Origin of the sequence: Leifsonia sp. NPDC102414 (genome assembly GCF_044765685.1) — a bacterium.
Taxonomy (GTDB): Bacteria; Actinomycetota; Actinomycetes; order Actinomycetales; family Microbacteriaceae; genus Leifsonia.
The window spans coordinates 1562293-1672416 of record NZ_JBIWKN010000001.1; the positions used below are offsets into that span (position 1 = coordinate 1562293).

A 110124-nucleotide genomic window follows, 5' to 3' on the forward strand; every position below is an offset into this window, starting at 1 on the left:
AGGAGCCGCCGATGCCGCGCATCCACGTGCCCGTCGGCGTCTCGATCCAGTACGGCGAACGCGGGTTCCCGCGCAGCTACGCCGAGCGCACGTACACCGACATCCGGTTCTGGAACGACCTGCCGACGGGCGGCCACTTCACCGCCAAGCAGACCCCTGACCTCGTCGCCTCGGACATGCGCGCGTTCTTCGAGATCGTGCGCGCCACCGCCTGAGCGGGCCGGCCTGCTGCCTGCTGCCGGCTGCCAGCTGCCGGCTGTGTCTGGTCCCGTCCCGCCTACCGTAGAGCGCGAGCAGCGGCGGCGGCCAGGGTGGATGCGACGGCGGCGAGGGTCGATGACTGCAGCGACCACTGGTGCCAGAACAACGGCACGTCGACAGGATCGGCGTCGTCGAGCACCACGAGGTCGCCTGCGGCGAGCTGCGCGACGGTCTGCAGGTCGGGCAGCATCCCCCAGCCGAGGCCGAGCTCCGCCGCCCGCACGAACTCGCTCGATGCCGGCACGTAGTGACGCGGTGGATGCGCACCAGGCGCGTGCGCGGCGAGGTAGCGGTCCTGCAGGGCGTCCTTCCTGTCGAACACCAGCATCGGCGCCTCGGCCATCGCCTCCGGCGTCCAGCCGTCCGGCAGCCGGCGGGCCACGAACGCCGGACTCGCGGCCGCACGGTACCGCATCGCGCCCAGCCGGGTGACGGTGCAGCCCTGCACCGGCTCACGGTCGGAGCTGATCGCCGCCATCGCCGTGCCGTCCCGCAGCCGGTCGAGGGTGTGCTCCTGGTCGTCGAGCACGATGTCGAACGCGATGTCGCCGAGTTCGGCGATGGCGGGCAGCACCCAGGTCGCCAGCGAGTCGGCGTTGACCACCAGCGGGATGCGCGGCACAGGCCCCGTCTCGTCGCCTCCGAGCGCATCCACCGCTTCGCTCTCCAGCAGCGCGACCTGTCTGGCGAGCGTGAGCAGGACGCGGCCGGCCTCGGTCGGCTCGATCGGCTTGCTGCGGCGGACGAGGACACGCCCGACCTGCGATTCGAGGGAACGCATCCGCTGGCTGACCGCGGACGGCGTGATGTGCAGCGCGGACGCGGCGCGGTCGAACGTGCCGTGGTCGACGACCGCGGCCAGCGTGCGAAGCTGATCGGTGCTGGCATCCATCAACAGCAATGCTAATGGAACATAAGAATCATGAGCTTCCCTACACACGCGCCGATGCCTAGTCTCGAACTGTGACCCCCGCCTCCGCCTTCGCCGTCTACCTGACCGGCCTCGGCGCCGGAGCCTCCCTGATCATCGCAATCGGCGCGCAGAATGCCTACGTGCTGCGGCAGGGGCTGCGGCGCGAGCACGTCCTCCCGATCGTGCTGATCTGCGTGGCGAGCGACGCGGTCCTGATCGCGGCGGGGGTCGCGGGAATCGGCGCGATCATTCGCTCAGCGCCCGTCGCCCTGGAGATCATCCGCTGGGCAGGCTTCGCATTCCTGCTGCTCTACGCGCTGTTCGCCGCCCGCCGCGCCCTCCGGCCGGAACGCCTCGACGCCGGCACCGGAGCCGCTGCGACCTCGCTGCTGACCGCGGTCGGCACCTGCCTCGCCCTCACCTGGCTCAACCCGCACGTCTACCTGGACACCGTGCTGCTGCTCGGCTCGCTCAGCGCCTCCCACGGCGACCCCGGCCGCTGGGTGTTCGGCGCCGGCGCGGTGACCGCCAGCATCCTCTGGTTCGGGATGCTCGGCTTCGGCGCCCGCTACCTCGCCCCGGTCTTCGCGCGGCCGGTGGCGTGGCGCATCCTGGACGGCTGCATCGCTGTGCTGATGCTGGTGCTTGCGGTGCTGCTGGTCGTGTGAGCGCCGAGGCAACACGGCACGGCACGAACGAAACGGGCCGCACTTCCTAGGAAGTGCGGCCCGTGGTTGTGGAGCTAAGGAGATTCGAACTCCTGACCTCTTCGATGCGAACGAAGCGCGCTACCAACTGCGCCATAGCCCCGTGAACTGCTCCAAAACCATATCACCCCTGCGGGGTCGAAATCGAATCGGGGCTAGCTTGCGGCGCGTCGCCTGCGAAGAACGGCGTCGAGGTCGATCGCGTTGCTGTCGAGGTCGCCGACGAGGCCCATCGCCGCGTACCGGCTGGGCTCCTGCGCCGGCGCAACGGCGACGGGCGCCGACGGCGCGGGAGCGGTGTGCACCGCCGCGGCAGCTGGCACAGCCGGCGCTGTCGCGACCGGCCGCAGCGGCATCGGAGCCGGGATGCGCTCCGCCGCCTTACGCTCAACCTCGGCCAGGGCGGCCGAGCGGCGCAGCGCGGTGGCCGCATCCATCGACGCCATCGCCGTCGCAGCGATGGTGCCGCGGGACAGGTGCAGCGGCTTGGGCAGCGGACGCGGAGTCCAGCTCTCCTGACGGGGGCGGCTGACCTGCTGGACGTCGTGCTGCGCGTCGTCGTAGAGCGCGGGCGCGATGGGCGCGGCGAGCGGCACGACGGTCGACACGGCGGCCGTGCGCTCCGCGCCGGCAAGGCGGACGAGCATCCCGATGGCCAGCACTCCGACGACGGAGGAGACGGCGAGCGTGAGCCACGCCCCAGTGGCGACCAGGGAGACCGTGCCGATCACTCCCCCGACCACCGCGGCGACGAGGACGAGTGTGCTCAGCCCCCGCGAGCGGCGCAACCGGCGGCGGCGCTGGGGCGAGAGCTTCGGGATCGCGGTCGCTGCCGCGAGGACACGGGCGCGCTGGGCGGCTGCTGCGCGAGCGGCGCGTTCGAGCGCGATGGCGTCTGCGGCGGCGGCCTCCGCCTCCTCTGCGACGCGGCGCTCCTCTTCCGCGATTGCCTGCTCGCGGCGAGCGTGCGCCGCGGCGGCAGCGCGAGCCTCCGCCAGCTTCTTCTGCTCCGCACGCTTCAGGATGCGCTGCTGCTCGGCCACGGTGCGGGCCGTCGCCTCCATGCGCACCTGCTCCGGCACCTCGCTCGTCTCGGCCAGGATGCGCAGCGTCTGCTGCAGCCTCACCGCGTTGCGTTCGGTCGCCAGATACTCGCGCCTGCGCAGCCACACCGGGATGAGATAGGCCAGCCACAGCGCAGCGGCGATGGCAACGACCACCCCACCGCCCATCACGTCCCCTGTCATGCCTCTACGGTAGGGGGCGGCGTGTCCCGTGGCCCGGCAGCGCGCCGGGTGTGTTCGCGATGGAGAGTTCTCTCAGCCCGGATGCAGCCGCGGCTCAGCGGGTCGGCGTCCCGCCGCTCGCCGCTCGCGGCTTGCGGCGGGCCGTCAGCGCTGTCGTGCGATCGGGATGGGGATCGCCGCAGCCGCCCTGTCCTCGGCGGGGATGGTCGCCGCATCCCCTGGAGCGTTGCCGTCGAGCCACCGGCGGAGGACGCCCTGGGTCAGCTCCTCTGTCACCAGCCCGAAGCAGAAGTGGTCGCGCCAGTCGCCGTTGATGTGGATGTACCTGCGACGCAGCCCCTCGTAGCGGAAGCCGAGCTTCTCGACCACGCGCAGGCTCGGGCCGTTCTCCGGCCGGATGCAGATCTCCATCCTGTGCAGCCCGAGCTGGTAGAAGCAGTAGTCCGTGGCGAGGGCGACGGCTGTCGGCGTGATGTTGCGCCCGGCGAACTCCTCGGACACCCAGTAGCCGATGGTCGCACTCGACAGCGAGCCGTAGGTGATCGACGACACGTTGAGCTGCCCGGCGAGCTGCCCGTCGTACTCGACGACGAACGGCAGGCCGTGCCCCGCCCGCGCATTCGCCAGCAGCGAGCGGATGCTCGACCGGGTGTCGAACGATGTCGGGGCATACGGGCTGGTCGCCTCCCACTGGCGCAGCCAGCTGCGGTTTTCGAGCAGGGAACGCTCCAGACCGCGGGCGTCGCGGAGGCGAATGGGCCTGAGCCCCACCTTGCCCTCGCTGAGTGACGGTACGACGATCGCCACGGACCTCTCCTTCGTGGTGCGGCTAGTTGGCCGGGTCGGCGACGGTTTCGACGGGTTCGGCCGGCTCGGCCGGCATCTCCGGCAGCACCTCGTCCGGCTCGTCCTCGAGCCCGGCGGCGAACTCGCGGAGCCAGGGGCGCAGGTCGGGGCCGAGGTCCTCGCGGTCGGACGCGAGCTGCACGATCGCCTTGATGTAGTCGAGACGGTCACCGGTGTCGTAGCGGCGGCCGCGGAAGACGACGCCGTACACGCCGCCCGTCCAGTCCGGAGCCTGCGCCATCGACTGCAGCGCATCCGTGAGCTGGATCTCGCCGCCCTTGCCAGGCTCGGTCTTCTCCAGCACGTCGAAGACCTCCGGACGCAGCACGTAGCGGCCGATGATCGCGTAGTTCGACGGCGCGTGCTCGCGGTCGGGCTTCTCGACGAGTCCGGTGATGCGGACGACGTCGTCGTCCTCCGTCTCCTCGACGGCTGCTGCGCCGTAGAGGTGGATCTGGCTGGGGTCGACCTCGAGAAGGGCGACGACAGTGGTGTTCCGCTCCTGCTGCACCTCGAGCATCCTGGACAGCAGCTCGTCGCGCGAGTCGATGATGTCGTCGCCGAGGAGCACGGCGAACGGTTCGCGGCCGACGTGCATCTTCGCCCGCAGCACGGCGTGGCCGAGACCCTTGGGGTCACCCTGGCGCACGTAGTGCATGTCCGCGAGAGCGGTGGAGTAGTTGACCTTCTCGAGCCGGTCGGTGTCGCCCTTCCTGGTGAGCGTCTCCTCCAATTCGGCGTTGCGGTCGAAGTGGTTCTCCAGCGCGTTCTTGTTGCGGCCGGTGATCATGAGGACATCGTGGAGTCCGGCGTCCACGGCCTCTTCCACCACGTATTGGATGGCCGGCTTGTCGACGACGGGGAGCATCTCCTTCGGCATGGCCTTGGTGGCGGGAAGGAAGCGGGTGCCGAGGCCCGCAGCTGGGATGACTGCTTTAGTGACGTGCGTTGCCATCTGCTCAGGGTATCGGCAATTCCGGACACCCCCGGATGCAATCTCCTAGGATTGGCTTATGGATTCGGATACTGCCGCCCATCGCAAGCGCGCTCTGCGCGCCGAACTCCGCGAACGACGACAGAACCTCACCAGCACCGAGCGTGCTGCGGCGACGGCGGGCATCACCCGCAACCTCATCGACCTCGCCACCGATCTGTCCGCGCGCTCCGTCGCCTGCTACCTGTCCACGCCGATCGAGCCGGACACGCGACCGTTCCTCAACTGGATGCACGCCCAGGGCATCCGCGTGCTCCTCCCGATCTCCCGCGAGGACGGCCTGCTCGACTGGACGACCGGCGACGGCGAGACGGAGACCGAGGGCCTGTTCGGCATGCCGGAGGCGGTCGGCGAGCTGCTCGGCCCCATCGCGATCAACGATGTCGACCTCATCGTCATCCCCGCCGCCGCCGTCGACGCCTCCGGGATGCGGATGGGCTGGGGCAGAGGCTATTTCGACAAGACCCTCGGCAGCATGGAAAAATGTCCCCCGGTGTACGCTGTGCTGTTCGATGCCGAACTCGTCGACGACGTCCCGCGCGAACGACACGATCAACCGGTCGACGGTGCGGTCACCCCGACCAGGATCGTGCAATTCTCATGACGGCTGCACCGGGCGAACCCGCCCGACACCCCGACCTTTCCGGAGCCTGACACAATGCCCACCTATTCGTACTCGTGCCGCGACTGCGGGACCGCCTTCGACATCCAGCAGGCGTTCACCGACGACGCGCTCACCGTCTGCCCCACCTGCGGCGGCAGCCTGCGCAAGGTGTTCGGCACGGTCGGCGTGACGTTCAACGGGTCCGGCTTCTACCGCACGGACTCGCGCGGGACGAAGTCGTCCAGCACGGGATCAGGCTCGTCGTCGGGCTCCGGGTCCTCCGGTTCCGGTTCCTCGTCGTCCGGCTCCTCGTCGTCCGGTTCCTCGTCGTCCGGCTCCTCATCGTCCGGCTCCTCATCGTCCGGCTCAGGATCGTCCAGCGCGCCCGCCGCATCCACGTCGTCGTCCAGCTAGTTCCACCGAACCCTGCCCAACAGACCGAAAGGACCGGCCATGCTCAAAGGATTCAAGGAGTTCATCCTCCGCGGGAACGTGATCGATCTGGCCGTGGCCGTCGTCATCGGCGCTGCGTTCACCGCTGTGGTGAACTCGATCGTCAACAACGTGTTCAACCCGCTCATCGGCGCGATCTTCAGCGCCGACAGCCTGGAGAACTCCATGACGCTGGTGATCGGCGACGCCCACATCAAGTTCGGCGCTGTCGTCGGGGCGATCATCCAGTTCCTGATCGTGGCGGTCGTCGTCTACTTCGTCTTCGTCTACCCGATCAACCTCGCGAAGAACCGCGCGCAGAAGCTCCGCAACCAGGGCGTCGTGGAGCCGGATGCGCCGATCACCGAGCTCGATCTGCTCACCGAGATCCGCGACCTGCTGCAGACGCAGGCCGCTCCGCCGTCAGCGGCCGGCAAGCACGCGGAGTAGCGCTCACTCCGTCTCCGCCGGCGCTCACCAGTGCGGCGGGACGTCCTGCCGCAGCCGTTCGTCGTTGCTGTCCGACCCGCCGTTCCAGGCCCGGTCGGTGTCCTCGGCGGCTCGCTGCGGCGCCGGCGCGCCCTGACCGCTCTGCGGTGCGGGGTCGGTCCCCGGCGCCGCGCCCACCTGCACGCGCCGATGCTTCCGCCTGCTCGTCTCGCTCACCCTTCCAGGGTACCGTCGCGGTCAGAGCGACAGGTGAAACCGGATGGCGTCGTCGAGCTGGTGGCCGACCCACGCGGGAGCCCTGCCGATGATGCGCTGGATGCGCTCCGCTGAGATGGCCGTGATCTGGTCCGCCTGCGCCTTCGACGGCACGGCGAGGCCCATGTCCGCGAGCGCATCCTGGTCGTCGATCAGCACCTGCGAATCGGGATGCACGTAGCCGACGCTCGCTGTGACGGGCACGACCACGATCGCACCCTTGTGCGCCCGCGTCACCGCGGCATTCACGCCTGCGTTGCTCACCACGATGCACGGCCGGGTCTTCGCGGCCTCCCCCGCGCGCGCAGGATCGAGCTCGACGAGGAGCACGTCTCCTCGACGCATCAGCGCAGGCCGTCTGGTGTCGTCGCGTCCCAGAGCTTCTTATCGTCCGAGCCGTCCCACTCGTCGAACATGCGCAGATACTCGTCCTCCGCCTGGAGCTCACGGAAGACGCGCACCATGTCGTGGATCACCGCGGAGCGGTTGCCGCCCCTGTCGTGCGCGACCGCGTCGATGATGGCGAGGTCGGCGTCAGAGACACTGATGCTGAGCTTGGCGGTCATACCGTGATGCTACCCCGGTGCGACTGCCCTACCCTTGCTGCACCGGCAGCGCGATCGGCGCCGTCTGCGTGTCCGGCTCGTGGATGCCGATGAGGCGGGCGATGCGGCCGGCGACCGCGTCGGGGTCGGCGAACAGCTCGAAGCTGTGCACGCGGAGATAGTGCCAGCCGAGGCGTCGGAGGACGTCGGGACGCAGGCGCAGCGACTCGCGGAGGCTGCCCTTGTTGACGTCGTCGTCCGTCTCGACGGCGACCGCACGTCCAGCGTGGGAGGCGACAAGGGCGAGCTTGCCCCGGTAGCCGAGCTGCACATCCAGACCGCGCCTGGTGAGGCGCTTGGCGAGGTCGAGGACCATCGGGTCGGCGTCGTGGCTGAGGTACTGGGCCGTGGCCGCCTGGATCTGGTCGGCCTCACCGAGGACCTGGGCGAGCGCGGCCATGCCGTGACGCATCCTGGTGTCGTCGATGTCCTCCGGCTTGAAGCAGGAGACGATGTCCATGCCGCGGCGGGCGCGGGTCATGCCGACGGCGAGCAGGCGCTCCCCTCCCGGCTCGGCGAGCGCTCCGAAGTTGGAGAGCAGACGGCCGTGCGGGGTGCGGCCGTAGCCGATCGAGAAGATGACGCGGTCGCGGCTCTGCGCCACCGACTGCTCCAGCGTGACGACCGTGAACGGCTCGGCGTTGTCCTTCAGGATGAAGTCGGCCAGCTCCGTGCGCTTGGCGAAGGCGGCGAGCACGGCCTGGTTCACCCGCACCGCGTGCCGCTCGCTGGCCGTGATGACCATGAGGGATTCGCGGGGACGCTCCGTCGCGTGCTCGAGCACCAGCTCGACCACCTTCGACACCTCGGCGTCCGTGCTCTCCACCGCTCCGGTGTCGCTGTCCGGCATCCCCTGGCCGCCGGTGACATAGTTGAGCGTGAGGCTGCCGTGACCGAGGTACGTTCCCGCCCAGGGCAGCGAGTCGATCATCCCGCCGTAGAAGCGGCGGTTGACCAGGTCGGCGAGGTCTTCTCCACCGGCGCGGTAGCTGCGGGTGAGCGTGTAGACCGGAAGCAGCTCGGAGAGCTCGGCCAGGGCGGAGCCCGCGTGGGCGGCATCCACATCCACCTGATCGACGGTCGTGCCGTACTCGTGCGCTCCGATGTCGAACGGCGACGGAGTCTGCGTGACGGGATCGCCGAACGCCACGATCTGGCGGGCACGACGGATGACCGGGACGTTCTCCGACAGCATGGATGCTCCGGCGTCCACCAGCAGCACGGCGTCGAACGCCACGTCCTGGCTGATCGACGTCACCTCGTACGGCGACACCAGCCACACCGGAGCCAGCGGGCGCGCCAGGTGCGGCGCGACCTCGTTGAGGGTCGCCGCCGTGGTCCTGTCGCTCTTCAGCAGCTTCTTGAGGGCCGCAGCCTCGTCCGGCCAGTCGACGATGCCGATCTTCCAGGTCTCGGCGAGCATCCAGGCGAGCTGCTGGCCGGTGGCGGAGGCGTGCGCCTCGTCCACGAGCCGGAAGTCGGCTTCCAGCCGGTCGAGCACGCCGGTGTTGCCGTTGAGCAGGGCGCGGTCGGAGGCGAGCAGCGACTCCAGTACGGACTGCCACCAGGCGAGCTCCAGCTCGGCGGAGACCTGCGTCTCCGGCACGTGCCGCTGGGACAGGTCGGAGAGCAGCGGGTCCAGCTTGCGCTCGCGCAGCTCGGTGAGCAGCGCCGTGCGCTCCTGCAGGTTGGCCAGCACCTCCGACTCGGCGGCGAGGCCGGCGATCTGCCGGGTGAGCTCGTCGATCGGCAGCACGGACAGCGAGAACGGCGTCCCGGTGCGGCGCAGCGGGATGTCGAGGCGTGCCAGGTCTTCCGCGACGCGCTGGTACGCGACCTGCACGTCCGCGATGCCGACGGGCACCTCCGGCACCACCCCTGCCGCGGCGAACCGCTGCCACAGGATGCGCTGCTGCTGGATGCGCCGCAGGCTCTCGTTGAGATCGGTCACGTGCACCCCTGGGCGCACGTACTCCAGCGCCAGCTTGCGCAGGCGGCGGCGGTTCGCGCCGGACATCGACGGGGATTCGCGTCGCGTCGCCGTCGCGGCGATGAGCTCGGCGATCGACCGGTCGTAGACGGCCGGCTGGAACTTGTCGAGCGTCTCGCGCACGTCGAGCAGGAGGCGCAGGTAGACGCCGAGCTCCGCGATGGACTCGAACGGCCGCATCCTGGTCTGGCCGATCAGGCTTTTCGCCCGCTCGATGAGCCGCGGCAGTTCGGATCGGTTGAGCTTCTTCGCCAGCTCGTGCGCGGCGTTGCCCTCCGCAGTGGTGCCGAACGATGCGCCGTACCAGGGCGAGTCGTTCGGGCCGTAGCGGAATTCGCCGAGCCTGGCCGCGCGGATGAGCGCGTCGGCGGCGGACGGCCTGTCGTTCGCCAGCAGCTCGATGGATGCGCGGTCCAGCCTGGCGGTCGTCGACGGAGGGGTGGGCAGCAGCGACAGGCGGGACAGCTCGCCGAGCGCATCCAGCACGGAGACCTTGAGCACAGGGTCGCGGCGGGTGAGCGCCGCGCGGTAGTCGAGCAGCACCTTGCGCAGGCGCACCAGCGCCTCGTCGACGTCGGTGACCTTCGGCTGGGTGGCCTTCTCGTTGCGGCCGATCGACTGGATCACGTCGCGGCGCAGCGAACGCGGCGTCACGGCGAGGCCGGGCAGGCCGACCTGGGTGAGCCGGTGGGTGATGTCCTCGATGCTCGACCGGCGCGGGGTCACGACCAGCACGCGCTTGTGCTGGGCGACAAGTGCGCCGATGGCGTTGACGATGGTCTGCGTGCCACCGGTGCCCGGCAGCGTCTTGACGACGATGGAGTTGCCTGCCGCGATCTGGGCGACGACGTTCTCCTGCTCCTCGTCCGCATCCAGCAGTAGGGTGTCGGTGGCGGGCGGGCGCTCGTCCTGGCGGACGGGCTGCACGGGGTTGAAGGCGCTCTCCACGGTGCGGCGCGCCGTCGGGTTGCCTGCCAGGGCATCCAGCACGACCGTGTCGAGATCCTCCGCCTCTGCGCGCATCGCGGTGGCGACGTCGGCGAACGACGAGACGACGAGCCGCGGCTGCACGTTGAACCAGGGCAGGTGCGAGGTGAGGCCGCGCAGCCGGTCGATCACCGGCTGCGGCTTGAACACGCCGTTGGTGAGGGCGAGCGCGACGAACGCGTCGGCGTCGAGCGTGATCTGGAACTGCTCGGCGAGTGCGCGGGCCAGCTCAGGGTTCAGGTACGGCTGGCCTTTGAGCTTCAGCTCGAAGTCGCGGCCGTAGCGGCGGATCGCGAGCGGGCGGAGCAGGATCGGCGCCGTGTACTCCTCGCCGCCGTGCCGCCACTGGGCGAGCCCGATCGCCAGGTGCACGGACTCGATGCCGCGCACAGAGCGCAGCTCGATGCCCTTCGCGGTGATCGCGTTTGCCGCGGCGCGCGCCGTGCGCAGGGCGAGCTCGTCGCGGATCAGGCTCGACAGCAGCGTCGACTGGCCCGTGATGAACTGCGGGAGCCCTCCCGGATGCGTCGAGCTCAGCTCGATACGGGTCCGCGGGCTGTCCTCGAAGTGCAGCAGAGGGGATGCACCGCCGAGAGCTGCGATCTCCTCCCGCCACCTGTGCCACACGGGCTCGGCGATGTTGCCGGCCACGAGCGCAGGGTCACCGAGGCTGATCGCGTGCGGTGACGTGGTGTTCTGCGGGTTGAGGGCGTCATCGTCCGGAATGTCCGACATCATGTCGTCATCCTCGTTCTTCCTGTCCAGTCGCCACACACGGCCACCCTACGGGCTGAATCCAGTATTCCCCTTGCAATACGGGCGAGTTTCGCGCTAAAGGGCACTGTCCAGGCTACCCCGCGCTGCGACGGCCCCTCTCCCCGAGCAACAGGAGGCCGAGCATCCCGCAGGCGACGTAGACGAGCGCCTGCCCGTTGAGGATGGCGACGACGTCGAACCGTTCCGCGAGGAAACCGGCCACGAGCAGCCCCGCACCCTGTGCGGCACCGCCGAACGTGGTGACGGACGCGAAGACGCGGCCGAGCGCATCCGGCGGGGTGACGCGCTGCACGATCGTGATCATGCCGGTGGTGGTCGCCACCGCTGGGATGCCGACCGCGATGAACAGCCCGACGTACACGCCGACCGCCGTCGTCACCGGATACAGGTTCCAGGTGACGAGCGAGATCGCGCCGAACACGAGATAGCCGACGCCGACGAGCGTGCGCGGTGCGAACCGGCGCAGCAGCACGCCGCTGAGGAGGCCGCCGAGCACTCCGCCGATCGCCTGTACCCCGCGCAGCAGCCCGACCTCCGTGCCGTTCGCGCCGAGCTGGTCGGACACATAGACGATGAAGAGGACGAGGAAGATGCCCTGCGCGAACTGGCCGAGCGTGGTGATCGCGGTCACGGCGCCGAGGGGGCGCACTCTGCGGATGGTGCTGAGCCCGTCGAGCCACTGCCGGAGGAAGTGCACCCGAGGGAGCGGCGCGTCGCGTTCCTCTTCCTGCTCCGTCCGCCCGGCCCGCCCCGCGGATGCGCGGGGGCGGCTGAGCGCCACGAGCCCGGCGCTCACCAGGTAGCTCACCGCATCCACCACCACGACGCCAGGCAGCCCGACCAGCACGAACGCGAGCCCGCCGAGCGGCGAGCCGATGAGGCGCGCGAGATTGTCGCTGACCGCCATCAGCGCGTTGCCCTGGCCGAGCTGGTCCTCGTCGACCAGGCGGGGCACGAGCGCCTGCTTGGCCGGGTTGACGATCGCGCCGAGGCAGGCTTCGAGCGCTGCGACGACGTAGACGATCCACATCCGGTCGGCCGACGCCGCCAGCAGAGGCAGCAGCAGCGCACCCTGCAGCAGGTTCGCGACGATCATCGTCCTGCGGTGGTCCCAGCGGTCGACCAGGACGCCGAGGAAGCTGCCGAGAACGAGCATGGGCACCAGCTCGGCGAGGAAGACCGTGGATGCGCCGAGGGCGCTGCCCGTGACGGCGAACGCGAACAGCGGAAGCGCGATCATCAGCAGCCAGTCGCCGGTGTCGGAGATGAAGCTGCTCGCCCAGACCAGGGCGAAGTCGCGGCGGAACAGCGGCGAGCGCTTCCGCTCCCCCGCGGGGGCGGGGGTCGGCCTGGTGTCTGTCACGATGTCCTCGCATCCGGGTGGCGGTAGGCGTTGAGGTGCAGCGCGACGACCTCACTGCCCTCCGGGGCGTCCTTGCGGGTGAGGCCGATGTACGGGCGGATGAGTGCATCCAGTCGGTCGCCGAGGTCGCGGAGCTCGTCCGGCGTCATGCGCAGGGCGTAGCCGGAGAGCCGCATGGCGTCTTTCCAGTCGGCGGGGAGCGCGTCGCGGCCGGCGACCGCCCGGTGGGTGAGGGCGGCCTCGTCGTCGATCTGCTTCTCGACCAGCACGCGCTCGACGGTGTCCGCGCCGAGCGCGACGGCGGGGTCGTCCGTGCCGCCGAACTGCAGGCCGGTCGCGGTGGAGCGCCACGGCCGCTCGCGCCCGTCCTCCGGGTCGACGGACTCGACCAGTCCGTAGCGCGCGAGCGAGCGCAGGTGGTAGCTGCAGTTGGAGGCGGTGGAACCGACGACCTCCGCGCACTGGCTGGCGGTCTGAGTGCCGAAGGCCATGAGGTGGTTGAGCAGGGCGAGCCGCAGGGGATGTGCGAGGGCGCGGAGTGCGCGGGCGTCGGTGACCTGCCGCCTGTTCTCGGGTCTGCTCGATGTGAAAGACATGTTTCACATTGTCGGCGCACTCGTCTTTCACGTCAAGGTGCACCTCACGTTGCTCGTCGGACTGGGAATGGTTGACCGGGCGACGTGTTGTTGTAGAGGGTTAACTAGACGCACAGAGCTGGAGAACGATGTCGAGCACCACCACCGCCAGTATCGGATTCCGATCAGAGCGCGGTCCCATCCTGATCGCCTTGATGCTGACCACCGGTCTGGTCGCCATCGACTCGACCATCCTGGCCACCGCCGTCCCGTCGATCGTGGCCGACCTCGGCGGCTTCGCGCAGTTCCCCTGGCTGTTCTCCGTCTACCTGCTGGCGCAAGCGGTGTCCGTACCGCTCTACGCCAAGCTGTCCGACACCATCGGACGCAAGCCGATCGTCCTGATCGGCATCGCGCTGTTCCTGGTCGGCTCCGTGCTCTGCGGGTTCGCCTGGAGCATGCCGGCCCTCATCGCCTTCCGCGCCGTGCAGGGCCTCGGCGCCGGCGCCATCCAGCCGATGGCCGTCACCATCGCCGGTGACATCTACACGGTCGCCGAGCGCGCCAAGGCGCAGGGCTACCTGGCGAGCGTGTGGGCGATCTCCTCCGTCGTCGGTCCGACCCTCGGCGGCCTGTTCTCCGAGTTCACCTCGTGGAGGTGGATCTTCTTCGTCAACGTGCCCCTGTGCATCCTGGCCGGGTGGATGCTGATGCGCACCTTCCACGAGAAGATCGAGCGCCGCAAGCACCGCATCGACTACGCCGGCTCGATCCTGCTCACCTCCGGCATGACGCTGCTCATTCTCGCCGTGCTCGAGGGTGGGACGGGCTGGGCGTGGAACTCGGTGTGGAGCATCGGCTCGTTCGTGCTCGGCGGCCTCATCCTGGTGGCGTTCGTGCTGGTGGAGCGCCGCGCTTCGGAGCCGGTGCTGCCGCTCTGGGTGTTCTCTCGTCGCCTGCTCGTGACGACCACGCTCGTCTCTCTGGGCGTCGGCGCGATCCTGATCGGCCTCACCTCGTACGTGCCGACCTATCTCGAAGGGACCGTGCACGTCACGCCGCTGATCTCCGGGCTCGCGGTGGCGGCGCTCACCATCGGCTGGCCGATCGCGGCCTCCCAGTCCGGCCGGTTCTACCTGCGCATCGGCTTCCGCAACACCGCGCTGCTCGGCTCAGGCATCGCGCTCGTCGGGGCGATCACGCTGGCGGCGACCTCCGTGCATCCGAGTGTCGCGTTCGTCGCGATCAGCTGCTTCATCGTCGGCCTCGGGATGGGACTGATCGCCACGCCGACGCTGATCGCCGCCCAGTCCAGCGTCGACTGGAACGAGCGAGGCGTCGTGACGGGCACCAACATGTTCGCGCGCTCGATCGGCAGCGCTGTCGGCGTCGCCGTGTTCGGGGCCATCGCCAACTCGATCATCAGCGGGTCCAGCGGTGGCGAGCACGACCCCGGCACGGTGCAGGCAGCAGCGACGGCCGTGTTCGTCTCGGTGGCAGTGGTGTCGGCGCTCACCATCGCGGCGGGTGCGTCGATGCCGCGCTCGCGCGTGGAGGACGTGGCGTTCACGCCGGCGACGTGACGATGGTGGTGTGAGGGCGGCGGCCTGAGAGGACCGTCAGAGATAAGGCTCGCAAACCGCCCGCATCCACCGGTGGCGCTCAGGATTCGCTTCCTAGGGTGGAACGCGGGGGCATGAGCACGCACCGATCGCGTGCACACACCGACCGTGCACGGGGGCGCGTCACGACCCGAGGAGCGTATGCCCACCGCAACCCAGCCAGGCAGGGGTGAGCGCGGCCGTCACCGCGCGGAAGCCACCCGGACGGATGCGCCTCCCCGCCCCGCGGTGCGCCACCGTCACGCCGCGTCGCCGTCCAGGACCAGCGCGCTGGCGGCGTCCGCCGCATCCATCGCCCTCGTCGGCACGGCTCTCATCGCCATGCCGACGAACTCCGCGATCGCGGCCGAGGCGGCGCCCGTGGTGCTGGTCGCCGCCGCGGAGCAGCACCTGCAGTCGCTGACGGTCGGCGCGACGTCGGCATCCTCCTCGGACAGCCGCCGCGACAGGGACGACCCCGTCGCCGGAGCCATCGCAGGCGTCATCAGCGCGCAAGGAGGCGCGGCGGGCCAGCAGGCGGCGACCGCGATCACCGCAGCACTCTCGGCCTCCGGTCCCCGGCAGCAGATCGTGGCGACCGCTCTCACCTACCTCGGCGACCCGTACGTGCTCGACGGAACCAGTCACGACGGCATCGACTGCTCCGGCCTGGTCCTCGAGGCATATGCGTCAGCCGGCATCCAGCTCGGGCACCTCGTGCACCTCCAGGACGACGCGGGCACGCGCATCAGCGAGGCCGACGCGCAGCCGGGCGACCTGGTCGTCTTCGACGACGAGGAGCACATCGGCCTCTACCTGGGCGGAGGCGTCCTCATCCAGGCGCCGGACGTCGGGCGGCCCGTGGAGATCACCACCGTGTGGCAGGGCGTGCCGCACCACTTCACGCGGCTGCTGCCGTAGCTGTTTCCTGCCGCGGCGGCCCGCGACGTGCGCAGTAGGCGGCCAGGCGTCGTCGAGCGCCGACCATTGCCGTCGAGTCCGCTTACCTACTCGCAGCCGACCCCGTTACCGTCGCGGTCGAGGTCGTAGATGTCGGAACCGACCACTTGCACAGGACCCTGAACATACGCGGGGCCATTGCCGCTCCCGCCCGCGCAGTCGACATCGCTCGCGATCGGAACGCACGCGCCCGTGTAGTTCGGGTCGCATCCACCCGCCGCGGGAGGGGCAGCAGGAGGTGCAGCCGGAGCCGGAGGCGCCGGGGGTGCAGGCTGGCGACTCCCCACGCTCGTCACCTGGTCCACCGGCGCTGTCGCCACCCTCTCAGAGACCAGCGTTCGCTCGGTCTCGACACCGTCGCGCAGGGTGACCCGGAACGTGCTCGTCTTCACTCCGTTCTGCCCGGTGACGGTTACTGCGGTGGTTCCAACATCGCTGTTCGGATCGTCGACCGTCGACACCTGGAAGGGGATCGGCTCGTCGACCGTGACGGTCTTCGTCTCGATCAGCACGGTCGGAGTCGGCGTCGACGATGTCGGAGCGGCACTCGCCTCCGCTGCAGACGTCACCGGCGCGGCTTGCGGCGCGTGCGGCGCAGCCGCGTTCGCGATCGCGGTCGTCCCCACCACCAGGACGAATGCCGAACCTGCGACGATCCACGTCGTCCTCGCGCGCATCCAGGCAGGCTTTTGAGTCTTTGTCATCTTTGCTCCCTCGCAGTGAGTATGAGGGAGCGCGCCCGAGCGGGCAACAGCCCAGAACAGGGCGCAAACGCTACGGCTTGCGCGCCAGCATCACGAACTCGTTGTACGGGAACGCCTTGCCCGCCGCGCGCGGGAACGGGAACGAGTACTGACGGATCGGGGTCAGCCCGAGCTTCACGCTCAGGGCGCGCAAACCGTCGAAGTCGACGAACGTGACGTGCGTCGAGTCGCTGGCGTATCCGCGCTCCTGGGGCGTGATGAACGCCACCTGGCCGCCGGAACGGATGTACGGCAGATAGCTCTGGATGAGCTCGACGGCGAAATCGGGGTCGAGGTGCTCGACCACGTGGGCGACGAGGGCGGCGTCGAACGCGCCGGGCACCGCGTACTCGGTGTGCGGGAACTCCTCGCTCGTGAACGCCGTGAGGCCTCGGGCGCGGGCGGTGGCGATCGACTCCGGGTTGTGGTCGACGCCGACCCCGTTGTTACCGAGGTGCGCGAGGTTGCGGCCCAGACCGCATCCGATGTCCAGCACCCTGCCGAGGTGCATGTGCCGGATGTTGTACCGGTACGGCGCCTGGACGTTGAGCGTCCTCCTCCACCAGGAGTTGTCGAGCCTGCGCAGGCGCTCGGCGTATTCGAGGCCGGCCGTTCCGCTGCCGGAGCCTCCCGGCTCTTCAGCTTTCGCAGCCGTCACAGTCGCTCACCTTCGTCTCGCACCCCTGCAACGGTACGGCACCGGTACAGCCCCTTCAAAGCATTCAGCCAATAACATCGTCAAGGAACTGTTCACCGTTGATGGGATTGAGCCGAATGGCAACAGGCAGGGGCGCTTCGGGGCCGAATAAACGCGACCGCCGGGAAGAGGCGAGGGAACACGCTCGCCTCATGCGCGAGGAAGCCGCCAAGAAGGCCAAGCGTCGCAAGATCATCGTGCAGGGTTCCGTGATCGTCGGGATCGTCGCGGTGCTCGCCATCGTCGGCGGGTTCATCTTCGCCGGGGTCAGCGCGGCCAACAATGTCGCCAACCCGAAGAACATGCTCAGCGGCGGCATCCTGCTCACGGCATCGGACAAGGCGGTGACCACGCCGGCGATCGCGAAGGGCGCCGACCCGACGCCCACCAAGCAGACTCTCGACGGCAAGACGGCGCACATCCAGATCTGGCTCGACTACCAGTGCCCGTACTGCGACCAGTTCGAGACCACGAACTCCGACCAGATGAAGAAGTGGATGGCGGACGGCCAGGCGACCCTGGAGATCCACCCCGTCGCCATCCTCGACTCTTCGACCAACAAGAAGTACTCGACCAGGGCCGCGGCGGCCGCGTCGTGCGTGGCGAACTACCAGCCGGACAAGTTCTTCGACGTCAACAGCGCCCTGTTCGCCAACCAACCGGACGAACAGACAGGGTCAGGCCTCACGAACGCGGAGATCCTGAAACTGTTCAAGGGCGCCGGGGTGTCGTCCCAGCAGATCACCGACTGCGTGAACGATCAGCGGTTCGCGAAGTTCGTCACGAACCGCACCACCTCCGCGGTCGCCGACTCGCAGTTGCGCGGTCCGAGCGGCTTCGGAACGCCGACCGTGTTCGTGAACGGACAGCGCTACTCCGGTGGCTTCACGGACGCCACCACGTTCGCATCGTTCGTGCAGACCGCGGTCAACGACGCAGGCAGCAGCGGAAGCGTGACCTTCCCGACGCCGGCACCCAAGAAGTAGGGCTTCCGCCCGATAGAAGCGCCCGGTCTTCCCGACCGGGCGCTTCGTCGTTCCGCGGCGGGTTCCTCCGCCTTCTCGGTTCCTACGTGGCGGTGTAGCGTTCGCTGCATCAGCACTCCGACGGCGAAGGGAATCACCATGGACCGCATCCCGGACGATGGCATCGACGGCCTCGACGACGACCTGCTCGGCGACGCAGACGCCGGCGACACGGCCGGCTGGGTCGACCCGGCCGACGGCGACGTCGACTACGCGGCCAACGACCCGATCGCGGCCGCCGACTTCGCCGACGACCTGGTGACCACGGATGCGGTCGCCGGCGAGACGGTCTGGCCAGGCGCGGGCGACGGCAACGACGGCCCCACCGGTGGCTCGCCCAGCGAGGCCTCCCCCGTCTACGACGAGCACGCCTCCGCCGCCGACGTCGACGCCGACCCCGACGCCCCCGACGCCGCGACCGACCCCGACGCCTGACCCGCCCCGCCCCGCCCCGCCCCTCGCCGCCCGTTCCCCTCCAGGCCCCTCTCGCAGCAATCGAGCCGGGACTTGTGCACACTGCGCGACGGCGTGTCGCGTGCACAAGTCCCGGCTCGATTGCTGCGCGGCCGAGGCGAGCTGCGCGCGTGGGGCTAGCGGGTGGCGCGGAAGGCCTCCAGGGCCGTGAGCGTGGGGTAGGAGGACTGGGCGCCGTGGCCGGTGGCCGCGTATGCGCCGACGGCGGCGGCGAAGGCGGCCGCCTGGACCAGCGCGTCGCCTGCGGCCAGACGCAGCGCGAGGGCCCCCATGAACGCGTCGCCGCATCCCGTGGTGTCGACCGCGGTGACAGGGACGGCAGGGACCGTCGCGCTCTCGCCGTCGTCGAAGACGAGCGCGCCCTCCGAGCCGCGCGTGACGACGGCACGCCGGATGCCGCGACCGGAGAGCCGGGAGGCGACCTCCGCCGCATCCACCGACTCCACATCGACGCCGAGCAGCGTCGACGCCTCGTGCTCATTGACGAGCAGCACGTCCGTCGCCGCCAGCAACTCCTCCGGCACCTCCGCGTACGGCGAAAGGTTGAGCAGCACGGTCGCGCCGTCCGCACCGGCCCGCTGTGCAGCAGCCAGCACCACCGAGGTGTCGATCTCCAGGCAGAGCCCGAGCACGGCGCGCCCGGAGAACGCGTCGCTCCCCCGCACGTCGTCGGCGGTCAGCCGGTCGTTCGCGCCGGGGCTGACGACGATCGTGTTCTCGCCGTCCGCGTTCACCGTGATCATCGCGGTGCCGGTGGCGACGCCGTCGATCAGGCGCACGCCGTCGACGTCGGCGCCTGCGCGGCGCAGCGAACCGGTCAGCAGTTCGCCGTGCGCGTCGGCGCCGACCGCTCCGAGCATCCGGACGTCGCCGCCGAGCAGCGCGGCAGCCGCCGCCTGGTTCGCACCCTTGCCTCCCGGCAGGGTCGCAAGCTCCGATCCGCGCACCGTCTCCCCCGGTCCGGGAAAACGGTCGGTGCGGACGACGAGGTCGGCGTTCAGCGAGCCGACGATCAGGATGCCGGAGTCAGTCATTCCACAACCCTCTCATCTTCCTCTGGTCACGCCTCGGCCGTCGCGGGCTTCGGGATGAGGAACGACACCGCGAGCGCGACGACCGTGATCGCCGCCCCCACGAGCATCCCGGCGCTGTAGCCGACCGTTGAGGTGCTTCCTGCCGGGCTGAGGACCACCTGCAGCACGGGCAGCAGCGCGAAGCTGAGGCCGGCACCGAGGTTGAACGCCCCGGCGTTGAGGCCGGGCAGGAACCCGGGGTTGTCTGCGGGAGACAGCACGATGCCGAGGCCGTTCAGCATGATGTTCGCGATGCCCGCGTAGCAGACGCCGATCAGCACGGTGGCGATGATCAGCACCGGAAGCGAGTGCACGCCGACGAACGCCATGATGAGCGTGGCGACGATGCTTCCGACGAGGCCGACGCGCAGCACGGTGCGGTAGCCGAGCGTCGGCGCGAGGCGTCCGGCGAACGGCCCGACGATCCAGCCGACGATCGCGTACGGGGTGAGGAACGCGAGGGAGGCGAGGTCCGCCTGCATACCGAACCCGGCGTCGCCGTTCTGCGCGAGCGATGTGACGAGTCCGTTGACGACGGCGAAGACGCCCGTCATGGTCAGCAGGGTGGTGACCAGCAGCGCCCAGGTGCTGCGCTGGCGCAGGTACTTCGGCGGCACCAACGGCTCCCTGATGCGCTTCTCCACGAACCAGAACACCACGAACGCGACGAGGGACAGCACGATCCCGCCGATGACGAGCGCCCAGTTCGCCGTGGCGAGCTTGCCTGCCTCGTTGAGCGCCATGAGCAGCGCGCCGATCGAGACGACCAACGGGATGACGCCCCACCAGTCCATCCGCGTCCCTGCGGACGGCTTTGACTCGACACCCCACCACAGCACCAGCGCGACGGCGACCACGGAGACGACCGCGATCACCCAGAACACCGAGCGGAAGCCCAGGGTGGTGGCGAGCCAGCCACCCGCGATGGCGTCGATGCCGGCGATCCCGCCGTTCACCGCGGTGAGCAGACCCATCGCAGCGCCGTACTTCTTCGGGTCGGAGATCTCGGCGCGCAGCATCAGCAGACACACCGGCACGACGGGTCCGGACACGCCCTGGATGGCGCGGCCGACGTACAGCATCGGCAGGTTGACGGCCAGGGCTGCGACGATGCTTCCGAGCATCATCACCATGAGCATCCCGATCAGGATGCGCTTACGGCCGACGATGTCGCTCAGTCGCGGCAGGAACAGCGAGAACAGCGCAGCGAGTGTGAAGAACATCGTCTGCGAGAGGCCGACGGAGGCGTCGTCGGTCTTCAGTTCGTGCGCGATGGTGACGAGCACGGGGCTCAGCATGCTCGCGTTGAGCTGGAAGGCGACGCAGGCGGCGAGCAGCGCCGCGGTCAGGGCGGCGAGGCTCTTGCCGCCGCTGGTGCGGCCGGTGCGTGCGCTGGTGGATGCGCCGGGTCCGGTGGATGCGGTCACGTTGCTCATGCCTGCACCTCGCCGATGCGCTCGAGGGCGTCCACGACGAGTGCCCAGAAGCGCTCGTGGTCGAGCTCGGTCGCCGCCCAGGTGGTGCAGTCGTCCGGCGCGGGCGCGCGGAAGTCGGCCACGGTCATCCCGAGGGTGAGCGTGCCGGTGAGCTCGATGTCGATCGGCACCTTGACGGTGCGCACGACGCTGGGGTCGATCACGTACGCGACGGCGCACGGGTCGTGCACGGGCGGGGCGTCGAAGCCCTGCGACTCCTTGTAGGTGTGGCCGAAGAACTCGAGCAGCTCGACCACGAACTGCGACGGCTTCGTGCCGACCGCCGCGATCGCCTTGACGACGTCGGGCGTGGCGAGCGCCTGGTGGGTGAGGTCGAGGCCGACCATCACCACCGGCCAGCTCTCGTTGAAGACGATGTGCGCGGCTTCCGGGTCGATCTTGATGTTGAACTCGGCGACGGCGCTCCAGTTGCCGATGTGGTAGCCGCCGCCCATGAGCACGACCTCCTTGACCCGCTCAGCGATGCGCGGTTCCTTGCGCACGGCGAGGGCGATGTTGGTGAGGCCGCCGGTCGGCACCAGGGTGACCGTGCCCGGCTCGTGCGCCATGATCGTGTCGATGATGAGGTCGACCGCGTGACGCGCATCCACCTGCATGGTCGGCTCGGGGAGCACGGGGCCGTCCATGCCGGAGTCGCCGTGGATCTCCGGCGCGTTCTCGATGGTGCGCACCAGCGGGCGGGTGGCGCCCGCGGCGATCGGGACGCCGATCATGCCGGCGATCTCGGCGACGGCGAGAGCGTTTCGGGTGACTTTCGGCAGGGTCTGGTTGCCGACCACCGTCGTGACCGCGAGGAGGTCGATGTCCGGGTTGCCGTGCGCCAGCAGCATCGCGATGGCGTCGTCGTGCCCTGGGTCGCAGTCGAGGATGATTTTCTTGCCCGTATCTGTCACGGGGGCTCCACTTCGTCGGGGGATGAGTTAAGCGCTTAATGCTTATCACGTTAAGCGCTTGACGTTAAATCGGGCGCCGATACGATCGAGGTATGCCCCGACCATCCAGAGTGACCGCCGCGCAGGTGGCCGCGCACGCGGGGCTCTCGATCGCGACGGTGTCGCTCGTGCTCAACGGCAAGACGGACGGCCGGGTCTCCCCCGTGAACATCCAGCGGGTGCGTGCGGCCGTGACTGAGCTCGGCTACGTGGTGGATCAGGGGGCGAGCGCGCTCGCGCGCGGACGTTCCGACCTCGTGGTGCTGGTCGCACCCGACCTCTCCAACCCGTTCTTCGGCTCGGTGATCCAGGGCATCGAGCAGGAGCTCGGTCCGCGCTTCCAGCTCGTGCTCTCTGTGACGGAGAGCGGGGTGCAGCCGTCCGCGTCCGACGTCCGCCGCTTCGCCGGGCTCCGGCCCGCCGGGTACCTGGTGGATGCGCCCTCGGACGAATTCCTCGACGAACTCGGCGACGACGTGCCCCTGGTGGTGCTGGATGCGCCGGAGCTGCGCACCGACGTCGCCGCCGTCAACTACGACATGCGCGACGCGATCGACCAGCTCGCCGCACACCTCGCATCCCGTGGCCACCGCGCGCTCGGCTACCTGGACAGCATCACAGGCACCCGCACCTTCCAGCTCCGCCGGGAACAGCTCACCGCTGCCGCCGCACGCAACGGGATGTCCGTGAGCGCACCGGATGCTGCCCGCAGCATCATCGAGCTGGGCGCGGCGGCCTCGGCGTTCGCCTCCGCGTGGCCGCAGTGGCGTGCGGAGGACGTGACCGCGGTGGTGTGCGCGACCGACACGCACGCGTACGGCGTGCTGGAGGCGGCGCGCGAGGCCGGGCTGTCCGTGCCGGGCGACGTGGCGGTGACGGGGTTCGACGACCTCCCGTACTCGCGCGTGACGGCGCCGCCGCTGACGACGGTGCGCCTGCCGGGCGAGCCGCTCGGCCGCGCGGCGGCCCGCCGCCTCGCCGCGCAGATCGACGCGCCGGCCGCGACGGATGGCGCCCTCGCCGCCGCCGCCACGGCGCCTGCCGCTGGCGCCCCCCCCGCGACCCCCGCCGACCTCGTCGCCACCTTCATCCCCCGGGGCTCCACCGCCACCCCCACATAATCGAGCCGGGAGTTATGCACGCGACACGCCGCGTCGAGACGGCGTGCCGCGTGCACAAGTCCCGGCTCGATGGCTACGCGAGCAGGCGTTCGAGCAGGTGAGAGTCGAGGGGGCGGTCGGTGCGGAGGACGACGCGGATGTGCGCGCCCGGCTGATCGACCGGACCGAGGCGCTGGCCGCGCAGGTCGCAGATGGTCTGGCCGCGCGCCGGGCCTGCCGTCGCATCCACCACGACGTCGACCAGCGGCGCGTTGGTCGGCAGGATCGCGCCGACCGCGATGGCGGCGGCGAGCGGGTCGTGCAGGGCGCTGGCACGGCGGCCGTACAGGTCGACGTAGAAGTCGAAGTAGTAGCCGAGCATCGCGCCGACCGCACGGGCCAGCGGCTTCTCCGCCGCGAGGAGGCCGGCGAGGTGCTCCTCCTCGAAGGTGTTCTCCACGGTCACATCCAGTGGCACCAAGGTGACCGGCCACGGCGCGGACAGCATGACGGCCGCCGCCTCCGGGTCGTTCCAGATGTTCGCCTCCGCCACCGCCGTGACGTTCCCGGATGCGAAGGCCGCTCCGCCCATCGCGGTGACGGCGGCGACGCGGCCGGGGAGCTCCTGGTCGAGGCGCAGCGCGAGGGCGATGTTGGTCGCCGGGCCGATCGTGATGACCTCGAGGCGCCCGGCGTGCTCCTCCGCCAGCCGGATGAGGAACTCGGGAGCCGACTCCGCGATCGGTGTCAGATCGGTGTCCGGCAGCTCGACGCCGCCGATCCCGTTGCCGCCGTGCACGTGCTCCGCTCCCCCGTCGAACGCGCGGGCCAGCGCGTCGTGCGAGCCGACGGCGACCGGGATGTCCCCTCGTCCGGCGAGCGCCAGGATGCGCAGGGTGTTGTCCGCTGCCTGGGCGGCACTGACGTTGCCGCTGACCGTGCCGATCCCGACCAGCTCGATCTCGGGAGACGCCAGCAGGTAGGCGATGGCGAGCGCATCGTCGATGCCCGTGTCGCAGTCGAGGTAGACGGGACGGCGGCTGGTGGGTTCGGTCATGTGCTCTCCGGACTCAGTGGATGGGCGTGTGTCGGCCGAACACGAGGCTACCGCCCCAGCCGCGAACCCCGCGCGGTCAGAGGGCGGCGACGACCGCGCGGACGCTGCGCTCCAGGAACGCGACCACCTCGTCCGACGCCAGGTCCGTCCCGAGGGCGCTGCGCACGAGTGCCTCCTCCGCGAACGCCACCCAGGAGCGCAGCGCGATCCGCAGCAGCTCGGTATCCGGCACGCCCAGCTCGATGAACACCGCGATCACCCGCTCCGCCTGCTCCGCGCGCGCCTCCTCCACCACCTCGCGCACCTCGGTGTCGCCGCTGGCCACGCCGCGCACCAGGGAGTAGAAGGTGCCGCGGTGGTCCCGCACGAACTGGACGATCCTGCTGAGGGTGTCGTGCAGGCGGTCGAGCGGTGGCAGGTCGGACTGCGGCTGGGTGGCGTGCAGCATGCTGTCGCGGGCCGTCCTGACCACTTCGCGGTGCAGCCCCTGCTTCGTCCCGAAGTAGTGGAACAGCAGCGCCCGCGACACGCCGGCCTTGGCCGACAGTCCTTCGATGGTGAGCGCATCCAATGGGTTGTCGACGAGGAAGGCGACACCGAGCGCGACCAGCTGAGCCCTGCGCTCCTCCGGAGTGAGCCTGGTGCGCCGGTCGATCTCCATGCGTCGAGCCTAGCCATCTGAGTCCCGCGCCGATCGTCCCCACTATTGACAAGCCGTCAATAGTGAATATGCTCGCTGTGGGGTTACGACCTGACAAGCACCGCCGCTGTCAAGACCCCCAAACGAGGAGGATCAATGAAGTTCCGCTCACTCACCCGTTCCCACACCGGGCGCATCGTGCTCGCGGCCGTCCCGGTGGCCGTGGTGTCGTCGCTGCTGATGGCCGGGGTCGCCAACGGTGCCGTGCCGGTCTCGTTCGCGGTCTCCGGCAGCCAATTCCAGATCAGTGCGTCGCAGCTCGACGGCACCGGCTTCAGCCAGTACGCGGGAGTCGCACCGGACACGGCAGGCAAAGACCACCAGGTCGCCATCGCCAACATCAAGTCGGCGACGCTCGCCGACCTCTGCCAGTCGGTGGTCACCGACACCCCGATGGGCAAGGTCGGCCTGCTCATCACGGCGGGCGGAGGCGGAGCCCCAGCGAGCGCGTCCGACCTGCAGATCGGGATGACGGACCTCAAGGGAGACTCGACGTTCGGCAACATCCGCATCGGCGTCGACGCATCCACCGTCAACACGGCGGCAAAGGGCGGCGTCGGCGACTTCGCCCAGGATGCGGATACCGTGAAGATCGCGAACCTGCAGCAGACCGCGTGGAGCACCCAGGCATCGGTGTTCACCCTGACCGGAATGCACGTGCAGCTGACGGACGGGTCCAAGGGATGCTTCTGAACGCGGCGGAGCGCAGTACCCGCCGGCGCAGCGAGCGAACTGAGCGCAGCGAGCGCTCCCCCTCCGGCTCGGCCTGGTCCCGGTTCTCGCACTGGCGCAGGCAGCGTCCGTTCCTCGGCGGACTGCTGATCGCGCTCGGCGGCATCGAACTGTTCTTCTCCGGCCAGCTCGATATCGGCAAGATCCACGTGCAGCTCGGCATAGAGGGCCTGCAGGCGACGATCATCCCGATCGTGCTCGTGCTGCTCGGCGTGCTCATCGTGCTCATGCCGGCGCACCGGATCTTCTACGGTGTGATCGCACTGGTGGTGGCGGTGTACTCGCTGGTCGGCGTGAACCTCGGCGGCTTCTTCGTGGGAATGCTGCTGAGCACGGTCGGCGGCGTGCTGGCCGTGGCGTGGATGCCGCGGGCGGCAGACAGCGCGGCAATAACGAACGTTCCCACGGCGTCGTCCGCCGCGAATCCGTCCGTCGAGGCGGCAGGCGAGGGGAGCGCATCCTGATCCGCCGCACTCCGACCGGCAGGCGCGGGATGCGCCGAAGCACTCTGGCCGTGTGTGTCACTGTGGCGCTGGTCGGCTTCGGGTTCGCTCGCGCGCCGATGATCGTGCCCGAGGGTTCCTGGTGCATCCCGTTGCTGATGGACTGCAGCACGCCGACGCCCACCCCGACACCGACCTCCACCGGCGGCTCCGTGCTGCCGAGCGCCCCGGCCGTCCCCGGAATCCCCGGAGTGCCCGCAGCACCCGGCAGCACCCCGACTCCGAAACCCACACCGGGGTCGACCGCGCCTGACGCCCCTGCCACCCCCGCCGCCCCGGCGTCCCCGGACGGCGCCGCCCCGGTCTTCGCCCAGCCGCCTGCGCAGCTCGGCAGTTCTTCGCTCTCCTTCTCCGGCCTGCGCTCGCTCAGCGTCGTGACGGTCCCCGTCGCGGACGGCAGCCGCATCCCGGTGCTGAAGCTGGTCGCCGACGAGATCACCATCGACGGCTTCAGCCTCACCGTGCGCAAAGCCACCGGACCGATCCTCGCGACGACCGCCGACCGGATGCGCCTCCAGGGCAACGTGCAGGTCTACCTCGACTCGGTCACCGCGACAGGCAAGGACGGGAAGTCGCTCACCCTCGGCGCGGCGACGCCCCCGCCGGCCGACGGCCTTCCTCCGCAGCTGCTGAAGGTCACCCTCGGCCTCGTCGGCGTCACCGCGGACCAGATCACCTTCACGAACCCGCACCAGCACCTGACCGAGTAGCCGCAGGCAATGGATGCGCGGGGTGCGGGACCTGAGCCAGCGCTCCCCGCGCCGCTCAGCGCTCCGTCACCGCCACCCAGCGCTCACCGCCGGCCGCCGTCATCCTCACGAACGTGTAGCGGCCGCCGTCCACCCGCTCGGTCACCGCGCCCTCCCCGATCTGCTCGTCGACGTACGTCCGCTCGAACAGCTCCGCGAGGCCCGCGCTGCTGATCTCCGCACCCGACGCATCCACCGCGTCCTGCACGATCGCCGCGAACTCCACCTGCACCGCGCGCGGCAGCTCGATGCCGTGGTCGGCGCTCAGGACGTACGCGATCCCGCCCTTGCCGGACTGCGAGTTCACCCGCACCACCGCCTCGTAGTCACGGCCAACATCCACCGGGTCGATGTGCAGATACGGCACGCGCCACGGGTACGTCGACGCATCCTGCACAGTCGCGAGCTCGGCCGCGCGAGCCGCGAAGCCCTTCTTGATCGCATCCTGGTGGGTGCCGGAGAACGCTGTGTACGCGTAGTCGCCGACGTACGGGTGACGCGGGTGCACCGGGATGCGCGTGCACGACTCGACCGCCTCGCGGACGTCGTCGATGTCGGAGAAGTCGATGCACGGGTCCACGCCCTGCGAGTACAGGTTGAGCGCCAGAGTCGCGATGTCGACGTTGCCTGTGCGCTCCCCGTTCCCGAATACGCAGCCCTCGACGCGCTGGGCTCCGGCGAGCATCGCCAGCTCGGCGGCGGCCACACCGGTGCCGCGGTCGTTGTGCGGGTGGATGGACAGGATGACCCCGTCCCGCCGGGCCAGGTGCCTGCTCGCGTACTCGATCTGGTCGGCGTAGAGGTTGGGGGTCCCGATCTCCATGGTGGCCGGCAGGTTGATCGTCACGGGTCGTACCGGCGACGCTTCCCAGAAGTCGGTGAGGCCGTTGCACAGGTCGATGGCGAAGTCGGACTCGGTGAGGTTGAACACCTCAGGCGAGAACTGGAACCGGGTGAACGTGCCGCGCAGACGGTCGGCGCCGCGCTGCATCTCAGCGGCCGCCGCCATCACCGTCTCCGTCAGTTCGCGCCTGTCTCGGCCGATCACGACCTCGCGCCAGAGCGGTGCCGTTGCGATGTAGACGTGGATGACCACATTGCGCAGCCCGCGCACCGACTCGACCGTGCGCTGGATGAGGTCGGCCCGCGCCGCGGTGAACACCACCACCGTGACGTCGTCCGGCACGGCGTCGCTCGTGGCGAGCTCGCGCACGAACCCGAAATCGCTGGCGCTGGCCGACGGGTAGCCGACCTCGATCTCCTTGTAGCCCATGCGCACATACAGGTCGAACAGGCGGCGCTTCCTCGGCGCATCCATCGGGTCGGCGAGCGCCTGGTTGCCGTCGCGCAGATCGACCGGCACCCAGAGCGGCGCACGGGTGAGCCGTGCCTCCGGCCAGCGGCGGTCGGCGAGGTCGGGCAGATCGACGCGTTCGTGCGGTGGGAGGTATTTGCGGAACGGCATCCCGCTCGGGGTCTGCGGGTTCCATGCGGGGCGTGCTGGCGGGGCTGCGTGCGCGGGCGGGGCGCCCTGCGCGGCCGATGCGGCCTGCACGTCCACGCGGTGGGAATTACGGTCGTTGCTCATGTTCTGTCGTCCTTCGAGAAGTGTCCGGCGACCGTCGCGCGACCTCCACGACGGCGCCCGGTCTCGGCTAGCGCTCGTCGTGGCGACGAAGAAGGAGGCTGAGCACGAGTCGGAACATGATGACCTCATCATAGAATTGATCAGGTCATCAGACAAGTTTGGAGGTGCGTATGAGTGGACACGGGTTGGTTCGGGCATCCCTGCCGCTGCGGATCGCCGACGATCTCGCATCGAGGATCGCTCTCGGGGAGTGGCCGGTCGGCACGCGTCTCCCCACGGAGAAGACGCTTTCGGAGCTGTACACCGTCGGCCGTTCGACGATCCGCGAGGCGATCCGCACGCTTGCGGCGCGCGGGCAGGTGGCGCCGCGCCAGGGCGCAGGGATCTACGTCATCTCCACGGCGGCCCAGTCGGACGTGCAGCGACTCCTCAGCCGCGCCGAACTCGCGGACGTCTTCGAGGCCAGGGTCGCGCTCGAAGCCGAGGCGGCGCGCCTCGCCGCCCTGCGTGTGACGCCCGCAACAGTGGATGCGCTCCGAGCCGCCGAACAGGACCGCGCCGAAGCGCACGCGCTCGGCCCGAAAGCGTTCGCGGAGGCCGACGTCGACCTGCATCGCAGCATCGTCGCCGCCTCGGGCAATCCGGTCATCCTGACCCTGTTCGAGCAGTTCGCGCCGGCGCTCGGCGATGCTGCGCGCGAGCTCGCGACGTTCGAGACAGGCGAGGACAGCCCGATCGGCGCCGACATCGACGAGCACGCCGACCTCGTGGATGCGATCTGCCGCGGCGACGCCGAGGCCGCCGCCGCCGCAAGCAGACGGCTCGGCGACCACATCGTGCGCGCGTTGCGCTGACGAGGGAACCCGGCTCGCTGCGTCCGTCCTGGCGCGCCCGCCGCTCCCGCTGCGTCAGTCCCGTTCTGTCTCCCGGCGCGCCCGCCGCTCCCCCGCCGCCGCCCGCCGCTCCCGCGCCGCCGCCCTCCGCTCGCGCCACGTCAGCGTGACCTCCTCCGCCTCCTGCCGCTCCCGCTCCGCCTGCGCCGCCCGCACGCGCGCGTCGCGACGTTCCCGCCACCGCGCGACTTCCGCATCCACGTCTCTGGTCGGCGTGACGACGGGCGGCCCGCCCTGCAACTGCCTGCGCGCCTCGATGACGCGCTTGTTGAAGTCGTGCAGGATCTCGCGCACCCGCGCCTCTGAGCCCGTCGCATCCAGTTTGGCTTCGAGTTGCTCGTTCTCGGTGCGGAGGGTGAGGGCGGGTGGGCCGAGACCGGTGAGCCGTTCGCGTTCGATCTTGCGCCTGATCCACCAGTCGGGGTCGTGCGTCCCTGTCAGGTTCTCCAGCGGCTTGCCTGCGCCGGGAAGGTTGTCGAAGTCGCCGCGGCGGATGGCCTGCTGGATCGCGTTCTCCACGACGTGGGCGCGCTGATCCATCGTCGGCGCCCCCGCATTGTTCTGCTCTGCCTCCTGCGGTTCCTCCCTCGCCTGCCGGCGCTCCTCGTCGACCAGCCGGTCGACCAGGTAGCGAGCGGCCTCCACGCGGGAGTCGCTGTGCTCCTGCCCTTTCGCCATGCATCCAGCGTACGACGATGGATGCGCGCTCAGACCTCCCGCGACACGTCCAGCTCGTTCCCCTGCTGCGCGTCGCCTCCGCGGACGAGCAGGTAGCGGTGGGCGATGTCCGCCAGGTACAGCACCAGCGAGCCCGCCGGTGCGAGGTCGTCGGGATCGAGCTGCCTGTCCGGCGGGAGGCGCCGATTGAGGGCGTGGAGCGCATCCGGGATGGCCGCCTCGGGAGCGGGGTAGGCGCGTGCGTCGAAGTACGCCGCCTCCGCGTGACCGACCGCGACGGTCGAGTCGAACACCGTCAGCGCCACCTCCGGCCGCGCGGCGATGTTGCGCGAGTGCCTGCTGTCCGGCGACGACACCCAGCAGAGCCTGTCCTCCCCGACCAGAGCGAAGAAGACCGGGGTCGCCCACGGCCGTCCATCGTCGCCGACGCTGGCGATCACCAGATAGCGGGTCGCGGCGACGACCCGCTCGATGTCCGTCCTGTCCGGCATGGCTCCTCCCTCCTCCCGAATCCGTCTTCCGCGCCCCGACCGGCATCAGCACCTACCTCGGCACCATCGCCCCCCACCCTCATCGGCCCACGACGTCATACGTCACATGCGTCGCCCGCGGCGACACCACCACCTCCCGCTGCACCAGCGCAGCGGCCCCCGCCACGGCGAACAGCCGCGTTCCCGACCCCACCAGCACCGGCGACAGGTGGATGCGCAGCTCGTCCACCAGCCCGGCCGCGATGCACTGGTCCACCACGTTCGCCCCACCCATCACAACCACGTTCTTCTGCCCTGCAGCCTCGCTCGCCTGCCGGACGGCGTCCTCCACTCCCCCGGTCGCGAACCGGAACCGGGAGACCAGCCGCACGCTCTCGGGAACCTCGTGGGTGACCACGAAGCACGGGGGCGCGACCGTCTGATCCTGGTCGTAGCCGTACCCGATGTCGTCGTTCCAGCCGTCCGGTCCGTCCACGACGTCGAACAGCCGACGCCCGAGCACCACGGCGCCCGTCTCCGCGAAGGCGCGCGCCAGCACTTCGTCGTCGACCGCCGAGCGCGGCTCCTCCAGCACCCAGGCGTGGATGCCCTCCCCGCCGATGCCGAGGCCGTGCTCGGGGTCAGCGCCCTGGCCTGTCACATATCCGTCGAGCGACATCGAGATGTCTGCGATCACTCTGCTCACGATGGTCCTCCGATCACTCGCCGCCGGCCAGATACAGCACAGCCGGCCCGGCAGGGAACGGCGAGGAGAACTCGACCGCCGCCGACGCGTCGACGACCACCCGCTCCCCCGGCTTCGTCTCCCTGTTGCTCACATCGAACCACTCCACGGCGTACGCGCCAGTGGGCAGGTCGACCGTGAACGGTCCGTCCTCCGGTTGCAGCACCAGGTATTCGACACCGGGGTTCACCAGCGCGTACCCCGTGGATGCGGTCTCCCCGCCGGGCAGCGCGTCGATCAGCCCCATACGTTCGGCGTATCGCCGGGTGTCCCCCATCGCCCACCGCGCCGGTTCGTACGCCTCGAACGGCGGCACGCCGGTGTCGGCCGGATCAGCGCCCGTCGGCTCCAGCCCGCCGATCAGGCCGAAGTCCATCAGGATGGGGTGACCTCCCCGGAGGAACGTCTTCCACGCCCACAGCGCATCCCCCTGGCCAGGTGCGTAGTGGTCGGTGTCGCTGACGATCACCTTGACGCCGTCAGCCGCCGGCGGGTCGGCGTACCAGCGCGACGGTGGGGAACCCGGCGCCATCGGGTGCCCTCCGTCCGCGAAGATCTCGTCGTCGTAGCCGGGCGAGATCCACTCGGCACGGCTGGCGAGCAGCGGGTCGTTGACCTCGGTCTGCACCGCGACGGGGAACTGCATGGTCATCCCGATGGGATGCGGCGGATAGCCCTGCGCCAGCTCGTGCTCCTTGACCGTGTCGATCACCCGGTACTGCCAGGCCGTCGAGTCTCCCCAGTGCGGTGCGGCGCTGAGGCCGATGAACCCGGCGAACTCGTCGGTGACCGAACCGCCGCCCGACGATTCGTTGGCGACCTCCCACAGCACGGTGGGGAGGTCGTGGAGTGTGTCGACGACGCGGCGGATGTACGCATCCTGAATCGCCTGCACGCGCGGGTCGAGCGGGAGCACCTGCAGGTCGTCGATGGATGCGGCAGCGATGCCGTTCACGTTGTTGGCCGCGTGGAAGGGGTGACCTTCGATGTGGTCGGGGGCCGGGCTCAGGTGCAGCGCCCAGCCGTCGAACAGCATCACGCCCACGTAGATGCCCGCCTCGCCCGCCGCGACCACCCTGTCGCGGAGCCGCTGGAAGTATGCGTCGTCCAGCCGGTCGAGGTCGAAGCGCGGCTTGCCGTCCTTCGCGGTTCCCCCGCCGGTTCGCAGCCACGGTTGCGGGCTCATGTTCAGGTGGTAGTTGCCGCCCGCCGCCTGGGAACGGATCTGCTCCCAGCGCCACAGCCGGATGAAGTTGTGGCCGCGTTCGCTGAGGAAGCTCAGGTAGGCGTCGAAGTCCATCCGCTCCAACTCGGCCTGGTCGTCTGGGCCCTGGGTGTCTGTGCTCTGGGTGTCTGGGCCCAGGGCGTCTGGGCCGGGGCCCATCCCGTCGTGGAAGTTGTTCCAGATGTGCGACCCGGTGAGGTAGACCGCTCGCCCGGCGTCCGGGCCGGATGAGGGGGTGAAGTACCGCGGGTTCTTCGGCGAGACGATCAGCGGTCCCGTCGTCTCAGGGGTGGATGTCATGCGCCTCTCCATTCGTGCCGGTGGTTACTCTTCTCCGAGTCTCGTGCGCTGCTCCGGCGGGAACATCGGCCACCTGGCCGATCCTCTGTCGTGGCCGATGCTCTGTCCCGGCCGATCTCATCCGGCTGCCCCCGCCGTGGTCACGCGGCGTCGCCCGTGGCAGGGTGGACCCATGACCACGCGCGATGGGCACGCGGAGCAGCCGCCGGCCGGCCGGGCGCACGCTCCCGCCGTCCCCTTGACCGCCTTCGTGGGGCGCGCCGCCGAGCTGCGCACGGCCGATCAGCTCGTGAACGGCTCGCGCCTGGTGACCCTCACCGGCCCTGGTGGCGCCGGCAAGACCCGGCTCGCGGCGGAGGTGGCGCGCGGGCGCACCGACCGGCATCCGGATGGCGTGCACTGGGTCGACCTGTCCGCGCTGACCGAGGGCGCACAGGTCGCAGAGGCGGTGGCGACCGCCGTCGGCGCGGCCGTCGGAGCCCCCGTCGTCGGCGACCAGCTCAGGACGGTCTGCGTCCACCTGTCCACGCGGCGCGTGCTGCTCTGCGTCGACAACGCCGAGCATCTTCTCGACGGGGTGGCAGAGACCGTCTCTGCCGTGCTGCAGAGCTGCCAGGGCGTCACCGTGCTCGTCACGAGCAGGGAACCGCTCGGGCTGGCGGGCGAGGCCGTGCTCGACGTCCCACCCTTATCCGACGACGACGCGGTCGCTCTGTTCGTGGACAGGGCACGTCTGGCCCGGCACGGATTCGCGCTCGATGAGGACTCGGAGCCTGCCGTCCGCTCGATCGCCGCGCACCTCGACGGCATCCCGCTCGCCATCGAACTCGCGGCCGCCTGGATGCGCACCCTCACGCCCAGGCAGGTGGAGGAGGGTCTGGACGACCGCTTCACGCTGCTCGTCCGCGGCCCGCGCGGTGCCCAGCGACGTCAGGCGACGCTGGCCGGGTCGATCCAGTGGAGTCACGACCTGCTGGACGGCGTCGACCGCGTGGTGTTCCGCCGCCTCTCGGTGTTCGCCGGGACGTTCGGGATGCGGGCCGCTCAGACGCTTTGCGCCGGCGGCACGGCGTCGGCAGGCGCCACGGCCTCGACGGCCGACGTGGAGCCCGCCGACGTCCTCTCATCCATCGGGCGCCTCGTCGACAAGTCCCTCGTGGTCGTCGACGAGCGGAACGGCGAGGCTCGTTACCGCCTGCTCGAGACCATCCGCGCCTACGCGACCGCTCGCGCCGTCGACGCGAAGGAGCGCGACGACCTCCGGACCCGCCACCTGGCGTGGTGCCTCGACCTCGCCGAGTCCGCCGAGCGAGCCAGGGAGAGCAACGACGACCGGTGGCGCGACGCCCTGCTGACCGACTACGACAACCTGGCCGCCGCGCTGGAAACCGGACTCGCGGCGGACGATCCGGACGCGGGCCGCCGACTCGCCGCATCCCTTGCCTGGTTCTGGCATTTCGACCGCAGAGGCAGAGACGGCCTGGACATCCTGCGCAGGGCGATCGAGCGCTCCCCCGACGACCGCTCGGTGCTCCAGGCCAGGCTGCTGACCGGCTTCGCTCTCGTGGCCGACACCGCAGAACCGTTGGATGTCGAGTACGACGCCGCCGCGCGCGCCGCAGCCCTCGCCGGGGAGGTCGGCGACGACGGGCTGCTCGCCCTCTCGCTCAACCTGCTGGCCGTCGGCGCGTTCTACGTGGACTTCGACGAGGCGTGGCGGCTGTGCGATCAGGCCGCAGCAGCGGCAGAGGCGAGCGGCAGCATCGTCGTCCGGGGCGGTGCGCGCGCACTGCAGGCGATGATCCTGCACCTGCAGGAGCGGCACGAGGAGGCGTCGGCGCTCGCCGACCATTCCGTCATGGATGCGCTGCAGCACCACAGGGGCATCCTCTCCACCCTGCTCGTCTACCAGGCGGACGGCGCGTTCGCCTGCGGAGATCCCGCGCGGGCGCAGGCGATGGCGGAGGAGGCGCTGCTGGTCGCCGAACCGCTGGGCGACTATCTGCGGCTCGGCTTCGCGCGCTCGATGGTCGCGCAGCTCGTCGCGCTGCGCGGCGACCCCGCCGGTGCTGCGGAGGTGCTGGAGCCGATCATCCGGTTCGCCGGCCGGGCGGAGGTCTTCGTCCCCGGGCTCGACAGCGCAGCAGCAGAGGTCTCGATGCTCTCCGGTGATGCGGGTGCGGCCGTCGGCAGGCTGCGTCCATCCGCCGCGTCCACCGAACGCGGATCGCCGACCTGGATGGCCGGCAGAGCGCTCCCTCGTCTCGGCGCCGCCCTCGCCGCCGCCGGACGCACGGACGAAGCAGCCGCCGTGCTCGACCGGGCGGTCGAGGTCTGCCGCCGCCTGCACCTTCCTGGCGCGCTCGCCGACGCGCTCTTCGCGCAGGCGGAGCTCGCCGCGGCTGACCGGGGCAGCGATCCCGGCGGGCTCGCGCGCGCGACCGAGCTCCACCACGCCGCACTGACGATCCGCATCGAGCACGGACTCACGACGGCACAGCTCGACAGCCTCGAAGCACTGGCCAGGATCGAAGCGGCGCAGAAGGCGACGCCCGACGTCGTACGCATGCTGTCCGCCGCGTCGAGCGCGCGGGCGCGCCTCGGCATCCCGCTCTCCGTCGCGCAGCGGGCCGCGCACGACGCCGTCCTCGCGGCCCTTCGCCGCGCGCTGGGCGACGCCGCCGTCGATGCTGCCGCGGCGGAGGGCGAGCGGCTCCCCCTCGATCAGGCTGTGAGTTCCGTCCGCCGCGCTCGCGGCCCGCGCGGCAGACCGGCGAACGGCTGGGCCAGCCTCACCCCCACCGAGCGGGAGGTGGCCGGCGTCGTCGCCGAAGGACTCACCAACCCGCAGATCGGCGCCAGGCTCTTCATGAGCCGCGGCACCGTGAAGACCCACCTCTCGCACATCTACGCGAAACTCGGCGTCGCGGGCAGGACGGAACTTGCGGCCGCGGCGGTCGCTGAGGCGGCGGGCTCGGAGGCGGCGGGGGCGGCGGCGACTCAGCCCACCCCCGCACCGACCGTGTGACGCGACCCGCCCATCGCGCCCACCTCTGTCACGCGCCGATCGCGTCCAGCCGTTCCACCGCATCCACCGGCAGCTCCAGCCCGGCTCCCGCGACGTTCTCCCGCAGGTGCGCCCGCGTCGAGGTCCCAGGGATCAGCAGCATGTTCGGCGAGCGCTGCAGCAGCCAGGCCAGCGCGACCGCCATCGGCGTCGCGCCGAGCTGCGCGGCCACGTCGCCGAGCTCGTCGGACTGCAGCGGGGTGAAGCCGCCGAGCGGGAAGTACGGCACGTACGCGATGCCCTGCCGCGCTGTCTCCTCGATCATCGGATCGTCGTCTCTGTGGGCGATGTTGTAGAAGTTCTGCACCTCCACGACGGGAGCGATCGTCTGCGCCTCCGCGAGCTGTTCGACGCTGACCGTGCTGAGTCCGATGTGCCGGATGTGCCCCTGCTGCTGCAGTTCGGCGAGCGCCTCCATCTGCGGGGCGATGCTGCCGGGCTCCGGAGCACCGAAGCCGCCCATCCGCAGATTGACGACGTCGAGCGCCTCCAGCCCCAGCGTGCGCAGGTTGTCGTGCACGGCCGCGCGCAGCTCGTCGGGGGTGCGGGCGTCCGGCCAGCCACCCTCCGCATCGCGCCGGGCGCCGACCTTCGTGACGATGTGCAGGTCGTCCGGGTACGGGGCGATGGCCTCCCTGATGATCTCGTTGGTCATGTGCGGACCGTAGTACTCGGCCGTGTCGATGTGCGTGATGCCGAGGTCGACGGCCTCGCGGAGCACGGCGACGGCCTCGTCGCGGTCGGAGGGCGGGCCGAAGACGCCGGGTCCCGCGAGCTGCATCGCGCCGTAGCCGACGCGGGTGAAGTCGAGATCGCCGACGGTGTATGTGCCGCCGGGGAGGATCGAGGATGCCATGGTTCCTTCCCGCCGCGCGGCCTCGTGCCGGGCGGCAGTTCCTACGATGCTCCTTCTTCGTGTGCGTGGGCAGTGTCCCGGTGACGCGGTTCGGCACGGCGCGGGTGCACCCTCTGGCGCGCATCCCCCGTCGGTGCTATATTCACCCTTATGGGTGAATATCAAACAGCAACACTGGACCGGGTGTTCGGGGCCATCTCCGACCCGACCCGCAGAGAGATCCTGAACAGGCTCGCCGGCGGCGACGAACGCGTGACAGAGGTGGCGAGCAACTTCACCATCTCCCTCAACTCGGTCTCCAAGCACGTCCGCGTGCTCGAACAGGCCGGGCTGGTGACCCGCACCGTCCACGGCCGCAACCACGTGCTGTCGCTCAACGCCGACCCGATGGCGCAGGCCGCCGAGTGGATCGACCACTACCGGGCGTTCTGGACCGACCGCCTGGCCGCGCTCGACCGCTTCGTGACAGGGGCGGGAACCGATGTGGCGGACGCCGCACCCGCCGATTCGTCTCCGAAGGAGGGCGACCGATGACCTCCGCCGCCCCCACCACCCCGCTCGTGGTCTCCCGCCTCATCGCCGCCGCCCCCGAGCCGCTCTTCGACGCCTGGCTCGACCCGGAGGCCCTCGCCGTGTGGATGCGCCCAGGCGACACCATCCACACCGACGTCTCCGCCGACCCGACTGTCGGCGGCGAGTTCCGCATCGTCATGCACAGCCTGGATGCGCCGATCGTGCACCGAGGGACGTACCTGACGATCGACCGGCCGCGCCGCCTCGCCTTCACCTGGCGCTCGCCCGTCACCGAGGACGAGGAGACGCTCGTCACCGTCGACTTCGAGCCCCGCGCATCCGGGACGGAGGTCATCGTCACCCACGAACGTCTGCCGCACCAGGCAGCAGTGGATGCGCACTCCGACGGCTGGACCGACTGCCTCACCGGCCTCGCCGCATACGCGACCTCCACCGAACCAGCAATCAAAACCGAACCGAAAGGACACTGATATGGCCGACATCCTGCACCAGGTGGGCGTCAAGAACGCCTCCCCCGACGAGGCGTACCGCGCCCTCACCACCCTCGACGGCCTCTCCGGCTGGTGGACAGAGAACACGACGGGAGACACCGACATCGACGGCGTCATCCGCTTCCGCTTCGAGCCGGGCGACATCGACATGAAGGTCGTCGAACTGAACCCCGGCTCGCGTGTGCGCTGGGAGGTCGTCGACGGCCCGACCGAGTGGATCGGCACCCACGTGAACTTCGCGCTGGAACGCGAGGGCGAATACACCCTCATCCGCTTCATCCACGAGGGCTGGGCCGAGCCCGTGCCGTTCATGCACCACTGCTCCACCAAGTGGGGCGTCTTCATGCTGAGCCTGAAGTCGCTGCTCGAGACGGGCGAGGGCGCTCCGGCGCCGCGGGACCAGAAGATCGACGCGTGGAACTGACGCGACCGCGCTGATCGGACGCGCTGACGGGAAGGCGCTGACGGGACGGCGCCGACGGGCGGGCGGCGGCGACAGCGGACTGCGCTGCGCCGCCACCCGCCCATCCCATTGCCGTAGCGCCATGCACGGCGTTACCATCGCTTCGCACCCCGAGAACACCAGACAAGGGGGATGCGATGACCGACGCAACGAACACCCCCGGCGACGTGCCGCTCGACCCTCCCGCGCCTTCCGGGCCTACCACGCCTCCCGAGCCGACCGCGCAAACCGAGCCGCCGCTGCCACCCCTGCCTCCCGACGCCAACCGGCGCTACGACCACGCGGGCGACCTGCTCCCGCCGCTCGACGCCGACCGCACGCCGGCGCCTCCCGCGATCAGTTCGAGTTTCGGGGAGGAGGTCCCACGCGATGCCTGACCTGCTTCCGCGGAGCATGGAGGACATGCTCGCGGCGATGGGCGCCCCCGGGCTCTGGGGACGCACCTGGCCCAACCCGTGGTGGCCGAACGGCACCAGCGCGTACGACGACTGCGCCGCCTGCGTCAGCTTCTACCTGTTCGGCCTGAGCCCGTCCGGGAGCCCGTACTTCACGTACGTTTCGCAGATCCAGAACTGGGGCCGTCAGGCGGGCGTCTACCACGGCGGCTCGGCGGGCGTGCAGCGCGGCGACGTGCTCGGCTTCGCCTGGAACGGGGACGGCGACTACGACCACACCGAGATCGTGGTCGCGGTCTCTCCCGGCGGTTCGGTCGTCACTTCCCGCGGCACCAACTCGAACCCCGGCGACGACATGCGCGACCGCACCCGCTCGGCGCGGTACATCCTGAGCTACATCCGGCCCCCGTACCAGGGCTCGCCGGGGCAAGGAGACGAGTTCGACATGGCTTCCCTCGACGACCTCCGGCAGATCGTGGATGCCGCGGTCAGCAACGCCATCGGCGCGATCGGCCAGTCCAGGCAGAACGAGAAGACCGCGATCAGGCGGGAGGGACGCGGGCGGCTCTACTACTGCCCGAACCCGCCGGCCGGCCTCCCCCACTTCGTCGTGATCTTCTGGGATCGCACCAGCAACAACGTCCTCTACGCCAACGCGGATGCGGACGGCGGCGTGACCCAGGCCCGCAACTGGAACGAGCTCTATTACCAAACCGCCGACACGGTCGAACAGGCCATGAGCGCCGGCATCGAGCCCGACCGCTTCCGCAAACTCATCGACTTCGCCCTCGGCAAGGACTCGGCCTTCACCAACCAGCTGGCGGCGAACCCGTAGGAGCCGACTCGGCCGGGGTAGCCGCGAGCGACGAGCGGGCCGGGTGTCCGCGGTCCGTGCGACCATTCTCCCGACGCGCGACAGATCGGAGGCCGGGATGCGGGGCGAGGCCACCGTGCTGCACGCGGATCTCGACGCGTTCTACGCCTCCGTCGAGCAGCGCGACGCGCCCGCACTGCGCGGCCGTCCTGTCATCGTGGGCGGTGGCGTCGTGCTGGCAGCGAGCTACGAGGCGAAGGCACGCGGCGTGCGCACCGCGATGGGCGGAAGGCAGGCGCGCGACCTGTGCCCGGAGGCCATCGTCGTCCCACCCCGAATGGATGCGTACTCCGCGGCGAGCAAGGACGTCTTCGCGATCTTCCGCGACACCACCCCGTTCGTGGAGGGCCTGTCCATCGACGAGGCGTTCCTGGAGGTCGGCGGCCTCCGGCGCATCGCCGGCTCGCCGGAGCAGGTCGCGACGCGGTTGCGGGAGCGCGTCCGAGCGGAGGTCGGGCTCGCCATCTCGGTCGGGATCGCACGCACCAAGTTCCTCGCCAAGGTCGCCAGCGCCGTCAGCAAACCAGACGGACTCCTCCTGGTCGAGCCCGACCGCGAGCAGGAGTTCCTCCTCCCCCTCCCGGTGGAGCGCCTGTGGGGCGTCGGCGCTGTGACCGCCGAGAAGCTGCACCGCCTCGGCATCCGCACCGTCGGCCAACTCGCCGAGCTCGAAGAGGCGACCGCCGAGAGGCTCCTCGGCAAGGCGACCGGCGCCCACCTGCACGCACTCGCCCGCCTCCGCGATCCGCGCCCCGTCGACACCACCAGACGACGCGGCTCGATCGGCTCGCAGCGCGCCCTCGGAACCCGCCCCCGCACGGCCGACGAACTCGACCTCATCATCTCGCAGCTCGTCGACAGGCTCGCCCGCCGCCTCCGCGACGGCGACCGCACCTGCCGCACCGTCGTGCTGCGCCTCCGCTTCGGCGACTTCACCAAGGCAACGCGGTCCCGCACCTTCGCCTTCCCGACCGACCGAACCGCCACCCTGCTCGCCGTCGCCCGCTCTCTCCTCGCCGCCACTCAACCCGAGATCACCGAGCGCGGCATCACCCTCATCGGCGTCTCGCTGTCCCACCTGGGCCGCTCGGACACCTTCCAGCCTGAACTCCCCATCGACTGGAACGACGGCGCCCGCCTCGACACCGTCCTCGACGCCGTCCGGGACCGCTTCGGCGCATCTTCTGTCTCCCGAGCCACCCACCTCGGCCGCGACCCCGGCTGGTCGACCCCGCTGCTGCCCGAGCACGAGTGACGCGAGCGGCGTACGCGCCGAGGCCGGGTAGCCGGTCGCGGCGTACGCGCCGAGGCCGGGTAGCCGGTCGCGGCGTACGCGCCGAGGTCAGGTAGCCGGTCGCGCCGGACCGCCCGTCTGAGCTAGCGCGCCGCGGCGCCCGTCGGAGCTAGCGCCCCTGACGCTTCTTGTACGGCTTCGGCTGCCCCTTCACAGCCGGAGCGCGCCCCTTGCCCTTCGAGGCTTTGGCTTTCCCGCCGGCCGGAACGACCGGCTTCTTCGGCGGGGCGGGCGCCGCAGCGATCTCCTCCCGCGCCGTGTCGAGGAAGAGTACTCCGGCCTTCGTCAGCCGGGTTTCGGCGGAGTTCCGGACAAAGAGCGGCGCTCCCACTTCCTCTTCCAACTTCGCGATCGACGAGTACAGGGACGCAAGAGGAATGCCGAGCTCCCGCGCCACCCGCGGAAAATGCAGCCCCTCAGCCACGGCCACGAATCGAACGAGCAGGGTGATGTTCACGCGAGACCCTTCATGGCTCCGGGATGCGCGCGAATCGCGGTCCCACGCCCTTCTCAACTGTACGGAGGCATTTCCCTCCGTGCGACCGCCTACCGGGAGACGCGGACGGTGCGGCCCTCGAACGTGACGAGGTCACCGGCCTGCAGCTGGCGCCCACGCCGTCGATCCACTTCGCCGTTCACCCTCACGTACCCGTCGATGATGGCTTCCTTCACGTCCCCACCCGAGTCGAGCAGCCCGGCGAACTTCAGAAACTGCCCGAGGCGAATACCCTCCTCGCCGATCGGAACATCCTCGACCGGCCCCTGTTTCGTCATCCCCGAATGCTAGCCGATCCCGCGCCCCTCGCTGCGCCGCTGCTGAGCCGGTTGGCCCGTGGATGCCACATACCACTTGCAAGTGACTACCTGTTTGCAACGCCAGGCAGAGCCGTAGACATACCAGAGCCGTAGACATGGATTGGCCCCAAGCTGCTCGTCGCACCCCCGGAGGGACTCGAAAACTGCGACCAGGGTTTAATTGGCCGGTCACGGGCACAAAATCCGCGGAATCTAGACGCGTTTGGATCTCATACAGTGACCTAGATCTCGCCGGATAACTCTCAAGCGTGGGCAAATTGTGGGCAAATTTGGAACCACCGAGTGCACCGTTGCGCGGCCGTAAGCGCCGCCCCAGCTCCTGCAGCCTAACCTCCGAAGTAGGGGCGCAGATGTTCTCGCAATTCGGGATCGCTCACGTATACGTACGTGCCAAGTATCCCTCGAGTCAGCAAGACCGCATAGATGTTCGAGATGTATCGCAGTAGGTCGTCGTCTGTGTAGATCTTCCCGAGCGTTGGGTTGTTTTCCTTGCCCTTCGCATCAAAGTATGACTCTCGGTCGATGAACAGCTTGTCCTTGACCGGGTCGTATCGAAGGTCAGGGCCGATGATGACGCCGGCGTAGTTGAGGTCGTATCCCTGTACCGTGTGGATGGAGCCGACTTCGCTCAGCGAGTTCGGCGAGGCAACCCAGTCAGTTTGAACGCTGTTCCAGCGGAAGCGCTGACCTTGCTCCTCGATATCGAATGCGCTCTTATCGTTCTTCGACTTCCAGTTCCAGGCGTACCCGGCCAGTACGCGGGAGAGCCCGACCTCGGCGTCGCGACTAAAAATCGCGTCTCGCATCTCGGCCACGCTGTCGAAGAAGCGGAGGTCGTATCCCTCGAACGGTTGAGGACGTACGTCACGGGCAACGCTCCCCAGAACCCGCCTGATGTAGCCGACGTAGTCCCCTCCGGCCCTGACACGCATCTGCGTCATCAGCGGATAGTGGCGACGCTCTTCTTTCGCCCGGTCGACGAAGGCACTCAGTTCTTCACGCGATATGTCGGCCGGGCGAACGCTTTGCTCGGTATCCACTAGGAGGATCTGGTGCCGGCTCTTTGCTCGAATCCAATCCAGTTGCGTTTTCGTCTTGTCGTCGAAGCCGAAGAGCCTCTCGGTGATGAGCCTGAAGTTCTTGTTCTGAACGCCGGACGGTTGATTGGCGCGCTGATTGAGGCGGTGCGCCTCGTCGATGATCAGCAGATCGAAGTCTTCCTCCGCGAACCCCACATCGAAAGCCGTAAGCACCATGTCCGGGTGCAACCCGGGCGTCCTCCGAAATACCTTCCTGATCGACTCTCTCAAGGACTGCTGCGGAACTACCAAGCCGATGCGTTTGCCGGTGAGCAGCTCACGGAATCCTTCAGCGAAGAAGTCGGAGAAGAGGGAGTCGCTGTCGAGTCCTTCGGGCGGAGTCGAGTGCGCGATGTCTCTAAGCAGCTTGAGCAAATAGATCGCGACGACCGTCTTCCCCGTCCCCGGGTCCCCTTGGATGACGATGGCGCCTCCGGTCTCTGCGTCCAGATCCTCGAAAAGCCCCTCGAGGATGTCCTCGACGGCTGCGGCTTGGTCTTGGGTCAGAGCTTTGAAAGGCGAGAGCTTGAATAGGTCGCTGTTCTCGATCTCAGGGATGGTCCGCGTGAACAGCCCCTCATCCTTGAGCTCGTCGAACACCTCCCGGAAGGTTTCGCGGTACCGCTCCCGGTCGTAGTAGTCGGCCTCGACGATCCCATCGTTCCGATTGAGTACCCGATGCGCGCCGTCGCCCGCGAGCATGCGGATGAGGTACGACTCGAGATCCAGGCAGACCGACTTGTTGAAGGTGTCATCTACGATGAACCGAGCCGATGTCAGTTGGCTCTTCTCGGCAGATCCCAGGTGCTGGCGCATGCGCGCGGCCGCGTTCAGCGACTCCCCGACGTAGACGTCACTCAATCTTCTGGCTCCCGGGGTTGCCTCTGCGGCGGGAACATCGTCGAGCACGTAGACGACGGGCCAGTTGACGTTACGTCGATCGAGAAGCGACCAAGCCGCTACTGCGTCGGGTGCAAACGTCACCCTCGAAATTTCAAAGGACGTCATATTTGTCGCTACGACCGCGCGCCTTGTCGACCGGGTACTTCTCTCGGGTGACGGCCAACTTGTCGAGGATGATCTGGTTCGGGTCGACGCCCAGGCGGGCCGCCAAAAGCATGCCGTACGTCAGAACGTCGGCGAGTTCCTCGCGAACCCGAGCCTCATCGAATTTCGAGCTCCACTGGAAGCACTCGAGAAGTTCCGCCGCCTCGATCAAGATGCTCTTTGCCAAGTTCTCGGGCGTGTGGAATTGCGCCCAATCCCTTTCGGCGACAAAGGCTGCGATCTCGTCACCCACATTCAGATCAGCCATGTTCGCAAACTTACTAGACCGCGAAGATCAGTCTTCCAAACTGATGAAGCGGGTTCGATTCCCGTGGTTTGGTCTCTCCATATAGCTCCCGCTCCATCTCCCGGATCTCCTCCCTCCTGAGGGTCGCCCTGCCGGACGGTCTCCGCTCTCGTGCCCGCCCTCACATATCAGGATTTGAGCGGTGATCTGAGCGTTCAGGTGAAGCCACCCTGATCGGGGAAGCTTCACTCTAAAAGTGAGGTGTGCGGCCTCCCCACACCGGTTCCAGCAGAGACGCGCCGCCCGCTAGCGGCATTCACCACCGTTATGAGGCCTGGCCCGGCGCGCGTCTAAACGTCTCGCGCTTGACCTTTCCCGTCATCACCGTCGGGGCTGGAAAGCTCCTCGTCCAGTGCGACCAACTGCTCAAGGAAATATCGCGTCCCGGTTTCGCCCGCACCGGTCGCGAATGGGATTTCCAGCCGGATCCTCGCGCGGACCAACCCACTCTCTCCTACGACGAACCCACCCTTAGCCAATTCCTGAACGGCACCGTCCATGTGCCCACGGTAGGTCTGGGTCGTCGCTAGATCGTTGATCTCGAAGCTACTGGTTCGAACGTTGAGACCAATGAGTGCGCCTCGCGAGATCTCCGCATGATCGATTTGAGGGACCGACTGCTCGATCTGTGAATAAGCGAATTTGACCTGGTCGGGTGTGGCTTCGACTCGCGAAGACTTGTCGGTGTAGGCAACTGAAGAAATCAATGCGAGCCCGCTGCCAATCGTCGCGAGAGGCTTCAAGAGGTCCTTGAATCGGTTACGCACGCGGGAGTCGTGGCCCCTCAGCTCCTCCAGCAGCACATCGCGATCGTTACTTGCGGCGGCGCGAATCAGGTCTTCGAATCGCTCAAAAACTGTCGCCGTGATGTCCGCCGGCTCAACCAGGCCGGGTGATTCTACGGACATAACGAGAACAAACGAGGCAGCCCGTACTCCTACGAACATCGGCACAATGTCGCGCGACACGGAAGGCTCCGAGATCTCCCTGTAAAGGGCCTCGATCTCGCCATCCACCGCAAGCTGTAACTCTCCAGAAGTCCTTACAGGGAGTTGGGTAACATTCCCCACGCCTCCAACTTCAAGAGCGAAAACCGTGCGGGACTGGTCTCTTGCGAGCCGAACGATCTCGGTATCCGTGAAGGATACCGCGGTTTCCGTGGGCAGGTTGAGCCGGGCTTCTGGATAGGGCAGCCACTCGTCGGGTAGTGCCCCTGCCGAGATGGCAGCTACGTCTGGAACGGGATCGCCCCTGGGAGGGAAGCTCCAAGTGACCACATGAACTGTGTCTTCGCGGGCTTCTGTGAAAGCGTTTCTGAAGGTCACTAGACCAGAACGCACCGCCCGGAATCGTTCTGCACCCATGGCGACCAACACAGTTGTGAGGGTTTCCTCGTCCTCGTCCTCGTCCACCGTGTTCACGATGTAGTACACATCGGCCCAGGTCGACTTCATGGAGAATGTGCGTCGGCCTCCGTAGTACACATAGGTCTCGACATGCTCGAATGGGCTGCCGAAAAGCGGGAGTGATTCGAAATCGATCATTCCAGCCTCGGCTCTATGACTACTGCGTCCGGGATCAGGTCGTACGGCTCAGTCCACCAGTCATGGTGGCTCCGACCCTCCGGAGTAGGGGTGTTTTCTAGGCTTCCGTCAGCCGGGGTGATACTAACTTCAGCCACCGACTTCTTTCGCATCCACGGCGTAAACGTCCGCGCGTTATGAACGTCGTCCAGGCTCTCGAAAACTGAGAGCCCGTGCGCCTCTACGAGATCAGTCCGGCCGTAGTACTCCCCGGTTTTCTTCTCGTAAGGCCGCTGCCAGGTCATTCGCCCGGTTGAATCTCCGGGGACAAGATTTCGCTCGGCGTACACATAGAAGGTTCCGCCCATCGGGACCGCGCTGCTTGGAGGGCAGTCGGCGGGGAAGGGCACAATCACAACGCTGATTCAATCAGAATGTCCTGGATGGGAAGTACCCCCATACCGGGTCACTGCTACTGCGCGCGGCCAGACTAGCGCTTGGGCGTCACCTGAGCGCCAAATATCAGGTTCGCCATCAGCGAGCGGTCCGATTCACCGGGATCGTCGCTGGATTTGCGTGGCAATGGCGTCGAATGCCAGCGCGTGGAGCGTCTTTCCGATACGTTCGCTCTCGTGCCGCTCGTATTCTTTTCTTCAGAGGGCGCCGAACGGTCAGGGTATCGCTATGCCGATCGAACGGGCGTTTCCTACGAATTCCCGGACGCCTATCTGGCGCGAATCCTGCCGGGCACCCCCTTCGTCTACCACCTGGCTGCCCGCGGGTACACAGGTGCGGGCATCGTCGGCCCTATTCGCCCGAGCACCCAAGTCGGGCGTTCGGTGTGCGAGATCCTCGACTACCGAGGCTTTGACAGCGACGTCCCACTCAAGCGCCCGGATGGCTATTATTACGAAGCAGACCCCGACGCCGGAAAGGTCAACGTCTACTGCGCTCAAGGAGTGCGATCCATTTCCGTTGGGCAGTTCGAATTGATCGTCGCAGCCTCTCTTAGCCAAGAAACTCCTCTGCGACCGGGGACTTACGCATCCGTAGAAGATGCGAATGAGATAGAACGCGCTTCGGTGGATCGCGCCATAGCGTGGTTGCAGTCGCAGTACCCAGACCAGAGTGTCGTCGAAATGCCACGAAACAACCCCGGGTTCGACCTCGTCGTCGGAGATGTTGCCGACCCAAAGCTTTACGTCGAAGTAAAGGGAACTCGCGCGGACTCGTCGGTTTTCTGGATGACCGAGGGTGAGCGCGCGTTTTCGGCAGCCAACTCGGCAAAATACATGTTAATCGTGGTGTCTTCACTCCGTCCGAGCGAGGCGGGGGCGGGCGATTGGAACCTTCGCGCTAGGACCGGCGCTGTGGGCGGGGACGATTTTGTCTTAGAACCGTCACAATGGCGCGGACTCCTCAGGTAACGGTTCGCTTTTGGGCCCGAAATTCACGCTTCCGCCTGAACGAGCGGCCCTACCGCTTGCTGACCCCTAGGAGACTTCGACCCCCGGGCGCAGTCTCCTGGGCTGGTACCGCTCAGCAGCCTGCTGGATTGACAGGCGTTGTATAACGAAAGGAGCGTTAGGTGGGGGCGATTCGTGGTGTTCACATATGGCTGGCTGGAAACTCTCCACGGCGGGTAGCCTGGCGGCTGGTCCTAACGGGCGCCTTCGTATCCCTATTCGTTGGGTACCTCGGCGTGGGAGTGGCATTCGCTTGCGATATCCCTGACGGTCCGGCGGTCGCATGGGAGCGGGTACGCCTCGCCAACAGTGCTCTCATCGGGCAAGCGGGGTGGGTGGTCCCTACGTGCCTCGCGCTTATCTTGTCCGGCTTTGCATCCGTTTACGCCATTGGCCTAACAGCGGATGGCGTATCGGAACGCCGGGAACGAGATATCGCAGTCCACTCTGCGCAGGTCGTCTCCGCGTTTTCAGTCGTGTTTGCCATCGGTGTCTGCGTTGGTGTTCACGACCCCATTAAGGATCTGGCGCCGGCAGTTCTGGTGCTCATCGCGTCGTTCGGATGCGTGTCGTTGGCGGCAACCCTGACGGCAGCTTATGGGACGACTAGCCCGACGCTTTGGCCCTCGTTTGACGGGCTTAGATTCGCTCGACGAGTATGTCCGCAATTCGCGAACGCCATTGCTCCGAGCGGGCGCTATCGGTGGATCGCGATAGACGCTCGTTCAGCCGAAGCAGATCTGAAGCTGACAACATATCGAGGTCCGCGAACGCCACCTCGTTGAACGCGGAGTCGTCGTTGGCTGTAGTCATTACGCAATAGTGAATCGAATGCGCCAATGCCGCTTTTCCCCCTTCGTGGGCGGCACAAGCCAAGCACGAAGAAGCGGGAACCCGAGATCGGTCCAGGAGGTCCTGCTCGGCCCGGAGGGCGATGAGCCAATCCGCGGTAAAACGCCTGCAATTGAGTGCCCGGGGTGGTGGGATGCCGTCGAAGCCGGAGCCCTGTCCTGAACTTGCGACCCAACCCGTCGGTGGATTCGATTCGCCGCCATGAGCTCGTCCCCTTACGGAGCCGTTTCGCCGGCCTGAGCATGTGCAGCCATCGCTTGGCCATGACTCAACCGTTTTCGGCTCGCGCCGGACTTCTAACGGGAGTCCGTATCAGCGATAGGAACCGGCCTCGAATCGTGTGCTGGAGTGGCCGGCTCCCGAGCTTCTGCTGCATCTACATCGTGCAGGGCATTCCAATACGGCATGAACACGAGCTTTAGGGTGAGCCACCAAAGATAAACCGCGGCGCTTGATGAGAAAACCGAGTCGCCGATGAGGCCGTGCGCGACTTCGTTCCGGAGGTTTGGGCCGATGGGTCCACACAACAGAGCCCGAAGCTCGAACGCAACATTCTCTCCGAAAATGTCGACCACGCGCTCGTTCTCCATGAGCGCAGACAGTCCGACCTCGTTTTCGGTTCCTTCCGCGCTGATCACGCTCGTGCGTTGGCCAGCGTTCGCGAGATGGTGTCGCACCAGCGCTTCAAGAGCAGGAACGAGGAGATGCAGTGCGGTGCCAAAGTCGCCGCTGTATCCGTAGTGCAGGCCGCGTGCGAAGATTCCTTGGTACGCGCTTGGGACAATGGCGCTCCCCGCGGCTAGGGCATGGAAGTCACCGATGTGCAGCCGATGATCCGTCGACAGTTGCCTCCAAGCGTTAAGCACCACGATGCCGCCGAGGAGGTTGACGCGCATCTGATAGTGCTGGATCATCCCTTCCCATGTAGATGCCTTCTCGTCGTAGATGGTGTCGTCGCTCGCGGGCGAGCGGTATACGGTGCGCCCGTCGGCACTAAGGGTCCGCCGACCGAACAGTGACGAGAGCGGAAAGTCGTGAGCACGCTGCTCAGCTCCCGATCGTGCCTCAGTCAGGCTAGCGAAGGGCTGTAAACCAGCGAAGCGACGAAGAGCCTCTAGCGGGTCGTCGCTGCGGATGGTCGCAAGCAGCTGGGTGACGTGTTCGCCGATGTCGCCGCCTTCCACTGTGAAAGCCTTCATCTGGCCGATCGCCTCGGCACCTTGCTCCCGGATCCGGCGAGCGAGCTCGACTGGCAATTCGGTAACTCCCAGGCGCTCGCGAGCCCGGCGGGGCAGGGTGCGCAGTATCTTGAGTGCCGTTTCTAGATGGACTGAAGCGCGGAACGCCTCAGAAGCATCAGCCTCGGCCAGTAACCGCTCGACGATAGCGTAAGTCGCGTTTTGAGCGGCTTCCGGGTCTCCGGCACGGCGATACCAGTCGGCCGCCACCTCCAGCGTGTGGTCAGCAGCGATCGACTCGATTCCTTCGGCTAGCATCGCGAGATGCTCGGCGATGGCAGCCGCATGTTGGATCCCAAGCCGATGCTCACCGAGCATTTGCGCCGCTCGTACGGCCAATCCATCGTCGGCGGAGGTTGTGGCTGCTTCCACAAGCTGGCGCTCGATCTCGTCGAGCTGCTCCGAAGCGACGCCGCGAAAGCGAACTCCCACCGCGAGTCCACGATCCCACTGCTCAGCGGAGTAGGTCATGGCCTCACGCGTCACCCCGTGATCAGCGAGCGCCTTAAGCTGCGCGAGGTGTCGAGCCGGGCGAAGAGCAGCGTCCCCAGCGACTGCTGCGACGTCGAACAGGCGACTCTGAAGAATGAGATTAGGAACCGCGTCGGCGATCGTGGCGAGCACCGAGATGTCTGCCTCCGAGAAGTCTGCCGGTATGGTGCTGCGCCGGTCGGCGAATGACGCAAAAGGGCCGTAGGGATTGGACCAGTCGTTCCCGTTCGGCATGAACCAGGCAACGGACGCTAGCAGCCCGGCGACGTAACGGACATCCTCGTCGACAGTGCCGTCCTCTGCGATCGCCCTCAAGCCACTGCCGATGCGGAGCGTTCCCGTCGGATCTTCCGCAAGGGCGGCCTGGAGACTTGGATCTCGCGCTGCGGTCAGCCAGCGGGAATCATCGGTCAAGGTCATTCGCCCAGACTAGGGGGCCAGGCGCGACACATTCTCATCGAGCAACGTCGATTGCGGTGGAATTGCGACGTACGAGTGTTGTGCAGCCACCATGCTCAAGCGAACCGCCCCCACCACTTCAGCCCGGAGGTTGCGTGGGCCGGGTCGGGTCGAGTCCGGCCTGACAGCATCACTGTGATCACCGCGGCGCCCTTAGAGTTCCGTAGAGTTGACGGACGCTTGTGTGGGCAAATTGTGGGCAAATGGTGGATAGCGATCGTTATCCACGGCCCGAATTTTGGCTCTGACCAGGTACTTTTCTGCAACCTAAAGGTGCCCCTGGAGGGACTCGAACCCCCAACCTTCTCCTTAGGACGGAGCAGCTCTTCCATTGAGCTACAGAGGCTGACCGCACGAGTCTACCGGGGCCGCTGGCCAGCGCGAAACCGGGACACGCCCGGCAGCGTCAGGCCGCGGGCGCCAGGTAGTCGCTCCAGTCGGGCTGCGTCACCTCGGTGCCGCGGACGACCCAGGAGGCGTCGTGCGGGACGCGCGGGGTGAAGGAGAGGGACCAGTTCATCTCGGCGGGCGTGTGGTTGCCCTTGATGTTGTTGCAGCGGAGGCAGCAGGCGACCAGGTTCTCCCAGCTGTCTGCGCCGCCGCGGGACCGTGGCAGGACGTGGTCGATCGTCGTGGCCGACTTGCCGCAGTATGCGCAGCGGTGCAGGTCGCGGCGGAGGACGCCCCGGCGGCTCACCGGGACGGCGCGGCCACGAGGGATGCGGACGTAGCGGGTGAGGAGGATGACCGACGGGCGCTCGTAGCTGGCTGAGATGCCCCAGACCGGGTGGGCCTGGTCAACAGAGAGCACCGTGGCCTTCTGATTCATGACGAGCACGATGGCGCGTTTGAAGGAGACGACCGCGAGGGGCTCGTAACCGGCGTTGAGGACCAGTGTCTTCATCGTGGACCTTCCTGCGAAACAGCGACGGGATGCGGTGAGCGGAGGCGAAGGGATGCGCCAGGGGAAAGAGAGTCCGAGGTGCGAACGCCAGGGGAAAGAGAGTCCGAGGTGCGAACGCCCGGGGAAAGCACGTCCGGGCAAAGAAAAAGGGCACTGTCCGTGCGGACAGCGCCCAGTGAAGCGGCGGCATGGTGGCGGCAGGCCACGAAGGGGCGGCGGCAGGCGACCACATGGGTGCGACAGGCGAGGAAATCGTGGTGGCGGGCGACCAGCTGGCCGCGCTCTACCCAGGAAGTCACCCTGCGCGGCTCGGCCATCGCACTCCCCGGATCTCTCGCGGTGCGAACATCCAACGCGTGGACATTCACGGTTTCAGGGGATCAGAGTAACGCAGAAACGGCGCGCCACATATTCGGGGCGCGCCGTTCCTGCTCCGCGTCACGCGGAGTTCACGTTCTGTTCCGGTCCAGGAAGCCTCAGGACCGTGTTCGAATCAGCCCGGGAGGGGCCGACCGTCAGCCTCAGATACCGAGACGGACGATGTAGTAGTCGCTGGTCCAGATCGGGCGGATGGAGATGCTGCGGCCGGTGTCCGGCGCATCCATGATGTTGCCGTTGCCGGCGTAGAAGCCGTCGTGGCCGGGCATGATGACCAGGTCGCCCGGCTGGGCGTCCGCCATCGAGATGCGCTTGCCCATCGCCGCCTGGCCGGAGACCGAGTGCGGCAGGGAGATCCCGAACTGGGCGTAGACGTACATCACGTAGCCGGAGCAGTCGAAGCCGGCGGGCGTCGAGCCGCCGAAGACGTACGGGGTGCCGATGTACTGCTGCGCCACCGAGAAGACCTGCGGGAGGCTGAAGCTGGGGTACGGCGGGTTGGCCAGGAAGTCGGTGACGGACGGGCCGGAGTAGCTGGCGTAGCTCGCGAACGACACGGCGGCCTGCTGGCGGGCCAGCTCGGCGGCCTTCGCTGCCTTGGCGGCGGAGAGCTCCTGCTCGCTGGTCGCGGTGGCTGCGTCGCGGGCGACGGCGGCGGCTGCGACGGTCTGCGGAACCTCGACGCTCTGCGACTGGGCCTTCTTCATGCTGTCGACGGCGCTGCTCTTGAACTGCGCGGTGTCGGCACCTTGCGGGTTGAAGGCGTACGCGGGGAGAGCCATCGTGGCGATGAGGCCGGCGGCGAGGGTCATGACAGCGACGTTGATCACGCCGCCCTTAACCTTCTTGCTCGGCTTCTTCGGCGCAGCCTTCTCGGCGGGCTTGCGGAACGCGGCCCCGGCGGACGAGCCAGCGGTGCCGGCACCGGATGCGGTGACAGGCGCGGCCGCCTTCTGCTCCACTCGTGCACCGCGCAGAGAGCGGCGGGACACGATGTCGGAGGTTGCTGGGGTCGAGCTATTCGGGTTTGTGGGGCTCTCTTCAGAGCCTGGTCTACCTAATAGGGCCAAGGGTTGAACCTCCTGCGCTCCAGCAGCACTAGGTAGCTGCCCCGTCCCGGATGCTTATAGCTTGGCTTCGCGAACCAGGAGACAGGGGTGGGGGGTGGAGCGTCCCGGTTCGGGTCCTGTGGCCGGCTTCTGGCCCGTCGGACTCGTTAGAGACTACGGGACGACCCCCGCTTTGTCACATCCTTTTCCCGATATTTTAACAAGTCGGTAACGGAAATCAGGCTTCGACGAAGATGTGCGCAGCCAGCTCGTTCGGCAGTTCCAGGCCGTTCTCGAAGCCGTCGATCTGCACGGCGACGTACGAACCAGCGGGCGTGAACGTGCCGGTCGAGCCGGGAAAAACGCCGGCCTGCTTGAGCTGCAGGAGCAGCTCGGGGTCCACCTGAGCCGGCTCTCCGAGGCGCTTGATCCTGGCAGAAACCCCGGAATCCTTGCCGACGACCACATCCACGAGGTTGGTGAGACCCTCCGTGGTGGGAGACACGATGTCGCCGAGCTCGTCCAGACCGGGGATGGGGTTGCCGTACGGCGACTCCGTCGGGTGCCCGAGCATGGTCAGCAGCTTGCGCTCGACCTGCTCGCTCATCACGTGCTCCCAGCGGCAGGCCTCTTCGTGCACGTACTCCCACTCGAGCTCGATCACGTCGCTCAGGAGGCGCTCGGCCAGGCGGTGCTTGCGCATGACGTGCACGGCCTTGCGGCGGCCGTCGTCCGTCAGTTCGAGGTGGCGGTCGCCGGAGACGACCACGAGTCCGTCCCGTTCCATCCGGCCGACGGTCTGGGAGACGGTCGGGCCTGAGTGGCCGAGACGCTCCGAGATGCGCGCACGCAGAGGGACGATGTTGTCCTCTTCCAACTCCAGGATGGTGCGAAGGTACATCTCGGTCGTATCGATCAGGTCGGTCATCAACCCTCCAGCTTTGTCGCGCGCGTGTGTCCAGTAGAGACTACTGGGTGCCGGTGACAGCGCGGAGTCGCCGCGGCGGAGTCGACCGACAGGGGTTCTAACAGCCAATAGACTCTGGATATGCCGGATGTGACGATTCCCACTGATCTGCTGCCCGCCGACGGACGATTTGGATGCGGTCCATCCAAGGTCCGCGAAGAGCAGGTGGCCTACCTCGCAGGAGCCGGCGCGAAGCTGCTCGGCACCTCCCACCGCCAGGCGCCGATCAAGAACCTCGTCGGAAGCGTGCGCGACGGGCTCGGCGAGCTGTTCCGCATCCCGGACGGCTACGAGGTCGTCATCGGCAACGGCGGCTCCACCGCGTTCTGGGACGCAGCGGCCTTCTCGCTGATCGAGAAGCGCAGCCAGAACCTCGTCTTCGGCGAGTTCGGCGGCAAGTTCGCCGCAGCGGCGAACACCCCGTGGCTGGAGGCGCCCCAGGTCATCGACGCCCCGGCGGGCTCGCGCAGCGAGCCGCAGGCGGCGGAGGGCATCGACGTGTACGCCTGGCCGCACAACGAGACCTCCACCGGCGTCATGGCCCCGGTGAAGCGCGTGCACGGCGACGACGGAGCCCTCACGGTGGTCGACGCGACCAGCGCGGCGGGCGGCGTCGACATCGACGCAGCGGAGTCGGACGTCTACTACTTCGCCCCGCAGAAGAACTTCGCGTCGGACGGCGGCCTCTGGCTCGCGCTGTTCTCCCCCGCCGCCATCGAGCGGGTCGAGCGCATCGCGGCGAGCGACCGGTACATCCCCGAGTTCCTCAGCATCAAGAACGCGATCGACAACTCGCGCCTCAACCAGACGCTGAACACCCCGGCCGTCGCCACCCTGGTCCTGCTGGACAACCAGATCCAGTGGATGAACGGCAACGGCGGTCTCGCCTGGGCCGGTGCGCGCACGGCGGAGTCCTCGAACGCCCTGTACACCTGGGCCGAGAGCGTGGACTACGCGACGCCGTTCGTCTCCGATCCAGCACACCGCTCGCAGGTGGTCGTCACGATCGACTTCGACGACGCGATCGACGCCGCCGCCGTCGCGAAGGCGCTGCGTGCCAACGGCATCGTGGACACGGAGCCGTACCGCAAGCTCGGCCGCAACCAGCTCCGCGTCGCCACGTTCACGGCCATCGAGCCGGACGACGTGCGTGCGCTGATCGGCTGCATCGAGTACGTCGTCGGCCAGCTCGGCTGAGCGGAGCCACCGTGCGACTCTGGCTCCGCGACGACGAGCGACGGCCTGATCCTGTGCCCGTGAAGACGGACGACAGGAAGGCCGTGCTCGTCGGGCTAGGCCTGTGGGTGGTCGCCCTCGTCGTGACGCTCGTCTTCTTCCGCCAGCTCAGCGCCTCCGGCGACGGCTGGTGGCTCTGGACGGTCGTCGTCGGTCTCGCGCTCGGCGTCGTCGGACTCGGTTACCTCACCGTCAAGCGACGCTGAGGCGTCTCCGTCGAGGTCGGCGTCAGCGTCCTCGCCGTCGAGCTCGGTGTCGCCGGCCTCGTCGAGGTCGTCCGCGTCGTCGTCGAGCTCAGCGTCGTACGTGTCGTCCGCGCTCTCGATGTCGACGCCGTCGAGGTCTTCCGGGTGGAGGTCGTGCACGTCGTGCTCGCCGTCCTCGTCCTCGAAGTCGTCGTCGGTGTCGTCATCATCGTCGTCGGATTCGTCGTCATCGTCGTCCGTGAGGGCTTCCGCCTCCGCGGCCGCGATGGCCTCCTGCGACGCCTGGTAGTCGGCGAGCCGCTCCGACCACGGCACCCAGTCCGGCGCGAGCAGGGCGCGCTCGCCCGGCATCAGCTCCGCCTCGAGCACGCTCGGAGCGGAGTCGCCGTCGATGCGCGACAGCGTCACGGTCCAGTGCCAGCCCGGGTAGCCGGACATGGTGCACTCGAACAGCAGGGAGAGCACGTGCTCTCCCTCCACGATGTGGCCGGCGGGCGCGCCGATGGTGGCCTCCGGCGTGATCTCCTTCAGCGCATCCCGTGCCTGGGCGATGGATGCGAGGAGCACGTCGTCGGGAACGGTCCAGACGGGCGCGGGCGCCTCGTCGGCGACCGCTGCGTCATCCTGGCCGGCGACCGCGGCGTCGGCCGAGGACGACTCCGGGGTCTCCGTGGACTCGGGGGTCTCGGGGGTCTCCGCAGGCGTCTCGGCCTCGGCCTCGAACTCGGTGTCAGGCATCCAGGTCGTCCGCAACCCGGCGCAGCACGGCGGCGATCTTCGCTCCGTGCGCCTTGTCCGGGTACTTGCCCCGCTTGAGGTTCGCCCCGATGCCGTCGAGCAGCTTCACGAGGTCTTCGACGATGATCGCCATGTCGTCCGCCGACTTGCGGCTGAGCTTCACGAGGCTGGGCGGGGCGTCGAGGACGCGCACCGACAGTGCCTGGGCGCCGCGCTTGCCGTCGGCGATGCCGAACTCGAGGCGGGTTCCCGCTTTCACGACGGCACCTGCCGGCAGGGCGGAGGCGTGCAGGAAGACTTCCTGGCCGTCATCGGAGCTGATGAAGCCGAAGCCTTTCTCGTCGTCGTAGAACTTGACCTTGCCGGTTGGCATGGGAACCTCATTTCACATGGGGGATCGTATGACCAACCTCAATTATCCTTGATTTCGTGACCCAGCAGACCCCACAGGCGGCAAGCCGCCTCCAACGCATCCTGTCGTACATCATTGCGGCACTCGTGATCATCTCCCTGGTCTGCATCGCAGCCGTCCTGATCGGCTCCGCTCTGGGCGGAATGCCGGAGCAGGGATCGGGTCAGGGCATCTGGCCGGTGGTGTTCGTGCTGCCGATGATCGGCCTGTCCGTGGCGTTCATCCTGGTGATCGCCCTCATCGTGATCACCGGCAGGCAGCGCAGCAAGGCGGCGAAGGCCGCACGGCCCTCCGGCTCCAGCGGAGCCGGGACGGGCAAGCGGTAGGCCGGCGGGAAGCCGGGCTGGAACAGCGCCGATGACGAACACGCTCGCTCTGGCTGCGCGCCTGCGGGCGATGCCGGACGAGTCGATCGTCCACGTCCTGCACGAGCGGGCGATCCGCCGCGCAGGGATCTCCGACTTCTTCGACCTCGCGGACGCCCTGCTCGACCGCGACGCGGTGCAGCGCGCGCTCTCCGGGCTCGACCGCACCAGGCTGGCCGTGCTCGTGGTGCTCGGTCGCGCATCCACCCCGATGGATGCGCGGGAGGTCGCCGCAGCGCTCGCCGGCTCCCCCGCAACGCCCGGCATCACCCATATAGCGGCTCAGGAGGCGCTGGACGCCGTCTCCGGCCTCATCCTCGCCCATCCGGACTCCGGCGCGTTCTCGGCCTACGAGGCCGTCACGGCGCAGCTGGCCGCGTGGCCGAGCATCCACCTGCCCTCCCCCGACGCCCTGCTCGCCGAACCGGCGCCCGCCGCGCTCGCCGCCGTGCCGGACACCGAGCGCCGCTTCACCGACCGCCTCGCCGCCGAGCGCGCGTTCGATGCGGTGACCGCCGTGTCCGAGCTGATCGCCGAGCTGTTCAGGGAGGGCGCGCGCGAGCTGCAGAAGGGCGGCCTGGCGCTCCCAGCGAGCAAGCGCATCGCCGGTGCCCTCGCCGTGGACGTGTCCATCGTGCCGACGGTGTTCTCGGTCGCATCCCGTGCTGGGCTCGTCGCCCTGGAGGACGCTCTCTGGTTGCCGACCGATGCCGCCTCCGCCTGGCAGCACACCCCGACCGCCGACCGCTGGCGCGCGCTGGCCGCGTCCTGGCAGGACGCCCTGCCGGACGACCTGCGCGGGATCCTCTCCTCGCGCAGCCGCGCGGCCTGGGGCGACAGCCTGCGCGAGTACGTCGCCTGGCTGTATCCGGCAGGCCGAGCGTTCGCCGAGGAGCGCGTCGATGCGTACACGCGGGATGCGGAATGGCTCGGCATCACCGCGCAGCAGGCGCCGAGCAGCGCGGGCAGCGCCCTGGTCGAGAGCGGCCCGGACGCCGCGGCCGCCGTGGTGCGCGAGCTGTTCCCCGCGGAGGTGGACAAGGTCTACCTGCAGCACGACCTCACCATCGTGGCTCCCGGCCCGCTCGACCCGGCGATCGACGGGCGCCTGCGCGGCATGGCCGACGTGGAGAGCAGGGCGCTCGCATCCACCTTCCGGGTGTCGGCCGCGACCATCGACAGGGCGATCACGGGCGGGGAGACGGCGGAGAGCATCCACGCGTTCCTGGCGGAGATCTCACTGACCGGCGTCCCGCAACCCCTCGACTACCTGGTGCGGGATGCGGCGGAGCGCTACGGCCGCGTGCGGGTGCGCGCCATCGACGGCGACGGGCGGATGCGGTCGGCTGTGGTCTCCGCCGACCTCACGCTGCTGACGACGATCGAGGTCGACCAGTCGCTCAGCGCCCTCGGGCTGGTCAGGGCGGCGGAGGACAGGCTGGAGAGCCGGTTCGCACGGGATGTGGTGTTCTGGGCGATCAGCGACGCGCGCTACCCGGTGGCTGCGGAGGACGCGGACGGGAGCGTGGAGGCGCTGCGGAGGCAGCGGGTCGCGCATCCCAGGGTCGCCGAGCGCGCCGATCAGGAGGCAGAACTCGTCGCCCGGCTGCGCGAGGCGGACGCCACCGCTGACGAGAGCACGGGAGAGCAGTGGCTGACCAGGCAGCTCGACCTGGCCATCCGGGCCAGGCAGCTCGTGGTGGTCGAGGTGGCGATGCCGGACGGCCGCGTGGTCGACTACCTGCTGGAGCCGACCGGCGTCGGAGGCGGACGCCTGCGCGGCCGCGACAGGGCGGCCGACATCGAGCGCACCCTCCCCCTCTCCAGCGTCCGGGGCCTCCGCCCCGCCGACTGACCCCCGGAGAAGCCATCGAGGCGGCGGAGGTGGGGGCTGAGCGGGGCGCAGAGAAAGCGGGCGTAGACTCAGCGGTTATGTCAGATGGCCCCCTGATCGTCCAGAGCGACCGCACCGTGCTGCTGGAGGTCGCGCATCCGTCGGCCGAAGACGCACGGCACGACCTCGCCGTGTTCGCGGAGCTCGAACGCGCGCCAGAGCACATCCACACCTACCGGATCACCCGGCTCGGACTGTGGAACGCGCGGGCGGCAGGGCACACCGCGCAGGACATGCTCGGCACGCTGGAGCGGTACTCGAAGTTCCCGATTCCGCAGACCGTGTCCGTCGACATGGCGGAGACCGTCGCCCGCTACGGACGGCTCGTGATCGAGCGCGACGACGACGGCGTGCTGCTGCTGCGCTCGACCGACCTGCCGGTGCTCACCGAGGTCGCGGGCGCGAAGCGGATCGCCCCGCTGCTGCTCGAGCGACGGGACGAGTCGACCTTCGTCGTGGAGGCGTGGGCGCGCGGTCAGCTCAAGCAGGAGCTGGTGAAGCTCGGCTGGCCGGCAGAAGACCTCGCGGGATACACGCCGGGCACACCGCATCCCATCGACCTGGTGGAGGACGGCTGGAAGCTGCGCGACTACCAGCACAAGGCGGTGGACAACTTCTTCGACGGCGGCTCCGGTGTGGTGGTGCTGCCCTGCGGCGCTGGCAAGACCCTGGTAGGCGCCGGCGCGATGGCGACCGCCAAGACCACGACGCTCATCCTGGTGACCAACACCGTCTCCGCCCGCCAGTGGCGCGACGAGCTGCTGAAGCGCACGACGCTCACGGCCGCGGAGATCGGCGAATACTCCGGCCAGGTCAAAGAGGTCAAGCCGGTGACCATCGCCACGTACCAGATCCTCACCGCCAAGCGGAAGGGCGAGTACGCGCACCTGGCGCTGCTCGACGCGATGGACTGGGGCCTCGTGGTCTACGACGAGGTGCACCTGCTGCCTGCACCGGTGTTCAAGCTCACCGCCGAACTGCAGGCCCGCCGCCGCCTCGGCCTCACCGCCACCCTGGTCCGCGAGGACGGCAGGGAGGGCGACGTGTTCAGCCTCATCGGCCCGAAGCGGTTCGATGCCCCGTGGAAGGAGATCGAGGCGCAGGGCTTCATCTCCCCCGCCGCCTGCTACGAGGTGCGCATCGACCTGCCCGCGTCCGACCGCCTCAGCTACGCGGCAGCGGCCGACGACGAGCGCTACCGGCTGGCAGCCACGGCGCCGGCCAAACTGGATGTGGTGCGCCAGCTGGTCGCACGGCACCAGGGCGAGCGCATCCTCGTCATCGGCCAGTACCTCGACCAGATCGACGAGCTCGCCGAGGCCCTGGATGCGCCGTCCCTCACGGGAGCGACCCCGGTGGACGAGCGCGAGCGTCTCTACCAGGAGTTCCGGGAGGGTACGACGGAGGTGCTCGTGGTCAGCAAGGTCGCGAACTTCTCGGTCGACCTGCCAGAGGCGACGGTCGCCATCCAGGTGTCGGGCTCGTACGGCTCCCGCCAGGAGGAGGCCCAGCGCCTCGGTCGCCTGCTCCGCCCGAAGGAGTCCGGGCTGTCCGCGAACTTCTACACGCTCGTCTCGCGCGACACCGTCGACCAGGACTTCGCGCAGAACCGGCAGCGCTTCCTCGCGGAGCAGGGCTACTCGTACACGATCCTGGATGCGCACGCCCTGGCCGCGTAGGACAGCCTCAGCCCAGCTCAGCCCGGCTCAGCCCAGCACCCGCTCCGCCGTCACCCGCGCCCCAGCATTCCGCGGGTCGTCGCGCAGCGTGATGAGCGCCTTCCACAGCGCCCAGCCCTTCCCGCGCGCCCACATCGCGTCGTCGGCGCCGAGCACACTGCGGTAGGCCTCCCGCGCCTCGCCGTCGAGCGTCGTCCAGGCGAGTGCCAGGTCGCAGGCGGGGTCGCCGACGCCCGACGTGCCGAAGTCGATCACCGCGGCGAGCCGGCCGTCCAGCATCAGCAGGTTGCCGACCGCGATGTCGCCGTGAAACCAGACCGGCTCGCCCAGCCACGTCGCGTCCTCGGCCTCTGCCCAGACGCGCGCGGCCGCATCCAGGTCGAGTGGGTCACCGGAGGCGGCGAGCGCAGAGATGGCGGAGCGCGTCTCGTCTCCGTAGACGGCGGGCGGGTCGCCGCGGAAGAAGTTGTGTCGCCCGGGGCGTGGCGCGCCGTCGGTCGGGCACGCCCGCAGCGCGACCAGGAACGACGCCACCGCCTCCGCGAACGCCACGGGGTCGCCGATGCCGTCCAGCGCGGCGGGGCGTCCGTCGAGCCAGCGGTACACCGACCACGCATACGGGTAGCCGAACGCCGGCGCCCCTGCCGCCACCGGCGACGGGATGGGGACCGGAAGCAGCGGGGCGAGCCTCGGCAGCCAGGCCTGCTCCTTGGCGACCTGCTCGGCGTACCACGGCCCGCTCGGCATCCGGATGCTCAGCGCATCCCCCAGCCGGAAGGTCCGATTGTCCCAGCCGTCCAGCTCCACCGCCCGGATCGGCAGCCCGGACCAGGCAGGGAATTGACTGTCGACCAGCCGTCGCGCGAGGTCGGCGTCGATCGCGGGCGGCTCAGCGCCGGACATAGCGCAGCAGCAGCGTGTCGCCGGAGACCAGCGTGTGAGCGAGCCGCAGCCCGACCGGAACGATGGGCGACGCCCCGGACGAGATGCGGGTGGCGACCCCTGCTTCCAGCCGAGGGCTGATCGTCAGGCACAGCTCGTCCAGCTCCCCGGATGCGATCAGGTCGCCGAACAGGTGCGGCCCACCCTCGCAGTGGATGCGGCCAAGGCCTCGCTCGTTCAGCACCTGCACCAGCACATCCACCTCCACCCTGTCGCGGCCGCAGACCACCACGTCCGCCACCTCGGAGAGGGCCTCGCGGGTGTCCTCGCGCGAGCGTTCGGTGGTGAGCACGATCGGCCGCACGGGAGCATCGCGGAAGATCGGGCTGGCCGGGTCGAGGTCGAGGCTCGCGGAGACGATGGCGAACACCGGATGCGCGGTGCGGCCGTGCTCGGCGCGCCAGCGCTCGGAGGCCTCGTCGACCCGCATCGCCGCGTAGCCCTCCGCGCGCACCGTGCCCGCTCCGACCACGACCACGTCGCAGAGGCGGCGCAGGATGGCGAACACGCGCTTGTCCGCGTCGTCGGACAGCCCGCCGGAGAGGCCGCCGTGCGTGGCAGCGCCGTCGACGCTGCTGACGAAGTTGACGCGCAGCCACGGCAGGTCGCCTGCACCGTCGCTGTAGAGGGCGGCAAGGTCCTCGTCGCCGAGTCCCTCCTCAGCCGGCAGCGGGTAGACCCTGGCGATGGCCGTGTCAGTCATTCACGTCTCCCATGTTGTGCTTCAGGTATGCGGGCTCGCGCAGGCCCAGGATCGCCTCCGTCATCCTGGTGGCGGCGACGGAGGCGGCCACATCGTGCATCCGGATGATGCGGGCGCCGTTCACGATCGAGACCACGGCGGCGGCGAGCGAGCCTTCGAAGCGTTCGGCGCGGGGCGCATCCAGGGTTTCGCCGATGAAGTCTTTGTTGGAGACGGCGGCGAGCGTCGGAAAGCCGAGGTCGGCGATTTCGCGCAGCCGCCTGGTCAGCTCGAGCGATTGCAGCGTGTTCTTGTTGAGGTCGTGGCCAGGGTCGACGATGATCCGCTCCTCCGGGATGCCTGCGGCGAGCGCCAGCTCCACCCTGCCGAGCAGGAAGGCGGCGATCTCGGCGGCGATGTCGTCGTAGTGCGGCCTCGGATAGAACGTGCGAGGGGCGGCGAGGCTGTGCGTGATGACGAGGGTCGCGTCGCTGTCGGCGACCACGGAGACCAGGTCGGGGTCGCTGAGGCCGGTGGTGTCGTTGACGACCGTGGCGCCGGCGGCGATGGCGCGGCGCGCGACCTCGGCGTGGAAGGTGTCGACGGAGATGACCACGTCCGACCCTGCGCGCAGCTCCGCGACCACCGGCACGACCCTGTCGGCCTCCGCCTCCACCGGGATCGGGTCTCCTGGCGCGAACGGGGCGCCGCCGATGTCCACCCAGTCGGCGCCGAGCTCGACGGCGCGGAAGCTCGCCTGCACTGCCTTGCCGAGGGCGAACGTCCTGCCCTGGTCGAAGAACGAGTCCGGAGTGCGATTGACGACGGCCATCACGGCGACGCGGCGGGAGAAGTCGAAGGTGCGGGCGCCGATAGTGCGGACGGGGATGCGGAGCGGTGGCAGGTACATGTCAGAGCGAGGCAAGGTCCACGCTCTCGTCGGTGAGACGGCGCTCGTCAACGCGCTCGCCGGAACGGATGAGCCGCTGCACCTGGTCGTTCACATCCCAGACGTTGACGTTCATCCCGGCAACCACGCGCTCGTTGCGCAGCCAGAACGCCACGAACTCGCGCGCGTCGACATCGCCGCGGTAGACCACCCTGGCATCCGCCGCCAGCGGCCCGTAACCCGAATACTCCATGCCCAGATCGTATTGGTCGGAGTAGAAGTACGGGATGTCGTCGTAGCTCGCCGACTCGCCCAGGATGCTGCGCGCGGCGACCGTGCCTCCGGCGATGGCGTTCGCCCAGTGCTCGTTGCGCAGGTGCCTGCCGATCACGGGCAGGAAGGGGTTGGCCAGGTCTCCCACGGCGTACACGTCCTCGGCGACCGTGCGCATCCCCTGGTCGGTCGGCACGCCGTTGTCGATGGAGAGCCCGGAGCGTTCTGCGATGGCCGTGTTCGGGATCGCCCCGACGCCGACCACCACCAGATCGGCGGGGATGCGCTCCCCTGTGCCGGTGACGACTCCTGTGCCAGTGACGACCTCGCGCGGCCCGTCGTCGTCCCCGTCGATGGCGACCACAGACGCCGCATTGCGGAATGAAACGCCGTTGTCGGTGTGCAGCCGCTCGAACACGCGGCCGAGCTCCGGCCCGATGGCGGAGCTGAGCGGAACGGCCGAGCTGCCGACGACTGTCACGTCGTTGCCGTAGCCGCGCGCGGCCGCAGCCACTTCCAGTCCAATCCAGCCGGAGCCGACCACCACGACGCGCCTTCCGCCGACCTCGAGCGCCGAGCGCAGCCACTCGCTGTCCTCGATCGTCCGCAGCGTGAACACCGCGCCGTGGCCAGCACCCGGCACGCTCAGCCGCCTCGGGCTCGCTCCCGTCGCGAGCACCAGGCTGTCGAACGTGATCCGCGCGCCGCCGTCGAGGAACAGCTCGTGCGCGGCAGGGTCGAACGAGCTCGCCACCGAGTCCGGCAGGAACTCCACCGCGTTGTCTGCGTACCAGGCCTCAGGATGCACGTCCCCCGCCGAGCGCTCGGCCTCGCCTTTCAGGAACTCCTTGGACAGCGGCGGCCGGATGTACGGGTGGTGCTGTTCGGCGCCGAACAGCAGGATGCGCCCGTCGAAACCGCGCTCGCGCAGCTCGGTGGCGACCGTGGCTCCGGCCAGTCCTGCTCCGGCGATGACGACGGTGGGCTTCGACATGGTGTCCTCCTCGCGACGGCTTTTCCCAGCATCCACTGTTCCCACGGCGGCCGCCAGACCCTCACACCAATCCCACACCGTGCGCTCACAGGTTGGATTCAGCCAACGCGCAGATACTAGATGCCATGAACGCCGGACCTCGCATCCTGATCGTCGACGACGAGCCCAACATCCGCGACCTGCTCACCACCAGCCTCCGCTTCGCCGGGTTCGCCGTGCGCGCGGTCGGCAATGGCGCCCAGGCCATCTCCGCGGTCCTCGAAGAGGAGCCAGACCTCATCATCCTCGACGTGATGCTCCCCGACATGAACGGCTTCGGCGTGACCAAGCGCCTCCGCGGCGCCGGGTACACCGCCCCGATCCTGTTCCTCACGGCCAAGGACGACACAGAGGACAAGATCACCGGCCTCACCGTCGGCGGGGACGACTACGTCACCAAGCCGTTCAGCCTCGACGAGATCGTCGCCCGCATCAAGGCCATCCTGCGCCGCACGATGCAGGCGGACGAGGACGCGGTCATCCGCGCCGGCGAGCTGACGATGGACCAGGACACTCACGAGGTCTTCGTCGGCGACACCGCCATCGAGCTGAGCCCCACCGAGTTCAAGCTGCTGCGCTACCTCATGCTCAACCCCAACCGCGTGCTGTCGAAGGCGCAGATCCTCGACCACGTCTGGGAGTACGACTTCAACGGCGACGCCGGCATCGTCGAGTCGTACATCTCCTACCTGCGCCGCAAGGTGGATGCGCACTCCAGCGAGCCGCTCATCCAGACCAAGCGCGGGTTCGGCTACATGCTGAAGGCCGCAAAGGTCTGACCAGCCTCCTGCACATGCCCGGCACAGCTTCGGCTGCGTAAACTGGCGGCCTCATGCACACACGCTTACTCGATCGATGGAACGCGATCTCTTTGCGCACCAAGATCACCGGCGTGACCGTGCTGATGCTGACTCTCGGGCTGCTGGTGACCGGAATCGGCACCATGTCGATGCTGAAACCGGTGCTGCTCGATCAGTTGGATGCGCAGCTCTCGGCCGCGTCCGGCGGAAGCTACCTGAACACCTACCTCTACGGCACGTCCGCAGACAGCGAGAAGATCGCGACGGACGCGAGCCCGTCGGACTACTTCGCGGCGCTGTACGACGCGGACGGCAAGCTGGTGAAGTCGAACTGGGGGAACATCCCGGAGGCGCACCGGCCGGCCGTCCCAGCAACGCTGACCGTGCCCGGCAGCAAGTTGCTGCCGCCCGGCGGCTATCCGCTGCTCAGCAATGACGGGCACACCACCTTCCGCGCTCTGGCGACGACGGTCACGCTGACCAACCCGCCCGGCGCCCTCGGCACGGCGATCGTGGCCACCACCACGTCGCAGATCGACACGGTGATGGCGAGCTTCCTCGCGATCTTCCTCGGCTTCGGCGTGATCGTCATCATCGTGGGCGCCGGCCTCACCCGGATGCTCGTGACCACCACGTTCTCTCCGTTGCGCGAGGTGGAGCAGACGGCTGCCGCCATCGCGGACGGCGACTTCAGCCAGCGCCTCGGCGGAGCCACCCCGAACACCGAGGTCGGCCGCCTCAACCGCTCGCTCAACACGATGCTGAACCGCATCGACAGGGCCTTCAACGACCGCGCCAGAACCATCGATCAGATGCGCCGCTTCGTCGGCGACGCCAGCCACGAGCTGCGCACCCCGCTCGTCTCGGTGCGCGGCTACGCCGAGCTGTACCGGATGGGCGCCCTGCAGACGCCGGAGGACGTCGCGCAGGCGATGGACAGGATCGAGAAGGAGGCCATCCGGATGGGCGGCCTCGTCGAGGACCTCCTGGAGCTGGCACGGCTCGACGAGACCAAGCCGCTGAACCTGCATCCGGTCGACCTGGTGCGGATCGCCCAGGACGCGGCGATGGATGCGATGGCCGGCTCCCCCGGCCGCGTCGTCACCGTGATCACCCCCGAGGCGATCGCCGCCCCCGAGTTCGGCCCAGAGGAGCCCGGCGTCGACACGGTGCCGATGCCCATCCAGGACCAGTCGGCGCGGGTCAGCAACGCAACGGGGCCGATCGCGTTCGCCGGGGCGACGCTCGCGCGCCTGCGCCGCGGACGCGCCCGCCGCCCCGGCGGCACGGAGCCGACGCTGGTGACCACGGCGGAGAAGGTGGTGCTGCACCAGCCCGTCGCCGCAGAGCCCGCGATCGTGCTGGCCGAGGAGAACAAGCTGCGCCAGGTGGTCACGAACCTGATGGGCAACGCCCTCCGCTACACGGCGGACGGCACCCCCATCGAGATCATGGTGCAGGTGAACCACCAGACCGGCCGTGCCATCCTCGAGGTGCGCGACCACGGCGACGGCATCCCGCCGCAGATCAGGGAGAAGATCTTCCAGCGCTTCTGGCGCGCGGACACCTCCCGCGCCCGCGAGACGGGTGGCAGCGGCCTCGGCCTCGCCATCGTGTCATCGATCGTCGCGGCGCACCACGGCAGCGTCGAGGTCGTGGAGACGGACGGCGGCGGCGCCACCTTCCGTGTCTCCCTGCCGCTCGCCCCGTCGACGGCCCCTGCCGCCGCCTAGTCTGCGGGGAACTCGGCTGCCTAGCGCCGTGCCGCAGCGCGCTCTACCGCCGTGCGCTGCCGCCGTGCGCTACCCCGTGCGCTCAGTATGGTGAGAGCAGCTTCTGCGCGATCTGCGTCGCCGCCGCCTGGTTCGGCTTGCCCCAGGCGAGGACCTGGAGCCAGGAGCCGTCGTGGAGGACGTCGACGACGGTCATCCACGAGTCCTCGGTCTGGAAGCTCCACGTCGCCGCCTCGCCGGTCACGCCGTCGATGGTGAGCGGCGAGCGCGTCGTCACGTCCGGGGACGCGGTGGCTGCGGCGGTGAAGACGGTCGCGGCGTTGCTGAGCCCGGTGATCTCCACCGCCCACCTCGGCGCCTCGGTGTCGGCCGCCCGGTAATCGCAGCGGAATGCGCTGTCGAGTCGGTTGGCAGCCTCCCGCACGGAGAATGGAGGCGGGTTCGCGGCCGACGGATGTACGGTCGTGAGCCCGTACGCCGTGCCGAGCGCGGCGACGATCCCCGCATCGTCGCACGCCGGCCGGCTCGCGAGCTTCGGCGGAGCGGACGGGACCGGCGCCTTACCGAGCGCGGTGACCATCCCCTGAACGGCGGCATGGAAGGTCGGCTCAGCGAGGGCCGTGGCGGACGTCGCCGTGACGGCGAGCCAGGTGTCTCCCACGAGGACGTTCGTGCTGCAGGTCGTCGCCTGGCAGTTCCCGCCTCGCGCCTCGCCACCGGTGTATGCGGCGCCCGGTGCGGGCGTGGCCTCGTCCACGAGCTGCTGCCACGCGTTGCGCGCGTGCGGCAGCGTCTGCACGACCACGGACGGGTCCTGCTGATGATCGAAGCGCAACGGCCCCAGGCCGCCCCAGGCGCAGTACGAGCCGTTGGCGGCCAGAATGGGCCATGGACCGGAGTCTGCGTCTCCCGGCTGCAGGTCGATGAACGTCTGCGGCTCGCCGGATCCGCCCACCAGGGCGCGGACGGCGTCCGGAGTCGTCATAGTGTCACACGCCGTCGCGGCGACCGCCTGCGTCCCTGTCGGCGTCGCCGATGCCGTCGCGGAGCCGCTGGCCCCCGGAGCAGGCGCCGGAGCGCTGACGCAGCCGGACAGCAACGCCGCCAGCGCCGTCGCCCCGCCGACCACCAGTACTGCTCGCGACCGTGTGATCCCCCGCATGATTCCCCCCGAAGTACGTCTGAGTGCTCCCACAGTCAAGCGCACGCCGCATCCCGCAGCCAGCTGGTGCGCGTGACGGTTCGGTAACGACGAAAGAGGGCGCCTCCCGTGTGGGAGACGCCCTCTTCGCGATGCGTTAGGACTTAGAAGTCCATGCCACCGGTCGGGTCGCCGACCGGAGCAGCATTCTTCTCCGGCTTGTCGGCGACGACGGCCTCGGTGGTGAGGAACAGCCCAGCGATCGACGCTGCGTTCTGCAGAGCCGAGCGGGTGACCTTCACCGGGTCGTTGATGCCGGAGGCCAGCATGTCGACGTACTCGCCGGTCGCGGCGTTGAGGCCGTGGCCGACCGGGAGGTTGCGGACCTTCTCGACCACGACGCCGGCCTCGAGGCCTGCGTTGATCGCGATCTGCTTCAGCGGAGCCTCGATGGCGACGCGGACGATGTTGGCGCCAGTGGCCTCGTCACCCGTGAGCTCGAGCTTCTCGAAAGCGGTCTTGCCTGCCTGGATGAGGGCCACGCCACCACCGGCGACGATGCCCTCTTCGACGGCAGCCTTCGCGTTGCGGACGGCGTCCTCGATGCGGTGCTTGCGCTCCTTGAGCTCCACCTCGGTTGCAGCGCCGGCCTTGATGACCGCGACACCGCCGGCGAGCTTCGCCAGGCGCTCCTGCAGCTTCTCACGGTCGTAGTCGCTGTCGGTGTTGTCGATCTCGTTGCGGATCTGAGCGACGCGGCCCGCGATGGCCTCCGGGTCGCCTGCACCCTCGACGATGGTGGTCTCATCCTTGGTGATGACGACCTTGCGTGCCTGACCGAGCAGGTCGAGGGTGACGTTCTCGAGCTTGAGGCCGACCTCCTCGGAGATGACCTGGCCACCGGTGAGGATGGCGATGTCCTGCAGCTGCGCCTTGCGGCGGTCGCCGAAGCCGGGAGCCTTGACGGCGACCGACTTGAAGATGCCGCGGATCTTGTTGACGATCAGCGTGGCCAGGGCCTCGCCGTCGACGTCCTCGGCGATGATCAGGAGCTGCTTGTTGGCCTGGATCACCTTGTCGACGATCGGCAGCAGATCCTTGATGTTCGAGATCTTCTGGTTGGCGATGAGGATGTACGGGTCCTCGAACACCGCCTCCTGGCGGTCCTGGTCGGTGACGAAGTACTGCGACAGGTAGCCCTTGTCGAAGCGCATGCCCTCGGTCAGCTCGAGCTCGGTGCCGAAGGTGTTCGACTCCTCGACGGTGACGACGCCCTCCTTGCCGACCTTGTCGATCGCCTCGGCGATGATGTCGCCGATGGTGGTGTCTCCGGCGGAGATGGATGCGGTCGCAGCGATCTCCTCCTTGGTCTCGACCTCCTTGGCGCTCGCGATGAGCTCCTCGGTGACGGCCTTGACGGCCTTCTCGATTCCACGCTTCAGGGTGATGGGGTCTGCGCCGGCGGCCACGTTGCGGAGGCCCTCCTTGACGAGCGCCTGAGCGAGAACGGTCGCGGTGGTGGTTCCGTCACCCGCGACGTCGTCGGTCTTCTTGGCGACCTCCTTGACGAGCTCCGCGCCGATCTTCTCGAACGGGTCGTCGAGCTCGATCTCCTTCGCGATGGAGACGCCGTCGTTGGTGATCGTGGGGGCTCCCCACTTCTTCTCGAGAACGACGTTGCGGCCGCGCGGGCCAAGCGTCACCTTGACGGTGTCGGCCAGGATGTTGAGGCCGCGCTCAAGGCCGCGGCGGGCGTCCTCGTCGAAAGCAATGATCTTTGCCATGGTTGTTTCTCGTCCCTCCCGGACGTCTGCGAAAGATGCGAACGGTTAGCACTCGATCAGATGGAGTGCTAAAGCGATTCTGGCACTCGTGCCCGTCGAGTGCAAGACGAGACGTCACGCTGGGGGCGGACGCACGAGAGCGCCGCCCCATTCGGGACGGCGCTCCACCAGGTTGGTTGCTGCGTGCTACGCCGGACGCACCGACTCAGCCTGCGGGCCCTTCTGTCCGCTGCCGACTTCGAATACGACCTGCTGACCCTCTTCGAGGACCTTGTAGCCGTTCATGTCGATGGCGGAGTAGTGGACGAACACGTCCTGTCCCCCGTCGTCGACGGTGATGAATCCGTAGCCCTTTTCAGCGTTGAACCACTTCACGGTTCCGTTCGCCATGCATTACTCCTATTGCTGTGTTTCGTAGCGACGGCCCATCACCGGCGCGTTGAATCCAGATACTAATGCTTTCAATGCATGCAATCACCAGCTATTTCGCGAAAAAGACAGGAAATGACCGGAAACCGTTAGAAGTTAAACAAGCCCGAAACAATACGGGACGCACCGAAAAGGTCAGCCCGTGAAGTTGCTTCCCAGCACCACTGTGATATCAGCCCCGGTCGCGGCGTAGTCCTGGGTCTCCGCCGTCGTGGCGCCGGGGAGCGCCTGGGCGACGCCGAGGGCGGCCCCGGCGTTCTTCGCATCCGAGTAATAGACGACGGTCTGGGTGAGGTCGGTCTTGTCCGCATTCGCGAGGGCGCCGACCTTGATGCCGGCGGCTGTCAGCTTGGTGCCTGCGGCCTGTGCGAGGCCCTCGGTCGGAGTGCCGTTGAGCACGTTCACCGTGAGGGCGGGGTCGATGGTCGGCACGATGGTCGGCGTCGGAGACGGCGTCGGCGTCTTCGACGCGGAGCTGGTACCCGGCGTGCCGTGGAAGGAGATGCTGCCGTTGACGAGCGACAGTCCGAAGACGCCGGCTCCGATCAGCACGACGGTGGCGAGTGCCGCCCAGCCGAAGCCGATCCAGCCTCGTCCCTTCGCGCGGGGTGCGCGGTGGGCTCCGACGCGGTTCAGGTCGTCCGGAATCGCGTCGAACCGGTCCTTGGGGTACTTCTCAGCCATCGTGTCGAGGGTCCTCAGTCGTCGGACGCGAGCGTCCGGGAGCTTCTGGCGGCCATTCTCGCCTCGCGCAGTCTGAGCAGGCGCTTGACGAGCATGGGGTCGTGCTGCAGAGCGGCCGGCTGGTCGATCAGTGCACCGAGCAGCTGATAGTACCGTGCCGCGGACAGACCGAACTCCTCGCGGATGGCCTGCTCCTTGGCGCCGGCGTGCCGCCACCACTGCCGCTCGAACGCGATGATGGCGACGTCCCGCTCGCTCAGGCCGTCAGGACGTTGGATGGATGCCCGGTCGTCTGCCGCGTTCGCCACCCTGGTCCCTTCATTCCTGTCGGTCGTGCGTCGCTGGTGCGTTCGCGGTTCATCCTATTTGCGGCTTTCTGTGTGTTGGCCTTCCGCCGCGCGGCGGTTCGCGGGACGAAACAGGGAACAGGCGCGGCCCCGCATCCGTTTAGTGTTGAGAACGACGAAAGGAACACGCATGGAGTACAACGTCGCCAAGAGCGAAGACGAGTGGCGCACAGAGCTCAGCCCGGAGCAGTACGCCGTGCTGCGCGAGGCGGGCACCGAGCGGCCGTGGACGGGCGAGCTGCTCGACGAGAGCCGCGCAGGCCTCTACACCTGCGCCGCCTGTGGAGCGGAGCTCTTCAAGTCGGGCACCAAGTTCGACTCCGGATGCGGCTGGCCGAGTTTCTACGAGTCGGTCCGCCCGGACGCCGTCCAGCTCCTCGAGGACAACAGCCTCGGAATGGTCCGCACCGAGGTCCGCTGCGCGAACTGCGGGTCGCACCTCGGCCACGTCTTCGACGACGGCTTCGGCACCCCGACCGGCGACCGCTACTGCATGAACTCGCTCTCCCTCAACTTCACCGAGGGCGAGTAGGAGTGTCCAAGCTCGTCGACGCTGTCGCCTCCCGTCGCTCGTACTCGCGAGTGACGGAGGCGGCGCCGACCCACGAGCAGCTCCTGCCGCTGATCGCGGCGGCGGGACGGGTGGCTGACCACAGCTCCCTGCACCCGTGGCGCGTGATCGAGCTCCGCGGAAACGCGCGCTCCCGCCTGGGCGCCGCGTTCGCGAAGGATGCGCGCGCCTCCGGCTCCGACGCGGAGAAGATCGCGGCCAAGCCGCTGCGCGCGCCGCTCTTGCTGGCGATCGTCTCCGTGCGGACCAAGAGCGAGAAGGTGCCGGGCTGGGAGCAGGACGCCGTCGCCTCCGGGGTGGCGCACATCCTGAGCCTGCTGCTGCACGACGCCGGCTGGGGCGTGATCTGGCGCACCGGCCATCAGACCAGAGCAAAGGCTGTGCACAAGATGCACGGTCTGAAGAAGAACGAGCGCCTGCTCGGCTGGCTCTACGTCGGCGGCATCCCTGACGGCTCGAAGGAGAGCCACCGCAAGACCGTCGACCCCGAGCGCTACCTCACGACGCTCGCGTAGCCTGCCCGCTTCTGGCGGCGTTCCCCCACCGGATGCTCGCCACGGCGACCGCGACCAGCGCCAGCAGCGTGCCGGCGACCGTCGAGAACGCCACGGGATGCGCGGAGCTCGGCGCGAGCAGATCGAGCAGCAGCGCGGTGAGGAGCTGTCCGGCCACGGTCGCGAGTCCGAGCACGAGCACGCCGAGCACCCGGACCAACAGTGCCGCCCCTGCGATGAAGACGCAGCCGATCGCTCCGCCGACGTAGAGCCACGGCTCGGCGGGCAGCGACGTCGGCCAGCCGGCGATCGACGAGTGGACGACCATCAGGACCGCCAGCACGCTCGTGCCCACCACGAAGTTGATGAAGGTGGCCGTCAGCGCGCTCTCCGCGACGACGCGCACCTGACCATTGACGGCCTGCTGCCAGCCGACGCCGAGGCCGGCGATGAGCGGCAGCGCCATCATCCAGAGCGGGACACTGCCGCCGAACTGCGAGGAGACGGCCCAGCTGACGGCCGCGAGCGCCAGGGCGGCGCCGACGACGCGCGCCGGGGTGAGCGGCCGTTTTCCTCCCGCGCCGATGCCGATCATGTCGAGGACGAGGCCGCTGACGGTCTGACCGGCGACGATCGACACCGTGAACAGCGCGACGCCGAGCACAGCGGCGGTGAGCCCCTGCGACAGCACGAGGAACGCACCGGCGGCGCCGCCGCAGACGTACCACCAGCGCAGCTCTCCCCCGCGGAGGGCGCCGACGACCCTGCCGAGCCCGCGACGGCCGGCCGGTGCGATGGCGAGCGCGACCAGCAGGATGAGCAGGCCGGACCCGAAGGAGATGACGGCGGCGGTGAAGCCGTCTCCGATGCGAGCGCCGAGCTCCCCGTTGACGCGGGACTGCAGGGCGACGCCCGCCCCGCACAGGACGGCGAAGACGATGGCCAGCCACACGGGGAAGGCCCGTCTCCTGTCAGCACTCACCGAACAAGCCTAGATGCACGCGTGCGCAGGAACGGCCGTGCGCCCAGGCGCCGGCACGGCGGTCGGCACGACCCTTCCTGGCCGGCGACGCAGCGGACGCCGCGCTCAGGGAGCCGGCGCGTCGCCGTCCGCCGGGGTGGGATGCGGCAGCCAGGGGATGTTCTCCTCGGGCGCCACGTCCTTCTCGACGGACAGGTCGTAGTCGTCGTCTTCCGGCTTCTTGTCTGTCATGTCCGTCACAGTACGCCAGCAGGGTCACGCCGTATAGCGGGCGCGATCTGCTCGCAGCTCATGCCGGGGGCGCGTCCGCGAGCAGGGCGAGCGGCGACTCCATCGCGTCGGCGATGTCGCGCAGCAGCCCGGCTGCGACGCCCCCGTCCGTCACCCGGTGGTCGAAGACCAGCGAGAGCTGGGCGATGCGCCGTGGGACCACGGCGCCGTCGACCACCCAGGCGCGCTCGATCATCCGGCCGATGCCGAGGATCGCGACCTCCGGGTGGTTGATGATCGCGGCGCTGCCGTCGACGCCGAGGCTGCCGTAGTTGTTGATCGTGAAGGTCGAGCCGGTGAGCTCGGCCGGGGCGAGGCCACCGGCCCGGGCGTCGCGCGTGAGCCTGTCGAACGCGCCGTCGAGCTCTCGGATGGTCATCCGGTCTGCTCGGCGTACGACGGGGACGACGAGTCCGCGCGGGGAGTCGACGGCGAAGCCGAGGTTGACACCGTCGAAGGTGTCGATGCCGGCGCCGTCCGCGGTGACCCGGCCGGCCAGCTCTGGACGGCGCGCGAGCGCTGCCAGCGTGAAGCGGGCGACGAAGGACAGCAGCGACGGCGTCCGGTCGCCGAAGCGAAGGCGGCGACGCGCATCCCACAGCTCGGTGACGTCCACGTCGACCCAGACGGTCGCCTCGGGGATCTCGGAGCGGCTGCGGGTCATGTTCGCGGCGACGGTGCGGCGGAAGAGCGAGAACGGGGTGGATGCGCGGAGCGCGAGCCCCGTGCGCTGGTCGACGGTGGGCGCAGCGGCGGGCGCTGCAGCGCGCGCTGCAGCGCGCGCGGAAGCCGGGGCGACGGCAGCAGCAGCGGGCGCCGCAGCGGCGAACGCCTCCTCCACGTCGCGACGGGTGATGACGCCGCCCTCCCCGGTCGCGCGAACGGTCGACAGGTCGATGCCGTGGGTGCGCGCCAGCGTCCGGACGACGGGCGAGATCACGGGCACGGGTCCGGAACGAGCGGGCACGGACACGGCGGTCGCCGTCACCGTCGAGCGGCGCACGCGGCGACGGCCGGAGCGGTGCAGCTCTGTCGTGCCGTAGCCGACGAGCACGTGGCCGGAGCCGGCCGTGCTCGTCTGGTCCGGCGTGCGCTGGTTCTCGGGCGCGCTCTGCGGCTCGTCCTGTGTGCTCTGCGGCTCGTCCACCTCGATCAGCGGGGCGCCGACGGCCAGCGCCTCGCCCTCCTCGCCGTGCAGCGCGGCGACGGCGCCAGCGAACGGCGACGGCACCTCCACGACCGACTTGGCCGTCTCCACCTCGGCGATGGGCTGGTCGACGGCAATCACGTCGCCGACCGCGACCAGCCAGCGCACCAGCTCCGCCTCGGTGAGTCCCTCGCCGAGGTCCGGCAGCCGGAAGACCTGCGCGCTCACGCGTCCTCCCACTGCAGGTCGTCCACCGCGTCCAGGACGCGGTCGACCCCTGGCAGGTAGAACCGCTCCAGCTTGGGCGGCGCGAACGGGGTGTCGAATCCGGTCACCCGGCGAACGGGCGCCTCCAGCACGTGGAAGCAGCGCTCGGAGACCCGTGCCGCGATCTCGCTGGCCATGCTGGCGAAGCCAGGCGCCTCCGCGATCACCACGGCACGCCCCGTCGAGCGCACAGCGGCGCAGACCGTCTCGTCGTCGAACGGCACGAGGCTGCGCAGGTCGACCACCTGCAGGCTGCGCCCCTCCTCCTCTGCGGCCTCCGCCGCGGCGAGCGCGACGGGCACGCTCGGGCCGTATGCGATCAGCGTCGCGTCCGTGCCCTCCCTGGCGATGCGGGCTCGGCCGAGCTGCGGGATGGGAGCGGCGAGGTCGACCTCGCCCGTGGACCAGTAGAGCTTCTTCGGCTCCAGGAACACCACGGGATCCGGCGACGCGATGGATGCGCGGAGCAGCCCGTACGCATCCTGCGGCGTTGCAGGCGACACCACCGTCAGCCCCGGCGTGTGCGCGTAGTACGACTCGGACGAGTCGGAGTGGTGCTCGACCCCTCCGATGCCGCCCGCGTACGGGATGCGGATCACCATCGGGAGCCGCACCGCCCCCTTGGTGCGGTTGCCCATCTTGGCCACGTGGTCGACGATCTGCTCGAACGCCGGGTACGCGAACGCGTCGAACTGCATCTCGACCACCGGGCGCATCCCGTTCATGGCCATGCCGACGGCGGTGCCCACGATTCCGGCCTCCGCGAGCGGGGTGTCGAAGCAGCGGGCCTCGCCGAACCGGGCGGCGAGGCCGTCGGTGATGCGGAAGACGCCGCCGAGCACGCCGACATCCTCGCCGAAGACGAGGACGGAAGGGTCGGCGTCGAGAGCGTCCGCCATCGCCCGGTTGATGGCCTGGGCCATCGACATGGTGACGATCGTCGGCTCCGCCGCGGTGCCGCCGGTCGCGCCGTGGTCGGCCGGTGCGTCGTGCATGAGCGTCATCTGGCTGCCTCCTGGTCGTGTGCGGTGTCTGCCTGCCGCTGTCTGGCCAGCTCGTCGGCGAGCTGCGCCGCCTGCTCGCGCAACTGCGGCGTCTGCGCGGCGTAGACGTGTGCGAACAGGTCTTCCAGATGCGGTTCGGCCTCGGCGTTGACGGCGGCACGCAGGTCGCTGGCGACCCTCTCCGCGTGGGCCTGGAGCTCGACCTCGTCTCCGTCGCTCAGTGCATCCATCGACCTCAGCCAGGCGCGCACCCGTAGCAGAGGGTCGCGGGCGAGCCAGGGCGTGACCTCGTCGTCGCTGCGGTAGCGGGAGGCGTCGTCGGCGTTGGTGTGCGACTGGATGCGGTACGTCAGCGCCTCCACGAGGGTCGGGCCTCCCCCGTCGCGGGCCTCGTCCACCGCCTCGCCGAGGACGGCGAGCAGTGCGGCGAGGTCGTTCCCATCGACCTGACGGCCGCGCATCCCGTAGCCGATGCCCTTGTGCGCGATGCTGGGCGCGGCCGTCTGTCTGCTGAGCGGCACCGAGATGGCGTAGCCGTTGTTCTGCACGAGGAAGACGACGGGCAGGTGGAAGACGGCGGCGAAGTTCATCGCCTCGTGGAAGTCGCCCTCGCTGGTGGCGCCGTCGCCGCAGATGGCGAGGACGACCGTGTCCTCGCCGCGCATCCTGGCGGCGTGCGCGAAGCCGACGGCGTGCAGGAGCTGGGTGGCGAGCGGCGTGGCCTGCGGGGCGACGTTGTGCTCGCGCGGGTCGTAGCCGGAGTGCCAGTCTCCGCGCAGCAGCTGGAACGCGTCGAACGGGTCGACGCCGCGCGTGATGACGGCGACCGTGTCGCGGTAGGTGGGGAACAGCCAGTCGCCGTCGGCGAGCACCATGGCCGCTGCGACTTCGCAGGCCTCCTGGCCGTGCGACGACGGGTAGACGGCGAGCCTGCCCTGGCGCACGAGCGCGTTGGCCTGGTCGTTGATGCGACGGCCGAGCACGAGCTTGCTGTAGCCGTCGAGCATCCGCTCGACGGACGGGGTGGGGTATAGGTCGTCCTCGTGGGACGAACCGTCCTGTTCGATCAGCCGCAGCGGGGTGGCGCACGGCAGCAGGTCGTCGGCGTGCATCCGTTCTCCTTTGAAAGACGTCGCTGTCTTTCAGGATGACTTCGCTGGATCGCGCGCGCTAGAGGTGCGACGTTTTCGAGACGAATGGATGCGCATCCTCTGTTTCGATGTCAAACTGTCTGACAGACATGGACGACATCGACTCCCGCATCATCGACGCGCTGCGCGCCGACGGCCGCGCCTCCATCACGGCGGTCGCCGAGGCGGCGCACGTCTCCCGCGCGAACGCGTACACGCGGCTCTCCCGGCTGATCGAGGATGGCGTGATCACGGGGTTCACGGCGAAGGTCGACCCCCGGCTGTCCGGCCGCGCGTCGTCGGCCTACGTGACGCTGCGGGTGGACCAGGCGTCCTGGCACGAGCTCAGGGACACGCTCGGCGCCATCCCGGAGGTGGAGCACTTCGCGCTGGTCGGCGGCGACTTCGACGTGATCCTGCTCGTCCGCGCCCGCGACAACGAAGACCTGCGCCGCGTCGTCCTGGAGCAGCTGCCGGCGATCCCCTCCGTCCGCGACACCAAGACGTCGCTCGTCTTCGAGGATCACGACCTCCGGTAGCCGCGTGCGCTCAGGCCGTGTCGATGATCAGTCGGCCTTGTCCAGGATGAGGTTGGTGATGCGGGCGGTGCAGAGGCGGTTGCCATCCTCGTCGGTCACGACGATCTCGTGAGACGCGATGGTGCGCCCGAGGCGGATGGCCGTCGCGATGCCGGTCACGAGTCCGGTGCGGGCCGAGCGGTGGTGCGTTGCGTTGATGTCGACGCCGACGGCCGTGCGGCCTGGGCCGGCGTGGATCACGGCCGCCCAGGAGCCGAGCGCCTCCGCGAAGGCGACGGACGCGCCGCCGTGCAGCAGCCCGAACGACTGCCGGTTGCCCTCGACCGGCATCGTGGCGACCACGCGCTCCGCCGACTGTTCCAGGATGCGGACCCCCATCTTCTCGTCCAGTTCCCCGAGGTGGATGGTCCAGTCGCCGTCGCTCATGCGCCACAGCATAGCCGCGGAGTTGTGGTGAGCGGCCGCGTCTGAAAAGATTACTTCCTGAACGTTCGGTCGGTAATTCCGGACGTCGCTCGATGATGAACGAACAGGGGCAGCAATGACCGAGGCCTACCTCGTCGGCGGAGTGCGCACGGCGGTCGGACGCTACGGCGGAGCCCTGAGCGGAGTGCGTCCCGACGATCTCGCGGCGCTCGTGATCGCCGAGGCCGTTCGCCGCGCCGGCATCGAGCAGCACACGATCGACGAAGTGATCTTCGGTGCGGCCAACCAGGCGGGAGAGGACAACCGCAACGTCGCCCGCATGGCCACGCTGCTCGCCGGGCTGCCGGACGCGGTGCCGGGCATCACGGTGAACCGGCTCTGCGCATCGGGGCTCTCCGCAGTCACAATGGCGGCGCAGGCGGTCAGGGCAGGGGACGCGGACATCGTCGTCGCCGGCGGGGTCGAGTCGATGACCAGAGCGCCCTGGGTGCAGGGCAAGCCGGAGCGCGCCTTCGCGAAGCCAGGGCCGCAGTTCGACACGTCGATCGGCTGGCGCTTCACCAACCCTCGCTTCCTGGAGCGAGACAAGGCCACGTACTCGATGCCGGAGACGGCGGAGGAGGTGGCGCGCCTCGACGGCATCAGCCGCGCCGACGCAGACGCCTTCGCCCTGCGCAGCCACCAGCGCGCGGCCGCTGCGACGGACGCCGGACGGTTCGCGGACGAGATCCTGCCGGTCGAGACGCCGCGGGGAACCGTGACGGCCGACGAGAGCATCCGCCGAGACACGACGATGGATGCGCTCGCCGCGCTCAAGCCGGTCGTCGCGGGCGGCAGCGTGGTCACCGCGGGCAACGCGTCTCCGCTCAACGACGGCGCCTCCGCGATCGTCGTGGCGAGCGCCGACGCGGTCGCCAGGTACGGTCTGACGCCGAGAGCCCGCGTCGTCGTCGGCACGAGCGTCGGCGTCGCACCCGAGATCATGGGCCTCGGCCCCGTGCCTGCGGTGAACAAGGCGCTGGAGCGCAGCGGGCTCGACATCGGACAGCTCGGCAGCATCGAGCTGAACGAGGCGTTCGCCAGTCAGTCGCTCGCGTGCATCAGAAGACTCGGGCTGGACGGCGATCGCGTCAACGCCGACGGCGGCGCCATCGCGCTCGGGCACGCGCTCGGTTCGAGCGGCGCCCGCCTGCTGGTCACCCTGCTCGGGCGGATGGAGCGCGAGCGCTCGCAGTACGGGCTCGCCACGATGTGCGTCGGCGTCGGCCAGGGCGCCGCGATGATCGTGGAGAGAGCATGAGCGGCGCCGGCAGCGGCGGGAACAGGGCTGAGAGCGGAGCGGGGATGAACGGGATGCGCACGCTCCTGGTCGAGGAGGGCGACGACCGCGTCGTCGTGCGGCTGAACCGCCCGGAGGCCAGGAACGCGATCGACCAGCGGATGGTCGACGACCTGCACGAGCTGTGCGCCGCCCTGGAAGCGGAGCCGCGCATCCTGATCGTCACGGGCGGCGACGGGGTGTTCGCGTCCGGAGCCGACATCGCCGAGCTGCGCGAACGGACGGCGGCCGACGCGCGCCTCCTCATCAACGCCACGGTGTTCAGCCGGATCGCGGCCCTTCCGCTCCCGGTGATCGCCGCCGTCGACGGCTACGCGCTCGGCGGAGGGGCGGAGCTGGCGTACGCGGCCGACTTCCGCATCGGCACCCCCCGGCTGCGCATCGGCAACCCGGAGACGGGGCTCGGCATCATCGCGGCGGCCGGTGCGCTCTGGCGGCTGGCGGAGCTGGTCGGCGAGCCGCTGGCCAAGGAGATCGTGCTCGCCGGACGCGTCCTGAACGGCGAGGAGGCGCTGGCGGCGCGGCTCGTCACCGAGCTGCACGAACCGGAGGCTCTGCTGCCCGCCGCGCACGCGCTGGCCGACCGCATCGCCGCCAACGACCGGCTGGCCACGCGGTACACCAAAGCGGTCTTCCACGCGCCGCGCTCCGCGCATCCCGCAGCGGAGGCGGACGCGCAGGCCGTGCTGTTCGAATCGCCGGAGAAGCACAGGCGGATGACCGAGTTCCTGGAGCGGAGGCGGAAGCGATGAGCGGTGGCGACGAACGGAGCGGGGCTCCCGTCTCCAGTGGCGTTCCCGAGCGCGTCGGGGTGCTCGGCGGCGGCCGCATGGGCGCGGGCATCGCCCACGCGTTCCTCCTGGCCGGGGCGGCCGTGACCGTGGTGGAGCGCGACGACGAGGCGGCGGACGCCGCCCGCGCGCGCGTCAGGAGTGCCATCGACGCGTCGGTGCAGCGCGGAGCGACCGAGCACAGCGCCGACGACCTGGCGAAGCAGCTCTCGACCGCGACCTCCACCGACGGCTTCGGCTCCTGCGGCCTGGTCGTCGAGGCCGTTCCGGAGGACCGCGACCTCAAAGTGGATGCGCTGCGCCGCGTGGAGAGCGCGCTGGCCGACGACGCCGTTCTCGCGAGCAACACCTCCTCCATCTCCATCGACGAGCTCGCCGGCGCCCTCCGCTCCCCCGACCGCTTCCTCGGGATGCACTTCTTCAATCCCGTGCCGGCGTCGTCGCTCGTCGAGGTGGTCACCGGCGCTGCCACCCTGCCGGAGGTGGTGACGACGGCGCAGGGCTGGGTCGCCGCGATCGGCAAGACGCCCATCACCGTGTCCGACGCACCCGGCTTCGCCTCGTCGCGGCTCGGCGTCGCCCTCGGACTCGAGGCGATCCGGATGCTCGAGGAGGGCGTCGCGAGCGCCGAGGACATCGACGCCGCGATGGTGCTCGGCTACAAGCATCCGGTCGGCCCGCTGCGGCTCACCGACCTGGTGGGCCTGGATGTGCGGCTCGGCATCGCCGAGTACCTGCACGAGCACCTCGGCGCACGCTTCGAACCGCCTGCCCTGCTGCGCTCGATGGTCGCCGCAGGGCGCCTCGGGCGGAAGTCGGGGCGTGGCTTCTACGACTGGCCGGACGCGCAGGCCCCGACGCCCCAGACGACCCCGACGACCCCGACGACCTCATCCACCGATTCCCACCCCGCGACCCCGGAGGTTCACCGATGAACCAGCACGACATTCTTCCCAGCTATGTCACGGGCGGGTGGTGGACGCCGGCGGCCGACGACACGGACGCCGCCGAGGTGCGCGACGCCTCCACCGGCGAGCTCGTCGCCAGGGTGAGCACGGCCGGTCTGGACCTGGCGGGCGCGCTCGAATACGCCCGCACGGTCGGGCAGGCGTCGCTCGGCGCGCTGACCTTCCACCAGCGTGCCGTGCTGCTCAAGCAGTTCGCGCAGGCGCTCACCGCTCGCAAGGACGAGCTGTACGCGCTGTCCAGCCGTGCAGGTGCCACGAAGACCGACTCGTGGATCGACATCGACGGCGGCATCGGCGTGCTCTTCACGTACTCGTCGAAGGGGCGGCGCGAGCTGCCGAACGGCCAGGTGTACCTCGACGGTCCTGTCGAGTCGCTGTCCGCGGACGGCTCGTTCATCGCCCGCCACATCTACACCAGGCTGAACGGCGTCGCCGTGCAGATCAACGCGTTCAACTTCCCGGTGTGGGGCGCGCTGGAGAAGTTCGCCCCGGCGTTCCTCGCCGGGGTGCCGACGCTGGTGAAGCCCGCGACGCCCACCGGATATGTCGCAGAGGCGATGGTGCGCATCCTGGACGAGACCGGGCTGCTGCCAGCGGGATCGCTGCAACTGGTGTCCGGCGCTGTCCCCGACCTGTTCGAGAACCTGCGGCTCGGCGACATCGTCGCGTTCACCGGTTCGGCGTCGACCGCGGAGAAGCTGCGCGCGCACGACGCCGTGCAGACCGGCGGGGTGCGGTTCACCAGCGAAACCGACTCGATCAACGCCTCCGTGCTCGGCGCGGACGCTGTGGCGGGGACTCCGGAGTTCGACGCGTACGTGAAGCAGCTGGTGACAGAGTTGACGGCGAAGTCCGGCCAGAAGTGCACCGCGATCCGCCGCGCCATCGTGCCGGCCGCCGCGGTGGACGACGTGGTGGCCGCCGTGCGCGAGCGCATCCAGCAGCGGGTGGTCGTCGGCGACCCGCGGGCGGACGGCGTGACCATGGGCCCGCTCGCATCGCTCGCACAGCGTGAGGAGGTGCTGCGCCAGGTCGGCCGCCTGGTCGACGCCGGCGGCGAGATCGTCGTCGGCGACCTCGCGGTGCCGGAGGTGCTGCGCGCGGACGGCTCGACCGGCCGGGAGGCGGACGGCGCGTTCGTGTCCCCCATCGTGCTCCGCTTCGCCGACGCCGACGTGGATGCGGTCCACACGATCGAGGCGTTCGGCCCCGTCGCGAGCATCCTGAGCTACGACACCACGGCGGACGCGGTGCGCCTGGTGGCACGCGGCGGCGGCTCGCTCGTCACCAGCGTCGCGACCCACGACACTGCTCTCGCGCGGGACCTCGTGACCGGTATCGCCGCATCCAACGGCCGCGTGCTGCTGCTCGACCGCGACGACGCCCGCACCTCCACCGGCCACGGATCGCCGATGCCGCACCTGGTGCACGGCGGGCCCGGCCGGGCAGGCGGCGGCGAGGAGCTGGGCGGCATCCGTGCCGTGCTGCACCACATGCAGCGCACGGCGATCCAGGGCACGCCGGAGCTGCTGACGGCTGTGACCGGGGTGTGGCACCAGGGCGCGACGGCGAGCGCGGACGGGGTGCACCCGTTCCGCAAGGCGCTGTCGACCCTGACGATCGGCGACCAGGTGCTCTCGAAGAGCCGCCGCGTCACCCTCGACGACATCGAGACGTTCGCGACGTTCACCGGCGACACGTTCTACGCGCACATGGACGAGGAGGCGGCGGCCGCCAACCCGTTCTTCCCCGGCCGTGTCGCCCACGGCTACCTCCTCGTGTCTTGGGCGGCCGGGCTGTTCGTCGACCCTGCTCCAGGGCCGGTGCTCGCGAACTACGGCCTGGAGAACCTGCGCTTCCTGACGCCGGTGGTGCCGGGCGACAGCATCCGGGTGACCTTGACGGCCAAGCAGATCACGCCCCGTGAGACGGACGAGTACGGCGAGGTGCGCTGGGATGCGGTCATCCACAACCAGCACGACGAGACGGTCGCCACGTACGACGTGCTGACGCTCGTGTCGAAGGAGTGATGCGGCGGGGGCGCGTTTGGGGGGCTTTCGCCGTCAGTCGCGGGGGTACGGCGTGATGCTCGGGCTGTTCGTCGGACGGTACGGGTTGGGGTCGGTTTCGTTGAAGGTGCGATACCCGTTCGGGCCGGCGAATTTCTCCAAGCTGGCATCAGTGGAGCACTCGGAGTAGATGCTGAGATTGAAAGAGATCGTGTTGGCGTAGACAGCGGCATAGAGGCTGCCGTCGTGCCTATCAGCGCGAAAGGACGTGTCGTGCTCAGACCCGCGGTCGATATCTCCGACCGCCGTCACACTGTAGCCCTGGCTTTCCCAGAACTCACCCATCTTCCTGGCGAACGCAACCGGATCCCCGTCCGGCGCGTGACGGAGGGTGACTTCGAAGAGCATGCCGCGGTTGCCTGGCCCGGTCGTACAACTTGCGCCGATGAACTCTTCAGTAGGAGGATCCCATTCCGCCGCATCGGGCAAGAGGCCGAATCTCCACCTGTCAGGAAACCCTGAAGCGGCGATCGCAGCTTCCATCGCCGCGATGGTCTCGATACGCAGCTGCTGCCCCGTCTTGTGGGAATCAGGATACTTCGACGGCATAGCGCAACCTCCAAGAGTAAGAACTGTGACGACAGCGACCAGCAGGGCGCGGACAGCGCGGTTCATCGACTCAAATCCGTCTGCCGGGACAGACGCTCAAGGTCCACCCCCACGTTCACGCAAGCAGCCGCGGAGCTCATCGTCACCAACACGGCCATCGGACCGCGCACCGTCAGTCGGGGGTACGGGGTGATGCTCGGGCTGTTCGTCGGACGATACGGATTCGGGTCGTTCCAATCGAACGAGCGATACCCGTTCGGGCCGGCGAACTTCTCCAGACTGGGATCAGTCGTACACTCGGAGTACACGCCGAGATTGAACGCCGTTGTGTGCGCAGTCACGCCCGCGTAAAGGCTGCCGTCACTGCGGTCTGCGCGAAGTTCCGTGAAGTGCCGCGCCCCGCGATCGATATCGCCCACTGCCGTCACGGTGTAGCCCCGGCTTTTCCAGAACTCACCCATCTTCATGGCGAATGCAACCGGATCCCCGTCCGGCGCATGAAAGAGTTCGACCTGGAAGAGCTGGCCCCGGTTGCCGGGTCGGGTGGCGCAACCCGCACCGATGAACTCCTCCGTAGCAGGGTCCCATTGTGCGGCGTCCGGGCCGAGATCGAAACCCCAGCCATCGGGAAATCCCGAAGCGGCGATCGCAGCTTCCATCGCCGCGATGGTCTCGATACGCAACTCCTGCCCAGTCTTGCGAGAATCAGGATAATTCGACGGCATAGTGCAACCTCCAAGAGTAAGAGTCGTGACGGCAGCTACCATCAGGGCGCGGAAGACGCGGGTCATCGACCCGAACCCACCTGCCGGGACAGACGCTCAAGGTTCGCCGCAGCCTGCCGATTGTGTTCCGCGGCCTTCTTGCCGGTATCCGTCAGCGGACCACTGAGCTTTTCCAACTTGCCCGTCGTGACCGCCGCAATGTTCTGGAGGGACTGGGTGTTCCGGTCGTAGTACCCGTGTCCTTCGGACGGTTCCGTGTTCCCAATCCACCCCAGCGTGGACCTGTCCGACGTACCGATCGGGTTGTGCCCATCCACCGCAAGCAGATCCTTCCCATCACCGTCCGAATTGAACGACTGGGCACCCCCGAACGACTCGCCGAACGGCAGCGTCAGGTCCGGATTCGGGTTGGCACGTCCCGAAAACGCGGCCCCGAACGGGGCGAGCTGGTCCGGAGACGCAGCGGTCGTATACACACGATCCGCCCTGATTGCCGACACCGAGCGCACCACGGAGGTGTCGATGCCCGCAGAACCCACCATCACGAACGAGTCGATCTTCGTCTTCACCAGCGTCAGCCCGATCGAGGCCATCGTCGTGCCGTAGGAATGCGCGGTGACGGAGATCGGCGAGTACGTAGACGAGAAGCCGTTGCGCACCTCGGCGTTGCCATCGAGCTCCGCCGCCAACCGCGCTGCACCGTTCTTCGCCGCGTCGCTGAAATTCACGCCCATAGCGTCGGGGTTGTCGTATTCGAAAGCTGCCACCACTCCCGAGTTCGAGCCACCGAGATCGGACTGAGCTCTCCACAGGTTCTTGCCCGCGGTACTCCAATCCTCCAAGGCATCTTCGGCGCCGAATCCCATCCCGCCCGCGCACCAGGTCGTCGGCCAGCAGGTGTCGAGGTCCCCGTACCCGACAGCGAACATCGGAGGCTCTGCGAAGAAGTTGAACGCCACCAGTTGAACGGGAACATCCTTATCGGGAGGGGTGAGCGCCTTCTTCATCGCTGCAATCACGGCGCGCTGGGCATCAGTGAGACTAGGGTCCTTCTTCGCCGCCTCGTAGCTGATCAGGTTCGCGGTGTTCCGGTCTTTGTACGGCACCCCGGGGAGATTGCCTATGATCCCGGGGACGGCCTGGATGCAGGCCGCTCGCCTCTTCGCGTCGAGGCTGTGCCACCACCCGGCCACCGCTTCGGGCGCCGGCGGGTTCTCCCAGAACTGCTGCGCCAGCGCAGGATCGGCCAGGAGGGCCTTCAATTGGTCGAGCGGGAGCCGACCGAGCATCGACAGCAGCGTGACGCCGCCGGACCCGGTGACCTTCTCCATCGTGGTCAGCGTCCCGACGGCGGCGGTGAACTCCTGAAGATCCGCGAACAGCGAGTCCGGAGAGGCGGAAGCGGCGCGCTCGATCGCCGCGGCGAAGCGGGTCTCCGCGTCGCCGAACGCCCACTGAGCGGCGCGGGCATGCGCACGAGCCTGCTCCAGCCGCTCCTGCGCCTCCTCCAGGGTCCTCGCGGCCCGGTCGCGGTCGGACCGGAGCATTTCCGCGTGCTGTTTCGCCGCGACCACCTCGGCCAGCGACGGAACCTGGGTTCTCGGAGGGGGCGTGGTGTTCGCATACGTGGAGAAGAGGTGGGTCATCTCCTCCACCGCCGCGATGGCCTGACCGCAGGAACCGGCCAACGCCAGCATCGACGCCTCGGCCATCGCGATCTCCGCCTGCGCCTCTTCCGCAGCACGCAGTGCCCGATCCGCATCGAACTGCGCGGCGAACATCGCCTCCGCCCATTTCTGGCTGGCATCACCGGCCTCGAAATTCCGTTTCGACGCCTGGTCGATGGCGACCTGGAGGGCGCTCAACCGTGCACGGAACGCCTGTCCGGCAAGACCCGACCAGGCCGGAGCCCCCACCTGCATGCCTACAGCGCTCAGAAGTCCTGAGATGGACCAGAACCACGCGCCACGCGCCCGGAGGTCCATCGTCAAGGAGTCCACCACGTCCACATTCCCCGGAGTGGGGTCGTCGTCGAACTCGACGGGCGACCAGTCCGTCACCCTAGAACGCACGAGCGCCTCCCGCAAAACCTCTCGCCGCCTCGGTGTCGCGTCGCACATACGTGTCCGCCGCCGCGCCGAGCAGTGCGGCCAGTCTCTCGACGCTCCGCACCGCCGCCGAGCACTCCGACGACCACGTCGGGTAGTACCGCTCGAACGCCGCATCCGCTCTGGCGCTCCCCAGGTCCCCCATGCCGACGGTCACGCTCCGAGGCGCAGCCGGCATCGTCCCCAGGACGCGTGCGCCGTCTCGCAGTTCATCGACCCGCACGGAGATTGTCCCAGTCATACTCTCCACCCTCATGTTCTTCGTCAAGAGTAGGTCATACAGTACACCGGATTTTTATTCATAATTTCATCGGCACGAAGAGTGCGCGCCGAAGACTCCTCGATCGACGGAGGAGCGGCGTTCTCCGTCGGGACGGAGTCGGCTCAGGCGGACGGGCGCGCGACTACTTCACGCGGAGGCCGTCGAGGGCGACGGTGAGGACGTCGGCGGCGAGCTGGTCGGCGTCCTCCTGGCCGCCTGGGCGGTACCACTCGGCGATCGAGTTGATCATGCCGAAGAGGAGTCGCGAGACGATGCCGGGGTCGAGGTCGGCGCGCAGAGAGCCTGCGTCGCGCGCCTCCACCACGAGGGAGGCGACCGCGCGGTCGAAGGCGCGGCGTCTGGCCAGGGCGGCGCGCTCCACCTCGGTGTTGCCGCGCACGCGGAGCAGCAGCGTCACGTACGGCAGCTTGTCGACGAGCACGCGCACCGCGCCGCGCAGCACGTGGGCGAGGCGGTCGGCGGCGTCGCCCGTCGTCGCGCCGTCCTCGGTGAGGACACCCTCCAGGCTGTCGAGGGCTTCGCCGAGCGCCAGCTCCAGCAGCTCGTCCTTGGACGAGACGTGGTGGTAGATGGCCGATTTGGAGAGGCCGAGCCGTTCGGCGAGCATCCCGATGGAGGTGGCGTCGTAGCCGTGCTCGTTGAAAGCCGCGACGGAGACCTCGAGGATGCCGCGCTGATCGTAGCCAGGGCGGCCCCGTCGGATCTCGGTCTCAGTCATAGCCCTCAAGTCTGGCATACCGCGGATGCGCCTACCGCAGGTCGAACAGCCTCTGCTGCTTGCCCGCACTCGGCTCCAGCCTGCCCGGCTCCTCGCGCGCCACGTTCACCGTCACACCGATGCGCTCCTTCACCCGCTGCACCAGCAGCGCGCACGCCCTGTCCGCCGCATCCGCGTCGGCGCCAGGGCGGGACTCGATGCGCACGGTCAGCACATCCAGCGTCGCCGGGCGGGTCAGTTCGAGGACGAAGTGCGGAGAGAGGTCGTCGATGCCGAGCACCAGCTCCTCGATCTGCGTCGGGAACAGGTTCACGCCGCGCAGGATGATCATGTCGTCGTCGCGCCCTGTCACCTTCTCGATGCGGCGCATTCCGGGCCTGGCCGTGCCAGGCAGCAGCCTGGTGAGGTCGCGGGTGCGGTAGCGCAGCACGGGGAAACCCTCCTTGGTGAGGCTGGTGAACACCAGCTCGCCCGGGCTGCCGTCCTGCAGCACGGCGCCGGATTCCGGGTCGACCACCTCTGGCAGGAAATGGTCCTCCCAGATGTGCGGGCCGTCTTTCGTCTCCAGGCACTCGCTGCCGACGCCCGGCCCCATCACCTCGCTGAGCCCGTAGATGTCGAGCGCGTCGATGCCGAGCCTGTCCTCCAGCTCCAGCCGCATCGCGTTCGTCCACGGCTCAGCGCCGAGCACTGCGGCACGCAGGGAGGTCGAGCGCGGGTCGATGCCCGCCTCCACCATCGCGTCGGCGATCGTCAGCAGGTAGCTCGGCGTGCACAGGATCACCTCCGGCTCGAAGTCCTGGATGAGCTGCACCTGCTTGGCGGTCTGCCCGCCCGACATCGGGATGACGGTCGCACCGAGCTTCTCGATGCCGGCGTGGGCGCCGAGGCCGCCCGTGAACAGGCCGTAGCCGTATGCGTTGTGCACGCGCATCCCCGGTCGCACCCCTGCAGCACGGAGAGAGCGGGCGACGAGCGACGCCCAGCGGTCGAGGTCGCCTGCGGTGTACCCGACGACCGTCGGGCGCCCCGTGGTGCCGGAGGAGCAGTGGATGCGCGCGATGCGCTCCATCGGAACGGCGAACATGCCGAACGGGTACGTCTGCCGCAGGTCCTCCTTGGTGGTGAACGGCAGCATGGCCACGTCGTCGAGCGTGCGGATGTCGTCCGGCCGCACGCCGGCCGCATCCAGCTTGGCGGTGTACAGCGGCACGTTGTCGTACGCGTGCCGTACGGTCCACTGCAGGCGTTTCAGCTGCAGAGCGCGAAGCGCGTCGCGGTCGAGCCGTTCCTCCTGATCGAGCTCGTCCGCCGCCGGCGGGCGGAATGCTGGCTTGGTCGGTGTCGTCGTCGACATCGGGACCTCCGTTGGTGCTGTCGTGCTGGTGAGGAAGGGGAAAGGAAGGGTGGGCTAGGCGGTGCGAGTGGTGGTGTGGCTGCGCCCACGGAACTCCGCGACGGGTTCGCCGTCGTCGTCGGTTACGCTCACGTCGTAGAGGCCGGTCCGGCCGCTGCGCGCCCGCACCCGCGCCGTCGCGGTGAGGGTCTGGCCGGCCGTGGTCGGTTTGAGGAAGACGATGTCGGCTCCGGATGCGAGGGTCACCCGCTCGTCCTCGTTGCAGGCGATCGCGAACGCCGTGTCGGCGAGCGAGAAGACGAAACCGCCGTGGGTGACGTCGAAGCCGTTGAGCATGTCGTCGCGGATGAGCATCCGGACGGTGGCGCTGCCGGGTTCCGACTGCTCCACGACCATGCCGAGGGCGCGGGATGCTCTGTCGCGTTCCATCATCGCCTTGGCGGGCGCGTGCGTCATTCCGACCTCCTCGTCGCCGGCCCCGCCGCGTTTGCCGGACCGTGTTCCAGACTATATACTAACCGAACGATCAGTTAGTAATTCGGAAGGGTCGACGATGACCATCACGGCAGAGCCGCTCCCTCAGGAGCGCACACCGGAAGAGCTTCGCTTCGCCGAACTCCTCGACACCGACTCCCGCGTCGAGCCACGCGACTGGATGCCGGACGACTACCGCAAGACCCTCATCCGGCAGATGTCCCAGCACGCGCACTCAGAGATCATCGGGATGCAGCCGGAGGCCAACTGGATCACCCGTGCCCCGAGCCTCAAGCGCAAGGCCATCCTGATGGCGAAGGTGCAGGACGAGGCGGGCCACGGCCTCTACCTCTACTCCGCCACGCAGACCCTCGGCATCACCCGCGACGAGATGACGGAGCAGCTGATCGCCGGCAAAGCGCGCTACTCCTCGATCTTCAACTACCCCACGCTGAGCTGGGCGGACATGGGCGCGATCGGCTGGCTGGTCGACGGCGCTGCGATCTGCAACCAGGTGCCGCTGTGCCGCGCGTCGTACGCGCCGTACGGACGCGCGATGGTGCGCATCTGTAAAGAGGAGTCGTTCCACCAGCGGCAGGGCTTCGAGATCCTGCTCACGCTGATGCGCGGGACGGCCGAGCAGCGCGAGATGGCCCAGGATGCGGTGAACCGCTGGTACTGGCCGTCGCTGATGATGTTCGGCCCGCCGGACGACGACTCCCCCAACTCCGCCCGCTCGATGGCGTGGAAGATCAAGCGCTTCTCCAACGACGACCTGCGCCAGCGGTTCGTCGGGATGCTCGTGCCGCAGGCCGAGGTGCTCGGCGTCACGCTGCCCGACCCCGACCTGCGCTGGAACGAGGAACGCCAGGCGTACGACCTCGGCCCGATCGACTGGACGGAGTTCCAGGAGGTACTCGCCGGCCGCGGGCCGTGCAACGCGCAGCGGATGGCGCGCCGCCGCGAGGCGCACGAGGACGGACGCTGGGTGCGCGAGGCCGCCGCGGCGTACGCAGCCAAACAAGCCGGCGCAACGCAGGCCGACGCCGCCTCTCCCGGACAGGCGGTCGCCTGATGGCCGCCCCCGGCACACCGGACGCCGGCCACGCGGAGATCTGGCCGCTCTGGGAGGTCTTCGTGCGCTCGAGCCGCGGGCTCAGCCACGTGCACGTCGGTTCCCTGCACGCGCCGGACGAGACGATGGCCGTGCGCAACGCCCGCGACCTCTACACCCGTCGCAGCGAGGGCGTCTCGATCTGGGTGGTCCCGTCCGACGCGATCACCGCCAGCGATCCGGATGCGAAGGGAGCGTTCTTCGAGTCGCCTTCCGGGAAGAACTACCGCCACGCCACCTACTACACCGAGAGCGAGGGGGTGAAGCACCTGTGACAGAGCCCACCACCGAGCCGGAGCACGGTCACATCGAACTCTCCGCCGTCTCCCTCGACAGCGAGTTCATCGCGGGCGACGAGCTCGCTGGGCCGGACACGGCCGAGTACGCCACCCGGCTGGGCGACGACGCCCTCGTGCTCTCGCAGCGCCTCGGCTCCTGGATCTCCCGCGCACCGGAGCTGGAGGAGGACGTCGCGCTCGGCAACATCGCGCTCGACCTGCTCGGGCACGCGCGCTCCCTCCTGCGCTACGCGGGGACCGCATCCGGCCGGTCGGAGGACGACCTCGCCTACTGGCGCGACGAGCACGAGTTCCGCTCCGCGCACCTGATGGAGCAGCCGAACGGTGACTTCGCGCACACCATCGTGCGGCAGTTCGCCGTCTCGCACTACCTCTTCGAGCTGTACGAGCGGCTGCGCGCCTCCGCAGACCCGACCCTCGCCGCCATCGCGGCCAAGGCGGTCAAAGAGGTCGACTACCACCGCGACCACGCCGACCAGTGGATGCTCCGCCTCGCGCTCGGCACGGACGAGTCGCGCCGCCGCACCGTCACCGCGCTCTTCGACCTGTGGCCGTACGTCGAGGAGCTGTTCACCGACGACGAGCTGTTCGACCGGCTCGAGGACGTCGCGCCGCGTCCGTCGTCGCTGCGTCCGGCATTCGACGCGAGCATCCGCCCGGTGCTCGACGAGACCGGACTGGAACTGCCGGCCGTGTTCACCGCCTCGGGCGGCGGGAGGCACGGACGGCACTCGGAGCACCTGGGGCCGATGCTCGCCGAGATGCAGGTGCTCGCCAGGCAGTTCCCCGGAGCCACCTGGTGAGCGGCCATTTCGCCGAGGCGGACACCGCCTGGAACGTGGCAGCGGCCGTCGTGGATCCTGAGGTGCCCGTGCTCACGATCGACGACCTCGGCGTACTGCGCGAGGTCACCGTCACCGACGACGGCGTGCACGTCGTCGTCACCCCGACGTACAGCGGGTGTCCGGCCATGGAGACGATCCGCGCCGACGTGGTGCAGGCGCTCACCGCCGCCGGCTTCGGTCCCGTCACGGTGCGTCTCGCGCTCTCCCCCGCCTGGACAACGGACTGGATCAGCGACAAGGGCAAAGCAGCGCTCGCGGAATTCGGGATCGCGCCGCCGACCGGTGCCGCCGCCGTCGCCTCAGGGCCGGTGCGCATCCGGATGGCCGTGAAGTGCCCGAACTGCCAGTCGCTCGACACCCGCGAGCTCTCGCACTTCGGCTCCACATCGTGCAAGGCGCTGTACGAGTGCCGCGCGTGCGGTGAGCCGTTCGACTACTTCAAGGTGCTGTGATGGCGCGCGCACGATTCCACACGCTCGCAGTCGCGGACGTGCGGCCGCTCACCGCGGCCAGTGTCGAGGTGACGTTCGCCGTGCCGGAGGCGCTGCGCGGCGAGTACGACTACCAGCCGGGGCAGCACGTCGCCCTCCGCGCCACCGTGTCCGGACGCGAGCTGCGCCGCAGCTACTCGATCTGCCGGCCGCCGCAGCGTCCGACCGATGGTCGGGCGGGCAGCATCAGCGTCGCGATCAAGCGCGACCTGGGCGGCGCGTTCTCCACCTGGGCCACCAGCGAGCTCAAGCCGGGCGACCGCATCGACGTGATGAGTCCGCAGGGCACATTCACCACCGACCTCGGCAGCCTCGACGGCAAGCACATCGTCGGGATCGCCGCCGGCTCCGGTATCACGCCGCTGATGTCGCTCGCGCACAGCATCCTGTCGGCGTCCGACACCTCGCAGTTCACGCTCGTCTACACGAACAGGACGGCGATCGACGTCATGTTCCTGGAAGAGCTGGCCGATCTGAAAGACCGGTACCCGTCGCGGCTCGCGCTGCACCACGTGCTCTCCCGCGAGCAGCGCTCTGCGCCGCTGCTGTCCGGCCGCATCGACGAGGAGCGATTCCGCCGGATGCTCGACGTGCTCATCCCGCCCGCCACGGTGGACGAGTGGTTCCTCTGCGGCCCGTTCGAGCTGGTGCAACTCTGCCGGGACGTGCTGGAGTCCGTCGGCGTCGACCGCTCGCACCTCCGGTTCGAACTGTTCACCACCGGCGAGCCGGGGCAGGTCACCGGCGACGCCGGTCACCCCGTCGTCGCTCGCGAGGGCGACAAGACCGTGCAGATCGAGTTCACGCTCGACGGCCAGACCTCGACGGTCGACACTCCGGTGGATGCGAACGAGTCCGTGCTGAACGCCGCCCTGCGGGTGCGGCCGGACGTGCCGTTCGCCTGCGCCGGCGGTGTCTGCGGCACCTGCAGGGCGCGGCTCGTCACCGGCGACGTGCGCATGACGGAGAACTACGCCCTCGAACCGGAGGAGCTGGAGCGCGGCTACGTGCTCACCTGCCAATCGCATCCACTGACCGACCGCGTCGTCGTGAACTACGACGTTTAGGGAGCACCGATGATCGACCTCGCCATCGCAGACGGGATCGCCAGGGTCACCCTGGACGCGCCCGCCAAGCTGAACGCGCTCGACGAGACCGGCCTGCGCGAGCTGTCCTCCGCATACCAGGAGGCCGAGGCGGCCGGGGCGCGCGCGCTCGTGCTGAGCGGCACGGGGCGTGCGTTCTGCGCCGGGCGCGACATCGCTGGTGTCGACCCGGCGACCGACGACGTCAGCGGTTACCTCGACGGCCTGGTGACGCCGCTGCTGCGCAGGATGAGCGCCTTCCCCGCGCCGACCTTCGCGGCGGCGCAGGGCGCATCCCTCGGCGTCGGCCTCGGTCTGCTGCTGGCCACCGACGTGGTCTACGTGGCGGACGACGCGAAGATCGGCTCGCCGTTCGCGGCGCTCGGGGCGCTCCTCGACTCGGGAGGGCACTCCCTGTTCGTCTCGCGGCTCGGTGCCCACAAGGCGCTCGACCTCATCTACACCGGGCGGCTGATGAGCGGGACGGAGGCGGTCGCCTCCGGGCTGTTCAGCAGGGCGCTTCCTGCCGGCGAGCTGCAGCAGGCGGTGGATGCGGCCGCAGCGACCGCCGCATCCGGCGCCACCGCGGCACTGCTGGCGAGCAAGCGGATCGTGGCCGCCATCCGCGACGGCGAGCTCGCGCTGTGGGATGCGGTCGCCGCCGAGAACCGCGCGCAGGAAGAACTGCGCGCCACGGCGGACTACCGCGAAGGGTTCGCCGCATTCCAGCAGAAGCGGAAGCCGGAGTTCCGCGGCGAGTGACGCGCGAGTGACTCGGAGCACGACCAGCGAGTGACGCGGAGCGCGAGCCGCGAGTGACGCGGCCGTCCACTCTTCTTTACGCCAGGTTTCGGCCGGAGTGCGGTCGGGGACGGTCGTCCCCCATCCTGGCTTCATGACCCGTCAGATCCGATTCAACGCCTTCGACATGAATTGCGTCGCCCACCAGTCCTCCGGCATGTGGCGACACCCGGACGACCAGGCCTGGCGCTACAAGGACCTCACATACTGGACGGAGCTCGCCAAGCTGCTGGAGCGCGGCGCGTTCGACGGCATCTTCATCGCCGACGTGCTCGGCACATACGACGTGTACGGCGGATCGAACGAGGCCGCCATCCGGCACGGCGCCCAGGTGCCGGTGAACGACCCCGTGCTGCTGGTGTCCGCGATGGCGCTCGTCACAGAGCACCTCGGGTTCGGGATCACGGCGGGCACGGCGTACGAGCATCCATACCCGTTCGCGCGCCGGATGTCGACGCTCGACCACCTGACCAACGGCAGGATCGGCTGGAACGTGGTCACCGGCTACCTGCCGTCTGCCGCGCGCAACATGGGCCACGAAGACCAGCTGCAGCACGACGACCGCTACGACCAGGCAGACGAATACCTCGAAGTGCTCTACAAGCTCTGGGAGGGGTCGTGGGAGGACGACGCCGTCGTCCGCGACCGCGAGACCGGCGTGTTCACCGACCCGTCGAAGGTGCACGAGATCGGCCACCAGGGCAAGCACTACACGGTGCCGGGCATCCACCTGTCGGAGCCGAGCACCCAGCGCACGCCGGTGATCTACCAGGCGGGCGCATCCAGTCGCGGCATCGGGTTCGCCGCGGCGAACGCGGAGGCCATCTTCGTCGCCGCCTCCACCAAGGAGGGCCTGAAGGCGACGGTCGCCAAGCTGCGGGATGCGCTCGAAGCGGCCGGGCGCGACCGCTACGCCGCGCGCATCTACACGCTGCTCACGATCATCACCGACGAGACAAGCGAGAAGGCGCAGGCGAAGTACGAGGACTACCTGACGTACGCCTCGCCGGAGGGCGCACTGGTGTTCATGTCCGGCTGGATGGGCGTCGACCTGTCCACCTACGACCTCGACGAGCCGATCGGGAACGTGCAGAGCAACGCCATCCAGTCTGCTGTCGCCAACTACCAGCGTGCCAACGAGGACGGCAGCGAGTGGACGGTGCGCGACATCGGCCGCCTCGGGGCGATCGGCGGCCTCGGCCCGTTCATCATCGGTTCCGGCTCGGAGATCGCCGACCAGCTGCAGGAGTGGGTGGAGGACACCGACGTCGACGGGTTCAACCTGGCGTACGCGATCACGCCTGGGACCTTCGAGGACGTGGTGGAGTTCGTCATCCCCGAGCTGCGCAAGCGCGGTGCATACCCGGAGGAGTACGTGGAGGGAAGCCTGCGACACAAGCTGCACGGGGCAGGCGACCGCCTCCCGGAGAACCACCGCGGCGCCCGCTACCGGGTCGGAGCGACGACCGCAGCCTCAGCGGCTCAGCAGTAGAATTCCCTGTCTGTCTACCGCTCGAGGGACGACAGCAGGACAATCGCGGCAAGGCGGCACAGGGCTTCGAATGCGCCGACCCCACGTGGCGCCGGACGCGCGGGTAACGCTCCGGCGCCGCGGCGTGTCTCCGTAACGACGGAAGCCAGGCGCAACACGTCGCCGGTTGCTCCGTCCGGAAGGAGAAACGAGCCGATTGCGCGCCGAATTCCGTTCGGACGGAGTTCGGCGCGGCCGTCAGGAGCCGATGGCGGGAGTGGGCGCCGTCGGCGCCGAGGCGGTCGGCGGGTGCGGAAGATGCTTGGTGTACGACGCGAGCAGCAGCACGGCTGAGAGGGCTGCGAGCACGACGAGGGCGACGAAGAGGCCGATCGTGCTGAGCGGAGGAGTGAGCGCGGCCATGATCGTCGGGACCAGGAACCCGGCGTACGCCACCGCGTAGAACATCCCTGTCAGTCCGGCGAGGTCGCGCGGACCCGCGATCCGCTGCACCTCCAGCAGGCCGGACACCAGGGCGACGCCCATCCCTGCGCCGAGGACGACGCTGGCGGCCCCGCCCAGCCAGAGCGAACCCCAGGCGACAGCGCCGGTGAGCACGACCAGCCCCACCGCGATCACCACGAGGGCGGCGACCAGTCCGCGCGCGCTCGACACCGAGTGCAGCCGCTTCGCGAGCGGCTGCACCAGCGACGCGACACCGAGCGCGACCACGGTCAGCAGCGTCGCGTAGCCGAGGCCCCAGTCTCCGGTCTGCTTCGCCAGCAGCACAGGAAGGTAGCCGTATGCGAGCGCAGCCGAGGCGAAGATCCACGGCGCAGCGACGATCACCACCCGCGTGAAGCGCTTGTGCCCCGCCCCGGGGATGCGCAGCTGGGCGCGCAGCGGACCGCGCTCCCCTCCGTTGGTCGCCGTCTCCGGCGCGCGCAGCACCAGCCACGCGAACGGCAGGGTCAGCAGGATGTGCACGGCGAACGGAAGCTCCTCACCGAACGACGTGAACTGGGCGATGCCGCCCGCGACCAGGGCACCAGTGGCAGAGCCGAGGGTGAACGCGAGCGAGGAGCGCCGTGCGCCCGCCGCCGCATCCACACCGGGTTCGTAGCGCGGGGAGGAGAGCTCCTTCATCCAGCTCGTCCCGACGGCCATCGCGATACCGACCGTGATGCCGGACAGCAGCCTGCCGAGGTAGATCGGCACCGGCCCGAACGTCCCGAGAGCGAGACTGGCGCTCGCCAGCACCGCCGTGAGCACCCCCGCGAGCATCAGCGGACGCCGCCCGTGCCGATCGGAGAGCGGGCCGGCGATGAGCAGCGCAGGCGCGAGACCGAGCACGTAGACGCCGAGGAACATGTTGACGGTCAGCTCGGAGTAGTGCTGCACATCCTTGTACATCAGCAGCAGCGGGCTGAACTGGTTGCCGCACCAGGAGCAGAAGAACATCAGCGCGAAGACGATGCGCCACGGTGGGCGCGTTGTGGTGCGACTCACAGGGCGCCCTGGTTCCTGGCGATGTGCGACCGCAGGCGCTCCTCGAACACCATTCCGGCTCCCCGCTCCGGGCGTCCGCCGGCACTGTCGCCGCCGCCGTTGTCGCCGCCGCCGTTGTCCCTGTTGTCCCGCAGCGCGGCGAACAGGGCCTCGTGATCGGCGAGCGAGTCGCCGAGCGTGCCGGGCCGCACCCGGAACAACTGGTGCCGGATGCGCTGCTGCCTGTCCCTGAGCATCCCGAAGAAGTGCACGGCGAGGTCGTTTCCCGACGCCTCCACGATCGCCGCGTGGAACCACTGGTCGGCCTCGACGAAGCGCTCCACGTCGTCCGCCGCAATGGCCGCGCGCTGCTCGGCGAGCGCGTCGTCGAGGGCGGTGACGAGAGCGTCGTCCGGGCCACCCGCATCCAGCACCCGGCGGGCGGCGCTCGCCTCGATGGCCTCGCGCAGGTCGAGGACGTTCTGCGCCTCCCTGGGCGACATCGGCGACACGACAGCGCCGCGGCGGGTCTCGAGCGTGAGCAGCCCTTCGGCGGCGAGACGCAGGAACGCCTCGTGCACCGGGGTGCGGCTCACGCCGAGCTCCGCGCCGAGCTGCGCCTCGCTGAGGAGGGTGCCACCCGGCGCCGTGCCGCTCAGGATGAGGCGTTTGGTGGTGGCGTACGCAAGCTCTGCCGCGGGGATCATTCCACCAGTCTACGCGCTTGCATGCAAGCTTGCGTACAAGATGGCCAGCCCCGCGACCTCAGCCGACGCGGGTCGAAAGCAGCCTGCGCACCGCGGCGAGAGGGATCGGCACCCACGACGGCCGGTGCCGCGCCTCGTAGGTGACCTCGTACACCGCCTTGTCGAGCTCGAAGGCGTCGAGCAGCCGCTGGTGGTCCGCCACCGCTGCGCCAGCCACCGACGCGTATCCGTCGAGGTACGCCTGCCTGGCCCGCGCCGCCCACGCGACCGCGTCGATCGGCGGCTCCCTGCGCGCGAGCGAACCGGCGACGTAGTCGAACGAGCGCAGCATCCCCGCCACATCCCGCATCGTCGCATCCGGGATCGCCCGCTCCGACAGCGGGCGCAACGGCTCCCCCTCGAAGTCGATGAACTGCCAACCGCGCTCAGGCGAATAGAGCACCTGCCCGAGGTGCAGGTCGCCGTGGATGCGCTGCAACAGCGGATGCGGCTCCTCCGCAGCCACCTCGTACACCGCCGCGATCCCCGCCCGCAGCTCCGCCACCTCCGGCACCTCGCTGGAGGTGATCGTGAGCCGCTGGAACATCCCGTCGAGGGCGAGGGCGACATCGTCGCGCGTCGCCGGCTTGGTCGGCAGGGCCGCAGCCAACGACAGGTGCAGCTCGGCCGTTCCCGCGCCGAGCTCCCTGGCGCGGTCGGCGAAGTCCTCGCCGCGCTCGGCGGCGCTCACCGCGAGCTCCCAGCCGTCCTCCGCGCCGCTGAGGAAGTCCTGCACCAGAGCCAGCTCACCGGATGCCCGGCCTCCGCCGACCGGGGCCGGCCAGCTTCCGGTCAGCCAGCCGAGCAGCGCAGGAGTGCGCAGCGATCCGCCGGCCGTGAGGGCGGCGAGGGTGGACACGTCCGGGTTCTCGCCGTCCTGTACGACCCGGAAGACTTTGATCAGCGCGAGCCTGCCGCCGACGAGCTCCCCGACGATCGACGTGTTCGACTGCTCGCCGGTGAGTTTGCGCGACGACTGCACGGCGATGGGGGCGCCGAGCGTGTGCCCCTGCGCATCCGCATCCCTTCCGTCGACGCCGAGAGCGCCGTCCATCACGCCGACCAGGGCCGTCACGTACGCCTCGTCGTCCGGGCCGTCGTAGAGGTACCGCCCTCCGGCCTCGCCGATCAGCGCAGCGGGGTCGCCGTCTGCGCGTGGCCGGGCGACGACGGGCACCTGGTACACCCGAGGGGTGCGCGGTGCGTCGTCGGCGAAGAAGTGCGTGACGATACGGACGTCGTCGTCCGCCCGCCCGGTCTCGAAGGAGGCGAGCAGCCGCAGCCGCGGTTCGACGCTCTTGGTCGAGTACCAGCGCTGGCGCCGCATCCATGACCCGACGAGCTCGGTGAGTTCGGTCATGTCTGCACCGTACGCCCGCGCGACGGAAATCGGCCAGACCACCCTGGTAACACGGAGGAACACGTTTCGCGGGGCGGATGTCAGCGCGTTCCGAGCGTCACGCCTCTGGCCGCCATGAACGGCAACGGGTCGATCTGCACCCCGTTGACGCGCACCTCGAAGTGCAGGTGGCAGCCGGTGGATGCGCCCGTGCTGCCGACCAGGGCGATCGGCTGCCCGGCCTGCACCGTCTCCCCCACCGTCACGCCGATCCCGCCGTCCACGATGTGCCCGTACGCCGTGTCGACGCCGCCGCCGTGGTCGATCATGACGAAGTTGCCGTACGAGCCGTTGGGCCCAGCGTCCACGACGGTGCCTGCTGCCGCCGCGACGATGGTGGAGCGGCAGCCGGCGCCGATGTCGTCGCCAGGGTGGAAGAGCGCCGTTCCCGCCGGTCGGGAGGGACGAGGGCCGAACAGGTCGGTGAGCGGGCCGTGCACGGGGAGCACCCAGCCGGACACACCGGCGGGAACGTCGGCCAACGCCTGCCAGCCGACACCGGCCGCCTGCAGGGTCGGTAGCGACGCGAGCGCCGACTCTGCGGTGTCGACCGCCGTCTGCGCGTCGGCGACGGCCTGCTCGCTGCCGTCGAGGTCGACGCCGTCCGCGGTCTGCTGTGCCTTCTCCGCCCTCGTGCGCAGCGCTGCCGCCTGCTCTGCGTCGTGCTTCGCGGCCGTCATCGCCGCCTCACGGGACGCGGTCACCGAGCGGAACCTGTCGACGGCGCCGAGCTTGTCGAGCAGGTTGCCCGGGCTTGCGAGGGCCGCGGTCAGCGGATCCATCGTCAGCGACCTGGAGCCCTGCGACCGGATGAGGGCGGTCGCGAACGCCGCAGACTGCTGCGCCTGCTTCTTCGCGGCCTTCGCCTGCGCGGCGAGCGCGTCGGCGGCGGCGACCGCCTGGTCCTTCTCGCGCTGCACGCCGACCGACTGCTGCGTGGCGTCCGCGAGCGTCTGCTGAGCGGACGCGAGGTCGCTGGCGAGCTGCGCCGCCTGCTCCAGCTGCGACTGGTCGAGGGTGACGCCGTTGTCGAAGACCGGAGAGGGCTCGAGCGGGATCTGGTCGGTCGGTGGCGGGGTGGTGGGTGGGGTGCTGGTGGGTGTCGGTGTCGGTGTGGGCGTGGGGGTTGGTGTCGGAGTCGGCGTGGGGGTTGTTGTCGGCGTGGGGGTGGGCGTGGGGGTTTGCGTGGGTGTCGGAGTCGGAGTCGGCGTGCCTGTCGGGCTGGGCGTCGGAGTCGGCGTCGATTCGCCGTCACCGGTGTCCCCCGGATCGGTCGACGGAGTGTGCGTGGGGGTCGGCGTGGGAGTCGACACAGCGCATCCACTGTCACCCTCGGCGCATCCAGCGCCGAAGGCTGCCTGCTGGGTTCCGAAGACCAGGGCGACGGCGACCACGGCGATGGCACAGGCTTTTCCAGCGCGGCGCGGGCGTTCGCGTCGTGACCACTGCTCGGAGCGTTCCAGCGCGTTTCGCATCGTCACGCGGGCGGCCGGTACGACGAGGCGCGTCCGTGCTCTGATGGTCTCACCAGGGCGCGCACCGCACAAGGGTCCCCAAGCGGGGGCACGGGGAGTCGGATGCAGCTCACAGGGTCGGCACGCTACGGTGAAAGATTGTGACCGAAAGCACCACAGCCACCACGCGCCGCGGCGCTAAGAAGTCGACCTGGAAGACGCTCCTCAGGGATGTCGTCGTCATCTTCCTGGTCGCCGTTCTGGTGTCTTTCCTGGTCAAGACGTTCGTGGTCAGGTCGTTCTACATCCCGTCCGGCTCGATGGAGAACACGCTCCAGATCAACGACAGGATCATCGTCAACGAGTTCCAGCCGAAACTGTTCGGCCTGCAGCGCGGCGACGTCGTCGTGTTCAAAGACCCGGGCGGCTGGCTCCCCGCCCCCGCCCCCAGCACCGCGAACCCGCTGCAGAAGGCGGTCGGCGCCGTCCTCGACTTCGTCGGCCTCGGCGCATCCGACAGCGACCAGCACCTGGTGAAGCGCGTCATCGGCCTGCCGGGCGACAAAATCACCTGCTGCAACGCGCTCGGTCAGATGAGCGTCAACGGCGTCCCATTGAAGGAGCCGTACGTGCTGCTGCCCGCCGGTGTGCAGGCGGTTTCCGCCAAGCCGTTCGAGGTGACGGTGCCTGCAGGCAAGATCTGGGTGATGGGCGACAATCGATACTCCTCGGCCGACTCCCGCTACCACATGGACGACCCGGGCAAGGGCTTCGTGCCCCTCGACGACGTGGTCGGCCGCGCGTTCGTGGTGAGCTGGCCGCTCAGCCACTGGTCGTGGCTCAGCAACTACCCGGAGACGTTCGCGGGGACGGACAAGCAGAGCAGCGGGGGCTAGGACTCCGCTTTCCCCAGCCGCCAGTAGCCCATGAAGGCCACGCGGCTGCGATCGATGCCGCTGCCGGTGACGAGCATCCTGCGCAGGGTCTTGACCGTTGAGGACTCGCCGGCGATCCAGGCGTAGAAGCCCGTTCCCGCCTGCTCCGGGCTCTCCCACAGGGTCTCGACGTCGATGTCGACGTCGTCCAGCTCCTGCACGCGGGTGGTGGATGCGGCGGCGACGGTCTCCGGGTGGGCGGCCAGCCACTGCTCGACGGCGGGGATCAGGCGACAGCCGTTGTCGCCGTCTGCGCGGTCGAGCCAGGTGACAGTGCATCCTGCCGGGTGGTCGAGCGGGAGGCCGTCGCGCGCATCCGGGACCTCGATGTACGCGTGGGCGCGGCGCCCGGCCGGAAGCGACTCCAGGATCGCGGAGATGGCGGGGGCGGCGGTCTCGTCGCCGACCAGCAGCAGGTCGCTCGCTTCACCAGGGCGCCAGTCGATGCCCGTACCGCAGTGGATGCTCCTGGCGTCGGGACCGACGACGACCACCTCAGCGCCGGGTGCGGCGGCCGCGAGCCACCGCGCGGCAGGGCCTCCGTCGCCGTGGGAGACGAAGTCGACGTCGAGGAGGCGCGCATCCTGGTCGATGGCGCGGACCGTGTATGTGCGGAACGGGTTGCGCTGGTCGTCGGGGAGCGCACGCCAGCGGTCGTACCAGTCGCCGGCGAGCATGGCCTCTTCGCTGTCCATCCCGAGATCGGAGATGCTGCCGTCCGGCAGGGGGAAGACGATCTTGATGCGCTGGTCGAGGCAGTCGGTGCCGAAGGTGTCGAAGGCGTCGGACGAGAAGGTGACCCTGACGAAGCTCGGGCTGAGCGGCCGCACGGCGACGACGGTCGCGCGGTACGGACGGTAGCCGGGGCGGTCGGTCTTCTCGCGTTCGAGCAGCGGCACAGGTCGCCTTCCTCATCGGGTGGTCGGGCTGAGCGGACCATCGGGCAGATCGGTCGTCGTGACTAAGGTAAGGCTACACTAACCACCCTTTGGAACGCCTGGGACGAACAGCAGAGGCGAGGGCGGCCGGACGACCGCATACGCTGGTCACCGTGGAGACCAACGGCAGCAACAGGGCACCGGGCGTCCGCGACGTCGCCAGGGTCGCCGGGGTGTCGCGGCAGACCGTGTCGCGCGTGATGAACGAGCATCCCAGCATCCGCGACGAGACCAGGATGCGGGTGCTCGCCGCCATGGAAGAGCTGCGGTTCCGTCCCAACCGGGCAGCGAGGATGCTCAGCACGGCACGATCGACCACGATCGGCATCCTGGCGTCGTCCGCCTCCACCCTGTTCGGCCCGGCGAGCAGCATCGACGCCGTCGAGAACGCCGCCCGCGCCGCGGGATACTTCGTGACGATCGCGCACGTCGCAGACACCTCGGCGGAGGAGGTCGACGCGGCGCTCGACCACCTGGCGGCGCAGGCCGTGGACGGGATCGTGGTTGTCGCACCGGAGCGTCCCGTGGTGGATGCGCTCCGCTCGGCGGCCGTCGGCGTCCCGTTCGTCACGCTGCACGGCTCGCAGGACCCGGGAGGGGACGGCGTGTTCGTCGACCAGGTCGCCGGCGCGCGGCTCGCGGTGCGGCACCTGCTCGACCTCGGCCACCGGCGGATCGCGCACCTCGCCGGCCCGCCGGAGTGGGCCGAGGCCGCGGCGAGGCAGCGCGGCTTCACCGCCGAGCTGGCTGCCGCCGGGCTGGAGGGGATCGTGACGGAGCCAGGCGACTGGACGAGCGCATCCGGAGCAAGGATCGGCGCCGCCCTGCTGGCCGGGGCGGCCGGGCGGGACGTGACCGCCGTGTTCTCCTCGAACGACCAGATGGCGCTCGGGCTGCTGCACGCGCTGCGCTCGGCCGGCCGCAGGGTTCCGGAGGACGTGAGCGTCGTCGGCTTCGACGACATCCCGGAGGCGGCGTACTTCGCGCCGCCGCTCACCACGGTGCGCCAGGACTTCGCCGAGCTCGGCCGCCGCTGCGTCGCCCGCCTCCTCGCCGAGATCGACGGCGCCGTCACTACCTCCACTCCCACTCCCACTCCCTCCCCGACCCCGATCGCCCCCACCCTCATCGCCCGCTCCTCCACCACCGCCCCCACCTAATCGAGCCGGGAGTTGTGCACGGTCGACACCGGTGTGTCGCGTGCATAACTCCCGGCTCGATGGCTTCAGCGGGCGGGGCGGGGCGGAACAGGGCGGGGCGGGGCGGATTGACAACGGGGGACGGGGCGGGCGATACTGGGCGCGGCGATGTGACCGGTCACACTGGGGTGAGGGAGACGGATGACGGACGACGAGACGGCAGCGGTTCCCGGGGATGCTGCCATCGCGAGCGGGCGGACCGCGCTCGGGATCGAGCTGGGCTCGACGCGCATCAAGGCCTGCCTGGTGGACGCCGACGACCCGTCCCTGGTGCTCGCCGTCGGCTCGCACGCCTGGGAGAACGAGTTCGTCGACCGCACGTGGACCTACTCGCTCGACGCCGTCCGCACCGGCCTGCAGGCCGCGTACGCCGACCTCGTCTCCAACGCCGAGCGCCGCCACGGCGTGCGGCCCACGACGTACGGCACCATCGGTGTCTCCGCCATGATGCACGGCTACCTCGCGCTCGACGCCGACGGCACGGCCATCGCCCCGTTCCGCACCTGGCGCAACACCTCCACCGGCCGGGCCGCCGCCGAGCTGACCGAACTGTTCGGCGTGAACATCCCTTTGCGCTGGTCGATCGCGCACCTGCACCAGGCCGTCCTCGACGGCGAGCCGCACCTGCCGCGACTGGATGCGCTGACCACGCTCGCCGGGTACGTGCACCGCCAGCTCACCGGGCGCCACGTGCTCGGCGTCGGCGACGCATCCGGGATGTTCCCCATCGACCCCGCCACGAAGACCTACGACTCCGACCTCGTCGCCCGCTACGACACGGAGACCGCCTCACGCCTCCCTGTCGGGAGCGTCGCCGAGCTGCTGCCGGAGGTGCTCGTCGCCGGCGAGCGCGCCGGCGAGCTCACCGCCGAGGGCGCATCCTTCCTCGATCCGACGGGCGCCCTGCAGCCAGGGGCAGTGTTCGCCCCGCCGGAGGGCGACGCAGGCACCGGAATGGTCGCCACCGACTCCGTCGCCCCGCGCACAGGCAATGTCAGCGCCGGCACCAGCATCTTCGCGATGGTCGTGCTGGAGAACCCCATCGCCGGACTCCACCGCGAGCTCGACTTGGTCACCACCCCGGCCGGCGATCAGGTCGCGATGGTGCACTGCAACAACGGCGCGAGCGAGCTGGCGGCGTGGGCGAGCCTCTTCGCCCGGTTCTCCGCCGCAGCAGCAGGGGCCGCAGCCGCAGGCACCGCAGCCGGAGGCACACCCCTCGACGCCGACGCCGTCTACGACATCCTGTTCCGGGAGGCGCTCGACGGCGACAGCGACGCCGGTGGAGTGCTCGCGTACAACACGCTCGCCGGAGAGCCCATCCCCGGGCTCGCCGAGGGTCGCCCGCTCGTCGTCCGCACACCGGATGGCCGCCTCACCCTCGGCAATTTCATGCGCGCCCAGCTCTACGGCGTGTTCGGCACGCTCGCACTCGGGATGCGGGTGCTCGCGGAGGAGGGCGTCGCTCTCGACAGGATGTTCGCCCACGGTGGCATGTTCCGCACCGAGGGTGTCGCCCAGCGGTTCCTGGCGGCGGCCCTGGATACGCCGGTCTCGGTCTCCGAGACGGCCTCGGAGGGCGGCGCGTGGGGGATCGCCGTGCTGGCGGCATACACCGGCGCTGCAGCAGGCACGACGGACGCGGAACCGACAGCGTCCTCCCCCGGCGACCTCGACACCTACCTGCGCACGCGCGTCTTCCGCACCTTCACCTTCGACACCGTCCGGCCGCACCCGGACGACGTCGCCGGCTTCGCCGCCTACCTCGACCGCTTCCACGCCGGCCTCGCCATCGAGCGGGCCGCCGTCGACGCCCTCCCCCTGGAAGGACCAGCAGCGTGACCGACTCCCCCGGCCAGCACACCGCAGACACCCCGGCCATCCGCGCCGTCCGCGAGCAGGTCGCCGCGCTGCACGCCGAGCTGACCCGCAACGGCCTGGTCGTCTGGACGGGCGGCAACATCTCCGCCCGCGTCCCCGGCGCCGAGCTGTTCGTCATCAAGCCGAGCGGCGTCGACTACGACGATCTGGCGCCGGAGAACATGATCCTCTGCACGCTCGACGGCGAGGTGGTGCCGGATTCCGTCGGATGTGACCGGTCACCCTCCAGCGACACCGCCGCCCACGCGTACGTCTACCGCCACCTGCCGGAGGTCGGCGGAGTCGTCCACACCCACTCGACATACGCCACCGCGTGGGCGGCGCGGGCGGAGCCGATCCCCTGCGTCATCACTGCGATGGCCGACGAGTTCGGCGGCGACATCCCGGTCGGGCCGTTCGCGATCATCGGCGACGACTCGATCGGCCGCGGGATCGTCTCCACGCTGAGAGGGCACCGCTCGCGCGCCGTCCTGATGCAGAACCACGGCGTGTTCACCATCGGCAGGGATGCGCGCGACGCCGTCAAGGCGGCCGTCATGACCGAGGACGTCGCCCGCACCGTCCACATCGCCCGGCAGGGCGGCGAGCTCGTCCCCATCCCCGCCGCCGGCATCGACGCGCTCTACCACCGCTACCAGAACGTCTACGGACAGAACCCGGAAGGATCTCTCTCCTGATGCCCAGCACCCAGCTCGCCACCACCCTCGACCACTACGAGGTCTGGTTCCTCACTGGCAGCCAGCACCTCTACGGGCCGGAGACGCTCGCTCAGGTCGCCGAGCAGTCGCGCGCCATCGCCGACCAGCTCGCCGCGTCCACCGCTGTGCCCGTCCGCGTGGTGTGGAAGCCCGTGCTCACCGACGCGGACGCCATCCGCCGCATCGCGCTGGAGGCGAACGCCGACGACGCCGTCATCGGCCTCATCGCGTGGATGCACACCTTCAGCCCCGCGAAGATGTGGATCGCCGGGCTCGACGCGCTGCGGACGCCGCTGCTGCACTTCCACACCCAGGCGAACGTCGAACTGCCGTGGGGCGAAATCGACTTCGACTTCATGAACCTCAACCAGGCGGCGCACGGCGACCGCGAGTTCGGGTACATCCAGTCGCGGCTCGGCGTGGCGCGCACGACCGTGGTCGGTCACGTATCGAGCCCGGCCGTCACGGAGCGCATCGGCACCTGGATGCGCGCCGCAGCAGGCTGGGCGGCCACCCGTTCGCTGAAGCTCGCCAGGTTCGGAGACAACATGCGCTACGTCGCCGTCACAGAGGGCGACAAGACGGAGGCGGAGCTGCGGTTCGGCGTGCAGGTGAACACCTGGGGCGTCAACGAGCTCGCCGAGGCGGTCGCCGCCGCGGCCGACGCCGACGTGGATGCGCTGGTCGCCGAGTACGAGGACCTGTACGACGTCGCGCCAGAGCTCCGTCGCGGCGGCGACAGGCACGCATCGCTGCGCGACGGCGCCGCCATCGAGCTCGGGCTGAGGTCGTTCCTCGAGACGGGCGGCTTCGGCGCGTTCACGACGAGCTTCGAAGACCTGGGCGCGTTGAAGCAGCTCCCAGGGCTCGCGGTGCAGCGGCTCATGGCGGAGGGCTATGGCTTCGGCGCGGAGGGCGACTGGAAGACCGCGATCCTGGTGCGCGCCGCGAACGTGATGGGCGCCGGCCTGCCGGGTGGCGCCTCCCTGATGGAGGACTACACCTACGACCTCACGCCGGGCGACGAGCGCATCCTCGGCGCGCACATGCTGGAGGTGAGCCCGGCGCTCAGCTCGTCGCGGCCGACGCTGGAGGTGCATCCCCTGGGCATCGGCGGCAAGGACGACCCCGTGCGGCTGGTCTTCACCGCCGACCCTGGACCCGCGGTCGTGGTGGCGCTCTCGGACATGCGCGACCGGTTCCGGCTGGTGGCGAACGTCGTCGAGGTGGTCGAGCCGACCGCGCCGCTACCGCACCTGCCCGTCGGCCGGGCCGTGTGGAGGCCTGCTCCGGACTTCACCACGTCGGCGACGGCGTGGCTGGAGGCGGGCGCCGCCCACCACACGGTGATGTCGACGGCGGTCGGCCTGCAGGCGTTCGAGGACTTCGCGCAGATGGCGGAGACGGAGCTTCTCGTGATCGACGAGCAGACCACGCTGCGCGCCTTCACCGACGCGCTCCGCTGGAACGCCGCGTACTACCGTCTCGCCCGCGGCCTCTAGGCGCGCCCGCGGCCCTCGACGGGGCCGTCCCAGACCCCTGGCCGCCGTCCTGTCATCGGCGGCGGCGGCCAGGCCTCCGCGTTCGGTTAGAGGTCGAGCGGGCCGAGCGACGGCTGCGCGACGAAGCGCACGGCGGAGTCGGTGGCGACCTCGAGCTCGAGGACCAGGATGCGGTTGCTGCCAGCCGTGAGGATCGGCGCAGGGACATAGAGGGTGTACTGGGGGCCGCGCGACCAGTAGCGGCCGAGGCAGAAGCCGTTGATCCAGACGGCGCCCTTGCCCCAGGTGCTGGTGTCGAGGAACAGGTCGGCGGGTTCGTCGATGTCGAAGGCGCCGGAAGCGAATACCGGGCCGGCGAGCGCCTCGACCCCGTCGCCGCGCACGGCCGCCAGCGCACGCTCGACAGCGTCGATCGCCGAGAGCGACGACACGTCGACCGTCTCGACCGTCCAGCCCGTCACCTCGCGCCCGTCCACCGCGACCGGCCCGATCAGCCCCTTCGCCTCTCCGATGCGCGTGCCGTAGTCGACACGGCCCTGGTTCTCGATCAGGATGCTCAGCTCACCGCCGCCTGGCAGCACGAGCGCGCGCTCCTTGTTCTCACGGGCCAGCTTGCCGACCGCAACGCCATCGATGGTCACCCACGCGCGGTCGCGCACCTCCCCGACCGTCAGCACGGCACCGGCTGCCGCGTCGATGGACGCGCGGTAGACCGCGAACGGCCCGTAGTGACCGAGCACATCCATCGTCGGCGGCTGCTCGGAGCGCACAGGCGCCGCGACGATCGCGTCGACGGCGTGCAGCGGGACAACAGCGTCGAGCTCACCGGACACGACAGGAGCGGCACCGGCAGCGGCGGGCACCTCATCCGGCACCGGCGCGTGCCGGGCGATCGTCTCCCTGAACGCCCAGTACTTGGCCGTCGGGTTGCCTGCCTCGTCGAGCGGGGCGTCGTAGTCGTAGCTCGTCACGATGGGCGTGTAGTGGCCCTTGTGATTGGCGCCGTTCGTGAAGCCGAAGTTGGTTCCGCCGTGGACCATGTAGAGGTTCACCGACGCGCCTGCCGCGAGCACTGCATCCAGTTCCGCCGCGGAATCCGCCGGCGACGTGATGTGGTGGTATTCGCCCCAGTGGTCGAACCAGCCGTTCCAGAACTCGGAGCACATCAGCGGCCCCGTCGGCTGGTGCTCCCGCAGCGTGGCAAGGCGCTCGACGGCGCGCGACCCGAACGACGCCGTGCGGTGCAGCTCCGGCAGGGAACCGTTCTCGAGCATCGAAGGTTGCGGCTGGTCGACCGTGGTCAGCGGCACGACGATCCCGGATGCGCGGGTCACGTCGACGAGCGCCCGCAGGTAGTCCTTATCGTCGCCGTACGCGCCGTACTCGTTCTCGATCTGCACGAGCACGACGGGCCCGCCGTTGTCGAGCTGGCGCGGGGCGACGATGGCGTACACCTCGCGCAGGTAGCGGCTGACGGCTGCGAGGTAGCGCGGTTCACTGCGCCGGATGCCGACGCCTGGCTCTGCGGTGAGCCAGGCAGGCAGGCCGCCGTTGACCCACTCGGCGCAGATGTACGGTCCAGGGCGGACGATCGCGCGCATCCCCTCGGCGGCGACGGCGTCGAGGAAGGCGCCGAGGTCGAGGCCGCCCTCCGCCGTCCACCTGCCATCGACGGGCTCGTGCAGGTTCCACGGCACGTACGTCTCGATGGTGTTGAGCCCCATCAGCCTGGCCTTGTGGATGCGGTCGGCCCACTGCCCCGGATGCACGCGGAAGTAGTGCAGAGCGCCCGAGATCACCTGGAACGGCTGACCGTCGAGCAGGAAGTCGTGCTCGCCGATCTCGAACCGGCCGGGCCGCCCGTGCGACGATTCGGCGCTCTCGACCGCGCTCCCGACCGCGCTCCCGGCCTTCGCATCCAGAATGCCGGTGTCTGCTGTCCCCGTTGTCATCGGTGCTGTCGTCTCCATCGTGTCCGTGTCCCTGCTGTGTCGTGGCTGCGGCCGGTCGCGCGTGGCGACCGGCCGCATCCACTGGTCGTGCGGTGTTGCGTCCTTCTACTTCGCCGTGACGGTGAAGCCCTGCTGGTTGCCGTAGTCGACCAGCGACTTCTGCCAGGCCTGCAGGCCGGCGTTCAGGTCGCTGTTGTTGGAGTACGCCTGGCCGACCGTGTCGCCGTAGATGCTGTTCGCGTACACCTGGAACGGCAGGTACTGGAACCCGGTCGAGACGTTCTTCGCGCCGTCGACGAGCACCTCGTTGATCTTCTGGCCGCCGAAGTAGTCGGGGGCAGCGGAGAGGAAGTCGCTCGCTTCGAGGTCCTTCGTGGTCGACGGGAAGCCGCCAGACTGCAGGAAGACCTTGATCGACGCGTCGCTGTTGTTCAGCCATTTGAGGAAGCCTGCTGCGAGCGCAGGGTTCTTGCTCTGCTTGAGCACGACCTGTCCGCCTCCTCCGTTCTCGGCGTTGGTCGGAGTGCCGTCGTAGGTCGGGATCGGGGCGACGCGCCACTGGCCTGCGCCGTCCTTCACGGACGACTCGAGCACGCCGGGCATCCACGCGCCGGTCACGAGGGTGGCGATGGAGCCGTTGCCGAGCGCCTTGAACCAGTCGTCGCTCCAGCCGGGCACCGCGGAGAGCAGCTTGTTCTCGACCAGCTTGTTCCAGGTGCTGGTCCACTTCTTGGTGCCGTCGTCCTGCAGATTGATCGACACCTTCGTGCCGTCGACCTGGAACGGGCGTCCGCCCGCCTGCCAGATCATGCTGGTGGTGAAGCCCGAGTCACCGGAGTCGCTGGTGATGTATACGTTCGGGTCGGCCGCGTGCAGCTTGGTGGCCGCATCCACGTACTCGTCCCAGGTCTTCGGCACGGCGATGCCGTACTTGTCGAAGACCGTCTTGTTGTAGAACATCGCCATGGGGCCGGAGTCCTGCGGCAGGCCGACGAGCTGGCCGCCGACGTTGACAGAGCCCCACGGGCCCGGCGTGTAGTCGCTCTTGAG

112 protein-coding genes, 2 tRNA genes and 1 pseudogene (2 of these 115 cut by a window edge) are annotated in these 110124 nt (G+C 69.2%); 49 read left to right on the forward strand and 66 right to left on the reverse strand.

All coding sequences use genetic code 11. The features are described from left to right. Window positions 1–215 carry the 3' end of an epoxide hydrolase family protein gene (locus ACIRCZ_RS07425; RefSeq protein ID WP_402851229.1) on the forward strand. 946 nt of this gene lie to the left of the window's left edge, so the window shows 215 of its 1161 coding nt (coding positions 947–1161); its start codon lies beyond the left edge, outside the window; it ends in the stop codon at window positions 213–215. Between the two features lie 62 nt (window positions 216–277). On the opposite strand, the gene ACIRCZ_RS07430 is transcribed toward ACIRCZ_RS07425, so the two are convergent. Then, entirely contained in the window at window positions 278–1153 is an 876-nt protein-coding gene (locus ACIRCZ_RS07430) for a LysR family transcriptional regulator ArgP (RefSeq protein WP_402851232.1), read from the reverse strand. Window positions 1154–1224: 71 nt separating this feature from the next. Between ACIRCZ_RS07430 and ACIRCZ_RS07435 the strand changes: the two genes are divergently transcribed. Beyond that, complete coding sequence (locus ACIRCZ_RS07435) at window positions 1225–1842, forward strand: LysE/ArgO family amino acid transporter (RefSeq protein ID WP_055895331.1); 618 nt, start codon at window positions 1225–1227, stop codon at window positions 1840–1842. Window positions 1843–1911: 69 nt separating this feature from the next. Here the strand turns inward: ACIRCZ_RS07435 and ACIRCZ_RS07440 are convergent. The 4 genes from ACIRCZ_RS07440 to galU form a co-directional block, all read right to left on the reverse strand. After that, window positions 1912–1984, reverse strand: a tRNA-Ala gene (locus tag ACIRCZ_RS07440). A gap of 52 nt (window positions 1985–2036) precedes the next feature. Further along, the gene (locus ACIRCZ_RS07445) at window positions 2037–3128 is read right to left on the reverse strand and encodes a hypothetical protein (protein ID WP_055895328.1); all 1092 of its coding nucleotides are present in this window, start codon (window positions 3126–3128) and stop codon (window positions 2037–2039) included. A gap of 144 nt (window positions 3129–3272) precedes the next feature. Continuing rightward, entirely contained in the window at window positions 3273–3935 is a 663-nt protein-coding gene (locus ACIRCZ_RS07450) for a GNAT family N-acetyltransferase (RefSeq protein ID WP_055895326.1), read from the reverse strand. A 22-nt stretch (window positions 3936–3957) separates the two neighbouring features. Beyond that, entirely contained in the window at window positions 3958–4929 is a 972-nt protein-coding gene (galU, locus tag ACIRCZ_RS07455) for a UTP--glucose-1-phosphate uridylyltransferase GalU (protein ID WP_055895325.1), read from the reverse strand. A gap of 58 nt (window positions 4930–4987) precedes the next feature. Between galU and ACIRCZ_RS07460 the strand changes: the two genes are divergently transcribed. The 3 genes from ACIRCZ_RS07460 to mscL are packed head-to-tail and all read left to right on the forward strand — an operon-like array spanning window position 4988 to window position 6454. Further along, window positions 4988–5572: a 5-formyltetrahydrofolate cyclo-ligase gene (locus ACIRCZ_RS07460; protein WP_055895323.1), complete on the forward strand. Its 585-nt coding sequence runs from the start codon at window positions 4988–4990 to the stop codon at window positions 5570–5572. Between the two features lie 54 nt (window positions 5573–5626). Further along, complete coding sequence (locus tag ACIRCZ_RS07465) at window positions 5627–5986, forward strand: FmdB family zinc ribbon protein (protein ID WP_082581422.1); 360 nt, start codon at window positions 5627–5629, stop codon at window positions 5984–5986. A 39-nt stretch (window positions 5987–6025) separates the two neighbouring features. After that, window positions 6026–6454 (forward strand): large conductance mechanosensitive channel protein MscL, encoded by a 429-nt coding sequence (gene mscL / locus ACIRCZ_RS07470; protein ID WP_055895319.1) that lies wholly within the window; start codon window positions 6026–6028, stop codon window positions 6452–6454. Window positions 6455–6478: 24 nt separating this feature from the next. On the opposite strand, the gene ACIRCZ_RS07475 is transcribed toward mscL, so the two are convergent. The 6 genes from ACIRCZ_RS07475 to ACIRCZ_RS07500 all read right to left on the reverse strand — a co-directional run bounded on the left by ACIRCZ_RS07475 (window position 6479) and on the right by ACIRCZ_RS07500 (window position 13027). Next, window positions 6479–6670 carry a hypothetical protein gene (locus ACIRCZ_RS07475; protein WP_157480367.1) on the reverse strand — a complete coding sequence of 64 codons (192 nt, stop codon included), beginning with the start codon at window positions 6668–6670 and terminating at the stop codon, window positions 6479–6481. A 21-nt stretch (window positions 6671–6691) separates the two neighbouring features. Next, on the reverse strand, window positions 6692–7039 hold the full coding sequence (locus ACIRCZ_RS07480; RefSeq protein WP_402851242.1) for a type II toxin-antitoxin system PemK/MazF family toxin: 348 nt from the start codon (window positions 7037–7039) through the stop codon (window positions 6692–6694). Between the two features lie 14 nt (window positions 7040–7053). Further along, window positions 7054–7275 (reverse strand): antitoxin, encoded by a 222-nt coding sequence (locus ACIRCZ_RS07485; protein ID WP_402851245.1) that lies wholly within the window; start codon window positions 7273–7275, stop codon window positions 7054–7056. A 28-nt stretch (window positions 7276–7303) separates the two neighbouring features. Continuing rightward, the gene (locus ACIRCZ_RS07490; RefSeq protein WP_402851248.1) at window positions 7304–11029 is read right to left on the reverse strand and encodes an AAA family ATPase; all 3726 of its coding nucleotides are present in this window, start codon (window positions 11027–11029) and stop codon (window positions 7304–7306) included. A 112-nt stretch (window positions 11030–11141) separates the two neighbouring features. Next, window positions 11142–12431 carry an MFS transporter gene (locus tag ACIRCZ_RS07495; protein ID WP_402851251.1) on the reverse strand — a complete coding sequence of 430 codons (1290 nt, stop codon included), beginning with the start codon at window positions 12429–12431 and terminating at the stop codon, window positions 11142–11144. Continuing rightward, the gene (locus ACIRCZ_RS07500; RefSeq protein ID WP_402851254.1) at window positions 12428–13027 is read right to left on the reverse strand and encodes an ArsR/SmtB family transcription factor; all 600 of its coding nucleotides are present in this window, start codon (window positions 13025–13027) and stop codon (window positions 12428–12430) included. Before ACIRCZ_RS07500 ends, ACIRCZ_RS07495 begins: the two co-directional genes overlap by 4 nt. A 128-nt stretch (window positions 13028–13155) precedes the next feature. Here ACIRCZ_RS07500 and ACIRCZ_RS07505 point away from each other — a divergent pair, with 128 nt between their 5' ends. Further along, entirely contained in the window at window positions 13156–14589 is a 1434-nt protein-coding gene (locus ACIRCZ_RS07505) for an MDR family MFS transporter (RefSeq protein ID WP_402851257.1), read from the forward strand. A gap of 180 nt (window positions 14590–14769) precedes the next feature. Further along, a complete protein-coding gene (locus ACIRCZ_RS07510; RefSeq protein WP_402851260.1) occupies window positions 14770–15528 on the forward strand; it encodes a C40 family peptidase in 759 nt (252 codons plus the stop codon). An 86-nt stretch (window positions 15529–15614) separates the two neighbouring features. On the opposite strand, the gene ACIRCZ_RS07515 is transcribed toward ACIRCZ_RS07510, so the two are convergent. Continuing rightward, the gene (locus ACIRCZ_RS07515) at window positions 15615–16028 is read right to left on the reverse strand and encodes a G5 domain-containing protein (protein ID WP_402851698.1); all 414 of its coding nucleotides are present in this window, start codon (window positions 16026–16028) and stop codon (window positions 15615–15617) included. Here ACIRCZ_RS07515 and ACIRCZ_RS07520 point away from each other — a divergent pair. Then, entirely contained in the window at window positions 15934–16260 is a 327-nt protein-coding gene (locus ACIRCZ_RS07520; protein WP_402851713.1) for a hypothetical protein, read from the forward strand. The genes ACIRCZ_RS07515 and ACIRCZ_RS07520 overlap by 95 nt on opposite strands. An 81-nt stretch (window positions 16261–16341) precedes the next feature. On the opposite strand, the gene ACIRCZ_RS07525 is transcribed toward ACIRCZ_RS07520, so the two are convergent. After that, complete coding sequence (locus tag ACIRCZ_RS07525; protein ID WP_402851263.1) at window positions 16342–16968, reverse strand: class I SAM-dependent methyltransferase; 627 nt, start codon at window positions 16966–16968, stop codon at window positions 16342–16344. A gap of 191 nt (window positions 16969–17159) precedes the next feature. Between ACIRCZ_RS07525 and ACIRCZ_RS07530 the strand changes: the two genes are divergently transcribed. Together ACIRCZ_RS07530 and ACIRCZ_RS07535 are read left to right on the forward strand one after the other, a co-directional pair. Then, window positions 17160–17993 (forward strand): thioredoxin domain-containing protein, encoded by an 834-nt coding sequence (locus ACIRCZ_RS07530; protein WP_055895304.1) that lies wholly within the window; start codon window positions 17160–17162, stop codon window positions 17991–17993. A 138-nt stretch (window positions 17994–18131) separates the two neighbouring features. Next, on the forward strand, window positions 18132–18467 hold the full coding sequence (locus tag ACIRCZ_RS07535; RefSeq protein WP_235500478.1) for a hypothetical protein: 336 nt from the start codon (window positions 18132–18134) through the stop codon (window positions 18465–18467). A gap of 155 nt (window positions 18468–18622) precedes the next feature. Here ACIRCZ_RS07535 and ACIRCZ_RS07540 read toward each other — a convergent pair whose 3' ends face one another. The 3 genes from ACIRCZ_RS07540 to ACIRCZ_RS07550 are packed head-to-tail and all read right to left on the reverse strand — an operon-like array spanning window position 18623 to window position 21968. After that, on the reverse strand, window positions 18623–19540 hold the full coding sequence (locus ACIRCZ_RS07540) for a ribokinase (RefSeq protein ID WP_402851268.1): 918 nt from the start codon (window positions 19538–19540) through the stop codon (window positions 18623–18625). A 26-nt stretch (window positions 19541–19566) separates the two neighbouring features. Further along, entirely contained in the window at window positions 19567–21015 is a 1449-nt protein-coding gene (locus tag ACIRCZ_RS07545; protein WP_402851271.1) for an MFS transporter, read from the reverse strand. Then, window positions 21012–21968 (reverse strand): nucleoside hydrolase, encoded by a 957-nt coding sequence (locus ACIRCZ_RS07550; protein ID WP_082581420.1) that lies wholly within the window; start codon window positions 21966–21968, stop codon window positions 21012–21014. The genes ACIRCZ_RS07545 and ACIRCZ_RS07550 overlap by 4 nt, the downstream gene beginning before the upstream one ends. 92 nt (window positions 21969–22060) lie before the next feature. Here ACIRCZ_RS07550 and ACIRCZ_RS07555 point away from each other — a divergent pair, with 92 nt between their 5' ends. Continuing rightward, complete coding sequence (locus ACIRCZ_RS07555) at window positions 22061–23128, forward strand: LacI family DNA-binding transcriptional regulator (protein ID WP_402851274.1); 1068 nt, start codon at window positions 22061–22063, stop codon at window positions 23126–23128. Window positions 23129–23201: 73 nt separating this feature from the next. Here the strand turns inward: ACIRCZ_RS07555 and ACIRCZ_RS07560 are convergent, their stop codons facing one another. Then, complete coding sequence (locus ACIRCZ_RS07560; protein ID WP_402851277.1) at window positions 23202–24164, reverse strand: nucleoside hydrolase; 963 nt, start codon at window positions 24162–24164, stop codon at window positions 23202–23204. A gap of 76 nt (window positions 24165–24240) precedes the next feature. Next, on the reverse strand, window positions 24241–24825 hold the full coding sequence (locus ACIRCZ_RS07565) for a TetR/AcrR family transcriptional regulator (protein WP_055895293.1): 585 nt from the start codon (window positions 24823–24825) through the stop codon (window positions 24241–24243). A 135-nt stretch (window positions 24826–24960) separates the two neighbouring features. On the opposite strand from ACIRCZ_RS07565, the gene ACIRCZ_RS07570 reads away from it, so the two are divergent. Genes ACIRCZ_RS07570 through ACIRCZ_RS07580 form a run of 3 tightly spaced genes read left to right on the forward strand, consistent with a single transcriptional unit; the run spans window position 24961 to window position 26809 of the window. Continuing rightward, complete coding sequence (locus ACIRCZ_RS07570) at window positions 24961–25557, forward strand: DUF6230 family protein (RefSeq protein ID WP_402851280.1); 597 nt, start codon at window positions 24961–24963, stop codon at window positions 25555–25557. Next, window positions 25548–26060: a DUF6114 domain-containing protein gene (locus tag ACIRCZ_RS07575; protein ID WP_402851283.1), complete on the forward strand. Its 513-nt coding sequence runs from the start codon at window positions 25548–25550 to the stop codon at window positions 26058–26060. Before ACIRCZ_RS07570 ends, ACIRCZ_RS07575 begins: the two co-directional genes overlap by 10 nt. Before the next feature lie 29 nt (window positions 26061–26089). Further along, complete coding sequence (locus ACIRCZ_RS07580) at window positions 26090–26809, forward strand: hypothetical protein (protein ID WP_402851286.1); 720 nt, start codon at window positions 26090–26092, stop codon at window positions 26807–26809. 55 nt (window positions 26810–26864) lie between these two features. Here ACIRCZ_RS07580 and ACIRCZ_RS07585 read toward each other — a convergent pair whose 3' ends face one another. Continuing rightward, window positions 26865–28436, reverse strand: a complete 1572-nt coding sequence (locus ACIRCZ_RS07585) for a 2-isopropylmalate synthase (RefSeq protein ID WP_402851288.1) — start codon at window positions 28434–28436, stop codon at window positions 26865–26867. Between the two features lie 170 nt (window positions 28437–28606). Here ACIRCZ_RS07585 and ACIRCZ_RS07590 point away from each other — a divergent pair, with 170 nt between their 5' ends. Then, window positions 28607–29290: a FadR/GntR family transcriptional regulator gene (locus tag ACIRCZ_RS07590; RefSeq protein ID WP_402851291.1), complete on the forward strand. Its 684-nt coding sequence runs from the start codon at window positions 28607–28609 to the stop codon at window positions 29288–29290. A 54-nt stretch (window positions 29291–29344) separates the two neighbouring features. Here ACIRCZ_RS07590 and ACIRCZ_RS07595 read toward each other — a convergent pair whose 3' ends face one another. The 4 genes from ACIRCZ_RS07595 to ACIRCZ_RS07610 form a co-directional block, all read right to left on the reverse strand. Continuing rightward, window positions 29345–30007, reverse strand: a complete 663-nt coding sequence (locus ACIRCZ_RS07595) for a DUF1992 domain-containing protein (RefSeq protein WP_402851294.1) — start codon at window positions 30005–30007, stop codon at window positions 29345–29347. 29 nt (window positions 30008–30036) lie between these two features. Beyond that, on the reverse strand, window positions 30037–30498 hold the full coding sequence (locus tag ACIRCZ_RS07600) for a pyridoxamine 5'-phosphate oxidase family protein (protein WP_402851297.1): 462 nt from the start codon (window positions 30496–30498) through the stop codon (window positions 30037–30039). 79 nt (window positions 30499–30577) lie between these two features. After that, a complete protein-coding gene (locus ACIRCZ_RS07605; protein WP_402851300.1) occupies window positions 30578–31183 on the reverse strand; it encodes a dihydrofolate reductase family protein in 606 nt (201 codons plus the stop codon). A gap of 13 nt (window positions 31184–31196) precedes the next feature. Continuing rightward, window positions 31197–32747: a hypothetical protein gene (locus ACIRCZ_RS07610; protein WP_402851303.1), complete on the reverse strand. Its 1551-nt coding sequence runs from the start codon at window positions 32745–32747 to the stop codon at window positions 31197–31199. 172 nt (window positions 32748–32919) lie between these two features. Between ACIRCZ_RS07610 and ACIRCZ_RS07615 the strand changes: the two genes are divergently transcribed. Beyond that, window positions 32920–35775 carry a LuxR C-terminal-related transcriptional regulator gene (locus ACIRCZ_RS07615; protein ID WP_402851306.1) on the forward strand — a complete coding sequence of 952 codons (2856 nt, stop codon included), beginning with the start codon at window positions 32920–32922 and terminating at the stop codon, window positions 35773–35775. Window positions 35776–35803: 28 nt separating this feature from the next. Here ACIRCZ_RS07615 and ACIRCZ_RS07620 read toward each other — a convergent pair whose 3' ends face one another. After that, window positions 35804–36670, reverse strand: a complete 867-nt coding sequence (locus ACIRCZ_RS07620) for an oxidoreductase (RefSeq protein ID WP_402851309.1) — start codon at window positions 36668–36670, stop codon at window positions 35804–35806. 150 nt (window positions 36671–36820) lie between these two features. On the opposite strand from ACIRCZ_RS07620, the gene ACIRCZ_RS07625 reads away from it, so the two are divergent. From ACIRCZ_RS07625 to dinB, 6 genes are all read left to right on the forward strand, one after another. Beyond that, complete coding sequence (locus ACIRCZ_RS07625) at window positions 36821–37204, forward strand: ArsR/SmtB family transcription factor (RefSeq protein WP_402851312.1); 384 nt, start codon at window positions 36821–36823, stop codon at window positions 37202–37204. Next, on the forward strand, window positions 37201–37674 hold the full coding sequence (locus tag ACIRCZ_RS07630) for an SRPBCC domain-containing protein (RefSeq protein WP_402851315.1): 474 nt from the start codon (window positions 37201–37203) through the stop codon (window positions 37672–37674). The genes ACIRCZ_RS07625 and ACIRCZ_RS07630 overlap by 4 nt, the downstream gene beginning before the upstream one ends. 1 nt (window position 37675) lies before the next feature. Next, window positions 37676–38119 carry an SRPBCC domain-containing protein gene (locus ACIRCZ_RS07635; protein WP_402851318.1) on the forward strand — a complete coding sequence of 148 codons (444 nt, stop codon included), beginning with the start codon at window positions 37676–37678 and terminating at the stop codon, window positions 38117–38119. Between the two features lie 176 nt (window positions 38120–38295). Next, window positions 38296–38535, forward strand: a complete 240-nt coding sequence (locus ACIRCZ_RS07640; RefSeq protein ID WP_402851321.1) for a hypothetical protein — start codon at window positions 38296–38298, stop codon at window positions 38533–38535. After that, on the forward strand, window positions 38528–39388 hold the full coding sequence (locus ACIRCZ_RS07645; RefSeq protein WP_402851323.1) for a CHAP domain-containing protein: 861 nt from the start codon (window positions 38528–38530) through the stop codon (window positions 39386–39388). Before ACIRCZ_RS07640 ends, ACIRCZ_RS07645 begins: the two co-directional genes overlap by 8 nt. Before the next feature lie 97 nt (window positions 39389–39485). Next, window positions 39486–40682: a DNA polymerase IV gene (gene dinB, locus ACIRCZ_RS07650; RefSeq protein ID WP_402851326.1), complete on the forward strand. Its 1197-nt coding sequence runs from the start codon at window positions 39486–39488 to the stop codon at window positions 40680–40682. Between the two features lie 148 nt (window positions 40683–40830). On the opposite strand, the gene ACIRCZ_RS07655 is transcribed toward dinB, so the two are convergent. The 6 genes from ACIRCZ_RS07655 to ACIRCZ_RS07680 all read right to left on the reverse strand — a co-directional run bounded on the left by ACIRCZ_RS07655 (window position 40831) and on the right by ACIRCZ_RS07680 (window position 45861). Further along, complete coding sequence (locus tag ACIRCZ_RS07655) at window positions 40831–41178, reverse strand: LysR family transcriptional regulator (protein ID WP_402851329.1); 348 nt, start codon at window positions 41176–41178, stop codon at window positions 40831–40833. A gap of 89 nt (window positions 41179–41267) precedes the next feature. Continuing rightward, complete coding sequence (locus ACIRCZ_RS07660) at window positions 41268–41495, reverse strand: RNA-binding S4 domain-containing protein (RefSeq protein ID WP_402851332.1); 228 nt, start codon at window positions 41493–41495, stop codon at window positions 41268–41270. A 368-nt stretch (window positions 41496–41863) separates the two neighbouring features. Further along, complete coding sequence (locus ACIRCZ_RS07665) at window positions 41864–43600, reverse strand: DNA/RNA helicase domain-containing protein (protein ID WP_402851335.1); 1737 nt, start codon at window positions 43598–43600, stop codon at window positions 41864–41866. Window positions 43601–43610: 10 nt separating this feature from the next. Continuing rightward, window positions 43611–43931, reverse strand: coding sequence for a nucleotide pyrophosphohydrolase (locus ACIRCZ_RS07670; RefSeq protein ID WP_402851338.1), 321 nt, complete (start codon window positions 43929–43931; stop codon window positions 43611–43613). A gap of 329 nt (window positions 43932–44260) precedes the next feature. Beyond that, the gene (locus tag ACIRCZ_RS07675; RefSeq protein ID WP_402851341.1) at window positions 44261–45514 is read right to left on the reverse strand and encodes a hypothetical protein; all 1254 of its coding nucleotides are present in this window, start codon (window positions 45512–45514) and stop codon (window positions 44261–44263) included. Continuing rightward, a complete protein-coding gene (locus ACIRCZ_RS07680) occupies window positions 45511–45861 on the reverse strand; it encodes a hypothetical protein (RefSeq protein WP_402851344.1) in 351 nt (116 codons plus the stop codon). Before ACIRCZ_RS07680 ends, ACIRCZ_RS07675 begins: the two co-directional genes overlap by 4 nt. A gap of 234 nt (window positions 45862–46095) precedes the next feature. Between ACIRCZ_RS07680 and ACIRCZ_RS07685 the strand changes: the two genes are divergently transcribed. Next, on the forward strand, window positions 46096–46920 hold the full coding sequence (locus ACIRCZ_RS07685; protein WP_402851347.1) for a protein NO VEIN domain-containing protein: 825 nt from the start codon (window positions 46096–46098) through the stop codon (window positions 46918–46920). Window positions 46921–48107: 1187 nt separating this feature from the next. Here the strand turns inward: ACIRCZ_RS07685 and ACIRCZ_RS07690 are convergent. The 5 genes from ACIRCZ_RS07690 to ACIRCZ_RS07710 all read right to left on the reverse strand — a co-directional run bounded on the left by ACIRCZ_RS07690 (window position 48108) and on the right by ACIRCZ_RS07710 (window position 53259). Then, window positions 48108–49961 carry a DUF4209 domain-containing protein gene (locus ACIRCZ_RS07690; protein ID WP_402851350.1) on the reverse strand — a complete coding sequence of 618 codons (1854 nt, stop codon included), beginning with the start codon at window positions 49959–49961 and terminating at the stop codon, window positions 48108–48110. Window positions 49962–50274: 313 nt separating this feature from the next. Further along, window positions 50275–50346, reverse strand: a tRNA-Arg gene (locus ACIRCZ_RS07695). Window positions 50347–50406: 60 nt separating this feature from the next. Beyond that, window positions 50407–50904 (reverse strand): HNH endonuclease, encoded by a 498-nt coding sequence (locus tag ACIRCZ_RS07700; RefSeq protein WP_055895236.1) that lies wholly within the window; start codon window positions 50902–50904, stop codon window positions 50407–50409. Window positions 50905–51425: 521 nt separating this feature from the next. Beyond that, on the reverse strand, window positions 51426–52274 hold the full coding sequence (locus ACIRCZ_RS07705) for a C40 family peptidase (RefSeq protein WP_402851355.1): 849 nt from the start codon (window positions 52272–52274) through the stop codon (window positions 51426–51428). 295 nt (window positions 52275–52569) lie between these two features. After that, window positions 52570–53259 (reverse strand): metal-dependent transcriptional regulator, encoded by a 690-nt coding sequence (locus ACIRCZ_RS07710; protein ID WP_055895233.1) that lies wholly within the window; start codon window positions 53257–53259, stop codon window positions 52570–52572. 120 nt (window positions 53260–53379) lie between these two features. Between ACIRCZ_RS07710 and serC the strand changes: the two genes are divergently transcribed. Both serC and ACIRCZ_RS07720 read left to right on the forward strand, forming a co-directional pair. Beyond that, complete coding sequence (gene serC, locus ACIRCZ_RS07715; RefSeq protein WP_402851357.1) at window positions 53380–54495, forward strand: phosphoserine transaminase; 1116 nt, start codon at window positions 53380–53382, stop codon at window positions 54493–54495. Continuing rightward, window positions 54492–54677 (forward strand): annotated as a pseudogene (locus tag ACIRCZ_RS07720) (DUF2530 domain-containing protein); the annotation flags it as partial. The gene serC and the pseudogene ACIRCZ_RS07720, both read left to right, overlap by 4 nt. Here the strand turns inward: ACIRCZ_RS07720 and ACIRCZ_RS07725 are convergent. Both ACIRCZ_RS07725 and ACIRCZ_RS07730 read right to left on the reverse strand, forming a co-directional pair. Further along, window positions 54591–55478, reverse strand: coding sequence for a DUF3027 domain-containing protein (locus ACIRCZ_RS07725; protein ID WP_402851359.1), 888 nt, complete (start codon window positions 55476–55478; stop codon window positions 54591–54593). The pseudogene ACIRCZ_RS07720 and the gene ACIRCZ_RS07725 sit on opposite strands and share 87 nt — an antisense overlap. Beyond that, window positions 55471–55851 (reverse strand): cold-shock protein, encoded by a 381-nt coding sequence (locus ACIRCZ_RS07730; RefSeq protein ID WP_055895229.1) that lies wholly within the window; start codon window positions 55849–55851, stop codon window positions 55471–55473. The genes ACIRCZ_RS07725 and ACIRCZ_RS07730 overlap by 8 nt, the downstream gene beginning before the upstream one ends. A gap of 56 nt (window positions 55852–55907) precedes the next feature. Here ACIRCZ_RS07730 and ACIRCZ_RS07735 point away from each other — a divergent pair, with 56 nt between their 5' ends. The 3 genes from ACIRCZ_RS07735 (at window position 55908) to ACIRCZ_RS07745 (ending at window position 59828) form a co-directional block, all read left to right on the forward strand. Then, entirely contained in the window at window positions 55908–56216 is a 309-nt protein-coding gene (locus ACIRCZ_RS07735; protein WP_402851362.1) for a hypothetical protein, read from the forward strand. Between the two features lie 31 nt (window positions 56217–56247). Continuing rightward, the gene (locus ACIRCZ_RS07740; protein ID WP_402851365.1) at window positions 56248–58110 is read left to right on the forward strand and encodes a helicase-associated domain-containing protein; all 1863 of its coding nucleotides are present in this window, start codon (window positions 56248–56250) and stop codon (window positions 58108–58110) included. A 77-nt stretch (window positions 58111–58187) separates the two neighbouring features. After that, window positions 58188–59828 carry a DNA repair helicase XPB gene (locus ACIRCZ_RS07745; RefSeq protein WP_055895224.1) on the forward strand — a complete coding sequence of 547 codons (1641 nt, stop codon included), beginning with the start codon at window positions 58188–58190 and terminating at the stop codon, window positions 59826–59828. A gap of 27 nt (window positions 59829–59855) precedes the next feature. Here the strand turns inward: ACIRCZ_RS07745 and ACIRCZ_RS07750 are convergent, their stop codons facing one another. The 4 genes from ACIRCZ_RS07750 to ACIRCZ_RS07765 are packed head-to-tail and all read right to left on the reverse strand — an operon-like array spanning window position 59856 to window position 63608. Further along, entirely contained in the window at window positions 59856–60731 is an 876-nt protein-coding gene (locus tag ACIRCZ_RS07750; protein ID WP_402851369.1) for an aminoglycoside phosphotransferase family protein, read from the reverse strand. Continuing rightward, window positions 60718–61473 (reverse strand): pyrimidine reductase family protein, encoded by a 756-nt coding sequence (locus tag ACIRCZ_RS07755; protein ID WP_402851372.1) that lies wholly within the window; start codon window positions 61471–61473, stop codon window positions 60718–60720. The genes ACIRCZ_RS07750 and ACIRCZ_RS07755 overlap by 14 nt, the downstream gene beginning before the upstream one ends. Further along, complete coding sequence (gene folP, locus ACIRCZ_RS07760; RefSeq protein ID WP_402851375.1) at window positions 61466–62362, reverse strand: dihydropteroate synthase; 897 nt, start codon at window positions 62360–62362, stop codon at window positions 61466–61468. Before folP ends, ACIRCZ_RS07755 begins: the two co-directional genes overlap by 8 nt. Before the next feature lies 1 nt (window position 62363). Beyond that, window positions 62364–63608, reverse strand: a complete 1245-nt coding sequence (locus ACIRCZ_RS07765; protein WP_402851378.1) for an NAD(P)/FAD-dependent oxidoreductase — start codon at window positions 63606–63608, stop codon at window positions 62364–62366. Between the two features lie 125 nt (window positions 63609–63733). On the opposite strand from ACIRCZ_RS07765, the gene ACIRCZ_RS07770 reads away from it, so the two are divergent. Both ACIRCZ_RS07770 and ACIRCZ_RS07775 read left to right on the forward strand, forming a co-directional pair. Next, the gene (locus tag ACIRCZ_RS07770; RefSeq protein ID WP_055895214.1) at window positions 63734–64426 is read left to right on the forward strand and encodes a response regulator transcription factor; all 693 of its coding nucleotides are present in this window, start codon (window positions 63734–63736) and stop codon (window positions 64424–64426) included. 53 nt (window positions 64427–64479) lie between these two features. Then, entirely contained in the window at window positions 64480–66180 is a 1701-nt protein-coding gene (locus ACIRCZ_RS07775) for a sensor histidine kinase (protein WP_402851381.1), read from the forward strand. 82 nt (window positions 66181–66262) lie between these two features. On the opposite strand, the gene ACIRCZ_RS07780 is transcribed toward ACIRCZ_RS07775, so the two are convergent. The 5 genes from ACIRCZ_RS07780 to ACIRCZ_RS07800 form a co-directional block, all read right to left on the reverse strand. After that, window positions 66263–67342 carry a hypothetical protein gene (locus tag ACIRCZ_RS07780; protein WP_402851384.1) on the reverse strand — a complete coding sequence of 360 codons (1080 nt, stop codon included), beginning with the start codon at window positions 67340–67342 and terminating at the stop codon, window positions 66263–66265. 143 nt (window positions 67343–67485) lie between these two features. Then, window positions 67486–69105, reverse strand: coding sequence for a chaperonin GroEL (gene groL / locus ACIRCZ_RS07785; protein WP_055895208.1), 1620 nt, complete (start codon window positions 69103–69105; stop codon window positions 67486–67488). A 186-nt stretch (window positions 69106–69291) separates the two neighbouring features. Further along, window positions 69292–69495 (reverse strand): cold-shock protein, encoded by a 204-nt coding sequence (locus ACIRCZ_RS07790; RefSeq protein ID WP_055895205.1) that lies wholly within the window; start codon window positions 69493–69495, stop codon window positions 69292–69294. 174 nt (window positions 69496–69669) lie between these two features. After that, window positions 69670–70218 (reverse strand): LytR C-terminal domain-containing protein, encoded by a 549-nt coding sequence (locus ACIRCZ_RS07795; RefSeq protein WP_055895202.1) that lies wholly within the window; start codon window positions 70216–70218, stop codon window positions 69670–69672. A 14-nt stretch (window positions 70219–70232) separates the two neighbouring features. Continuing rightward, on the reverse strand, window positions 70233–70526 hold the full coding sequence (locus tag ACIRCZ_RS07800; protein ID WP_055895200.1) for a DUF3263 domain-containing protein: 294 nt from the start codon (window positions 70524–70526) through the stop codon (window positions 70233–70235). Between the two features lie 169 nt (window positions 70527–70695). On the opposite strand from ACIRCZ_RS07800, the gene msrB reads away from it, so the two are divergent. Together msrB and ACIRCZ_RS07810 are read left to right on the forward strand one after the other, a co-directional pair. Beyond that, window positions 70696–71097, forward strand: coding sequence for a peptide-methionine (R)-S-oxide reductase MsrB (gene msrB / locus ACIRCZ_RS07805; RefSeq protein ID WP_055895199.1), 402 nt, complete (start codon window positions 70696–70698; stop codon window positions 71095–71097). 2 nt (window positions 71098–71099) lie between these two features. Next, window positions 71100–71651: a nitroreductase family protein gene (locus ACIRCZ_RS07810; RefSeq protein WP_402851391.1), complete on the forward strand. Its 552-nt coding sequence runs from the start codon at window positions 71100–71102 to the stop codon at window positions 71649–71651. On the opposite strand, the gene ACIRCZ_RS07815 is transcribed toward ACIRCZ_RS07810, so the two are convergent. The 5 genes from ACIRCZ_RS07815 to pdhA form a co-directional block, all read right to left on the reverse strand. Then, complete coding sequence (locus tag ACIRCZ_RS07815) at window positions 71635–72612, reverse strand: DMT family transporter (RefSeq protein WP_402851394.1); 978 nt, start codon at window positions 72610–72612, stop codon at window positions 71635–71637. The two genes, ACIRCZ_RS07810 and ACIRCZ_RS07815, sit on opposite strands and share 17 nt — an antisense overlap. A gap of 105 nt (window positions 72613–72717) precedes the next feature. Beyond that, complete coding sequence (locus ACIRCZ_RS07820) at window positions 72718–72843, reverse strand: hypothetical protein (RefSeq protein ID WP_268765811.1); 126 nt, start codon at window positions 72841–72843, stop codon at window positions 72718–72720. Window positions 72844–72901: 58 nt separating this feature from the next. Continuing rightward, window positions 72902–74257, reverse strand: coding sequence for a dihydrolipoamide acetyltransferase family protein (locus ACIRCZ_RS07825; protein ID WP_402851397.1), 1356 nt, complete (start codon window positions 74255–74257; stop codon window positions 72902–72904). Then, complete coding sequence (locus ACIRCZ_RS07830) at window positions 74254–75300, reverse strand: alpha-ketoacid dehydrogenase subunit beta (protein WP_402851400.1); 1047 nt, start codon at window positions 75298–75300, stop codon at window positions 74254–74256. The genes ACIRCZ_RS07825 and ACIRCZ_RS07830 overlap by 4 nt, the downstream gene beginning before the upstream one ends. After that, the gene (gene pdhA / locus ACIRCZ_RS07835; protein ID WP_402851403.1) at window positions 75297–76412 is read right to left on the reverse strand and encodes a pyruvate dehydrogenase (acetyl-transferring) E1 component subunit alpha; all 1116 of its coding nucleotides are present in this window, start codon (window positions 76410–76412) and stop codon (window positions 75297–75299) included. Before pdhA ends, ACIRCZ_RS07830 begins: the two co-directional genes overlap by 4 nt. 128 nt (window positions 76413–76540) lie before the next feature. Between pdhA and ACIRCZ_RS07840 the strand changes: the two genes are divergently transcribed. Further along, complete coding sequence (locus ACIRCZ_RS07840; RefSeq protein ID WP_402851406.1) at window positions 76541–76969, forward strand: Lrp/AsnC family transcriptional regulator; 429 nt, start codon at window positions 76541–76543, stop codon at window positions 76967–76969. 27 nt (window positions 76970–76996) lie between these two features. Here the strand turns inward: ACIRCZ_RS07840 and ACIRCZ_RS07845 are convergent, their stop codons facing one another. After that, window positions 76997–77395, reverse strand: a complete 399-nt coding sequence (locus ACIRCZ_RS07845) for a PaaI family thioesterase (protein ID WP_402851409.1) — start codon at window positions 77393–77395, stop codon at window positions 76997–76999. A 115-nt stretch (window positions 77396–77510) separates the two neighbouring features. Here ACIRCZ_RS07845 and ACIRCZ_RS07850 point away from each other — a divergent pair, with 115 nt between their 5' ends. From ACIRCZ_RS07850 to paaZ, 4 genes are read left to right on the forward strand one after another with little or no spacing between them, the layout of a single operon-like run. After that, the gene (locus tag ACIRCZ_RS07850) at window positions 77511–78695 is read left to right on the forward strand and encodes a thiolase family protein (RefSeq protein ID WP_402851412.1); all 1185 of its coding nucleotides are present in this window, start codon (window positions 77511–77513) and stop codon (window positions 78693–78695) included. A gap of 44 nt (window positions 78696–78739) precedes the next feature. Beyond that, on the forward strand, window positions 78740–79486 hold the full coding sequence (locus tag ACIRCZ_RS07855; RefSeq protein WP_402851701.1) for an enoyl-CoA hydratase/isomerase family protein: 747 nt from the start codon (window positions 78740–78742) through the stop codon (window positions 79484–79486). Continuing rightward, window positions 79483–80460, forward strand: coding sequence for a 3-hydroxyacyl-CoA dehydrogenase family protein (locus tag ACIRCZ_RS07860; protein WP_402851415.1), 978 nt, complete (start codon window positions 79483–79485; stop codon window positions 80458–80460). Before ACIRCZ_RS07855 ends, ACIRCZ_RS07860 begins: the two co-directional genes overlap by 4 nt. Further along, complete coding sequence (paaZ, locus tag ACIRCZ_RS07865) at window positions 80457–82523, forward strand: phenylacetic acid degradation bifunctional protein PaaZ (protein ID WP_402851418.1); 2067 nt, start codon at window positions 80457–80459, stop codon at window positions 82521–82523. Before ACIRCZ_RS07860 ends, paaZ begins: the two co-directional genes overlap by 4 nt. Window positions 82524–82556: 33 nt before the next feature. Here paaZ and ACIRCZ_RS07870 read toward each other — a convergent pair whose 3' ends face one another. The 7 genes from ACIRCZ_RS07870 to paaI form a co-directional block, all read right to left on the reverse strand. Further along, entirely contained in the window at window positions 82557–83111 is a 555-nt protein-coding gene (locus ACIRCZ_RS07870; RefSeq protein WP_402851420.1) for a hypothetical protein, read from the reverse strand. A gap of 62 nt (window positions 83112–83173) precedes the next feature. Continuing rightward, window positions 83174–83836, reverse strand: coding sequence for a hypothetical protein (locus ACIRCZ_RS07875; protein WP_402851423.1), 663 nt, complete (start codon window positions 83834–83836; stop codon window positions 83174–83176). A 62-nt stretch (window positions 83837–83898) separates the two neighbouring features. Then, window positions 83899–85896 carry an alpha/beta hydrolase gene (locus ACIRCZ_RS07880; RefSeq protein WP_402851426.1) on the reverse strand — a complete coding sequence of 666 codons (1998 nt, stop codon included), beginning with the start codon at window positions 85894–85896 and terminating at the stop codon, window positions 83899–83901. 1 nt (window position 85897) lies between these two features. Next, the gene (locus ACIRCZ_RS07885; protein ID WP_157480350.1) at window positions 85898–86185 is read right to left on the reverse strand and encodes a hypothetical protein; all 288 of its coding nucleotides are present in this window, start codon (window positions 86183–86185) and stop codon (window positions 85898–85900) included. A 163-nt stretch (window positions 86186–86348) separates the two neighbouring features. Then, window positions 86349–86945 (reverse strand): TetR/AcrR family transcriptional regulator, encoded by a 597-nt coding sequence (locus ACIRCZ_RS07890; protein ID WP_402851430.1) that lies wholly within the window; start codon window positions 86943–86945, stop codon window positions 86349–86351. A 31-nt stretch (window positions 86946–86976) separates the two neighbouring features. Further along, entirely contained in the window at window positions 86977–88302 is a 1326-nt protein-coding gene (gene paaK / locus ACIRCZ_RS07895) for a phenylacetate--CoA ligase PaaK (protein WP_402851433.1), read from the reverse strand. A gap of 54 nt (window positions 88303–88356) precedes the next feature. Next, window positions 88357–88758, reverse strand: coding sequence for a hydroxyphenylacetyl-CoA thioesterase PaaI (gene paaI, locus ACIRCZ_RS07900; protein WP_055895173.1), 402 nt, complete (start codon window positions 88756–88758; stop codon window positions 88357–88359). A 97-nt stretch (window positions 88759–88855) separates the two neighbouring features. Here paaI and paaA point away from each other — a divergent pair, with 97 nt between their 5' ends. The 7 genes from paaA to ACIRCZ_RS07935 all read left to right on the forward strand — a co-directional run bounded on the left by paaA (window position 88856) and on the right by ACIRCZ_RS07935 (window position 94903). Continuing rightward, window positions 88856–89851, forward strand: a complete 996-nt coding sequence (gene paaA, locus ACIRCZ_RS07905; protein ID WP_402851437.1) for a 1,2-phenylacetyl-CoA epoxidase subunit PaaA — start codon at window positions 88856–88858, stop codon at window positions 89849–89851. Next, window positions 89851–90165 carry a 1,2-phenylacetyl-CoA epoxidase subunit PaaB gene (paaB, locus tag ACIRCZ_RS07910; RefSeq protein WP_055895169.1) on the forward strand — a complete coding sequence of 105 codons (315 nt, stop codon included), beginning with the start codon at window positions 89851–89853 and terminating at the stop codon, window positions 90163–90165. Before paaA ends, paaB begins: the two co-directional genes overlap by 1 nt. Then, window positions 90162–90992 (forward strand): 1,2-phenylacetyl-CoA epoxidase subunit PaaC, encoded by an 831-nt coding sequence (gene paaC / locus ACIRCZ_RS07915; RefSeq protein WP_055895167.1) that lies wholly within the window; start codon window positions 90162–90164, stop codon window positions 90990–90992. Before paaB ends, paaC begins: the two co-directional genes overlap by 4 nt. Next, window positions 90989–91486 (forward strand): 1,2-phenylacetyl-CoA epoxidase subunit PaaD, encoded by a 498-nt coding sequence (paaD, locus tag ACIRCZ_RS07920; RefSeq protein ID WP_055895165.1) that lies wholly within the window; start codon window positions 90989–90991, stop codon window positions 91484–91486. The genes paaC and paaD overlap by 4 nt, the downstream gene beginning before the upstream one ends. Continuing rightward, window positions 91486–92592, forward strand: a complete 1107-nt coding sequence (paaE, locus tag ACIRCZ_RS07925; protein WP_055895164.1) for a 1,2-phenylacetyl-CoA epoxidase subunit PaaE — start codon at window positions 91486–91488, stop codon at window positions 92590–92592. The genes paaD and paaE overlap by 1 nt, the downstream gene beginning before the upstream one ends. Window positions 92593–92601: 9 nt before the next feature. Beyond that, the gene (locus ACIRCZ_RS07930; protein ID WP_402851442.1) at window positions 92602–93372 is read left to right on the forward strand and encodes an enoyl-CoA hydratase/isomerase family protein; all 771 of its coding nucleotides are present in this window, start codon (window positions 92602–92604) and stop codon (window positions 93370–93372) included. A 133-nt stretch (window positions 93373–93505) separates the two neighbouring features. Continuing rightward, on the forward strand, window positions 93506–94903 hold the full coding sequence (locus ACIRCZ_RS07935; RefSeq protein WP_402851444.1) for an LLM class flavin-dependent oxidoreductase: 1398 nt from the start codon (window positions 93506–93508) through the stop codon (window positions 94901–94903). Between the two features lie 237 nt (window positions 94904–95140). Here ACIRCZ_RS07935 and ACIRCZ_RS07940 read toward each other — a convergent pair whose 3' ends face one another. From ACIRCZ_RS07940 to ACIRCZ_RS07955, 4 genes are all read right to left on the reverse strand, one after another. Continuing rightward, a complete protein-coding gene (locus tag ACIRCZ_RS07940; RefSeq protein ID WP_055895159.1) occupies window positions 95141–96391 on the reverse strand; it encodes an MFS transporter in 1251 nt (416 codons plus the stop codon). Continuing rightward, window positions 96388–97077: a GntR family transcriptional regulator gene (locus tag ACIRCZ_RS07945; protein ID WP_402851447.1), complete on the reverse strand. Its 690-nt coding sequence runs from the start codon at window positions 97075–97077 to the stop codon at window positions 96388–96390. The genes ACIRCZ_RS07940 and ACIRCZ_RS07945 overlap by 4 nt, the downstream gene beginning before the upstream one ends. 58 nt (window positions 97078–97135) lie before the next feature. Continuing rightward, entirely contained in the window at window positions 97136–98476 is a 1341-nt protein-coding gene (locus tag ACIRCZ_RS07950; RefSeq protein ID WP_402851450.1) for a hypothetical protein, read from the reverse strand. Window positions 98477–98556: 80 nt separating this feature from the next. Continuing rightward, window positions 98557–99990, reverse strand: coding sequence for a M23 family metallopeptidase (locus tag ACIRCZ_RS07955; protein ID WP_402851704.1), 1434 nt, complete (start codon window positions 99988–99990; stop codon window positions 98557–98559). Window positions 99991–100130: 140 nt separating this feature from the next. Here ACIRCZ_RS07955 and lepB point away from each other — a divergent pair, with 140 nt between their 5' ends. Then, the gene (gene lepB, locus ACIRCZ_RS07960) at window positions 100131–100865 is read left to right on the forward strand and encodes a signal peptidase I (protein ID WP_055895153.1); all 735 of its coding nucleotides are present in this window, start codon (window positions 100131–100133) and stop codon (window positions 100863–100865) included. On the opposite strand, the gene ACIRCZ_RS07965 is transcribed toward lepB, so the two are convergent. Continuing rightward, on the reverse strand, window positions 100862–101803 hold the full coding sequence (locus ACIRCZ_RS07965) for a siderophore-interacting protein (RefSeq protein ID WP_402851453.1): 942 nt from the start codon (window positions 101801–101803) through the stop codon (window positions 100862–100864). The two genes, lepB and ACIRCZ_RS07965, sit on opposite strands and share 4 nt — an antisense overlap. Before the next feature lie 152 nt (window positions 101804–101955). Between ACIRCZ_RS07965 and ACIRCZ_RS07970 the strand changes: the two genes are divergently transcribed. The 4 genes from ACIRCZ_RS07970 to araA all read left to right on the forward strand — a co-directional run bounded on the left by ACIRCZ_RS07970 (window position 101956) and on the right by araA (window position 107122). Beyond that, a complete protein-coding gene (locus tag ACIRCZ_RS07970; RefSeq protein ID WP_402851456.1) occupies window positions 101956–103002 on the forward strand; it encodes a LacI family DNA-binding transcriptional regulator in 1047 nt (348 codons plus the stop codon). Window positions 103003–103182: 180 nt separating this feature from the next. Beyond that, a complete protein-coding gene (locus ACIRCZ_RS07975; RefSeq protein WP_402851459.1) occupies window positions 103183–104883 on the forward strand; it encodes a xylulokinase in 1701 nt (566 codons plus the stop codon). Next, complete coding sequence (locus tag ACIRCZ_RS07980) at window positions 104880–105599, forward strand: L-ribulose-5-phosphate 4-epimerase (protein ID WP_055895146.1); 720 nt, start codon at window positions 104880–104882, stop codon at window positions 105597–105599. Before ACIRCZ_RS07975 ends, ACIRCZ_RS07980 begins: the two co-directional genes overlap by 4 nt. After that, the gene (gene araA / locus ACIRCZ_RS07985) at window positions 105599–107122 is read left to right on the forward strand and encodes an L-arabinose isomerase (protein ID WP_402851463.1); all 1524 of its coding nucleotides are present in this window, start codon (window positions 105599–105601) and stop codon (window positions 107120–107122) included. The genes ACIRCZ_RS07980 and araA overlap by 1 nt, the downstream gene beginning before the upstream one ends. Before the next feature lie 86 nt (window positions 107123–107208). On the opposite strand, the gene ACIRCZ_RS07990 is transcribed toward araA, so the two are convergent. Together ACIRCZ_RS07990 and ACIRCZ_RS07995 are read right to left on the reverse strand one after the other, a co-directional pair. After that, window positions 107209–109074: a beta-galactosidase gene (locus tag ACIRCZ_RS07990; protein WP_082581403.1), complete on the reverse strand. Its 1866-nt coding sequence runs from the start codon at window positions 109072–109074 to the stop codon at window positions 107209–107211. Between the two features lie 105 nt (window positions 109075–109179). Further along, a protein-coding gene (locus ACIRCZ_RS07995) for an ABC transporter substrate-binding protein (RefSeq protein WP_402851467.1) crosses the window boundary here: on the reverse strand, window positions 109180–110124 show its 3' portion. It continues 402 nt past the right edge of the window; only the last 945 of its 1347 coding nucleotides appear in the window; its start codon lies off the right edge, out of view — the gene reads right to left on this strand; its stop codon occupies window positions 109180–109182.

Excerpts from the sequence above, each read along its gene's own strand:
- ACIRCZ_RS07660 (WP_402851332.1), bottom strand. The coding sequence starts at position 41,495 with ATGACGAAACAGGGGCCGGTCGAGGATGTTCCGATCGGCGAGGAGGGT.
- ACIRCZ_RS07730 (WP_055895229.1), bottom strand. The coding sequence starts at position 55,851 with ATGCCAACCGGCAAGGTCAAGTTCTACGACGACGAGAAAGGCTTCGGC.
- ACIRCZ_RS07600 (WP_402851297.1), bottom strand. The coding sequence starts at position 30,498 with ATGCCGGACAGGACGGACATCGAGCGGGTCGTCGCCGCGACCCGCTAT.
- ACIRCZ_RS07540 (WP_402851268.1), bottom strand. The coding sequence starts at position 19,540 with ATGACTGACTCCGGCATCCTGATCGTCGGCTCGCTGAACGCCGACCTC.
- ACIRCZ_RS07955 (WP_402851704.1), bottom strand. The coding sequence starts at position 99,990 with ATGCGAAACGCGCTGGAACGCTCCGAGCAGTGGTCACGACGCGAACGC.
- ACIRCZ_RS07845 (WP_402851409.1), bottom strand. The coding sequence starts at position 77,395 with ATGAGCGACGGCGACTGGACCATCCACCTCGGGGAACTGGACGAGAAG.
- ACIRCZ_RS07680 (WP_402851344.1), bottom strand. The coding sequence starts at position 45,861 with ATGGGCGGAACCTTCTATGTGTACGCCGAGCGAAATCTTGTCCCCGGA.
- ACIRCZ_RS07640 (WP_402851321.1), top strand. The coding sequence starts at position 38,296 with ATGACCGACGCAACGAACACCCCCGGCGACGTGCCGCTCGACCCTCCC.
- ACIRCZ_RS07610 (WP_402851303.1), bottom strand. The coding sequence starts at position 32,747 with ATGACATCCACCCCTGAGACGACGGGACCGCTGATCGTCTCGCCGAAG.
- ACIRCZ_RS07625 (WP_402851312.1), top strand. The coding sequence starts at position 36,821 with ATGGGTGAATATCAAACAGCAACACTGGACCGGGTGTTCGGGGCCATC.
- ACIRCZ_RS07675 (WP_402851341.1), bottom strand. The coding sequence starts at position 45,514 with ATGATCGATTTCGAATCACTCCCGCTTTTCGGCAGCCCATTCGAGCAT.
- ACIRCZ_RS07725 (WP_402851359.1), bottom strand. The coding sequence starts at position 55,478 with ATGCCTGACACCGAGTTCGAGGCCGAGGCCGAGACGCCTGCGGAGACC.
- ACIRCZ_RS07790 (WP_055895205.1), bottom strand. The coding sequence starts at position 69,495 with ATGGCGAACGGAACCGTGAAGTGGTTCAACGCTGAAAAGGGCTACGGA.
- ACIRCZ_RS07945 (WP_402851447.1), bottom strand. The coding sequence starts at position 97,077 with ATGATCCCCGCGGCAGAGCTTGCGTACGCCACCACCAAACGCCTCATC.
- galU (WP_055895325.1), bottom strand. The coding sequence starts at position 4,929 with ATGGCAACGCACGTCACTAAAGCAGTCATCCCAGCTGCGGGCCTCGGC.
- ACIRCZ_RS07500 (WP_402851254.1), bottom strand. The coding sequence starts at position 13,027 with ATGTCTTTCACATCGAGCAGACCCGAGAACAGGCGGCAGGTCACCGAC.
- ACIRCZ_RS07570 (WP_402851280.1), top strand. The coding sequence starts at position 24,961 with ATGAAGTTCCGCTCACTCACCCGTTCCCACACCGGGCGCATCGTGCTC.
- dinB (WP_402851326.1), top strand. The coding sequence starts at position 39,486 with ATGCGGGGCGAGGCCACCGTGCTGCACGCGGATCTCGACGCGTTCTAC.
- paaI (WP_055895173.1), bottom strand. The coding sequence starts at position 88,758 with ATGACGCACGCGCCCGCCAAGGCGATGATGGAACGCGACAGAGCATCC.
- ACIRCZ_RS07765 (WP_402851378.1), bottom strand. The coding sequence starts at position 63,608 with ATGTCGAAGCCCACCGTCGTCATCGCCGGAGCAGGACTGGCCGGAGCC.
- ACIRCZ_RS07840 (WP_402851406.1), top strand. The coding sequence starts at position 76,541 with ATGGACGACATCGACTCCCGCATCATCGACGCGCTGCGCGCCGACGGC.
- ACIRCZ_RS07860 (WP_402851415.1), top strand. The coding sequence starts at position 79,483 with ATGAGCGGTGGCGACGAACGGAGCGGGGCTCCCGTCTCCAGTGGCGTT.
- paaE (WP_055895164.1), top strand. The coding sequence starts at position 91,486 with ATGGCGCGCGCACGATTCCACACGCTCGCAGTCGCGGACGTGCGGCCG.
- ACIRCZ_RS07620 (WP_402851309.1), bottom strand. The coding sequence starts at position 36,670 with ATGGCATCCTCGATCCTCCCCGGCGGCACATACACCGTCGGCGATCTC.
- serC (WP_402851357.1), top strand. The coding sequence starts at position 53,380 with ATGCCGGATGTGACGATTCCCACTGATCTGCTGCCCGCCGACGGACGA.
- ACIRCZ_RS07580 (WP_402851286.1), top strand. The coding sequence starts at position 26,090 with ATGCGCCGAAGCACTCTGGCCGTGTGTGTCACTGTGGCGCTGGTCGGC.
- ACIRCZ_RS07830 (WP_402851400.1), bottom strand. The coding sequence starts at position 75,300 with ATGACGCTCATGCACGACGCACCGGCCGACCACGGCGCGACCGGCGGC.
- ACIRCZ_RS07555 (WP_402851274.1), top strand. The coding sequence starts at position 22,061 with ATGCCCCGACCATCCAGAGTGACCGCCGCGCAGGTGGCCGCGCACGCG.
- ACIRCZ_RS07990 (WP_082581403.1), bottom strand. The coding sequence starts at position 109,074 with ATGACAACGGGGACAGCAGACACCGGCATTCTGGATGCGAAGGCCGGG.
- mscL (WP_055895319.1), top strand. The coding sequence starts at position 6,026 with ATGCTCAAAGGATTCAAGGAGTTCATCCTCCGCGGGAACGTGATCGAT.
- ACIRCZ_RS07690 (WP_402851350.1), bottom strand. The coding sequence starts at position 49,961 with ATGACCTTGACCGATGATTCCCGCTGGCTGACCGCAGCGCGAGATCCA.
- ACIRCZ_RS07490 (WP_402851248.1), bottom strand. The coding sequence starts at position 11,029 with ATGATGTCGGACATTCCGGACGATGACGCCCTCAACCCGCAGAACACC.
- paaA (WP_402851437.1), top strand. The coding sequence starts at position 88,856 with ATGACCATCACGGCAGAGCCGCTCCCTCAGGAGCGCACACCGGAAGAG.
- ACIRCZ_RS07615 (WP_402851306.1), top strand. The coding sequence starts at position 32,920 with ATGACCACGCGCGATGGGCACGCGGAGCAGCCGCCGGCCGGCCGGGCG.
- ACIRCZ_RS07755 (WP_402851372.1), bottom strand. The coding sequence starts at position 61,473 with ATGACTGACACGGCCATCGCCAGGGTCTACCCGCTGCCGGCTGAGGAG.
- ACIRCZ_RS07780 (WP_402851384.1), bottom strand. The coding sequence starts at position 67,342 with ATGCGGGGGATCACACGGTCGCGAGCAGTACTGGTGGTCGGCGGGGCG.
- ACIRCZ_RS07460 (WP_055895323.1), top strand. The coding sequence starts at position 4,988 with ATGGATTCGGATACTGCCGCCCATCGCAAGCGCGCTCTGCGCGCCGAA.
- ACIRCZ_RS07430 (WP_402851232.1), bottom strand. The coding sequence starts at position 1,153 with ATGGATGCCAGCACCGATCAGCTTCGCACGCTGGCCGCGGTCGTCGAC.
- ACIRCZ_RS07935 (WP_402851444.1), top strand. The coding sequence starts at position 93,506 with ATGACCCGTCAGATCCGATTCAACGCCTTCGACATGAATTGCGTCGCC.
- ACIRCZ_RS07870 (WP_402851420.1), bottom strand. The coding sequence starts at position 83,111 with ATGCCGTCGAAGTATCCTGATTCCCACAAGACGGGGCAGCAGCTGCGT.
- ACIRCZ_RS07745 (WP_055895224.1), top strand. The coding sequence starts at position 58,188 with ATGTCAGATGGCCCCCTGATCGTCCAGAGCGACCGCACCGTGCTGCTG.
- ACIRCZ_RS07575 (WP_402851283.1), top strand. The coding sequence starts at position 25,548 with ATGCTTCTGAACGCGGCGGAGCGCAGTACCCGCCGGCGCAGCGAGCGA.
- ACIRCZ_RS07530 (WP_055895304.1), top strand. The coding sequence starts at position 17,160 with ATGCGCGAGGAAGCCGCCAAGAAGGCCAAGCGTCGCAAGATCATCGTG.
- folP (WP_402851375.1), bottom strand. The coding sequence starts at position 62,362 with ATGTACCTGCCACCGCTCCGCATCCCCGTCCGCACTATCGGCGCCCGC.
- ACIRCZ_RS07950 (WP_402851450.1), bottom strand. The coding sequence starts at position 98,476 with ATGACCGAACTCACCGAGCTCGTCGGGTCATGGATGCGGCGCCAGCGC.
- ACIRCZ_RS07795 (WP_055895202.1), bottom strand. The coding sequence starts at position 70,218 with ATGGCTGAGAAGTACCCCAAGGACCGGTTCGACGCGATTCCGGACGAC.
- ACIRCZ_RS07875 (WP_402851423.1), bottom strand. The coding sequence starts at position 83,836 with ATGCCGTCGAATTATCCTGATTCTCGCAAGACTGGGCAGGAGTTGCGT.
- ACIRCZ_RS07890 (WP_402851430.1), bottom strand. The coding sequence starts at position 86,945 with ATGACTGAGACCGAGATCCGACGGGGCCGCCCTGGCTACGATCAGCGC.
- msrB (WP_055895199.1), top strand. The coding sequence starts at position 70,696 with ATGGAGTACAACGTCGCCAAGAGCGAAGACGAGTGGCGCACAGAGCTC.
- ACIRCZ_RS07975 (WP_402851459.1), top strand. The coding sequence starts at position 103,183 with ATGACGGACGACGAGACGGCAGCGGTTCCCGGGGATGCTGCCATCGCG.
- ACIRCZ_RS07770 (WP_055895214.1), top strand. The coding sequence starts at position 63,734 with ATGAACGCCGGACCTCGCATCCTGATCGTCGACGACGAGCCCAACATC.
- ACIRCZ_RS07930 (WP_402851442.1), top strand. The coding sequence starts at position 92,602 with ATGATCGACCTCGCCATCGCAGACGGGATCGCCAGGGTCACCCTGGAC.
- ACIRCZ_RS07630 (WP_402851315.1), top strand. The coding sequence starts at position 37,201 with ATGACCTCCGCCGCCCCCACCACCCCGCTCGTGGTCTCCCGCCTCATC.
- ACIRCZ_RS07510 (WP_402851260.1), top strand. The coding sequence starts at position 14,770 with ATGCCCACCGCAACCCAGCCAGGCAGGGGTGAGCGCGGCCGTCACCGC.
- ACIRCZ_RS07545 (WP_402851271.1), bottom strand. The coding sequence starts at position 21,015 with ATGAGCAACGTGACCGCATCCACCGGACCCGGCGCATCCACCAGCGCA.
- ACIRCZ_RS07535 (WP_235500478.1), top strand. The coding sequence starts at position 18,132 with ATGGACCGCATCCCGGACGATGGCATCGACGGCCTCGACGACGACCTG.
- ACIRCZ_RS07820 (WP_268765811.1), bottom strand. The coding sequence starts at position 72,843 with ATGACAGACAAGAAGCCGGAAGACGACGACTACGACCTGTCCGTCGAG.
- paaB (WP_055895169.1), top strand. The coding sequence starts at position 89,851 with ATGGCCGCCCCCGGCACACCGGACGCCGGCCACGCGGAGATCTGGCCG.
- ACIRCZ_RS07850 (WP_402851412.1), top strand. The coding sequence starts at position 77,511 with ATGACCGAGGCCTACCTCGTCGGCGGAGTGCGCACGGCGGTCGGACGC.
- paaZ (WP_402851418.1), top strand. The coding sequence starts at position 80,457 with ATGAACCAGCACGACATTCTTCCCAGCTATGTCACGGGCGGGTGGTGG.
- ACIRCZ_RS07505 (WP_402851257.1), top strand. The coding sequence starts at position 13,156 with ATGTCGAGCACCACCACCGCCAGTATCGGATTCCGATCAGAGCGCGGT.
- ACIRCZ_RS07885 (WP_157480350.1), bottom strand. The coding sequence starts at position 86,185 with ATGACTGGGACAATCTCCGTGCGGGTCGATGAACTGCGAGACGGCGCA.
- ACIRCZ_RS07635 (WP_402851318.1), top strand. The coding sequence starts at position 37,676 with ATGGCCGACATCCTGCACCAGGTGGGCGTCAAGAACGCCTCCCCCGAC.
- paaK (WP_402851433.1), bottom strand. The coding sequence starts at position 88,302 with ATGTCGACGACGACACCGACCAAGCCAGCATTCCGCCCGCCGGCGGCG.
- ACIRCZ_RS07485 (WP_402851245.1), bottom strand. The coding sequence starts at position 7,275 with ATGACCGCCAAGCTCAGCATCAGTGTCTCTGACGCCGACCTCGCCATC.
- ACIRCZ_RS07560 (WP_402851277.1), bottom strand. The coding sequence starts at position 24,164 with ATGACCGAACCCACCAGCCGCCGTCCCGTCTACCTCGACTGCGACACG.
- ACIRCZ_RS07710 (WP_055895233.1), bottom strand. The coding sequence starts at position 53,259 with ATGACCGACCTGATCGATACGACCGAGATGTACCTTCGCACCATCCTG.
- groL (WP_055895208.1), bottom strand. The coding sequence starts at position 69,105 with ATGGCAAAGATCATTGCTTTCGACGAGGACGCCCGCCGCGGCCTTGAG.
- ACIRCZ_RS07595 (WP_402851294.1), bottom strand. The coding sequence starts at position 30,007 with ATGGCGAAAGGGCAGGAGCACAGCGACTCCCGCGTGGAGGCCGCTCGC.
- ACIRCZ_RS07465 (WP_082581422.1), top strand. The coding sequence starts at position 5,627 with ATGCCCACCTATTCGTACTCGTGCCGCGACTGCGGGACCGCCTTCGAC.
- ACIRCZ_RS07855 (WP_402851701.1), top strand. The coding sequence starts at position 78,740 with ATGAACGGGATGCGCACGCTCCTGGTCGAGGAGGGCGACGACCGCGTC.
- ACIRCZ_RS07750 (WP_402851369.1), bottom strand. The coding sequence starts at position 60,731 with ATGTCCGGCGCTGAGCCGCCCGCGATCGACGCCGACCTCGCGCGACGG.
- ACIRCZ_RS07645 (WP_402851323.1), top strand. The coding sequence starts at position 38,528 with ATGCCTGACCTGCTTCCGCGGAGCATGGAGGACATGCTCGCGGCGATG.
- ACIRCZ_RS07670 (WP_402851338.1), bottom strand. The coding sequence starts at position 43,931 with ATGGCTGATCTGAATGTGGGTGACGAGATCGCAGCCTTTGTCGCCGAA.
- ACIRCZ_RS07700 (WP_055895236.1), bottom strand. The coding sequence starts at position 50,904 with ATGAAGACACTGGTCCTCAACGCCGGTTACGAGCCCCTCGCGGTCGTC.
- ACIRCZ_RS07590 (WP_402851291.1), top strand. The coding sequence starts at position 28,607 with ATGAGTGGACACGGGTTGGTTCGGGCATCCCTGCCGCTGCGGATCGCC.
- ACIRCZ_RS07775 (WP_402851381.1), top strand. The coding sequence starts at position 64,480 with ATGCACACACGCTTACTCGATCGATGGAACGCGATCTCTTTGCGCACC.
- pdhA (WP_402851403.1), bottom strand. The coding sequence starts at position 76,412 with ATGCACGCCGACGACCTGCTGCCGTGCGCCACCCCGCTGCGGCTGATC.
- ACIRCZ_RS07565 (WP_055895293.1), bottom strand. The coding sequence starts at position 24,825 with ATGGAGATCGACCGGCGCACCAGGCTCACTCCGGAGGAGCGCAGGGCT.
- ACIRCZ_RS07740 (WP_402851365.1), top strand. The coding sequence starts at position 56,248 with ATGACGAACACGCTCGCTCTGGCTGCGCGCCTGCGGGCGATGCCGGAC.
- araA (WP_402851463.1), top strand. The coding sequence starts at position 105,599 with ATGCCCAGCACCCAGCTCGCCACCACCCTCGACCACTACGAGGTCTGG.
- ACIRCZ_RS07585 (WP_402851288.1), bottom strand. The coding sequence starts at position 28,436 with ATGAGCAACGACCGTAATTCCCACCGCGTGGACGTGCAGGCCGCATCG.
- ACIRCZ_RS07445 (WP_055895328.1), bottom strand. The coding sequence starts at position 3,128 with ATGACAGGGGACGTGATGGGCGGTGGGGTGGTCGTTGCCATCGCCGCT.